The organism is Granulosicoccus sp. 3-233, assembly GCF_052681095.1.
This window is the reverse complement of record NZ_JBQYLE010000003.1, coordinates 497,909-599,044: the sequence shown is the minus strand read 5'-3', so window position 1 is coordinate 599,044 and position 101,136 is coordinate 497,909. Positions and strand designations below refer to the sequence as shown.

Below are 101,136 nucleotides of genomic sequence, written 5' to 3'. Positions count from 1 at the left end.
AGGTCAGAGTCAGAGGTCAGAGGTCAGAGGTCAGAGGTCAGAGGTCAGAGGTCAGAGGTCAGAGGTCAGAGGTCAGAGGTCAGAGGAATATTGCCGGATTGCAAGTGTCAGCTGAAATGTGCCACGCAGCTCTTGCACAGCCTCAATAGCTCAAGCCTTCGGATATCATTACCATGCCGGTCAGCAGCACCAGCGCTGAAATGATCCATCCGGCGATATTCAGACGTGATCTGTATTTGACCAGGTAGTACACCATGGCAGCCACGCCCAGAAAACCGCCGCCGATGTACGTGTCGACATCGATGGCGGTTTCCGAGATCCCTGATGTCACGAATAGGATGATCAGCGGAATGATCCACTTGAACAGCGCTGAATGTTCCTGTTCCTCTGTCTGCTGAGTGCCAAGGATCGACTGCTTTGTCGAGCCAGCTTTCCACAGTTTTCCGACGAGCAACGGCATGAGTCTGTCGAAATCCGATAGTGGTTCGTTTTCCGGTTTTGGGGGTGGTCGGGGGTTTTCCTTCGGACCCGGCCTTGGGCCTGGCGTGGGGTCAGGTATGGGGTCTGGTTCAGGCCCGGGATCCTCTACTGGATCGTGTCCCTTGTTGGCTTCGGGTCCGGGATCAGGCGTCGGCTTCGGAACCGGTTCGGGTTCAGGGGAGGGCTCCGGACACGGTTCCAGTCGTGTATTCCAGTATGCCGTTACGAACTCACCCAGCGTGATGCGTTTGGCGAGGTAGGCGGTAATGGCGGTGTCGAACGTCGCTTCACTCGGCGTATGGGTACTGGGTGCCTTGCGGGCCACCTCGACTGCCGCGGTGGCGATGCTGGCATCGAGATCCCCGCTGGCCACCCGGGTGAACAACTCGCTGGACAATGTAGCTGCCGTGTCCAGGCGGGAGTTCTTGCCACTCTTGGCGACGATGATCTTGCCATGGCCGTCCACCTGACGAGTGGGCTTCTGCGGACTGTCAGAGCGCACGGCATTGACAATGTAGTGATAGAGATCATCCATGGTGGTGACGCCGTTTCCGTCCTTGTCAGCGTTACCGGTTTCGAGTGCTTCGATGAGGTGCTTGGTGAACACACCATAGCGGTCGCTTTCCTTCTCTTGTGCCGTTTCAGTCTCACTGGATGCCGTGAGTAGATAGGTGCCGGACCCCTTGACTGACAGCTTGAGCTGATCTTCCACATCGCCTCGGTGGAGGATGCCTTTTGCCGCACCGCTGTAGCAGCAATCGAGCATGAGCACCGTATTCTGTGCATTGCATCGAGCGAGCTGGTCGCGCACGAAGGCCACCGGAACGGCAGTGGCTTCCAGAACGGCGATTTCACTGTCGTGAGTACAGAAATTGAGCTGGATGTTGGCGTCGTGCTTGCCGTGCCCCGAATAGTAGAGCAGTACGGTATCGGTGTTTTGTGTGTCCGCCAGGAAAGTGATGAGCTTGCGTTTCACCTCTGTACTGTCGCAATCGCACAAGGTCTCTACCGTATCGAATCCACCAATCTCCGGATTGGCCAGAACAGCCCGAAGACCCTCGACATCATTCAGCGGACACCTGAGATCAAGCAATTTCTCATCCGCAGGAAAACTCGCATTGCCAATCAACAGCGCCTTGCGAGCGTGCTCGGTCATTTGTCGAGTAGAGCCCTGATCCTCCGGATCGTGGACTCCAGTTCCTCAGCGGACAGGGAAGCGCCGGTAATTTCGATGGTTGTGCCATCGGCACCTGTCATCTTGATGGTTGTGTCCTGGCGTTTGGCTTGCAGGTAGATACCCAGTACATTTGCCAGGGCTTTGGCGGCTTCGTCAGCCAGGGGTTTGACGATCAGCTTGGCCAGTTCAAGCGCTGCGCCGCGTTGCCCGGGTTCCATCATGGGTTCGGGGAGGCGCTCAACCAGCAGTTCGGTCTGGCTGGCAAGCAGGCGTTCCAACTGCAGGGACTCCTGTTGCAGCTTACTGCCAGTCATCTGTGTGTCATCAAGTTTCAATATCAGCACGGTGATTGATCTTCCACTTGTGTGCTGTCAGATTATCTCAGTTCAAGGTAAATGGCGACGGCTCTGCCCCTAGTCTTTTCGTCAGTGTCAGAGCTGCTGTATTGATTCGCAGGCAGGTGATGTCTCCCGGGTGTTCGGCAGCGAACCCCGGGAGCTTGGCCGGATCAAACTCCGGCCGATAACAGGTGTTGCCTCAGGCCACGTCGACAACGCTGTCGGCGGAGAGTACGCCGCCTGTCAGCACCTGAGCGTAGACGCCCATATCCATATGGCTATAGTGCTCGCGCAGCAGTCTGGGGGTTTTCATGTCGCGCTCACCGGTTTCCAGGTTGACCTCCGTCGCGGGGCACCGGCGGGTGCGCTTGACAATTTTCAGTCGTACCGAGCCGAGCGTCATCTCCTTGCCGACCATGTCCAGTTCGGCGAATGGCGGCAAGCCGGATAGCTGAATATTGCCGCGAAATCGCCGCGGATCCACTGCCTGACCGATGGCTTGGGAAAACGCCTCGACACTGTCACGGTTGATGATGGATATCGCATTCATCATTTCGACAGAATCCACGGATACATCCGTGAAGCGGTGAGGGGAGGCTTCATGCAGTTGGGGAGTCTCGTCGTCTGGCAGCGTAAGGTAGGTTTTCAGAAACTGACTGGCCTGATGTTTGCCATCCGCAGTACCGATATCGAAACGCGCGCTGATGTCGTCGGTCGACAGGCTCAGTATGCCCGTGTCATCGTCATACTCGGTGTCGAGCAGTGCCAGGGCAGCGTCTCTTGCCAGCATGTAGAACTTTCCCTTGGGCAGTGGCTTCGGATCGGCCGGGTCGAAGCCACTGTTCGGGCGGGCAAAGCCGAAGCGACGGTCACCGGGAAATCCCTGACCAGGCTCGAGCGTCACTGTCTCCAGTGTCTGGCCGCTCAGGCCCTTGATCGGAAATCGGGTTAACGCTGCAATCTTCACTGCCATGATTGATCTGCCTTCATCATTGGTTGGAGCCTGGCGATCCAACTTGTGGATCGCACGACCGGAAAGGGGGGCAACAGTGGGTACTGCCGTACTGATTAGCCGAGCATATCAGGCGCAGGCAAGGGAAGGGTGCTACTGCATGGTAGTCAGTAGTTCGGTACGCAGTTACGCACGCCTGTACGCCCAGCAAGCCTTATCATGGGTCGATCGAGTTTCCAGCACCCGGAGGGTTCGTTCATCCGCTCACATGCTGTTGTTGAAAGTTACCAAAGAGGTTAAACATCATTCTGGTAAGTGCTTTCCAGCCCTCGACACTACACGTTATTGAGTGACCACAATAGCGCCAACTCGGGCGCCATCATGATCCCCGCGATCGTCTAGTAGGTTTGAAATACAGTCTGTATTCACTACTCGTGCTGACTAGAGTTCTTGGGCATTAAAGTGTAGGCAATTTCGAGCAATTGTTGGTCTTGCCACCGGTCCGCGATCAATTGTACGCCTACCGGCATGCCGGACATACCGTGACTGATAGGCAAATTGATACAAGGCACTCCTAGAAGTGTCCATGCTCGGCAGTAGACTGGATCGCCAGTAAAGTCGAGTCCTTGTGGCGCTTCCCCAGTAGAGCTTGCGGCAAGAATAACATCAGCCTGGGAATTGAAAATCGCGCTTATTGTTTGTTGAGCACTCGCGGTAGCTAGCATCGCTTCTCGATAGCGCGTATAGCTGATTGATTGACCGTCCTGAATCAATGCTACTAACTCGGGACCCAGGTGCTCCGATAGTGTTGAGTACTCGCTGCCCAGGGTTTGAGCAGCCTCGTAGGCCATGACAATCTTTTGCTGTTCAACCAATTTTTCGTAGCTATCATCCAGCACCAGAGGGACTATTTCTGCACCGGCTTGTTCCAATGCTGATTGAGCCTCGGCAATTGCATTTTTCACGTCTGCGGACATGGTCATGCTGCCAGGAAGACTGTTAATGCCTACACGCACACCTGTCAGATCATTACGTGGACTGATTTTCCCGGCACGAGTCAATGCGGAAAATGCAGTGCAGATGTCCTCGATATAGTTGGCGTACCACCCTAATGTATCCAACGATGGCGCGAACGATTTGACACCACTGGTGCTCAGAGTGTTGAACGTTGGTTTGAAACCGAATACGCCACAGTAGCTGGCGGGTCGAATTATACTGCCAGCGGTTTGGGTTCCGAAGGTGAGGGGTACCATGCGAGCTGCCACTGCAGCAGCAGATCCACTTGATGAGCCGCCCGGTGTTCGTGAAAGATCGTGAGGATTTTTCGTTTTACCTGGTGTGAAATAGGCAAACTCCGTAGAGACGGTTTTACCCATTACCAATGCGCCCAGTTCTTGCAGCAGTGTTACCAGAGCAGCATCCAGGAGCGAAGCCTGTGACCTCAGATATCCCTTGGTTCCCCAGCTTGTCGGAAAACTCGCAGTGTCCAAGATGTCTTTGATGCCTACGGGTACACCAAACAGTGGCTTGTCCGTAGAATCCGAATTCAACGAAGGTGGTCCTTCAGCCAGCGACTCCCAGGCATTGATATCAGGTTCGCACTGCTTGATACGTGCAGCACAGCTGTGCCACCAGTCGACAGGATTAGCTTTCTTCTCTGCCAATGCCTTCTGGTAGGCATCGATAGTCATACCTGAGTTGTATTTCATTATGTCCGATTTCGCGATTTGCTTTTAAGCGTTCTGTTTAAAGAATCAATTTCAATCCGACCAATAGCATCAGTATGGCGAAAAGACGTTTGAGCAGCTTTGCTTGAAGGTAGTGGGCCAGGTTTGCGCCTAATCTTGCACAGGGTATGCTGGAAATAGCGATACCAAGGAATGCAGGCCAATACAGGTATCCACTGGTATACACCGGGAGCATGGACTCATCCTGGCCAGTCGCTATGAAAGTTGCAGCACCCACGGCGGCAATGGGAAAACCGCATGCTGCCGATGTTCCGATTGCCTGTGACAGATCAGCTCCATTACGCGTCAGCCAAGGAACGTTCAGTACTCCACCTCCTACTCCGAACAGTGCCGAGAAGCCCCCAATTAGTGTTCCTGCGGCAACCATGACAGGAGAGTTGGCATGGTATTGTCTAGATTCAGTGGGTTTTGAGAACATCATCCAAAGAGATAATGCCAACATAAAGATGCCAAAGTATTGCTCGAGACGCTCTGCCTGTAGGTGATCCGCAATAACTCCGCCACACACAGCACCAAGCACCAAACCAGGTAGCATCTGGCTGAGTAACTTGGTAGACACTGCATTCTTTTTCCAATGGCCAAGGGCAGAAGAAGCACCAGTGACGGTGATAATCGCCAGCGAAGTGCCTATGGCAAGATGAACGACTACTGTGGGGTCAACTCCCAATTGATCGAGTGTCATGATCAGCGCTGGTACGATCACCACACCGCCCCCGATGCCGAACAAGCCAGCAATCAGGCCTGCTGTTGCGCCGACCAGTAAGAAGAACATGACCGAAAACAAGATTTCTATATTTCCTTGAGAGAATTAAGGGCAGGGGGGGAGTCCCCCCTGCGAATGCAGCGACGATTTATGGCTGAATCTGATCTACGATCTTGTTGGCAAACGATGCGTCGACAACATCGTCAAAGTACATTTCCCCCTTGATATTTCCGACGAATTGTTGCATTTCAATGGCATTGGTAAATGCGCCTTCAGTGATGGTTACGTTTTTCGGGTAGACATTGTTGTCGATCATACGTTGTACAGCTGCGTCAACTACTTCACTGTCGAGGTCACCGAACTCTATCCGGGCTACTGCCTTGGCTTTCGTGGCATCTGTGTGGATTAACAACAGTGATTCGTTTATGGCAGTAGTGAATCGAGAAACCAAGCCAGGGTTTTCGTCGATCATTTCCTGAGAGGTGTTGATCGTTGAGAATGCGTACTCTGGATAGTCATCCGTAAAGGCATGGATAACTTCCAGGCCCTGTGAAATCCCCTGTTCAACTTGGGGTTGATAGGCAACGGCTATATCACCGCGGCCTGAAAGCACGGGACCAAGTTCGGAGCCATTCTGGACTTCGGTCACCTTGACCTTGCCTTCCAGGCCTGCATCTTCGATGAAGCGACGTATCAAGGTGTTAGAAGTACCCGGTGCCAACCCAACCACTATTTCCTTACCTTCCAGGTCTGCTGGTGAGGTGTAGGCGAGACCGGGTTTGGCGAGTACCCAGACAGGCGCACTGTTGGCAACGGCAGAGATCGCTTTTCCACTGCCACCCTGCTCCTGAGCAAAGCCGACATGCTCAGGACCGTGGACTGAGAACTGAGATTCGCCTGAAAGCACCGAAGCCAGTGCGGCAGGTCCTGAACCAGCGGAACGAACTACTGGAACGTCGATGCCCTGTTCGTTGAACAGGCCCTCATGCTTTGCAACATAGACCGGAAGATACAGCAGCGAATGGAAAGCCTCGTTGATGAGGATAGTATCCATATCATCTGCTTGTGTATGAGCCGATGCGCCTAATGCAAGAAATCCCAGACCGATGGCAATGTTTTTGTAACAGGATGAAAAAGACATGGTTGATTACCTTTGTTGATGATGGTTGAAGTGTCTAAAGTTTGTGCTGGGGGGTCAGTGGTTGCCACGTTCCCATGGCAAAAGTCGTTTCTCGACTTGAGTGATCAAGACGTAGAGTGCGATGGCAACAATCATCAGCATGGTGACCCCTACCCAAACGACATTGAGATTGAAGAGGTTCCCCGCTACAAAGATCATTCTTCCCAATCCACGGTCTGAAGAGATGAATTCGCCACCTATTTCCGCAATCAGCGCGAAGCCGATATTCAACCTGAAAGCGGATATGATCCATGGCAAGGTGGCTGGAGCAACTACCTTGGTGAAGATCTCTCGGCGACTGGCGCCTAGTGATCGCATGAGGTTGATCAGGTTCTTATCGATCTGATGTGTACCCTGATAGGCTGAAAGCAGGGCAACTACAAATGTAGCGACAGTAGCGAGCATGATCTTCGAAAACATGCCAGAGCCGAACCAGATGATAATCATGGGGGCTAGAGCAATCTTGGGTAGGCCATTGAGTGCAACGACCAGAGGATCAAGAATACGAGCTGTAGTTCTCGAAAACCACAGAAGCAAACCTGCTATTGAGCCGAGGGAGCTTCCGATAAGAAATCCTGTAACAGTTGCATATACGGTAGCGACGGTGTCACTGAGTAACTGACCAGACTGAATAAGGCGTAAAGCCTCTTTTACGATTCCAAGAGGCGAGCCCATCAGGAACGCGTTGATCCAACCGAGATCAGTACCAATCTGCCAAAAGATTATTACAACTGCGAAGGCCGCGCCTCTCCAGAGATTGTCGATAAGGAATGTATTGCGGGTCAGGCTTTCATTGTTCTCCTTTACGCTGCCGGCTCGAATCACGTGTTTGTGAAGAATGGTTTCGCTCATGATGCAGCTCCCGATATCTGGATATCTAGATCGTCCCAGATGTTATCGAACATAGTTTGGTATCTGGCATCGCTTCGTGCTTTCAAACATGAGCCCAACTCTCTCGAGAGTCCTACGTCGTAGATTTTCTTGACCGAAGTAGGTCGTTGGGTCATTACAGCTACTCGGTCAGACATGGCAATGGCTTCGCCGATATCATGTGTGATAAGCACGACTGTTTTATGGTTTTCCTTGAGGATTGAAACGATTTCTTCCTCCAGTACCAGGCGGGTCTGGTAGTCCAGAGCTGAGAATGGTTCATCGAGAAGTATCAGATCTGGTTCGGTGATCAGTGTGCGTATCAATGCGACTCTTTGTCTCATTCCGCCGGAAAGAGTGTTGGGGTATTGATCTGCAAAATCGGCAAGGCCATATCTCGACAGTTGTTCTCGGGCCAATTCATATCGCCGTCGTTTGGGCATACCCTGAATTTCCAGACCCAGGCAGACATTGTCGATTATGGTGCGCCACGGGAACAAGAGATCTCGTTGAAGCATGTAGCCGATGCGTGCACCGCAGGTTGGGTCACTCCCATACAGAGTGATGCTACCGTCTGTAGGCTCAAGCAGGCTGGCGATTATGTTGAACATCGTGCTCTTTCCACAGCCGCTGGGTCCAACGATGCTTACAAACTCTTCCTGCTTTATGTCCAGCGTAATGTCCTGAATGACCTCGATAAGTTCTCCATCATTTCCGGAGAATGTCTTTTTCACACCATCGAGTGAAATGACGCTCTGGCCATTACTTCTTGTAGCACTCTGCGTAAAACATTCGATTTCAGCGACTGACGTGTTCATTTTCTGTGTTCCTGTTTGTGATTGAAGTGGGAATCACACAGATGTAACCTTCAGCACATTCAATGCCACAAGCAAAAACTATATATAAAACAATGGATTGTAGTTTTCTATATCCTATATATTTTTAAATTGGCCTTTTTTTTGCTTTATCGCGGTGCGTTTTTTTTGTACGCGCACTATTGTGCAGCAATTGGGATTGATATCTTTGCACCAGGGAGTCGTCACGGCATACCACATGAACGGGGTATTGAGGAGAGTTGCTGTCGCTGAACAACCCGTTCGACATTGGAGTCGCTCAATCAGAATGTTTCCGTGAGAGGAACGAGATTGGTTGTCGTAATATGGAGACGCAGGGTCCGCTGTGCCGGGTAGTCATACCAGTGAAGCTGAACAGCGGAGCCTGATCGCTGTTGTCCTGAATATTCAGCCTATGAACGAGGTGGACAATGTTGAATTTTTCCAGAGAGCAGTCTGTACCCTGAACAGAACGTGCGTTGATGACGTGCTTGTATAGTCTGAACTTCGAGTCAGGAGCCCACCGACGAGACATCGACAATGCTGTGTAGTGAAATCAAACTACTCCACACTAGGTGGACAGATCAGATTGAACCGTGAAGGAAAGCTTGGTCCGATTCGAGATTGCTTTGTAGGTAGGCGCGAACGTTCAACATGAAACTGTTCGATACGTTTCATGACTGCTTGGCACTTGCTCAATTGGTTGTCGCTGCTTTGGTGGACGGTGCCATGTAGAGCGACAGAAGGCAGTCAGTCAGCTCCGCCTTTGAGTTCGCTCAACCGACCTTCTCATCCACCATCGGACACGCCATCGCCAGCTTGTTGATCCCCGCCGATTCGAAACGAACCTGTCCAGGCTCACCAAGGTGCTTGCCAAGCACTGCGGCAATCATGGCTCGTCCGATCTCGACGGTGGAGGTTGCCATGCCGAAGGGGCGCATCAGCGGTGCCAGCAAGGAGGAGAGTCCGTACAGGCGAACGCTGTGTTTGATGCCGCGTTTTGCCACGATGGCACCGGGCCGGAAGATCATTGAGCGCGCGAACCCGGCATCGAGCACCTCGTTTTCGGCTCGCCCCTTTACCCTGGCCCATAAGGTGTTGCTGGTTTCCGTCTCATCCGCTCCGGCACCTGAAATGAAGACGAAGCAGCAGCCAGGACTCTGTTCATGCAGCACGCGAATGGCTGCGACCGCATAATCATGCGTGATTTCCGTGTACTGCTGCTCGCTGCGGCCCGTTTGCGGTACGCCGATGGCCCAGAGGCAGCCATCGACCCCACTGAGCTCCGATGCCAGCGGCGTGAAATCACTGAAGTCTCTGTGTATCACTTCTTGTAGCTTGGGGTGGGAACGCCCGGTCGCTTGCCTGAGCACGCAGATGACTTCGGTGATGTCCGGGTGGTCGAGACATTCCAGCAAGGCACCGGCACCCACTGTGCCGGTGGCGCCGAAGATGACAACGCGTTTCATGATACATGTTCCGCCACAACGGCAGTCTGCGAGCGCTTGCGTGCCGATGGGAAGAACATGTAATACAACACCGGGGCAGCAATCATTGTCAGTATCGACGCAAAGGCCAGACCGGCCATGATCGTGACTGCCATGCTGGCGAAGAAGGCGTCAGACAGCAGGGGAGTCATGCCCAGGATGGTGGTGACGGCTGCCAGGAACACGGGACGCAGACGTGAGACCGATGCTTCGACAATGGCATCATCGAGCTTGTCCACGGACCGGCGCACGATGTCGATCTCCTCGACCAGCACGATACCGTTCTTGATCAGCATGCCCGACAGACTCAGAAGTCCGAGCAGGGCGGTGAACGAGAATGGCAGGCCGGTGCCGAGCAGCCCCAGCGTGACCCCATTGACCGACATCGGTACCAGTAGCCAGATGATCAGCGGTTGGCGCAGCTTGCGGAACAACACGATCGAGGTCATGACCATGATGAGAAAGGCCACCGGCAACTGTCCGGCAAGGCTGGTCTGCGCTTCGGTGGAGTTCTCGAACTCACCGCCCCACTCGAAGCTGTAGCCGATCGGTAGCTCGATGGCCTCGATCTGCTCGCGTACTCGTGCATGCATCGCCGCTGCCGTTTCGTCAGAACCGATGGCGGCCTGCACGGTAATTGTCGGCACGCGATCACGCCGCTTGAAGACGGTGTCCTGGACACTTGCCCGCAGTCCGTCGGTCACCTGCTCAAGCGGAATGAACTCCTGGGTAGAGCTGGCGAACAGCACCTGATTCTGCAGCTGATCGCGCGACTCGACGGATTGCCGGGCAATGATCGGTATCTGTCTTTCCCCTTCGAGCAGGGTGCCTGCCTGCACACCGGTGGTGGCAAAGGCGAGGGCACCGGCGATGTCGTCGCGCGTCACACCCACGGTCTGGGCCCGGTCTGCCGCATACACATGCGACAACACGATCTCGGGCTGATGCCAGTCGGTGCGCAGGTTCTCCAGATCCTCAGGATAGCCGCGGAAGACCTCCATTGCCTGGGCCGCGAGACGACGCAGCTCCAGCGGGTCGCTACCGCTGAAACGGGCTTCGATGGGATAACCCCCACCCGGACCGAAGATCAGCCGTTCGGTACGGAAATCTCCCTCGAACACGGTTTCGGCAGCGTAGGCTTCCAGTGCCTGCTGTACGTCAGGAATCACATCGCGATCGGTTGTCCGCACAATGATGTGGCCATAGGACTCATCCGTGGGTTCCGGCGAGTAGGTGAGGATGAAGCGAGTCGCACCCTGGCCGATGAAGGTCGAGAAATTAACGACATCGTCGCGCTCGCTCAACCACCGCTCGATGCTCGTCATGGCCGTCGATGTCTGCTGGATATCGGCACCTTGGGGCAACTTGTAGTGTACGAAGAACATCGGCGTGTTCGACGGCGGAAAGAACTGTTGCTTGATGTTCGCAAAACCCATGTAGCACAGGACAGTCACGACGAGTAGTGCCGCAGTCACCCCCCAGCGAAATCTCAGCGCTGAGCGCAGCACAGAGGCGTAGCCGCGAAAGACCGCGCTGTCGTAACCATCGCTGTTGGCAGCATCGCCATCACCCACCTTGAACAGGTAATGGCCCAGCAGGGGCGTGACGGTCAGCGCCAGTACCCAGCTCAGCAACAGGGAGATGCCGATGACCGCGAACAGGGAGAACAGGAATTCTCCGGTAGCATCGGGACTCAGTCCGATGCCGGCAAAGGCCATGATGCCGATGACGGTGGCACCCAGCAGCGGAAATTGCGTCTTGCTGCCGACGTCTTCCGCCGCATCGCGCGAGGATACGCCACGGCGCATCGACATCTGCATGCCTTCGGCGACAACGATGGCATTGTCAACGAGCATGCCCATGGCGATGATCAGTGCCCCCAGAGAGATGCGTTCCATTTCAATGGAGAACAGGGCCATGAACAGCAGCGTGCCGACGACGGTCAGTAGCAGGGTAGCCCCGACCACGACGGACGCACGCCAGCCCATGAACAGTGCCAGCACGATGACCACAATGGCCACAGACATGCACAGATTGATGATGAAGTCATCCGTGGCAGTCTCGACCACCTGATGCTGGCGGTAGATCGGATGCAATTCCACACCGACGGGAATTTCCGCCTCGAGTTCTGCAAGTCTGGCATCGACACGTGCGCCGATCTCGACGATATTCTCGTTGCCCAGGCCGGCCACACCCAGAGTGAATGCATCGACGCCATCGAAGCGGATGATCTGTGAGGGCGAATCCACCCGAGTGCGACTGATTCTGGAGATGTCAACCAGGTTCAGGGTATCGCCGCCGATGCCGACGGACAGGTGACCGATCTCATTCAGCGAATCGGAACCATCGGGAATCTGCATGCGGATTGCCATGCCGTCTACCACCAGTTCTCCGGCTTCGCTCAAGCTGTCGGCGGAGCTGATGGCAGCGGCAACCACTTGCGGATCGATATGCTGATTGATGGCCAGTGGCATCGACACGTCGGCGAAGATGGCTTCTTCCGGCAGTCCGGCGACGTCCACATCGGCAACGCCGTCAACTGCCAGCAATTCGCGTCTGAGAAAGGTCGAGATGCCATGAATCTCGGCGTCGCTGAAGCCGGTGGCCGTCACGGCATAGAACACCCCGAACACATCACCGAAACTGTCGTTGACCAGTGGCGTCGAAGCCCCCTGGGGGAGCGTGCGTTCCGCATCGGAAATGCGGTTGCGAAGCTTGGTCCAGATGCCGGGCAATTCGTCGGGTCCGTAGGTGGACTTCATCTCCACATTGATCAGTGAGGTGCCCGGCCGGTTGGTCGAGCGCACCGAATCCACTTCACCCATCTTCTGGATGGCCGCTTCCAGCGGTTCGCTGACTTCGCGCGCAACCTCTTCGGCTGACGCGCCCGGATAGGTGGTGAATACCACGGCCTCCTTGATCGTGAAGGCCGGGTCCTCAAGCCGACCCAGGCTGTTGTAACCCCACCATCCGCCCAGCAGACAGACCAGTATCAGCAACCAGGTCAGCAGCGACTGGTTGATAGAACCTCGTGCAATTGACATGTCAGCCTACTCGTCGAAGCCCTGGAACCGGCGGACCTGTTGGCCCTCTTCGAGCAGTGACGCTCCCGCGCCAACGATCAGCGTGCCTTCCTGCAAGTCCGTCACGGTGAACGTGGTGCCACTGGCCTGCGGACTTGCCGCGACTTTCTGCCGCCTGACGGTACCGTGCCCTTCCTCGTCAGTGGGTTCGAAAACCATGACGGCCAGATCATGATCGCTGTCGCCGAACAGGGCGCTTGCGGGCACGACAAGGTCACGATCGCCTCCCAGCAGCCGGATTGTCACCATGGCTGATGCACCCGGCAAGATGCGCTGGTCGTCGGGTTGTTGCATGCCGAGCGTGAGTTCATAGGTCTGCCCGACGGTCGAGGTTTCCGCGTTGTATTCGCGAAACTCGAGTCGGTAACGTGTATCCGAACCGGGGAAGACGGCGAACATGTCGAGATCTTCGGGGGAGGCGCCGGATTGCTGCCGGAAGAGAATTTCGGGAACGTGCACATTGATCCAGAGTTCATGCAAGTCGAGCAGCCGCGCTATCGGGGTGCCAGCGGCCACCGTGGAGAAATTCGACTCGTTTCGTGCCGAGACGATGGCATCGAAGGGGGCATACAGACTGGCATCCTGCAAGGCTTTCTCGGCATCGTCATACGCCAGCTTCGCCAGCTCCAGCGCCGACTGGGCATCCTCGGCCTCAACGCGAGACACCGAATTGGAGCTGCGCAGATTCGTGGTGCGATCGGCATTGCGCTGTGCCTGCGCCAGTTCGACACGGGCTCGCTCCAGGCCACGTTCGAAAGGGTTCAGATCGAGCTGGGCGACAAGCTCACCTTCGGCAATCTCCTGACCCTCGATGATGGGTAGTTCTTGCAGTCTGCCACTCACCTGGAAGGCCAGATCGACGGTTTGCGGGGCGACCACCTGGCCAAAGAAGGTACGTTCGAACGCCAGTCGGTTGGGCGCCACTTCGATGAGCTTGACAGGGCGCGGTACGGGCTGTGCAGATGTCGAGTCGCTGGAGGAAGACTCCTCGCCGGATTGCTGCGGATGAACCGCATTGCTGCACAGCAGTAGAAGAATGGCCGGTATCAGTCGATGTATCCGGTATGACATTGATGGTTTTCCTCGAGAAATCGGAATATCACGTTGTATTCCAGTGCGAGCCATGCTGCAAAAGCACGTCATTGCATGGACGCATGCATTGTTCTGCTGAATCGATCGTTGTATCGGCCGAAAAGCTCTGACATAATAACGAAAAATGTCAGAATGTAAACAGCATGAGCAAGGATAGACATGAAATTCTTGATGCGGCGCTGAAAGTCTTCATTCGCTATGGCTTTCGTCGTACCACGATGGGTGATCTTGCCGAGGAGGCAGGTATGTCCCGTCCCGCGCTGTATCAGCAGTTTCCGAACAAGGAAGCCATTTTTCGGGCGGTGGCCGTCGATTTTCTGGCGCGCGCCGTGGAAGAGGTGGAGACGGATATCGATGGGCATGAATCGGTAGCGGCCAAACTCGTCTTCATCCTGAATGTCTGGATAGTGCGTCCTTTCGAGCTGATTCACTCGGCACCCGATGCCCGTGAACTGATGGATTGCACGCATGACTTCCTCAGTGATGTCATCGAGGACGGTTATCGTGCAATGGAATCCAGCGTGGCCGGTAGTCTGGAAACCAGCAGCGAGGCCCTGGCACTGCACAGTCTGACGCCTGGTGCGGTTGCACAGGTTCTCACCGCTTCAGCCATCGGATTCAAGGACTATGCGCGCGATGTCGACGAGTTGCGTGTGTTGATCGAGGGACTGGTGAAGATGACTGTCGCGGTGACGGGGAGTCAGCCGTTCGCCGGCAACTGCAAGGAGTAGCGCCACTGCCCGGGAGACTGTCCGTACAGACGTTTGAATTCCCGATTGAACTGTGATGAGCTCACATAGCCCACTTTGGTGGCGGCGACGTTCACGTTCGTGCCACTGGCAATCTGCATGGCAGCGGTGTTCAGTCGCATGGCCTTCATGAACTGGACTGGTGACATCGTGGTCACTTGCTTGAACTTCCGGTGGAACACGGCTCGGCTCATGCCCGCCTGTGAAGCCATGTCTTCAATGGTGACGGTCTTGTCCAGATGGGAAGACAGATACTCGATGGCACGAGCGATTTCATTGCCCACGCCGAAGGCACGCCGCACAGGCTCGCCTGCATCGCCCTGCATCAAGGCGTAATAGACTTCCCGCAGTCGACCATCGCCCAATATGGCTGAATCTGCCGGGCTATCCTCCAGTTGCAGCAGCCGTAAAAGTGCATCGGAAAATGCCTCATCCCATCGAGCAAGGACGAGTCCTTGAGGGAGCGGGCCACTCGCGGGTCTTCGCGGTGAGGTGGTCGTGCTTTCCATCTCGATGGCAAGTTCCTTCATCACGCGGGTATTCAGGGACACCGTCACGCCCAGCAGCGGATTGTCCGGCGAGGCATCGGGTGTGCCTGCCTCCACCGGAATCGGCATCGTGCAACACAGGTATTGTCCGCTGTCATAGGCGTAGCGATTGCCATTCAGAATGGCTTCCTTCGACCCTCGAACAATGGCCACGATAGTGGGCTCGTAGATCGCCGGAGCGCAGCGAACGGAGTGGGTGACCCGGAAGAGCTGTACTCCCTTCACCTGCGTATCCACCAGACCATCGCCACTGAGGCGCCTGGCGATGAATTGTTCGATCAGCTGTTTGCTCATGCGGGCAATCTAGCACCGACCGTTGCGGTGAACAATCCTGGCGACATCGTCCTCAGCTCAACGATTCTTCTTGCGCGCCTTTCTGCTTGCGGCTCGCTGCTTCTTTCTCGATTTGCTGTCCTTGGGTTTGGGCTTGGTGGCTGACGGTCTGAGAGGTTCGGACGGGATATCAGGCAGGTCGAATGGAAAGCCTGTCCCTTCACTCAGAACGGATTTGCCCATGCCGAAGAGGTTTGGATTGTCCATGGCCGCCGTCATCCTGACGATGGCTTCATCAGTCAGAACGCTCAGGCATCGCTCCGCGTGTACCGACTGATAGGCTCGTTTGAGAAAACTGAAGAACGCCCGCGCGTCCTCGATCATGTTCGCGGCCTCGGAGGCCGGCATCATGACCTTGCTGGGAATGATCTCGTAGAGAATGCTTTCCAGGTCGGTAGGGACGAGAGTGGCAATCGTGCAATTCATGTAGTTGAACGAAAAACTCATGAGCAACGTGGAAATACTCGCTGCATTGCCAATTGCCCTGCCTTCCGGAGAGGCCAGGTACTTCTCCTGAAGTTGTTCGCTCAGAGTGTCATGCAGATCCCAATCCATTACCTCTCGAGTTCGCTCCATGGCGATGAGGCGCGCGAATATCGAATCCGGGGCCCCGTTCTCACGCATGACTTTCTCGTAGGGGTAAGGTGTTTCCAGCTCGACCGTTACAGGACCCGACTCGGTCGAGAAAGTCTGATTCGACTTGCTCGATGACAGACCATGGTGCGAGTCGATGAACTCTTCTGCTGACAGGGCATAGCTAAGCGCCTCGGCAATGACCGTGAACAATGTCAGGTCGCGAGGCGTCATGGGACGCACGATGCGATCTTCATTCGGCGACATCAACAAGGGGTAGGCCTTGGTGTTGGCGACCTTCCAGCCATGTCTGGAGATATCCTTGCGCATGTCTGCCTCTATCTCCTTCGCGGGCTCGTACGACAGGAAGGTGTGAGGCGGGTAGTCCGGCTCCTGACCGCGGTGAATTGCATCGCCAATGAGCGTGAACCGTTCGTGCTTGGCGAGTTGATCGAACAATATGATGCCGAAGTGCTGCCCCATCTGGCCCATGACCGACAGCGCCGCGTTCTTCACGCCAAGGGCATCGATGGTGACGCTGATCAGGCTCTGGTCGTGAGGAATGCTCTTCCAGGGTTTGGCGCGATACAGCTTCGCGGCAGCGTCGAAGAATTCACCAATGGCCTCCGTGCTGGCACCTGTTGAGGAATACGTCATGGTGGTTCCCGCTGACCCCATTTCTTCCTGCATGGTGGATTGCAGTTCTGTCAGCTCGGGCGTTGCTGCGCAAACGAAACGGATGGATGGGAAGGATGCCTTCAGTAGTTCGGCCTGCCTGGCATCGTTCACTCGAATATGCGAAGGTGCGCCAGCCTGTCCTGTCGCCGGTTTGTCAATCGCCTGTCTGAGTTCCTGGACCAGATCGAGGTCCGGTTCGTTCGGGCCGGTGAGCGTCAATCTGATCACTTGACCAATCTCGTTCATCCAGGCAAAGATCTGCGGTCGGTAAGGCTCACCGGCTTCGCCTGTGATGTAGCCCGGTGCATCGATCAGACCGGCAACCCATTCCCGCTCATGGCCTGTTGCCGAGGCAGCTTCGGGCGTGGTGCGGGCATCCCTGACCAATGACAACTGGATTGGCTCCTTGCGGCCATTGTCAGCGCTTTCGACTTTCTGCAGCAGTTCGGGGGAAACATTCCACTTCCGGTCGTCGTCACTCCTGAGGGTGACCGTTTTCTTGTTGGGCCTGACAACGACTGCGTTGACCTGCTTGCCCTGTTTGTCCGTGAACGTGACGCGGTCGCCGGAGCGAAATCGAGCCATTTGCTCGGCTCGATCGGCTGCCTGTTGCTGCTTGGCCCGCTCGACGATATAGGCATTGATCAGTGACAGGTCATCTTGTGTGCAGTCGTCGAGAAGCGACTGCAGGGCGCTCAAGTGAGAGGGGAGATCCGGTGGTAATGCCATGGGGAGATGTGAACGATGACTATCCTGCCTAGAATACAGACAAGGTTTGCGCAAGGAAAGCGAGCCCGGCAACCTCCAGACAGGAAAGATTGCGCCATCGAATCAATGCGTTCATCCACCACGCACCCAGACAAGCGCTTCACTGCATCGTGGAGCCCTGTACCGGCCTGACCTTGATGATGCGGTTGGTGCTGCTCTGATGAATCAGAAGATCACCGTCCCGAGTCGATCGCATATGCCTGATGATGCCGGCATGGACGTTGCCTGAAGGGATGGGCCAGCTCTGAAAGGTTTCGGTTGCAGGGTCGAATCGAACCAGTGCATCCGGCCGCATGCCAGACTCGTTGTACCAGACGATGCCATCGACAACCACCAGTGCGTAGGGGTGGGATTTCGGGCCACTGGGCGATGGCCATTCCCGGATGTCGCCTGATACCGGATCAAGACGACCGAGGCGTCCCTGAGACGAATTGACGTACCAGATCGTGCCATCATCGGCGATGTCGAGGCGCCGCACAGTGGTTTCTGGAATCGGCAATTCGATCTCGGTCAATGCCATCGTCACCGGGTCGACTTTCACCAGGCAGTTGCTGCCGTTGCAGGCAACCCAGGGCGAGCCCTCTGCGTCGATCTTGATGCCATAGGGCCTTGAACCTCGCGTCTTCATGCTCACGAGCTTGATGTTGCCGGTCTCGGGGTTCAGTCGGCCGATCATGTTGCTCTGCTGCAGGGTGAACCACAGGGTTCCCGTGTCGTCGAAGATGGCGGTATGCGGGTCTCTCGCAGCAGGGTCGGGCATGGGGTAAACGCGAATATCCCCTGTTTCCACGTCAAGCCTGCCGACGGTACCGTTCTTGTTACCCGTGTACCAGACATTGCCGGCCTGATCCAGGGTCACGCTGTGTGGCATGGCCCCGGCGGGCAATGGATATTCCTGCATGTCGCCCGTGGCGGGATTGATCCGACCGATCAGATTACCCCATTGACCCGCCCACCAGATCGTTCCATCCGGTGCTTCGATCGGATCACGTGATCGCTGGCCAAGGGTCGGAACCTGCCATTCTTCGAAAGTGACATCAACGTTTCCAGGCATGAGTGTGGGAGACCGTCTGGTATTTGGCGGAAAGTGCTCTGCCAGGTATTGCACGATCTCGTTCTGTTGCTGTGGACTGCCGGACAGGTCGATCATCGTACTGGTGAGTTCCTTCCAGCCCTCGGCGCTGTAACCAGAACTACGCGTGATCTGATTGGTCTGGTGGCATGCCGTACAGACGCCGTCGACCAATTCACGGCCAGCACCGTCGGGTAGTCCGGCGGCCATGCTCGGTGTAGTCAGTGCGAGGCAGGTGAGGCCCAGTAAGCAGGAGGGCGAGAATGAGGGCGTGGAAAATCTGGCCATATCGGTTCTCCGTTCCGTGTCGTGAGACTGCAGCTATCGCTATCAGACCACAATCGGGGTGGCGGGTTCACGAAAAATGCATTACGAAGAACGGCGAGGGCAATATCTGTGTAGCCGGTAATCCGTCTGTAACAATGCTCACTACTTGCGACCCCCGATCGTGACAGCCTGCGCGGCTACGACCGGGGGCCTGTTGCCTGGCCGGAATGCGGATGAGCGTCAGAACGGTGCAAAGCTGTCCGGTCTGGCCTCTGGCACCGTCCAGCGCTGATGCGGATCGATGTCTACAGGCGTTGCACCGCGCACCGGTATCTGACCATTGTCGCCATAGAGCCAGAGCACGAAATTGTAGCGTTCGCCGCGCGTGATCGGCTCGGATGCATGGGGAACGCTGCCGTGATGAATCAATGCGGTGCCGGGTGCAAACGTGATCTTGTCCACCTTGCGCGTCTTCGGATCGAAGAAGCTGACAGCAGAGCCTTCGAAATCTTCTCCGGGCAGGTTCAGATTGATGTTCAGGGTCACCGCAGAGGCATCTGAATGCGCACGCAATGACATGTCCTTGTTCTCCTGCCACTGTATGGAGAATCCGAAGGTTTGCGTGTCATACCCCATGACGTCCGGAAACAGGAGACGCGAGACGGGGCGCATATAGGCGTCCATGAGGTCGCGATAGAACGCCTGGAAGTTCGGCGCAGCCAGATAGCCCTCCGAACGGGAGTCAAGCATGGCCCCACCGCGATTCAGAACGATACCGTAGGGTGGGCGCAGCGGGATCTCCGCATTGGCAACCTGATCCAGGTAGCTGCGCAGCACGCCGAGACGATCGGGATCGAAGAACTGAGCCTGATAGACATCGGGGAAGACTTCTGTCCACAAGTCGCGAACCGCCGTTTCGCGGGTAGGGTCTTCCCAGGCCTGTTCGATGGCGTTTCGCAACCGTGGGTCATACAGGCTGCGGTCCAGCATCAGGTCTTGATGTCCGGCGCCTTCTTCCCATTCCTTCCAGGCATCCTGAAAAAGATCTCTGTTCTGTCCCCAGAACTGTTGTACCGAGGGTGCTCGTTGCAGCATCGCTTCTCGGCTGGGCCGTTCCACCGCACGAGCGCGTTCCAGTGTAGTGAGTGACATGATTGACCTGACTCCTCTTGTTTGAGTGACATTCTGTTGAGGAGGACTATATGCCTATTCACTTTCAATATAAGCGGGCTGAAAGTGAAGTCAGAATTCGTGAAACGAATCAAATCGACCCTGTTGTGTGGCATGGTTTTACGGGCTCGGGTGGGCTTGCAGGGTTCTAGGGGAGGGTGCTTGGGAGAGGGTTCTCGGGAGAGGGTGCTCGGGCAGGGTGCTCGGGCAGGGTGCTCGGGCAGGGTGCTCGGGCAGGGTGCTCGGGCAGGGTGCGGCGGCATGTGTCAGGGAGTGCTGAACCCTTTGCAATCCGTCCATGACGGCATCAGCGTCAGCTTATAATTCGGAGGACTCTGGTAACAGGAGACATTTCATGGCAGGCTCTCAACACTGTGCGCATGAACCCTGCAAGTGCACGATCGGACCGGAAGGAGGCATCAAGGCTGACGATGGTCGCCGATACTGCTCGACACGCTGCATGGAGGGGAAAGGGTGTGATTGCCCTGATTGCAGTTGTCGGATGGACACGGTGGACGACAGTGCTTCCGAGATTCCGATGATCTGAGACCGGGTCCGGCGATGAGCAATGTAGACGGAGGTGTCTGGGTAAATGACGACAGCAGTCGCACGACAATTCCGCATCAGAGGGCGCGTGCAGGGCGTTGGCTTTCGCTACTGGACTCAGCGGGAAGCACAGAGACTGGGGCTGAGCGGGTGGGTCCGCAACCTTCCGGACCGCTCGGTGGAGGCTGGCGCTTCCGGCAGTAGTGAGCAGCTGAACGAGTTCGAACGCTGGCTGCAGCACGGTCCACCGGGTGCGCGTGTGGATCAGCTTGAAGCATCCGTAGTGGAAGAGAATGAGCTGGCAGGGCAGGCAGGGGATTCCGCGGGTTTCGTGATTCTGCGTTGAGATGGATGGGGTCAGCAGTGCAGTGCGCTGCAATCAGGCTGAGAAAGTGTTTTTGCAGCCATTCAGTGTCAGTGCAAGCAGGTTGTTGGGCTGACGAGCGCTTTCAGCGCAGCGCCCGATGACTGCCGAATCGCCGCTCGTAGAGCGTGCGATAGGCTTCGGCGGAAGCCGGCAGGTGGTCACGAACAGCCTGTGCATAGGTTTCCTGGCAGTTGCCACCCATCGCCTTGATGATCGCCAGATGCTGAGTGACGATATCCTTCATGTGCTGCTTGTCATCATATTTCACGACCCGAATGGGTTGTGCCATGCGGGCATGTCTTGCAATGAGTGCGGCCAGTCTCGGGTTCTCGCAACTGCTGTACTGCAACTCGTGAAATGACTGGTTCAACCAGTAGACCTCGCGGAAATCCTCACGTTTGACCGCCTTCGCGTGCTGCGCGGCAAGTTCCTCCAGTTGCAGAATGATGTCTGAAGCGACCGGAAGGGGAGTGCGCCGAGCGGCCGCGGTTTCCAGCACGATTCGCAGATCGTACAGGGCATCGACATCATCCGGCGTGTAATCCACGACCTCGACGCCGCGATTGGCCCTGTGTATCAACAGTCCCTGACTCTCCAGCGTGCCAAACGCACTGCGAACGGCGTGTCTTTTCACGTCGTATTGCGCCATCACGCTCTCCTCGGTGATACGCATGCCGGGCGCGTATACACCAAAGATGATGTCGTTTTCCAGTTCTTTGTGCAGTGACCTCAACAAACTGTTCTTCCTCGCTATCTGGCGATGAAGCCTAATCAAATTCACTCATCAATTCAATCGACAATATTATCAATAATATTATTGACAATGATGAAGAGGAAAGTTAGTGTTGCCATGAATTCACAACGGGAGGTCTTCATGAAGCGCATCACCAGCGGTCTCGCATTCGCGGCAGTCGTGGCTGCCAACCAGGCTCTGGCCTGGGAAGCCACGGAAGGAAAACCCTACGAGGGAGAGTCCGTGCACGTTCTGGCGGTGAAATCGAGCCAGTTCGAAGCTCAGGAAGCTCGGCTCGAGGCGTTTGAAAATGCCACAGGTATCGATGTCGTGGTGGATTACGTACCTTTCCCGAACATGAAGGAAGCACTCACCACAGAGATGGTCGCAGGAGGCGATTACGATGTCGTGTCGATCATGGACCAGTGGGTGCCATCACTGCGCAATCTGGTCCAACCCATAGGTGAGGAAATGGAAGCGCAGGGTACCGATCTTGCAGATTTTCCGGCGGCTCATCTGCGCCATGGCATGCTGGACGGCGAGCTTGTGGGTTTGCCGGTTCGCGGTCATGTGCAACTGCTGTTCTATCGCAGTGACTTGCTTGAACAGGCTGGTGTCGACGTCCCCTCCAACTGGAGCGATGTGGTTGCAGCGGCAAAGTCGTTGCAGGACTCAACGGATGCATCCGCGGGCATCGCGCTACCGTATGGCAAGCTCAATGGCCAGAACCTGATGGTCTGGATGAATCTGCTCTGGGGCCATGGCGGCGACCTGTTCGATGAAAGCGGGGAGCCCGTATTCAACTCTGACGCAGGCATTGCGGCTACTGAACAATATGTCGGCTTTCTGACCAGGGACGGCATTGCACCGGCAGGATCGGCGGCGTTCGTCGAGCAGGATGCCGTCAACAGTTTCAAACAGGGAAACTCCGCCATGCTGCCGGTCTGGTGGTGGGTACGCTCGCAATTGACCGATCCTGAGCAATCCAAGGTGACGGCCGACCAACTCGGCTTTACCGCCTTGCCTTCTGTGGGGGATGCGCCCAGAACAACCTACACCAACACCTGGATCTTCTCAGTCACCGAAGGTGCAGAGAACAAGGGCGCGGCTGCCGAATACCTGGGTTGGCTTACCGATCCGGCGCTCGAGCGAGACATTCTGCTGGATGATGCTCTGAATGAAGTGGTGTCCGTCCACTTTTCAAACCTGCGCGATGAGCAGGTCAATGAGCGCTGGGGCGGAATGCACGCCGCCGCGGCTGACGCACTTGCCTCGGCGGAAGGCATGGAGTTCGGCGAAAACTGGCCCCGTGTGTCTGAAATTCTCGAGACGGCTATCTCCAGTCTGGCCAGTGGCGAGGAAACCGATACCGCCACGGCGCTGAATCACGCCGCCGACGAAATCAAGCGTATCCGCTGAATTATTGTCAATCACGGCGAGCCCGACCGGGCTCGCCTCCTGTTTCCCGTCAGAGAGGTGTCCCATGCGGGATCGATCATTGGCCTATGTACTGCTGGTTCCGGCATTCCTGATTGTCCTGGCCACGACGCTGTATCCACTTGCCTATTCCCTGGTGACTGCCTTTCGCGAATGGGATCTCACCAAGCAGCGCCGGCCGGGTGAATTTGTCGGAATCGACAACTTTGTCCATGCCTTCAGCGAGCCTGGTTTCCAGAACTCGATATGGATCACTACCATTTTTGTCGTGACCAGCGTGATTCTCACTCTGCTCATTGCCATGTCGCTGGCATTGCTGCTGCGTCGCAAGGGCAGGATGCACACCTTCACGCGGGTCATCCTCATTCTCCCCTTTGCCATGAGTCCGGCCCTGATCGGTGTCAGTTACCGATTCATGTTCAACCCTGAGTTCGGCGTGATTGCCAAGGGCCTGGGCTCTGTCTTTCCGAGCCTGGAAGGCCTGCCCTGGTTGGCCAGTCCGGATCTTGCCATGGCCATTCTCGTGTTGACCGATGTCTGGCATTGGGCACCGTACATGACGTTCATGTGTCTCGGTGGACTGGCTTCGGTCCCCCGGGAAACCGAGGAGGCGGCACGCATCGATGGCGCGTCGTCCTGGCGAATCATCTTCGGCATCGTGCTGCCACAGATGAAAGGCGTACTACTTGTCATCGCAGTGCTGAAGACGATCTTCGCCCTGAAGATGTTCGATCAGGTTGTCACGCTCACCGGCGGTGGTCCCGGCACGTCCACTGAAACACTGGCCTTCTTCATCTTCAATGTCGGTTTCAAATGGTATGACATGGGTTACGCCTCGGCGCTGGCCTGGATCCTTACTGCAATCATGATGGTGATATCGATCTGGTACGTACGAATGCTGCTCAGCGAAAGGAAAATGGCTACCGCATGAACAAGAAAAGCATATTCTGGTGGAGCGAGCGCGCTGTATTGCTGCTGATCTCGTGCATCGTTCTGTTCCCCATTCTCTGGATGTTCCTGACGGCCTTCAAACGTCCGCGGGATGCCTACTCACTGTCTCTGGACTTCAGCCCCACCTTGTCCAATTTCGTGACGGTATTTTCCGATCCCTGGAACCTGGGTGACATGGTGCTGAATTCGGTGATAGTTGCCTCGGTAACGGTACTGATCGCCGTGCCGTGTGCATCGCTGGCCGCCTATTCCTTCTCCCGGTTTCGTGTGAAGGGACGGAAATTCCTGTTTTTCCTGATCCTGTCAACCCAGTTCATTCCGGCGGTCGTGATCGTGCTGCCGTTCTTTCTGATGTTTCGCACCCTGGATCTGCTCGATACGCGCATTGCCCTGATCATCGTGAACCTGGCAATCGTCACACCCTTCGTCATCTGGATGATCAAGGGCTTCATCGATGCGATTCCCACCGACAGTGAAGAGGCCGCCATGATCGACGGTGCCTCTCGGCTGAGGGTCATCAGGGACATCGTGTTGCCCATGGCAGCGCCGGGCATTCTGACCTCGTCCATCTTCTGCTTCATTCTGACCTGGAACGAATTCCTGTTCGCATTGATTCTCACCCGTCGCGATGCCGTGACGCTTCCTGTCGGGCTCGTCAGCTTCCGTACAGAACGAGGTGATCTGTGGGAGCTCATGAGTGCCGCAGGCGTAATGATCACCGTGCCGATCTTCATCATGGCACTTCTCATCCAGAAACACTTCACGCGCGGCATGACAGCCGGTGCAGTCAAATAAGGGAACGCGGAAATGGCCGAAGTACAGCTTGTTGATGTCGAAAAACGCTATGGAAATTTTCTCGCGGTCTCCAGACAGAGCCTGACCATCGATGACGGTGAGTTTCTGGTGCTGCTGGGACCATCCGGCTGCGGCAAGACCACCACGATGCGCATGATTGCCGGACTGGAGGACATCACCGCCGGAGATCTGTTCTTTGCCGGTGAACGTGTGAACGACAAGGCACCGAAGGATCGCGATATCGCCATGGTCTTTCAGAACTATGGCCTGTATCCGCATATGACCGTGGCAGAGAACATTGCCTATCCACTCAAGTTGAGAGGCGTGGATCGCAAGACCAGAAACGCACGAGTACAGGAAACGGCCGACAAGGTCGAGCTGGGCGCCTTGTTGAAGCGGCGACCCTCGGAGCTCTCTGGAGGACAACGTCAGCGAGTTGCCCTGGCAAGGGCCATTGTGCGCACACCGAAGATCTTCCTCATGGATGAACCGCTGTCGAATCTGGATGCCAAGTTGCGCGTTACCATGCGGGCCGAACTGAAGCACCTGCATCACGAGCTTGGCGTCACCACTGTCTATGTCACGCATGATCAGATGGAGGCGATGACGCTGGCCCACCGGGTTGCGGTAATGCGCGAGGGGCGAATAGTACAACTCGATACACCGAAGAAGATCTACTCCGAGCCGGCTGATCTGTTCGTTGCAAGTTTCATCGGATCTCCGCCCATGAATCTGATCGAGGGTCGGATCAGCGAAGGAAGATTCGAGGCGCCGGGCATCTCCCTGCCGGTTGAAGGGGCCAACAGGGAGGATGTGGTCCTGGGTATCCGCCCGGAAGATCTGGAGATTACGACCGCTGAGACAGCGCCGATAAAGGGCAGTGTCTACGCCCTGGAACTGACCGGAGATTCGACCCTGGTGACACTGCGCGAGAATACATCATCGATCTGTGCCAGAGGACCCGCGGACTTCGAAGCGGCCATCAATTCGCCCTGCGCCCTGACACCGAAGCAGGGTGCCCGAACACACCTGTTCGACAGGAATTCCGGTCAGCGTCTCGACGCTTGACCTGGCAGAACAGACCAGACAAGGGAAAAAATACAATGACGACAATCTCCACAGTAGACGCCGAATCACGCCGGATAAAACGCTCCGACTATGTCTCTTGCACGGTGGCCTTCATCGACTGCAAGAAGCCGGGTTCACACCTGAAGGAGAACTATTCCATCATCGGCCCCGGCGTTACCTCATCCGCCGAGCAAGTCGTGAATCTGCCGGAGCCTCATGGTTTCAATATCGGTGCTGCGGCAATGCCGAACGGTATCACCAACAATCTGCACATTCATTTCACTGCCGAGGTGTTCATCGTGCAGAAGGGTGAGTGGACATTCCGTTGGGGATCGAACGGAGAAAACGAGATAGTCGGGCACGAAGGCGACATCGTCTCGGTCCCCACCTGGATTTTTCGCGGTTTCACCAATACGGGGCCGGATGACGGCTGGCTTTTCACGGCTCTGGGCGGTGACAACACCGGTGGTGTGATCTTCCATCCTGACATCATCCGTGAGGCCGCTGACTATGGCCTGTACATTTCCAGTGAGAATACGCTGATCGATACATCACGAGGCGATGCCGTACCCGACGAGAGTGGTCGTATTGCACCCATGCCGGCGAGCGAGGTGGAGCAGCTGCGGGAAGTTTCCCGTGAAGAGATGCGGCGGCGCATCGTGACCGAGTCCGATCGACAGTTCCTGCCGGCATTCATCGATGCATCACTTCCGGGGTGCGGTGCGGAGATGGCGCCGGTCATCGGCTTCGGATTGACACAGAATCGCAAACATGTCGTACCGGTGACCAACCCACACGGGTTCTCGGTGGAATGGTTGCGATTGCAGGCCGGGCAATGTGTCAGTTCATTTTCTCTGCCGGACAAGATGGTACTCATCATGCGTTCCGGCAGCGTACGAGTCACGTTCAACGATGATGCCGATGTCATTGTGGCGCTCGACGCCTGGGAGACGTATTCCATTCCTGCCGACGTCGTGCGGTCGATCGAAGCCACGGGAGAGGAGCCGGCAGAGCTGCTTGTGGTGGTATCAGGTGATCACCGCAAGATGCCGGTTTTCAAGGAGTCGGTAATCGAGGCTGCGCTATCCGAGGGGCTGGCGCTGGATGCCGGCGGATATGTTGCCAAGGCATCGCTATTGAGCAACTACAAGAGGGCCGGTTGATGCGTGCGAATCTGGTCAAGAAACGACTTGCTTCGGGTGAGCCGGTCATCAATGCCTGGTTGTCCATCGCATCGAGCTATTCGGCGGAAGGAGTGGGACACTCCGGTGTTCATTCCGTGACGGTCGACATGCAGCATGGCATGTTGGGCTTTCAGGAGGCCCTGCACATGCTGCAGGCGATCTCGGCAACACCGGCAATTCCGCTGGTGCGCGTCCCCAGTCTCGATCCCGCCAGGATCATGCATCTGCTGGACGCCGGGGCCTACGGCATCATCTGCCCGATGATCTCGACACCCGAGCAGGCAGCCTGCCTGGTGGCAGCTTGCCGATATCCACCCATTGGCAACCGCAGTTTCGGACCCTCTCGCGGTCTGCTCTATGGCGGGCAGGACTATGTCGCGCAAGCCAACGATACCGTCCTTGCCATTCCGATGATCGAAACGGCAGAGGCCGTCAAGCGAATCGACGATATTCTGGCGGTGGATGGGGTCGACATGCTGTATCTGGGACCCAATGATCTGGCCTTCGAGATGGAAGGGCGGGTAACGCAGCCTCGTCCGAACTCCGAAAAAGCCATCGAGTCCGTACTGGCCAGTGCCGGCAAAAGCAATATGCCTGTGGGCATTTTCTGTGCCGATGCGGCAGAGGCGCGCAAGCGAATCGATCAAGGCTGTGCGCTGGTGACACCGGGCAACGACTTTGCACACCTGACTCGCAGTCTGTCCGGCGCCGTACGCGAACTCATTGGTTCAGAGGGTGACAAACCTGCTCGGGCTGAAGGCACTCATGGCTACTGAGTCGTTCCATGAGTGTTCCTGGGTGTTGTTGCCGGGAACACTCTGCACGGGTGCTGTATTCGATGGCTTTCTCGATGGTCTGAATGTGCCGGATAGTTCGCGGCAGGTCGTTCTGCTGGATCGCCCGGGCGTGGAGGACTATCTTGAGGATCTGGAAAGGCTGACAGACGCCAATACGATCATCTGCGGCTTTTCACTGGGGGCCATTGTTGCAGCGCATCTGGCGGATCGCCTGAGTGCATCGCGTTTTCTCCTGTTCGGACTCAACCCGTATGCGGACGATCCGTTGAAGCGTGAGGGTCGTCTTGCGCTTGCTCGTGATGTTCGGCAGCAGGGCGGTGCCGCGGCGCTGGCAACACGACTTCAGCCGATGGCAGGTCGGGACCCGGTAGCGGCACGGGCTCTCGTTCTGTCCATGGCCGATGATTCAACGATACATATCGATGCACAGACTGAACTGGCTTTGTCTCGCCCGGGGGCGCTGGAACATCTGGCAGGTACGTCGGTTCCTGTTACCGTGCTCACGGGCAGTGACGATGGGCAGGCTCCGTTGACTCTGGCTCGTGCTGCGGCAGAAGTCGCGCCGCAGGGCTCCCTGATTCAAATACCGGGTCTGGGTCACTATGCCTTGCTTGAGGACCCAAGGACCTGCAGCCGCTACGTGCTTCAATCCTGAAAGCTGTCCAGCGTCGATCTGCCTGGCTGACCAGTAGCAACTTTCTCAATCGGGCTCGGGACTGGCCTCGGCAGCAGGAGCGCTGAGCGTGGTCGATACGGTATTGGCCGTGAGGCTCTGCACTGCATGACGTGCAGCAGAGCAAGTCATCACGACTGCCGCAACTTACTGCTTGATCTCCCAAGGCACCTGTATTGCTCTGAGCGTCGACGGATACGTCTCTCGCTCGAACGCCAGCAGGTAGCCATCCAGCGAAGCCTGGTCAAAGGGCCAGGGCGAGACTTGTACCAGGCCTTCGCCGTTCATCGTGATACTCAGTGAGCGGCGTTGCCGGCTTTCACGGCGAGGGTAGACAGAGACGGCACCTTTGAAGGGTTTTTCGAAACAGAAATGGAAGGCGACGCTGTCGCAGAAGGCGGTCACGGCATCGGCACGTTGGTAGAGTGCTTCACTGATCTGCGTGGTCTCGGCCAGCGCTCGAATGCGTTGACGGCATTCATTCTTCAGCAAGGCATGTTCATCATCGTCCATCAAGCGCAGCGCATGATGCTTGACGACGGTTTCGGCAACGCGATCACTGAGCTCGGTATTCATGAGCCGCTCCAGGGTATAGGCGCGTTCCACGGCTGACATGGCTCCGATGGCAAATTCGTCGCAGGTACCAAAACCCAGATCGTGCAGGGCGACACCGGCGTTGAACGATGCCGATGGCAGCTCGGGACGATCGAAGTCATCGTTGCCCCAGTGTTGCGCCAATATTCCGGCGAGGCGCATGTGCTCGTACTGGGTGAAGTTGATGGTGCGGCGTGTGGACTCGAACATGTGTCAAGACTATCGTATTTCCAGCCACGGGTGAGACGCATGACAGTATTCACCGGCCCATCGCGTTTCCGGTGCGCGTCTTCCTGTCTCATTGAGAGTGACAGGCGGGTTGCAGCGGTGTTGTCTGTTGACCATTGATCCCTTGGGGCAGAACAGCAGGCGCCTGGACACCCGGACCTTAAACTAATTGTCAGTTGTGTCAGCGCGCCGCTCTGATCCATTGTGTAGGGGATCCATTTCCGTCACTTGCCAGCGTTCATCGGTACGAGGGAGGCAGCATGGCCAGAACTGCAGGAATACCGCTTGTTGATCTGTTTGGATTGACAGATCGGATCAATGCTGCGCTGCCTCCTGTCTTCCAGAATTTCACCGATCGCTTTGTCGTCACACAGCACCGTACCACGCGATCTGCAGGAGCCATTCATCACCACGGTGTCTTGCAGTCCATCGTCGATAGTGCAAGTGCGGATATCGAGGAGCTGGACATCGGTATCGGCACCCTGCAGATTCCACTGATCCATGCCGGTGTGCCTTTTCAGTTTGCCGTGTCCCGGGCAGCCATCGTCAACAATCTGGAACCGGGTCCGAGCTCCTGGCAACTGGATGTTCGCCTGGCCGATTTCGTTCTGGTTCTTGACGCTCTGGAGCCTGCCATCTACGTTCCCGAGATCAGTACCGCGCCGCGACATCTGGTACGGGACCCCGGACGTGATCGTGTCAAGATCATCGGGTCTGCCACTGTCCGGTTTTCCCGGGTTGGCAACGCCGATATCGTGACCAGTTTCATTGATGAAAGCGATCCGCTGGATCCCACGGCCACCTCCGGCGGTGTGTTCTCGCTGACCTGCAGTCCACCGCATTTCTTCTTCGGGAAATCCCAGTTGGGCATGACCATCAACCAGCTGGCCTATGATTTCTCGGCGGAGTATTCACCGCCAGCTGTGATCGAACGAGGGCAGGAGGCCGCGTGGGAAGGGCTGAGTGTCAAGGAGGCAACCCTCTATGCACCTCGAAACCTGCCTCTCGTCGGCGATGTTTCCGGCAGCGTCAAGAATGCCTTGTTCGGCAGACCGGCGGGTATTCAGGGCGACTTCGAGCTGCAGTTCGGTCGATCTGCGCTGAACCCTGACACCTTTCGCTTCAGACAGGAGGGTGAGGAGGAAGTGGCGGCTCAAGGGCTGGGGCTGTCCAGAAAGGTGGCAATCGTTGCCGATCAGGATGACAGGGTCACCTTGCAGGCCGCGTTCACCGCCAGCGCTCCGCCCGAGGGCGGTGTTCTCGAAGACTGGTCAGCCCGCTGGCACTGGCCGGATGACTCGATAGACGATGACGTGGATGTGTCCAGCGGAGCCGTCATGCACGGTGAGGAACTGCGTGTGACGCCCCTGGAACATGTCGATGGGGTGGACGATCCCGTCGAGCACCCGGAGGTCATCTTCCGCTTCGAGGCCGCAGGTGAGGGAGCGGTGGTTCGAACGACCATCAATGGCAGTGTGCTGGACAATGTCGTGCATGTGGGAGGCACGGTGGCACAGATCAACGCGCTGACGTTCGAGGCCGTATCCACGGCGCCGGGTACATCAGCCTTCGAGTGGGAGCTCAATGCACGCAACATCCGGCATCAGGGGGCCACGTTCATGCCGGATGTCACGGGATTGACCGGCGAGCACCTGATCAAGCTCAGCGAGAAGCCGCAGGATGGTGATCCCAAACGCGTCAGCCATCTCAAGATCAGGATCATCGATACCGGAGAACTGCTTGTCGGTACGGAGGATGGTGTTTTCACCGGCTCGGATCCGACGGTACCGCAGGACATCTCGGATGTAGAGGCGACCTTCGACCTGAGTGATTTTCACGCCAGTGGTGCGAGCAATACCAAGGCGGAGCAAGCCGTACTGGACAACACGACGTCTGCCAATGTCGTGGTGCCCGCTGACGGTCTGGCTCAGGTGGTGATTCCGCTCGGTGCCGCGCCTGCAGTCGTGGAACATGATCGCCACATTCGTGTGCTGATGGCCTTTGATGACAATGTGGTGCGGGGCTGGGGCAGGGATGACAAGGGTGTGTCGCTGGCACCGGTCGGCGCCAACGGTGGTGACAACGAGTCCACCATTCGTCCGCAAGTACAGGACTGGGCTGCGCGCTATCCGGGTGCTCTATTCCTGGTGGTGGGACGCTGTGATGATATCGATGATGATGCCTACAACACGGACCTGGCCGAGCGCCGGGCCAGCAAGGGCGCCGAGCTGCTCACCGGTGCCGATCCGACGAGCACGGCAGTTGCGCTGAACCGGGTATATCAGCGCGGCGAGCAATCGGCATGGGTCGACCCGCCCGGTGCTACGGATGATGGCAATACGCTGGAGGAAGATGGCGATATCGGGCTGGAGCAGGCCGAGAAATTCGAGGCGGTGGGTGATGCAACGCTCGAGAACGGCAGGCTGATCGAAGTTCTTGAAGAGCGTGACGGCTGGCCGGCTGATCAGGATGTGGATCATGCTGCCGAGATCACCCGTATACAGTATCGCCGGGTGGATATCTATGCGGTCGGTGGTACACCGGCAGATGGCTCCACGCGTGCCGAGAAGGAACCGGCTCGTGACCCGACCTTGCGACGGTCACTTGTGCCGGCCAACGGACGCATTCTGGTGCCCACTCATGCGCCTGACCCGCGTTTCGATTATCGGGTGCGACTGCTGCTGGGCTGGGACAAGCCAACCGCCGATGGCTTTGACAAGGCGGTACCGAACCTGGGTGAGCTGGATGTTGTCTGGACACCGGCTGAAACACCCTTGCCGCCACTGAGCATACCCGGGGGCGGGGGAGCGACAACGCCCGTGGACATGTCCAGCGAGACCTGGATTGTCGAGATGCGCTTCATTCATGATGAAATCACGGATTTCACCCGGATCTCCCTCGGCTTGCGATCGGAAGGTGATGATGATGGTCTGGGCAGTATCGAGAGCAGCCTGTTTACATCAACCATGGCACTGGCTCCCATGCTGCTCTCCGGGATTCGCCCGCAGGACAATGCCGTCGGCGCCGGCGCACGAATCACCGCACTGGTTGCGCTGGCCGGTCTGTCGCAGCTGGAAACGAGTCCCGGCAATAAGCTGATCAGCGACGACAGCAAGACGTCCCTGATTGCAGTTCGCGGTGAAATCGACATGCGCTCCGCGGCCGACCCCGGGGCGGCCTATCAGCTCAAGGTTCTGGCGGAGTACACCTGCACATTGCATGTGGACTTCGGCAAACTGGGCTTGCGTACGCGGGACGACAAGCCGTTGAAGATCCGCTACAAGGATGTCGGTATTTCCTTCGACAATACCCGGGAAGGCTGGGAGAAGCTGGGTCTGGCCTATGACACCCGGTCGCTGGAGATCGAGGATCCGGGAGTCTGGCGGATCGACGGGGTGCTTGGCGAGTTGCTGCGAATCGTCGAAGTGGAAATGGGCAACGGCTCTCTGTGGATCGAGGCGCGACTGGCCATCGGCCTCAATCTCGGCATCATCAATGTCACCGAAGCCATCGTTCGCATGACCTTCGGCAACGACCCATTGCCGGTCTTCGAACTGCGTGGGTTCGTGCTGACGGCCAATATTCCGAATGTACTCGAAGGTGAGGGGCGTCTACGCATCGAAAGCAATGGCACGGTTCGCGCCGGAGTCGAGGCCAACATCATTCCGGTCGGATTGGGGTGTTCTGCAGGGCTGGCGTTCGGCAAGCCCTTCGGCAATCCTCCCGGATCTTTGCCCGACATCTTCCTGGAATTGTTCCTCGGCGTGCAGTTCAGCACGCCGGTACCGCTGGCCCAGTCCGGTGCGGCGCTCTATGGGTTCAAGGGGTTGTTTGTCATGAACGGCGAGCGTGCCATCGCGGACGATCCGCCCGATCGCATTCAGGCGGAGCTTGACTGGTGGAACCAGAGCCCCGGTGAGAAATACCGACCGGAGCTCGGGCAGTATGCACTGGGTGTGGGGGTCGTGCTCGGCACCATGCCGGATGCCTCCTTCTGTTTTTCCGCCTCCGGCATGCTGGTGGTCGCCTTCCCTGATCCGGAAGTCATTCTGGGTGTGGACGTCGAGATCATCTCGGTGCCGGACACGCAGGCCAGTGAAGGGCGCAAGCAGCGCAGCACCATTACCGGCCTGATCGTGATCGATGATGAAGCGGTGACTGTTGCGGTGTCGGCAACCTACGAGATTCCCAAGGTGCTGAGTCTGAAGGTGCCATTCGGCGCCTACTTTCCGTATTCATTGCAAGGCACCTATGTGCGTATAGGCTCGGATGGATTTGCCGGCCGCTCGGGCGAGCCGGTAACCCTGACCTTGCTGCCCGGCACACTGGATGCACAGGCCTGGGCCTATCTGATGATCGAACAGGACGGGCTGCCCAGCCTGGGGGGCGATCCGCGTTTCAGCTTTGATGGTTTTTCCGTGGGCATGGGGGCCGGCTGGAGTATCGAGTGGTCTGCCGGTCCCATCGAGTTGCGCGCCTCGGCCAAGGTACTGGTCGGTTTCGGGACTCGGCCGTTGTTGATCAAGGGTGGTGTCTTCGTGGACGGTGAACTGGACCTGGTTGTCCTGTCCATCAGTGCACGTGGTGAAATCATCCTGACCTATCTCGATGGTGAGGTGTATCTGGAAGGCGAGTTCTGTGGCTCGGTGGACATGTTCTTCTTCTCGCTCGAAGGCTGCGTCGGCGTCAAGTTCGGGGTCGAGCTGCTGCCGGATGATCCGCCGGAACCCGAAGCTCCCATCGTCTCCATCGATCTGACGGATCGACAGGATCGGATCATGGGTGCAGCGACCACGGCCATCACGGCCAGCACGCTGCCGGCCGAGCCGATTTTCAGACTGGTGACCGATGGCAACGGCAATACCAGCAACGAAGGTGTTGCTCCGGCGGACAATCAGACGGTCTGGGCTGATACCGCCCCGATTCTCAATTTCCGACAGCATGCCTCGATGGGCATGCCATCCGGTGATCGCATTGCGCCTGTTGCTTCCGGAGGCTCGTCACTCTGGTCCGGATCAAACCGCCTGAAATACGCCTACCGGATCGATCAGATCGTTCTGCGCAAACGCGGGGGTGGTGATGTCGGCGATCCGGCAAAGGCGATTCAGACGGTATGGATGTCATCACCGGTCAAGCTGCCTGACAGTTCCGGGGTGAACAATCCGGCCAGTTCCGAGCACGAAGGGCCGAGACTGAAACTGCTCGACTGGGATCCCTGGACCTGGGTGGAGAACACGGACAGTGGTGGAGAAGGAACGGGCGGTGATCCGGTGGATGAAATCGAAGATCTGTGCGAGCCCCTGCCAGAGCCTCGTCGAGCGTGTATCTACGGTCGGGCAGCGCGCGGAGTGAGCCTGTATCAGGTACGTTTCCGAGCCGAGTCAGCCGCATCGCCACCGTATCCGAGCAAGTTCTTCCTGACGGCCGAGCCCGCCGTGACAGTAGGTGATCGACGCTTTGCCGGTGCCGCACTGCAAGCCCTGCTGGCGTCTACAGGGGCAATCGTTCAGCCCGGCGTGGTCGTGGATCTGCCGATGACCATCTCCCTGCGTGGGGAGGTCGTCAAGCGCGGCTACCGCCTGCCCTTTGGGCGTCAGACCCGGGCACAGGGGCTGCGTGACACCCCCTTGCCGTGGCAGGGACAGTTTGATCGTGACATTCTCCAGCCGGAGCTGACATTTCTGGTCTGCGAATCTGCCGGACAGGCCGGAGATACCCGAGTCGAGTGCTTCGATTTCGATGGGGTGAGGCCCGATGGGAAACACCTGAACCTGGTGCTGGAATCGCTGACCATTCGTGCTCTGGATCAGCAGAAACCCTTTGCAGCCGTTGATCGCCTGAACTCCGTGAATACACCGGTGACCCTGGGCAGTGATGGTCGTGCCGATATCAGTTTTCCGCAATCCGGCATCGAGCTCTTTCTCAAGCAACCCTGTGTGCAGGTTGAAGTCTTTTTCTGGAAGCCGTCGAGTAGCCCGATCGAGGTGTCCGCGATTGACACCACAGGCGCTGTTGCCGACACGGCCACCATCTCCATTTCGCCCAATGGTCCGGTCAGCGCACGACTCACGGGTGTGGCCGGCATCGTGCGACTGCGTATCACCGGTGGCAGCGGTGAGTCGCTGTTCTATCGCCTGTGTTGCAGCCTCTCGGATGAACCTGAGACGCCGCCACGTTGCGAGACCTTCAAGGGCGTCAAGCTGCGTGACGATGGTTTTCAGAGTCTGACGCACAACGGCATTCAACTGGGTGTTCTGAAACGCTCGGACACTCTGCGCATGACCGATCGCATCGATCAGTCAGGGCCGACCCCCAGGCTCGGCCGTGACCGCATTCCCGAGTTCCTGTTTCCGCAGGCGGGCATGAGTATTCAATTGCCAGAGGCATGCAGGGAGGTTGAACTGTGGGTGATGCTGGGGGCCACCGAGGTGGTAGCCACCGGATTCGATGCGCGAAACAAGGAGGTGGCACGAGTCCGCTCACCGTCGAAGCAGCAGACCCCCTTGCGTTTGCAGCTGTCTTCGTCTGGCGACCCCATCAAGTCCATAAGGTTGACCGGAGGAGCCGGGGAGGCCAGTTTCTTCCGGCTTTGCTGTCTGAGCACGGTCAGCCGGGAGCACTGCATCAACTTCAAGGGGCTGCGATTGCCGGACAATGTGTCGAGCTTCTCTCACGGCAATGTTGCCTTCAGTGACCTGGGCGAGAGAAACGGTCTGCGTCTGGTGGACCAGGTCGATATCACGACCAGTGAGCCGCAACCGGGTAGCGATGGTGTGCCCGAGTTGCTGGTGCCCAGCGCCGGGCTGAGCATCAAACTGCCACAGGCCGCTGACACGGTGGTGATTCGTGCCATGACCTTCGGTGGCGTCGTGAAGGGAGAGGCCCGCAATGCAACCGGTGCGCGGGTCGATGGCGCGGTGACCAGTGGCGAGAAAGGGGTAGAGCATGAACTGCGCTTCGCCGGTTCCGGCATCGTGTCGATCGAATTGTTCAGCGATGCCGAGGACTCTGTCATTCATGAGATCTGCATGGGAGCGAGTCAGTCACAGGATGATGTCGCACCGATCGGTGAGCAGAATCTGTTGCCGGTCGTATTCGGCAAGCCCGGCCGAGATGAGCGCGGCGATCGCTGGCCGGCACGGGTCATCACATCGCACAAATTGCCGGATGAGCGTCATTGTCACGTGGTGGCCTATCGGGCGGAGGATCCGGCTCGGGCCTATGACTCTTTTGACATGCTTTCACCGCGTGGCGTCGAAGTGACTTTCCTGTCGGCCTGCGGTACGGATCTGGTCGCTGTCGAGAATCGCCTGAACGATCAACAGCTGCGGGACGAGCGCCTCTCTGTGCTGACGGCCGTCTTGCAGGCCGAGGTCACTGAGCGCCGTGACATCATTCTTGAAGCAGACACGATCTACGAAATCGAGATCGGCTGGTCCTGGCAGGCATGGGAAGGCAATGACGATGGTACGGACAGCCCGCCGGCCATTCCGGATGCTGGCAACTGGCAGGCGGCCACAGAGCCGCAGGTATTCGCTTTTGCAACAGCGGGCGATACGCTGGGAGTCGGCAATGAGCAGGATGGTCTGAACGAGCACGTATTCGACGCGCGTGACATGGCTCGCTACATTCATCGGGTGGAGCCCGTGGATGGGCGTGTCGTTCACTTCACTGATGATCCACTCTGGGTGCACTTCAATGAAGGTCATGTCTCGCAACTGGCAGAAATATACGGCTACGAACTGGCGCTCGAGGTGCGTAGAACCGATCCGCCGCCTCAGACCACGCCTGCGCTTCTGGCCGAGAAGATGGCGCCGCTGCCAGTGATCGTGAGCTGGCACAACGGACCCACCACATTCAACAGCACTGGAGCCAATCGCATCAATGATGCACTGGTGGCGGCACCTTGCCTGCCGGAGGGGGCGGCCACCGGTGGCGCTTCGATGGCAGCACAGGTGGAACTCGAACCTCGGGCCATGTACGACCTGAATCTGGTTGCCAGGGACAGCAGTGGTCTGTCGATTCTCGTCTCCGGCACCCGCTTCACCACGTCGCGCTACAGCGGACCCGGGCAGATGCTCGCGGACATGGGTTACGATGCTGGCAGCGATGCACCGTTCCCTGCCGAAGAAATCATCATTACAGGTGCGGCACCCTCTCTGAGTGGGGCCATGGAAGAATCGGATGCCGCGCTGGGTGTGCTGTTGGCAGAGCTGGACGCCGATACCTTGCCATTGCCTGCCGATCGCCCCAACAGCTACGTCTTCTGGCGGTTCGATGGCAGCGATTGGGTCATCGATGGTGTTCTCGTGGATGCACTGGAGCCGATGAAACGCGAAGGGGCAGTGATTACCGCTGGCGGTTCGGAGATCGTGTCGCGCCTGCAACTCAGCGGGGGCGTCATTGGTGTGGAGACCTTGCAGGTATACCGTGCCAATACGCAGTGGACCCGTGTCTTTCTGGCACCGACCACGGCGATCAAGCCATCGGGTGAGACACGACTCGAACTCACCTTCTCGACACCGGACGGGGACATCAGTGGTGCTCGGCTGCTGGGTACCGTGCCGCGAATGCTGGCGCTGGAGGGTCTGGTCTGATGCAGCATCATGTCAATCCACTGTTGATGAATGCCCACGCCTTGCCGGTGGATATCCGGGAGCCCCACGCACAGGCGGGCAATCACATACGGGTATCGACGCACCCGCTGCTGGGTTTGCCGATAACACCCTTTGTGGTGTACCGGGCCGTGGTCAACAATCGCAAGACGTTGACCCGGCGACGTACGGCAGCCTATATCGATGACGCCAGTGGACAGGCCTTGTTTCCTCCGTTCAATGTGCAAGTCGGCCAGTCGGTGAGCGTGTATCTGTCACTGGGGCAGAACGAACAGTGCCTCTGGGTCAACCTGTTCGCGCAAGCCGAAAAGGGGGAGTCCCGTGATGATGGTCGTCCAGTGATCATCCGACCCGGTAATGACAGAGACGGGTCACGATCCGGATTTCATGTGGATGCGTTCATGGCCTCGAGCACGGGACGTGGACCGGCAATCATTGGTCGTCGCAGCGAGCTACCCTTCACGTTCTCTGCACCGAATGTCGTTCAGCTTCGCGTATCCGGAGCAGGCACGGTCTTCGGTGTCGAGTGGATAGAAGCGCACGATACTCAGCATCTGGAGTACGAGCCCTACACCGTGATGTGTCTGCCACACAAGGGCGGTGCGCGCTATCTGCCAATCCAGGCGCCAATTGCGCTGGCTGCTGCGCATACTTCGGCACAAGCGCCCAAACGCCTGCCCTTGCAGGAAGCATCTGGCATTCCCGCGCCCGATGCCGCGCCTGTTGCCACCATTGCCCAGGAACTGCAGCGTGTCGCTTCCTTGTCCGGCAAGCTCGATGAAGATCTGGATGCGCTGATCGATGATGTCTCGGTGCCACAGATCGAGCAGACGGTGACCGAACGGGTGACCGATGCCGATGGCAATGTGCTGTTGGATGCCGATGGCAACCCGGCTGGTTCCAGCACGACCCGTCGGCTGCAGCGTGTGTTCGGTGCGCTGGCCGATCCGGGCACCGCCACCGGATTCGGGTACAAGATGCGCGACGATACCTTCGTCGAAGTCGAGGATCGCGTCATCTTCTATCGGGTCTATGGCTTCTTCGAGGATGTTGCCTCGGGCGCCAGTGATGATGTCGGCATGGATCCGCTTCGGCAGGTCTTCGATGCAGCTTTGGGCCAGGTACAGGCAGCTGATCGCAATCTGCGGGGAGATCTTGTTTTCAAGCGCTATTCAGCGCTGGTGGAAAAACTGCCCATCGGCAAGCCTGTCGCCACCTTGACAGAGCCCATCATCAGCAGACCCCGCACCTTTGTCATGCTGCAAACGCATGCGGTGGTGGATCGGCTGGCACCGCTGGAGCAGCCTGAGTCGGTGAACATCACCGGGACGCTGCACAAGGCCTGGTTGCCCGGTCAGCCACCGGATGCCAGGCGAGAAGTGGAACTGCAACTGTCGGGCGTCCGGGTTGCCGGTTTGCTGGCTGCCGCCAAACGCACACCTGCTGGCAGTGGTGTTGTCGAAGGCTTGAACCGCAAGAATGACAAGGGCTTTCATCTGCCGATCGTACTGGCCAGCAATGTCGATGATGAAACCGGACAACCCGTCGATGAGCCGGGTACCGGATTCATTGCCGATCGCAAGGCGGCAGCGCCCGCCATTGACTATGCCGTCGCCCAGCAGGATCGCTTCGGGCGCTGGTCCGAGTGGACACGAACGACTGCCGGGGCAGGGCAGCGACCCAGACCTCCGCGTCCCATCCTGCAGGGTTATTATCGGCAGCCGGATATTGCCGACGCAGCCAGCAGCGGCGGTCGGATCACGGTATTCGTGGCGGTGCCGGACGCTGCGGATCTGGCACCCGGCAGTCTGGAACTGAGCCACGTTCGCCTGTTCATCAGCGATCCTCTGGCGCCATCGACGCAGCATGATCTGGCCGAGGCAGACAAGGTTGCCGTTCCCGGACAGCCAGGTTCCTTTCGGGTCGAGCTGCGTATGGAGGGGCCGGTGCTGGCCCTGCTCGAACAGCGCCGCCTTACCATCAATGCAAGGTGGTTTGACACGGCCAATCGACAATCCGTGCTGTCAGAAGACATCCGTCTGAATCTGGTGGATCCGCGTCCGCCCCTGCAGTTGAGCGTACCGCCGTTTCTTCTCTATTCCGCACGTCCGGATGTCACCGGGCTTGCCTGGATCGAGCATCGCTGGAGCGGACAGTCCGGGGTGAATTACGCCATCTACCATTGCGACGAGAATCGCCTGCGCCTTCACCTGGAGCAGGAGAATGAGACGGCACTGCTGGCACAGATCGATAATGCGCCTGATGCGGCGGTTCGTGCCGGCGTCTATCGTGACAATGCGGCGGCTTTCCCGGATCATCTGTTCGAACGACTCGATGATGTCATGGTGGATTTCGCCGGTAGTGAGACTGGCTTTCGTCATGCCGTGTCCGGTTCGCTGCGCATATTGAGTGCCTACAAGATTGCGGCGGAATCCGAATCCGGAGGCAAACCGGACCTGAGTGAGCTGCCGATCATCCTGTATGGCGTGCCCAACAGCGATCCACCCCAACAACCCACGCTGACGGTACGGCCGGTTGAATCGTTGCCCGCTGAGCCGGATTACGTCGTGCAAGCGAACATCACGGTTCTGGCTGGTGTCACGCCGGCCAGAACCTGGCGACTGCGACGAACCCGTACTGACACGAAGCTGCTTGCCAACATGCCCATCGTTGCCAGCGGCAGCATTGCGGCTGCCGATGCCGAGACGGGTCGGCAGAGTGCCGAATACCGCGATACCGGCCCGGTGCTCGTGGCGAGGACCGCGCAGCTGACACCCTGGACGCGCTATGTCTATCGGGTGGAAGTGCAAGGTGCGCCCGAAGACGGCTCCTCGCCACCGGTTCCGGGACGCTGGAGTGTCGCCTCCGAACCGGTCTCGCTGGTCCTGATTCCGGGCGCTCCACCGGATACACCGGCGCTGGTCAATCTGTCCGGTACGGCAGTGGCTGGCGGCATGACGAATGTCGTGTTGACCTTGTCACACCCGCAACGGCTCTCTGGTGGCATCAGCGGGTACTACTCGGTGCGCGTGGACAGGCGTTTTCCGGAAGGCGTACTGGAATCACTGGGCAGTCATGACATCGTGCAACCGGACGAGCCACTCAGCTTCTCCGGGGTGAAGGACGTGCCCGGTGGCGAAGTCGTGCCCCTGGGAACACTGTATGTCGTGACCCTCAGTGACCCTCTGGGCCGCAGTGCCGAGTCGCTGCATGCGACATTGAGCTGATGCCGACAAAGGAGATGCACCCATGCCTGCGCTGAACCCCACACCGGATACTCTGGGTCTTGCTTCACCGGCACTTGGGCCGTGGTTTCGCCACGACAGCGCAACCTTGCCGGTCCTGGCTCTACCGAATGCCGACTTGTCCGTAACGGTACCCCTGGTGGTGGACATGGAATGGCGTGCCCCGGCCGGAGGGACGCGTTCCTATGCCGTGGCCACCAGCACGCGTCCAGCGATACTGCAGACCCTGCGTGATGCAAACGGCGATGCAGCGTTCAGTGATGACAGTCTGGTCGTTCTGCACACATTGCTGCCCGAAGTGGAGCTGCGACTCTGGACTTTGACGCAGGTGGTGCCACAGCCGGATGGTTCGGCCCTGACGGCTGCCAATACACCGAGTCGGTTGCGGATACGATCCTTTGCCCTGGAAATACCCGATCCCCCCACCGACATGAACAATCTGCGTGAAACCGATCTGGCCAGTGAATTCGATACCGACGCGAAGCGCGCCGAATTCCTGGGTCTGTCTCTTGCCGGCACGCTGGGTAATGGTACGCCGGTGACGGAGCTGTGTCGGCCGGATCATGACAGTGCCATCCTTGTACAGAACCGCACCGGTATTCCTCTCAACAGTGCCAGGCTCTGGTGTTTCGATCACCGTGGAAGAGCGGTCGACCCCGGAGCCGTTGCCTCCATGTGGTCCTTCATGTCAGACCCTGCCAACGCAGCAGTCTGGACCAATCTGGCCACCGAAACCGATGCCAGTCTGTCGCGAACGGCAGCGACGGCGGCTGGACGAATCGCGCACCTGGTCTCGCCCAGTGAAGGGCCGCTGGATTCTGCCATTGCGGCTCGTCTCGCCACATCGGGCCTGACGGCGATTGACAGCAGTAACTCACTGTTCACGATCGGTACCAGCCCCGGCTTGCAGTTGAGTACGGCCCCGGCAACCGATCTGGTGCCGATTCCCCGGATGGCGCCGTTGCCCAATGGTCCCTATGTGCCTGTTCCTGTCGCACCGGTTGCGGCTTCCGGGGCTCTGTTTTCCGGCTGGACAACTGCAAGTCCGGTCTTTGCTCTGGCACGAGACTATCTACGCATCGCCATGCTGGATGTGGAGAGTCTGGCAGTGGGAGCAGGGCGGGACGACAGCGCGCAGGCCAATCCGATGACCCGGCTTGCCCCGTTGCAGAACAGCGCCGGCAACCCCGTGCTGCTGTCCATGGATGCAATGGCGGGTGCTGTCATGACGACGCTGGCGGGCGGTGCGGCGACAGCCATGGCACCCGTCATGGATACACATGGTGGTGCCTCGTCGCCGGTAGCGTCCGGTAGCGCTGTGCTGCCACTCAGACTGGAATACGAGGTGTTCCCACTGGCGGGGGAGGGCTCGGTCAGCGGTGACACCAGCGAGGGCCAGACTGTGCTGATCGATGTCAGAACGCCGGATGTCAGCAGCGATGGATGGGTCAGGCTCTATACGCATGCGCGGGATGAACTTACCGGCAAGCGAAAACGTCTTGACGGCGGGGCTGCTGCGTTCGATGGCGCTGGACTTGCGCGGGTGATCGTGCCGATACCCGATGGAACGAGCGGCCCGACCGATCCGGGCGGTGACCCCGTGTTCATCAGTTTCGATGCCATGGTGATATCCGGCGGCTCATCGGCCATGTTCATGGACCAGCGGGTCATTCGGCCTGCGGTAGCGGGTGGTTCTCGTCTCGACGCCTCCGCACTGGACGGAAGCGAAAGTCTGTTCGTGTGCGAACGTGCTGCGACTTTCACGACCGGCAGTGCCAGCTGGCAGCCGGGTGATCATGTCATGGTGGTGTCCGGCGATCCCGACACGACACCGCATGCATTGCTGGATACACAGACACTGGCGGCAGCGGACAGGATTGCCGCGACCTTGAGCAATGCGGCAATGGCGGATGACACCTTGATCACGACGTCGCCTGCGTTTACCGATACCCCTGCAGGTACTCTGGCGGAAGTCGGTGGTACGGCAACGCGTGTGCATCGAGCACGCAGTCATCTGACTGATCCCGGTACCCTGGGAGCCGCTGCGCCTTCCATGGAGCGATTCGAACTCGTTGCCAATGATGCAGCGAACCTGATTGCTACGGTGGGTGCCGGAGAATTGCGTGAGCACTATCACGAAGCAGCGCCGCCTCGGCTGGCGCACGCCGGGTTGCCCGCAGCACCGGAGATCGGCTCACTGGGCCTGTCTCTGGCAGGGCCTGCTGCCACAGCCTTGATCCCCTTGATGGATGAGCGGCGTTCGACAGGTCTGGGTGAGTACCTCACGGCGGTGTCTACCCCGATGCCCGTGGCACCCGCTGTCACCGGCACCACACAGTGGTCTGCCGTACTGGAAACCATTGCACACGGAGTCACGGGCGATGCGATCGTGCGTGCCTATGTCACCGCAGCCATGGCCAGTCATACACCGGGACAAAGCTGGGTGGATCTGAAAAATGCCATTGAAGCTGCCACGGGGCAGAACCTGGATCCCTTGATCGATACGGCGACATTCGATGATGATGCCGCGGCCGCCGGTGTCGATCGCTTGATACGGAAAACCGCTGACGGCGTGAACGAATTTGCGCGTGCCGTGACCACTGCCATCGAACGGGCAGAGGACTTTGTCTACATCCAGACGCCTTGCATCGATAACGATGTGGACGGTGATGATCTTGACTGGATTCAGGCGATCAGGAATCGCTGGGCGGAGCGACCGGGCTTGTGCGTCATGCTGATCGTACCGGAGAATTTTCTGCCCGACAGACCAGATCGGCTGAAGGATATCCGCAAGGCTGGCATCAATGCCGCGCTGAAAGAGCTCGCCGATGCCAATGCCTCGCGATTGGCATGGGTGACACCGATTGCCGGTCCCGGGCGGCCCTGGCATCTGGCGGCGTCTGCCATTGTCGTGGATGACGTCTGGATGGCATTGGGATCTACTCACTTCTGGCGACGTGGCCTGACGTTTGACAGTTCACTGGCTGCCACGCTGTTTGACGAGAATGTCACCATGGGGCGACCCACAGCCGTGCGTGCCACCCGCCTGCAACTTCTGGCCAACTCGCTGGGACTGGCGGTGAATCTGGTGCCGGATGATCCGGAAGACTGTCTCGAGGCATTGCAACAACTGGCGTCCGGTTCGGGGCTGGGACGTATCAAGCCCAATATCTTCTCGCCCGCAGCCAACGACAGGGACTTGCTGGAACGCTCGATCTGGAATCCCGATGGTCGACCGGGCGCATTCTCCACCTGGTTCGGATTTTTCAATGATCTGATCGATAGCGGAGATGCCGCGGGGATATCCGATGCGATTCGTTGAGGGAGCAGGGGGCGTCGTGCGAACGGGTAGTGCAGACAGGTAGTGCAGTTGGGTAGTGCGGTTGGGTAGTGCGGTTGGGTAGTGCGGTTGGGTAGTGCGGTTGGGTAGTGCGGTTGGGTAGTGCGGTTGGGTGAAACGTTGGATTGTAATATCTGCAGAAATGTCAGATTCTGGAGTGGTTGCCATCGAATCAGGATAGTTTGACGTCGACGCAAGAGGCATGAAGACGATGAGTATTCCTGACAACAAGGCTCGAGATGACAAGCGCAGCAGATTGACGGACAACGCCGACAACGCCGACAACGCCGATAACGCCGATAACGCGAACAGCGTGGATGGAACAGCCAAGTCCGGCAGATCCGACATCAAGAGTGCCGAGAATGAGCACCCGGATGATGAAAAGGATCAGGGCAAGCACAGTGAAAGTGCCTATCCGAACGATGATTACTGGGAAAAGCGGGGAGGCAGGAAATCCGAGGTGTCTCCTGACGAGACACCTGAACCGGACAATGGCTATCGCTGGGAGGACTGACTGGGTCGCACATATTGATGTGGCATAGCGGGCTTTTTTTCCGCTTCAGGCTTCGCTAATGATAGGGTCCGTCTGGCCGATCACTCTCAGCAGATCACCCAGCGAAACCGGTTTGACCAGATGATGATCGAATCCTGCAGCCATTGAGGCACGCTCGTCTGCGGATGCCGCGTGGCCGGAAAGGGCGATATAGCGAGAATGCTGCAGGCCGGGCACCGACTTCATGGCTTTTATCAGATCGAGTCCGCTCATGTCCGGCAGGTTGATGTCCAGCATCACGATTTCCGGACGAGTCGTTTTTGCCAGTTGCAAAGCGGTCTTGCCATCGCCGGCGGTTGACGTGTCAAAGCCCTTCTGATTGAGCAGTCGCTGATAGAGACGGGTCAGATCGGAAGCGTCATCCACCACCAATACCCGAGTTGCTGCGGATGACATTGCGACAGTTGACTCTGTCTCGGGCTGAATGTTCTCAGGTACTACCGTCAAGTCAGAGGGGGCCACGGCCTCTGCAACGGGCAGGAAAGGGGCGACGGCGTCAAGAATGGACTGAGCGTCGATGGGTTTGCTCAGGAAGGCACAGCAGCCGCTGTCGATACAGCGCTTCACGTCGTTCGGCATGACGTTGGCGGTCAGTGCGATGATTGGCTTGTCGAACCCCAGTGCGCGTAGTCGCTGTGCACACTGGTAGCCATCGAGTCGTGGCATGTGCATGTCCAGCAGAACGAGATCGACAGCGGGTTCCGTTCCGCTCATGATCCTTTCTATGTGGTTGATTGCCTCGACACCGTCCTGACTGGTCACCACGCTGGCACCGGCATCCTGCAGGTATTGTGCGATCAGCTGACGAATATCGACGTGATCGTCAACCACCAGAACCCGTGCCCCCTGCCGCAGTGAAACCGGTCCGACAGGCTTGCTCTGCTCTGTACTTCCAGGACTCGCTTCCACCGAAGGCCTTTCTTCCAGAATATCGCAATCGATCGAAAAGGAAAAACAGCTGCCTTTGCCAGGTGTACTCTCGACGGTGATCTTGCCGCCCAGATAGGCCGCCAGTCGCTGACTGATGGCAAGACCCAGACCGGTGCCTCCGAATTGCTGATTGATTGATCCATCTCCCTGACTGAAGGGCTGAAACAGACGGCCCAGTTGTTCACTGGACATGCCGGTACCGGTATCCACGATGGCGCATTTCAATTGCGAGTTCGTGCCGCGAATGAATCGCACCGACAGTTGAACAGAACCGGTTTCGGTAAACTTGATTGCATTGCCGATCAGATTCACCAGAATCTGTTTGAGTCGTTGCGGATCACTTCGGATGACTCCGGGGACGGCACTCAGAAAAATCACTTCGAAGTCGATGCCTTTTTCGGATGCGCGTACCGCCATCATCGAGCGAACATCATCGATGAACTCCTGGATGGAGAAGTCGATCTGCTGGATGTCGAGTTTGCCGGATTCTATCTTCGAAATATCGAGAATGTCGTTGATGATGTCCAGCAGAAACTGACCATTGCGCTTGATGATGTGCAGGTATTCTGTTTGTTCTGCATCATCGGTTCGCATGGCCAGCAGATCGGCATAACCCAGCACAGCACTCATCGGCGTGCGAATCTCGTGACTCATGTGGGCAAGGAAAGCACTCTTTGTCTCGTTTGCGACTTCTGCCTGACGTCGTGCTTCGTGCAAGGCCTCCTGCACTTCGCGTTCCGCTGAAATGTCGGTGAAAGTGCCGATGAACTCGGAGGGGACCGATGTCGTTCCCTGCCTGGTCACGATGGTTCGGCTTTGCAATCTTACCCAGCGACAGACACCATTGCGACACAGGAGCCTGGCGGTGGTGTCGATACGGATGCTGCCATCGTCCTGAATCGCTTGCTGATAGAGTGCTCTGAGTCGCTGTTGATCGTCCGGATGAAACAGGTCGGGTACCTGGTCACAGGAAGGTTCGGGTTCGTCCTCCCAGCCGACCAGTGCCCGAAATTCATTCGAGTACATGATCTGGTTCTTTTCCAGGTCGACATGAATCAGGGCCAGACCAGCTGCCTCTATCGCCAGGTTCAGGCGCTCCTGACTCAGACGAATCAGGCGCTCCTGATTGACACGCTCGCTCACATCAGCGCCCTCGACGAAGATACCGGTTACTCTGCCGGCAACATCGCGAATGGGCTGGTACACGAAATCCAGATAACGTCTTTCAGTCTTGCCGGTAGCGTCGACGGCAAGGTCGATGGGGGCTGACGCTGCCACATAGGCCTCGCCGGACTGATAGACCTCGTCGAGCAGTTCCTTGAAGCCTTGGTCCCGCAGATCGGGGAACAGTTCGCCAACAGTGTCGCCCACTGCCACCTTTCGATGCACCACCTCACGAAAGCGCGTGTTGGCGTAGGTGAAGCGGTGATCGGGTCCTTCCAGTACGCAGATGAAGCCGGGGGCCTGCTCGAACAGGGTGCGCCAGCGCGCATCGGCCTGTTGCAGTTCCTGTTGGGCCCGAACCTGCTGCGTGGTCTCGGTGCAGACAACCAGTACTCCGCCTACCTTGAATGGCGAATCAGGATCGTAGACGGGGCCGTAACTGTAGGTCCAGTACACCTCTTCGAGTCGACCGTAGCGGATGATCGGTACAAGTTGATTTTCATGCCAGGTGGATTCACCACCGGCCATGACCTGTTCGATCTGTGGGCCGATGATCGGCCAGATCTCCTTCCAGGACTCGCGCCCCGGGCTACCGAGTATCGAGGGGTGTTTTTCCGGACCGATACATTCAGAGTAGGCATCGTTGTAGAAACAATAGTGCTCGGGGCCCCAGAAAATGAACATCGGGTGGCGGGTGGTCAGCATGGTGCGCAAGGTGATCTGCAGAGGCACAGGCCAGTCATGAGCATCACCCAGTGGGGTAAGGCTCCAGTCGAGCGATCGCATGCGCGAGCCCATTTCGCCGCCTCCCCGGAGAAAGCCGGGCTGTCGCTCGCGTTTATCGTGATCCAAGGTTGATCCCTGTCGTTTCAATACAGCGTGACTACACACGGTGCGCAGCATCCCAAGTGATCCGACGACCACCACATGCACCATGAGAGGCCATGACAGACGGCATCAGGCCGACTTTATTCGATATTACAAAGCCTATTATCAATGGTCAATAATAGTTGATGAACACTGTGTCAGACAGGCCTGCGCGCGCAGTAAAACGACACTTCAGGTACAGGCAACAGCGGGTCTGGCGGATTCCAGAGAGTCTGATGACAATCGTGTAAATTCGCCGGCGAGATAGGCCTGTTTGAGCGCATGACGCCTGATCTTGCCGCTGGTGGTTCTGGATATGATGCCACGCTCGACGATGACGATATCAGCAACTGCCAGTCCAAGTCGTTGGCGTATCGCTGCTCGTAGCTGGTGTTGAATCGTGTCCATGGCAAGCACCGATCGGTTTTCTGCAACCAGCACGAGTTGCTCGCTGCCGTCCTGCGGTCTGCCAAAGGCGACGATTCCACCACGACGTATTCCCTCCAGATCTTGCACGCACTCCTCAATGTCATGTGCATGGTAGTTTCGACCGTTGATCACGATGGTTTCCTTGTTTCTCCCTGTGACATGCAGCTCTCCCTGATACAGGAATCCATTGTCTCCGGTGCTCAGCCAACCATCGTGACGGGTTGATGGCTGTGGACCGTCTTCACACCAGAGGCGTCGGGCAACGCCTGGTCCTCTCACCTGTATATCGCCCTCCTTGCCATCCGCCAGCTCGGTGTTGTCGGAGGAGACGATACGGATAGCGGTATCCTTGATCGCTCGTCCCGAGGAAACCGCCGTGGTGCCGTCACCATTGGCAGAACGGGCGCGCTGCAGAATGACTCCACGCTGTGGCGCTGATATGGCAACTGCCACGGTGGCCTCGGCCAATCCATAGCTTGGTACAAAGGCCTTCCTGTTGAAGCCTGCCGGTTCCAGTTGTCGCGCAAAATGTTCCAGCACCTCCGGCAAGACAGGTTCGCCCCCACACCCGGCCACTCGCCATGCAGACAGGTTCCAGTCCCGGCATTGCGCTTTCTTCACAGATCTCGCCGCCATCTCATAGGCGAAGTTGGGTGCATAGGAGATCGTCGCTTCAGTCTGACTCATCAACTCCAGCCAGCGTCGCGGTTGCCTTGCGAATTCCATGGGAGGCAGATACCAGGTGGATGCCTGAATCAGCACGGGGGCGATCAGAAACCCCATCAAGCCCATGTCATGATGAAAGGGCAGCCAGCTCAAGCCACGATCATGCACTGGATCGATCGCCAGTGCCTGCTCGATGGCCCGTGCATTGCTGATGACGTTGCCATGAGTCAGCTCGACCCCCTTCGGAGAGCCGGTACTGCCAGAGGTGAACTGGATCAGTGCCGTACTGGAGGTGGTTGGTCTGCCCAGTTCCCCGGTTTCTTCACCGGCCTGTAGCTCCGACCAGGGGACAAGGCTTCCCGGTGGGTGGTTGGCCTGCAGACGCTGGTGCAGGGAATCTGTGGTCAGTATGCGTCTGGCGCCGCAGACTCTGCGTATGCGTTCAATGTCGGTACTGTAGGCCGTCAGATCTGCCGTCAGGCCAGGCGGAGGCACCGGTACAGCCACCAGACCCGCACGAATCACTGCCAGGAACAGTAGCAGGAAGGTTCTCTGGTCCGGTACGGCAATGACAAGTCTGTCACCTGGTGCATCTTCCGGCAAGCGAAGTTTGCGAGCAAGACGTCTGACATCCGAGCGCAGCGCCAGGTGGCTGATCGTCGAATCTGGCTGCGAACGTGAGGTGAAATGGAATCCGCGTTCGGCTTCGCACAGGGCGTCGATGGCATCGGCCAGGGTATCCATCGGCATCTCCTAGCTCATTTCCGAAAAACGATGCAGTGCTGCCTTGCCATGGGTCTCCCATCGCTCCCGGGTCAGGGCGTAGGTGATGTAATCCCAGTATTTTCCCTGAAAGAACTGGTGCTGCGTCAAGCGGCCCTCTTCCTCGAAGTAGGTACCTGCACCCGAGGAAAACTGTGCTGCACAGAACTCTGGTGTCTCGGCGTAGACCTTGCGAAAGTTCCAGTTCTGCAGCAGATAGTCAACGAACAGCAGTATGCCTTCCATCGGCCACACCTTGCGGTGATAGTCATTGTCGACCAGGGCAGCCAGATAGACAGTGCCATTGGCCATATCGGCATTGTAGGCCACGACCAGACCGGCGCGTTGTCGCGGCTCAGGAGTTTCAATGACGAACTGAGCCTGTACGCCATTCCACAGATCCGTGACGAAACGCTCCGGACTGGGGGTGGTACCCCGGTAGCGCCAGCGTGCGTTGTTCTCGGCTGACAGGCTCAGATTGTAGAAATACCCGTAGTCATTCTGGGCAAGTGGCCGTAGCCGTGCGTATTTTCCCTGCAGAATGACGCCCTGCGGATCATTGTCCAGTTGTACCGTGTGATTCTTGCTGGAAGCCAGGTGAAGGTTCGGTGCTTGTCCGGTCATGTTCGTTCTCCCTGATTGTTCACAGCGACGTTCTGTAACCACTTCTGATAGGCGACGCGAGTGTCAAGCAATGTGGTATCGAATTCGTTCAGGTCGATTGGCAGCCCTGAGGCTTGCAGATGGGACACGTACCTGAGCACGGTCAGAGAATCCGCCCCGGCGTCATCAACCAGATGATCGCCGGGTTGAACTCTGACATCGAACCCGTCACTCGAGATTGCCTGTGAGATTCTGGCGCAGAAGCTGTCCAGCGACTCGATGGCATTGATGGTCTGATTCGGTGTCATGGCAGAGTCTCTCAGTAGAATCTGACGTCGACATTGAGCGCATCCTCGACGCGCTCGATATCATTGAAGATCTCCGCGCCGGCTGGTCCGCCGGAATGATGACCAACGGCAATACCATGCCAGCCCTGCGTCGAGTTGTAGCCAATACGCCAGGTGGGGGCGCCGCTGTCACCACCGATGGCCGTGTAGGTTGCTTCATTGGTATTCAGAACCGTGAATACATCTGCGGAACCTGACTGACGGGTGAAAGCATTGGCAACGTTGACGGCATTGACAGAGCCGCAGTTCTTCCAGCCGCTGCCGCCCACCTGATTGCCCGGGCTGAACTGTCCTCCGCTGCACACCACACTGCCGATGACGACCGTGCCATCCACTGCGCCAACGCGCGCCTGTTCAGCATCGGTGAAGACACCGGCATTGGCGTTATCGTAGGCATACAGCGAAGGCATGGAAAAGATGTTGCTTTCCAACGGGGCGCGAAGCGCATCGACTTCACCCGAGCCTGTGCGAGCACCCGTGAACAGATTGAGGACGGGAAACACCCAGGTGGTTTGATCCGAGGTTCCGATCAGGCGAGACGCACCGGTGCTGGTGCTGCCTTGAAAGAAGTCTGCACCCGGTCCACCGAATGTGCCGTTGACATCGGAAACACAGTGTCCAGCCGTGATGGTCACCATTTCACCGGTGGTTCGATCCTGTGCTTTCCAGTTCGATGTACAGCTACCTCCGGCAGCATTGGTGATGCGTACACCGGCTCGCATGGGGGTCGCCGTATCACTGCGATTTTCCACTTCATTGAGTGGCTTGTCGACGATGTCCACATCGCCAAACAGCTGCTGTATGGTCTCGAGCTTGTTGGGGTCGAGTTTGACGACACCGATCTTGAGGCGGTTGCTGATGATATCGATGGCAACCTGCGACACCACGATGCCTTTGCTGGTGAGTTCGCCGCTCATGTCGACCACACGATTCTTGTCATTCTCCAGCTCGCCCATGGAACGCTTTGCCTGGAATGCCTGCACGCGATCCGGAAGCCGGACTTTCTGTCGCAACTCCTCGACTTTTTTCTCGGCGTTGAAGGTAAAACCGATGTTGATGATGTTTCGGGTACTGATGTAGATGCCGGCAAAATCCGGATCTTCACTCAATGCTGGTGCCAGCGCTATCGCGTCTTCCTGGAGTACCAGTCGGATTTTCAAGGCTTCCACTTCTTCGGGGGTGGCATGATGACCGCCGGTCAACGGTCCTGCCAGCGCATTGAATCGCTCGGGGTTTTCCAGTAGCTGTGCCACATAGCGACGATCACTTCTGAAGCCAAGGCCCTCTCTTGCCGCCACGGCCTGGTCCAGCGCTCTGGGCGTTGCCTTGGTTGGCTTGGCCGGTTGCAGTGTCTCCTCGAGACTCGAAATCATCTTGTCGACATCGTCCGCCGCGACGTTGGCGGCAGCCAGGACGCCGGCTACCAGAACCGACAGACGACTTCGCGTGTGGGTAAGTCCGGATGTTGCTTGTTGACGTTTCATCAATACTCTCCTTGTTTTCACTGGAATGCCATTCGGTGACATGCCTGCATTCAATCAGTCGTTGCAACCTGTAGATTGCGCGGTATTCATGCAGTATGGGCGCCGATTGCGAGTTTCTCTGTTACTGTTAAGACCCGTGCTGGGCTTGCAGTGGCAACAGGATTGACGAGGCGGCTTTTGAATTCCACTTGACTTTAGTCGAGTGCAGGCAGGCAGGGTGCAATGCGCTATACAAACGCATGAATAGTGCCTGCATTTCAGCCAAAAGGGCAGGGCGCTGTCGGTAGCCTGTAACTGTTCTTCGCCGCAGTGGGTGCTTTCCGACAGACAAGGACCAGTATGCTGCAAGTGCGCTGGAAGTCAGTCTGTATCTCTGATAATGCAACTACTGAACGTATGACGTGCAGCCGTGCAGCGTGCAGCCGTGCAGCGTGCAGCCGTGCAGCGTGCGGGGCGTGCGGGGCGTGCGGGGCGTGCGGGGCGTGCGGGGCGTGCGGGGCGTGTCGGATGCTGAGGAGTTGTTCTCGTTGCATCTGAGTGCCGAGCCCGCGAAAGCCTGGTGCACATGAGCAGTGTCAGGAAGTCCTGATGTGCCAGATCGGTGGTGATGCTGTCGTTCGAAAGAGGGGGCTTACCTGGTGGGTAGGGGCAGCTGCTGCCCGGGTGCTGCGTCCTTGTCAGCAGGCAGTTGCCCCATTGCATGGCAAGGGCGGCCCGGGCAGCTTCGATCAGGCTTGAACCCGGACAGCTCAGCTCATGATGTTGATGAGTTGTCCGGATCGATTCTGGCCGGCAGTGAAATCAACCCCGTTGGCTTCCAGCTCGCTATCCACAAAGGACTTGATTTCATCGGATGTAGCTCCTGCTTCCTGCAGTTCCCCAACGGCTGCGAACAGAGAGTCCCGTGTTTCGGGTGGCAGAGCGCTGCCAGGGTTGTCAACGGCAGAAGCAGGCGAGGGAGGACTATCTCCTCCGACACCTGGAGGTGGCAGTGGGCGTGATTGGGACTGAGTCTGCGACAGGCTGGCAGATGTCAGATCAGCGTAGAGACTTACGGTCATTCAAGGGCTCCTGGAAATGTCATCGGCTGTAACGACGTCGGTAGGTCTCATCTTGAGCACGACATCAGTGACGGGATGGCCAACCGACCTGACAAGCGCACTGGGACTGGCCCAGCCACCTCCGGATTAGTGCTGTGACCAAGCGGATGTAATGGATGCCCGTGTTTACCCCCTGTACAGGGGGCAGAGCAGGTCTAAACTAGCAGCCTTGATTCCACCACAAGTTGAGCGAGTTGCCATGAGTGAAAGCGTACCCTTGACCATTGACGGCAAGACCATCGAGCTGCCCGTCGTAACCGGCAGTGAAGATGAAAAGGCACTGGACATCAGCAAGTTGCGTGATGCCACCGGTTACATTACGCTCGATCAGGGCTATGGCAATACCGGTAGCTGCACCAGCGCCATTACCTATATCGATGGCGATGCGGGCATATTGCGCTATCGGGGAATTCCCATCGAGCAGTTCGAAGAGGCGCCCAACTTCATTGAAGTCTGCTGGCTGCTGATATTCGGCAATCTGCCTTCCGCCGAGGAATACGGCGACTTCAGCGAGCGTCTGACCAAGCATGCCATGCTGAATGAATCCATGAAATATCACTTTCAGGGGTTTCCCAACCAGGCACCGCCAATGGCCATCCTGTCGGCCATGATCAATGCCCTGTCCTGTTTTCATCCCGACATGATCGAGATGGACAGCGATGATCGTTTCATCACCGCCGCGGCCAGACTGATCAGCAAGATCAGAACCATCGCTGCCTTCGCCCATCGCAGTTCCATCGGCAGAACCTACAACTATCCCAACCCCAATCTGCTCTATGTCGAGAACTTCATGCACATGCTGTTCTCGGAGCCGCATGCCCCGCATGAGACAGACGATATCGTGCGTCTGGCATTCAATCTGGTGCTGATTCTGCACGCCGATCACGAGCAGAACTGCAGTACCTCGACGGTGCGTCTGGTAGGTAGCAGTGGTGCCAATCTGTTTGCCTCCTGTGCTGCCGGTGTGTGTGCCTTGTGGGGACCACTGCATGGTGGAGCTAACGTGGCGGTGCTGGAAATGCTGGAACAGATTCACAAGGGAGATCTGTCCGTCGAGGAGTACATGCGTCAGGCCAAGGACAAGAACAGCGGAATCCGCCTGATGGGATTCGGGCATCGCGTTTACAAGAGTTTCGATCCACGTGCGCAGATGCTGCAACGGGTTGCCGAGAAACTGCTAGCGCACCTGAACATCAATGATCCGCTACTGGAGATCGGCAGACGCCTGGAAGAAATAGCACTCAACGATTCGTATTTCGTTGAACGCAAGCTCTATCCGAATGTGGATTTCTACAGTGGCATCATTCTGCGAGCACTGGGCATTCCCACCAACATGTTCACCGTGGTCTTTGCCATGGGGCGCATGCCGGGCTGGATCGCCCACTGGCGCGAACAGAATCTGCAGGGGTCACGTATCGGTCGACCCCGTCAGATCTACACCGGCCCCGAAATGAACGACTATGTTCCCCGGGTTCAGCGCGGCTGGGTATCCGATTCCGCGGCCGATATCATTCCGGGTCGTCCACGTCCTACCTTCGATCTCTGAACACGCACTGACTGGCGTTCTGCACTCGCGTCCTGTGCAGAACGCCAGTCACAGGCCTGGCTGCGATCAGTCTGGGTGCAACCAGTCTGGATGAAGCGGTGGTTTCACGCTACCATCACGGCAGTGGCCTCAGAGCCCGGTAACTGGAGAATGCGAGCATGTCCCCCGACATCAAGATCGATGCATGGCTGACCGATATGGACGGTGTTCTGGTCAGAGAAGGCGATGCCATACCTGGCGCCGCGCAATTTCTTGCTCGCCTGATAGAGAAGAAGCGCAAGTTTCTGGTGCTGACCAACAATTCGATCTTCACGCCTCGGGATCTTGCTGCCAGATTGGCCAATTCAGGTCTGGAGGTGCCGGAGGATCGCATCTGGACATCGGCCATTGCCACCGCGCAGTTTCTTGACGATCAGGCGCCGAATGCATCGGCCTTTGTCATCGGTGAAGCCGGGCTGACCACTGCACTGCATGAAATCGGTTATACCATGACCAGCACCCAGCCCGATTTTGTCGTGCTGGGTGAGACGAGAACCTATTCGTTCGAGTCGATCACCACTGCCATTCGTCTGGTGGAGAAAGGGGCCCGTTTCATTGCCACCAATCCCGATGTAACCGGTCCATCACCGGAAGGTCCCTTGCCGGCAACGGGCTCGGTGGCCGCACTCATCACCAAGGCGACCGGGGTCAGTCCCTACTTCGTGGGCAAGCCCAATCCCATGATGTTTCGCAGCGCGATGAACAAGATCGAAGCTCATTCCGAAGCCACTGCGATGATTGGTGATCGCATGGACACGGACGTCATTGCCGGCATCGAAGCCGGTCTCGAGACCTTTCTGGTCCTGACCGGCTCCACTCGGGAGTCCGAAATCGCACGCTTTCCCTTCCGTCCCCGACATGTGGTCGATTCCATTGCGGACATCGTTGACCATGTCTGAGAGAACTGCCCGTCGGAGCAGTTCTCGTCAGGGGCTGGGATACCTCTCAGTTACCGCCGAGGGCTTGCTGCAATGACTGATAGGCAGGCTTGATCGCATAGTCACGGTCAAGGTAAAGCGGTGATTGCAGGGTTCTGAATGAATAGCGATCGGTGAATCCCCAGGTCTGCACGACCGTGCAGCGTGGCTGTGCCAGACAGACGTCCACAATGCCCTTGTAGACATCGGCCTGCCTCTGTTCACTGTGGTCGTCGACAATGGCAACATCCAGCTCGGTGACATGAACATCGAGACCGCGTTCTGCAATTGCCGCCATGTTGGCCGCAAGCTCGTCGAACTGGTCGTAGCTCGAGAAGACATGCAGCTGGAAACCGACAGCATCCACGGGCACATCGCGCGCCTGCAGTCTGTCCAGCAGGCTCAACAGGTCGTCGAACTTCTGTCCGGAAAAACCGATGTCGTATTCGTTGAGTACCAGTACTGCCGTCGGGTCCAGCTCGCGAGCCTGGGCGAAGGCGATATCCATGTATTGTTCTCCCATCGCCTTCAGCCACAGCGAGTCTCGCAGCCCACCGTCATCGGAAATGGGTTCGTTGATCACATCCCAGTAGGTAACCGCATCGCTGTAGCGATTCATGACGCGGGTGATGAATTCGCGCATGTGCACCTCGCGGTCCGCCAATTCTGTCTCTTCGACCCAATCAGGCAGGCTGCGATGCCAGACCAGAGGATGACCACGCACTTGCATGCCGTTTGCCTGGGCAAAACTGACGAGATTGTCCATGTCGGCGAATTCGAATCGCCCCGGCAGGGGGTTGATGGCGACCCATTTCATGGAGCTCTCCGGTGTCATCACACCGAACTCGCTGCCCGCAATGGATTCATAGAGCGCGCCATCGGCCTGCATGTAGAACACGGGAGAGATGGCGCTGCCGAACTGGATACCGGAACCCGCGGCAATCGTGTCCAGCCGCTCGCCACTGCGTTCGAATTCGGCAGGGTCGAGCACATCCAGTACGATCTGGTCGAGCCCGGTCAGGGAGGGGTCCTCGGCATCACGAGTCAAGACATCGATGGTGAGCGTGCCAGCGGATTCCGGTACGGCATGCAATATCTGCCATTCCGGCGTCCGTGCATCCGGTGTAAGAATCGCGTTTGCCGGCGGATCCACCAGTTCGATACTCGGCGTTGTGCCGTTGCGATCGGTGCCGATGATGAAAACCGACACCGGATCGCCGGCTCGGACGGTATAGCGGGCGATGGGCTGAATCGATGGGGCGATATTCGGCACGCTGGCAGGGTCCGAAGGCGGATCGACGGCAATCAGAATCGCCTGCGAACTGCGATACTCACTGTCCTGCGGGTCAACGGCCACCACGACAAATTTCGTGATGCCGATATCGGCCTGGTAGGTTTGCCACCGCAGACTCTTGGTGCCATCGAAATTGTCATCGAAGGTCGCGCCCTCCGGCAGGCCCTGCGAGAACATGCCAGGCAATTCGCCTTCGGGATCCCGCGGTACATAGCGAATTTCCAGCAGCTGGCCCGCTTCTACCCGCACATTGGACAGACCTTCGAAAAACGGGGCGCCATTACTGGCAGGATCCACGCCGGCGGGAACGGTGATGTCCGGCTCGGGCAAGCCGGCGGCAAAATCCGCTTCCGTCAGCTCAGCGACAACTTCATTCTCGATTCGTGGCCCGGTGTCGCGCACCAGGGCATAGTCCGTGACCGTATGAAATACCGGATCGAACGCCACCGGTTCGTCATCGGAAGATGGTGCTTCCGTCAACGGCGGGTTGGGGAGCGGTTCCAGCACGACAGGAACATCCGAGCCATCCGGCCCACCGGCGTCTGGCTCATTATTGTCTCCACCGCTGCTGCAGCTGGAAAGCACACCAACCAGAAGGCTGATCAATAGTGCCGGACGTCGGTGAGGACGGCCGGAAGAGGTGTATACAGGGGACATTTGCAGGCGCGTTCAGTTGCGATCGGGCATTGTAGCGGAACACCGGTAAGGGGTTGTGGCGCTTGTATTGTCAGTTGGCAAGAACGCGATAAGGTTCCGGGTTTCAGCCCCCTCGTTGCACCGTTGGGCTGTCGCGGAGGGGCTGAACAATGCCGAGTCCGCTGGCCCGGGCGAGGTAGGTCGGACCATGGATCGTGCGCTGACCCCAGTCACTCGCCAGGCAAGAATGATCTCCCTTATGATGCGGTTGCGGTTGCGGTTGCGGTTGCGGGTGCGGGTGCGGGTGCGGGTGCGGGTGCGGGTGCGGGTGCGGGTGCGGCTGCGGGTGCGGCTGCGACCGGGAGGTGCATGTTTTTCCGCGTCATGAGACTCTATTGCTGGTGTGGCAGTATGGCGGCGCCTGGCCTGCAGACCCTCATTCGAGGGCCGGCCCGGTTGAGTCAACGGTTCGTCGCTATCTGTATCATCATCAACCGAACGTATGGCAAGAGCTCGAGCTGTTGCCTGTGAAGAGTCATGGAAATCATCAACTGCCCTCAATGCGCCCGGGTCGTCTATTTCGACAATGCTGTCTGCCTGGGCTGTGGCACCAGGCTGGCATTCGATCCGGCGTCTCGCTCCATGGTCAGAGCCGGTGTCGATGCCACGCTGTGCAGAAATGCGTCCAATCACGATGCCTGCAACTGGACCGCTTTGCCCGACAAGGCATTCTGTCTGGCCTGCAACGCCAATGAAACCATTCCTGACTTGTCTGCGCCGGGTCATCTGGATCAGTGGCGTGCCATGGAAGCGGCGAAGCGACGCCTGTTCTATTCATTATGCGAGCTGGGACTGGCGACGGTCAGCAGTCAACCCTTCCCGCAACGCGTACCGCCACTGCGTTTCCGGTTTCTCGGGGCCACGGCCGACAAGCCGGTGACTACGGGGCATGAGGATGGATTGATCACCATCGATATTGCCGAGGCTGAGGATGCGGAACGCGAACGTCGGCGCAATGCTTTGGGTGAGGATTATCGAACGCCGCTGGGGCATTTGCGACATGAGACCGGGCACTATTTCTGGCTGCTGCTGGTGGACAGTGTCGGTGGCCACGATGACTTTCGAGCAGTCTTCGGTGACGAGAGGCAGGATTATGGTGAGGCACTGAGAAGACACTATGACAAGGGGCCGGAAGCCAACTGGCAATCCCGTTTCATCAGTGCCTATGCATCGGCTCATCCGCATGAGGATTGGGCAGAGACCTTTGCCCACTATCTGCATATTCACGACACATTGACGACCGCTCAGGAAATCGGTTTCATGCCCAGACAGCAGCTGGACGGGAAGAGCATGGTCGAGGCGTGGATTCCGCTGAGCGTGCGACTGAATCAACTCAATCGCAGCATGGGTCACCGGGATCTGTATCCCTTTGTGCTGACCAAACCGGTACGCGACAAGCTCGTTTTCCTGCACGAGGCCATCCACCGGTCTGACTGAGGCGCTGCTGAAACGCAAGACGGGGCCTGAAGGCCCCGTCCAGTTCCCTTGTCAGGGCTTGTCCTGCATCAGCGTTTACTGCAGGGAGTCGGTTCCCAGTGCGACACCTTCACGACGTGGGTCGGCACCGCCAGCCCAGGTTCCCTCGCCGGGATGGCTGGCCAGCAAACCGTCAGTACCATCTTCACGCGTGCCGTTGAAAACGAATCCCTGCAGTCCGCTGGTGGCAGCGCGGGGGTCGTCTACCGTGTGTCCGAGTGCTTCCAGACCGGCTCTGATCTGATCGACGTCGACACCGCCCGCTTCAAGCCGGACATTGGTCGAGTTGCCAGCACCGAAGTTGGGCAGATTGATCGCCTGCTGGATATCCAGATCCCAGTCGATGACACCGATCAATGTCTTGGTGACGTACTGGATGATGGCACTGCCGCCCGGAGACCCGATGACCATTTCGATTTCTTCGGTGCTGTCGTTCAGCACGATGGTGGGAGCCATGGAACTGCGCGGTCGCTTGCCGGCCTCGACACGGTTGGCAATCGGATTGCCGTCGGCATCTGTCGGGCTGAACGAGAAATCGGTCAGTTCGTTGTTCAGCAGGTAGCCGTTGACGAATTGCAGACTGCCAAAACCGCTTTCGATGGTTGTGGTCATGGATACCGAGTTGCCTTCAGAGTCGACAATCGAGATATGGCTGGTTGAAGGCAGTTCCAGTGAATTGTCCTGACCCATGGCAACGGTGACACCAGGAGGGAAGCCGGCATCCGGGTTGGGCATGGCGGCAGTGGCTTCGATCAGTGCTGAGCGTGTATCAAGATAAGTGGTGTCGATCAGCCCGTCGACCGGTACGTCGACAAAGTCGCTGTCGGCCATGTAGGCGCCACGATCGGCATAGGCCAGTTTGTAGGCTTCGAGGATCAGATGATTGCCATCGACGCTGTTCGGGCCGAGTGCTGCCAGGTCGAAGCGTTCCAGCATCTTCAACGTCATGCCGACAGTCAGAGCGCCCGAGCTTGGCGGACCCATGCCGCAGACACGGTAGTCGGTGCGATAGACCACACAGACAGGATCACGCTCGATGGCCTGGTAGTTCGCCAGGTCGCTCAATGACAGATCGCCCGGATTGGTCGGATGGTTGTTGACCGCGGCAACCATGGCCTCGGCCAGAGCACCGTTGTAGAAGGCATCCGCACCGTTTTCGGCGATGGTGCGCAGGGATGCGGCAAATTCCGGGTTGGTCTGGATGGTGCCGGCAGGTTTGGCAGTGCCGTCTTCCTGCAGGAAGTAGGCTGCGGCGGCGGGCTGCGCGGCCAGACGTTCAGCGGCACCTTCGACGCTGGTACTCATGCGAGGGGAGATCTCGAAGCCGTCTTCACTGAGCTCGATGGCTCTGTCGAACAGCTCGGACCATGGCAGGGCACCATGTGCGTCATGCGCCATTTCCAGGCCACGCAGCAGTCCGGGAGTGCCGACAGACAGTCCGCCATCAACCGCTTCTCTGAAGCCCAGGGTATTGCCTTCGTCATCCAGAAAGCGTTCGGGGTTGGTTGCTGCCGGTGCTGTTTCGCGAGCGTCGTAGGTTGTCAGGGATTGCGTGGCCGCATCGTAGTACACGATGAATGCGCCACCGCCGATGCCGGAGGATTGCGGCTCGACCAGATTGAGGACTGCCTGTACGGCAATGGCAGCATCGATTGCCTTGCCGCCATTGGCAAGCACATCAACACCGGCCTGAACAGCAACCGGGTTGGCGGCAGCCACCATGTCGTTGTCGGCGAAACTGATCTCCTTGACCGTATAGCCGGATGGCGGTTCGGGTGGGATGAAGTCACCCGGGTCATTGGGGTCTATGACCGGATCATCGTCGTTGTCATCGCTACAGGCCAGCAGGGTCAGGGAAAGTCCCAGAGCCAGTGCCAGTTTGCTGTACCGCCGGGTCCGGGTGAATCTCTGCCGGCTACTGATGCGCTGCAGCGCATCGGGTTCGGTTTGTGGTAACACTAGAATGTCTCCTGTCTTTTTCATTGAAAACGATCAGACTTGCCAAATCAGTATGCCTGATAGTGCCTGTCCATTGCTTCACTTTTTGCGTCCTGGCCATCCTGTGTCCCCGGGCCTGTCAATGCGCCCCGATGTTGCCACTGCGAGACTCTGCTACGCTCAGGTTCCAGGCGCTTGTGCTGGAATACACGAACGAGGGTCAGAGTGGGGTTGATACAACTATCCGATGTGCTCTGGGTTCAGGAGCTGGATCTGGGGATCTTCGACGTGCGTGGCAGTCTGATCCTGGGCGAAGAGCGTGCGGTGGTCTGGGATTCGCTGTCCCATCCGCGTGATATGCAGGCCTATCTGCCTCTGATCGGAGACCGTGCGGTCACGGTCGTCTACAGCCACGCTGACTGGGATCATGTCTGGGGTACTGCAGGCCTGCCTCGGTTGCCGGCCACGGTCATCAGTCATGCAATCTGTGCGCATCGCTTCGAGACCGATGTACCCGAGCGATTGGCCCGCATGCGGGCGGAAGAGCCGGGCAAGTGGGATGATGTGCAGCTGGTGCCTCCCAATCTGATGATCGAGCAGTCATGCCAGCTGGATCTCGGCAATCTGGTTCTGGAGTTGCATCATTTGCCCGGCCATACGGACGACTGCCTGATAGCACTGCTGCCGGAACACGGTTTCGCACTGATGGGCGACACCATCGAAACGCCGTTTCCAGTCGTCCCGGCAGGCAGTGACCTCCCGCTCTGGATCGAGCAATTGAAGAGATGGGAAAGGGACGTCGCGCTGACACGGGTCATTCCCTGTCACGGCCCCATGGGCGGTCGTGAACTGATCAGTCAGACCATTGAATACCTGCAGCGTTTGTTGCGCGGCGACCCGTTCGAGCTGCCTGCAAGCATGACGCCTTTCTATCAACAGACGCATGAGGCCAATCTGCAATGGCGCAATGCCTGATACCGCTTGTCAGACGATGCCGTAGCAGGATACGCTGATGTTCAGGCAGTCGTTCGAGTGATCAGCCTTGCCTGGCAGAATTCTGTGCCAGCGAGGTCAGAAACAGCTGTGCTCCCCGGCTGACGTTTGCCTGCCAGTGCTCGGCGGCATTCTCGTCAGCCAGGTCCGTGATGAACTTGAAACAGGAGAAGGGCAGGTTCTCCAGTGCGCAGACCTTGGCAATGGCGTAGGCTTCCATGTCGACAGCATCCGATGCGATTTCCGGAGGCGCCATGACGAAACTGTCGCCGGTGCCAAGGCTGTAATTCCCACGGGGCAGGCGGATTTCACTGGCGGGAAGTCGTGTTTCGAGTGGTGTTTCTCCCAGAGCCGCCAGGGGTCTGGCATCCATGTCCCGCTGATGCAGCGTACCGATCTCCAGCAATTCTCCCACGTGGGTGGAATCGAACGCCCCGGCTGTGCCGTAATTGATGATGCCCTCGCAATCATCCTGCAGCGCGGTCTTCAGTGCTGCGTAGCCTGCATTGATCTTGCCGATGCCGGTGTAGACCAGCTTGTAGCCTGGTGGCAATTCATCGGGCAATTCGCTCTCCAGAGCGACCAGTACGTAAATCATGGCATCGGGAATCGTCTGTTGGGTGGGAGGCAGGCTGCAGGCCGTGGTCTTCCATCATCGGCAGCATGGCGTCAAGCGTATCATCGCACCGTTTCCGGAATCCGTCACGATGACCACGGAACCATCCTGCGCAACATCCACATCACGAACCCGACCTTGTCCTTGCAGGTACCGTGCTTCGCCGGTGACTCGCGTCCCATCCAGCTCCAGCCGGACCAGGGCCTGACTGGCCAGACCGCCGATCAGAACGCTGTCCTGCCAATCCGCAAACAGCTCACCGTCATAGAAGGCCATGCCGCTGGGTGCGATCACGGGGTCCCAATAATACAGGGGCTGCTCGAACGTCTCATCTGCGGTGATGCCTTCGCCAATCGGTCGGCCCGAGTATTCCTCGCCGTAGGTCACGACGGGCCAGCCGTAGTTGCGTCCGGCCTCCGGTCGGTTCAGTTCATCCCCGCCACGTGGCCCGTGCTCCACGGTCCACAGCGCTCCATCGGGGCCGAGGGCCGCCGACTGGATGTTACGATGACCATACGACCAGATCTCCGGTTGCCCACCCGCTATCGTCGGGTTACCGGATGCGGCGCCGCCCAGAGGGTCGATGCGCAATACCTTGCCCAGATGAGTGGTGACATCCTGTGCCAGTTGTCGAGGTTCACGCTGAGAGCGCTCACCGGTCGTCACGTACAGGGCTCCGTCCCTGCCGAACACCAGCCGCGAGCCATAATGCGCGGTAGAGGCCCAGGCAGGCTGCTGCTGAAAGATCACGTCGACATCATCGAGCTGGCTATTGTCAGCCGAGAGTACGCCGGTGGCCACGGCAGTAGCGTTCTCACCCTTGCCACGTGGTTCGGCATAGCTCCACCAGACACGCCGCGTCTGTGCAAAGTCATCGGCGACCAGGACATCCAGCAAGCCACCCTGGCCGCGCGCATCGACCTCGGGCACACCCTTGATGGGCGCGGAAAGGGTGCCGTCGACAGATACCAGCCGCAGGGCTCCACCTCGTTCCGTGACCAGCCAGTCACCGTTCGGCAACTGATCGATACCCCAGGGACTGCTCAGCCCCTGCGCGATGGTTTCCTGTTGCAGTTCCACGTCCTGATCAATGATGGGGGCTCGAGTCTGACCGTCGAATGCCGGCCGTTGATCCGGTGAGTTCGGGGGTGTTCGGTTGAAATCCTGAGCGGTTGCAAGCGCAGGGGGCAGGATAAAGGCAAAGGCCAGCATCAGGCGGGTCGGGGTCATGGGTGGCTCCTGTGAATGTCACTCGAATCACCATAGTGGAGCGCAAGGAGCCGGAATGGTTGCCGTTGCAATAGAGTCATGGTGTTTGTCACTGCCTGGACAGGCGGCTGTTGACAGCTGATTCTGCAGTTGTGCTGCGATAGGGGTTGATGTCCAGCCCGCCCCGACGCACATAGCGCGCATGCACGCTCAGTTGGCGAGGTTGGCAGTTCTCGAGGATATCGAGAAAGATCTGCTCGACGCACTGCTCGTGGAAGTCGCCATGCTCGCGGTAGGACACCAGGTATTTCAGCAGGCCTTCCCTGTCGAGGGGGGCGCTCAGGCAATCGATCCGGATGCTGGCCCAGTCGGGTTGGCCGGTAACCGGGCAGTTGGACTTGAGCAAGTGACTGTAGAGCGTCTGCCGAATCACATCGCCAGGCGTTGTCTGCAACAGACGAGGCGCTGGTTCGTAATGCTCGATGGCGACATCCAGCTGGTCCAGACACTCTCCATCAAGCTGCGCAATGCAAGCCTGTTCATCGACCGATCGCATCGATACGCTGACCGGCGCACCGGCAACCTGACTCAGATCTTCCACCATGTGCTGGTGTACCGTCTCGATGGTATCGAAGCGGCTCAGATTGAAGGAGTTCAGGTACAGCTTGAATGACTTCGATTCGATGATGAAGGGCGATTCGCAGGGTACCCGTATTTCTGCCATGGCCACCTGAGGCAGACCCCTGGGGTTGAGCCAGGAAAGTTCGTAGGCATTCCAGATATCACAGCCTTGAAACGGGGCTGTTGCATGCCCCCGAGTCTGCCAGCTGTTGCTGCGCGGAATCGCGAACAGCTGATCGGGATCGTAATGGCACACATACGGCGTGCTCTGTCCCAGTGGGGCGTCTTTCAGATAGTCGTTCATGGTCTGTCGGGGGGGCTTCGAGCGCTGCGGCAGAAATCGGGTCCTACTGTACCGCAGAGCGGCGGGAAGTGGCGGAGAGTCACAGCTGCAGCATTGCCCGGATTCGTGATTGGTCGGTGACTGGTTGTCAATGATGGAAGTCGACACCGGGTTTCACTCGTCGGTGATTCCTGAAACGTCAGGCTGTTTCGACGGCTTGCGAAAACGGTTAGGCTAGGTCGATGGGTACTGGTCTGGCGATAGCGTGTGCCATCAATCGAGACAGAGCTTGTTCATGTCATTCAAGAAAATGATGATCTTCGGCGGAAACGCCAATACGCAATTGACTGGGGAGATTGCAGCCTATCTCCAGCAACCCGTTGGCAAGCTGTCATTGTCGCGGTTCAGTGATGGTGAAACCTCGCTCGAGATTCGGGAGGGCGTGCGCGGTTGTGATGTCTTTGTCGTGCAGTCGGTGTGTGCACCCACCAATGACAATCTGATGGACCTGCTGATCATGGTTGATGCATTCAAGCGCGCATCGGCAGGACGCATCACCGCTGTCATACCCTATTACGGGTATGCGAGGCAGGATCGCCGTGTGCGCTCCGTCAGAGTCCCCATTACCGCAAAGCTGGTTGCCAACATGCTGAGCACGGCCGGTGTTGATCGCGTATTGACGGTGGATGTGCACTCGGAGCAGATCCAGGGATTCTTCGATATTCCCGTCGACAATGTCTATGCTTCACCGCTGCTGCTGCTCGATATCTACCGAAACAAGTACCCGGATCTGATCGTGGTATCACCGGATGTGGGTGGGGTAGTTCGAGCGCGCTCCGTGGCCAAACAGCTTGATGACGCCGAGTTGGCCATCATCGACAAACGCCGTCCACAGGCAAACGAGGCTCAGGTCATGCACATCATCGGAGATGTCGTGGGCAAGACTTGCGTGGTCATCGACGATATGGTCGATACGGCCGGTACCCTGTGCAAGGCGGCTGGCGCACTGAAGGAACACGGTGCCGGAAAGGTCGTCGCCCTGGCAACGCATGCGGTTCTGTCGGGGCCTGCACTGGACAATATCGAAGCGTCGGAGCTGGATGAACTCGTGGTCACCGATACCATTCCACTGAGCCAGCGAGCCGAGAACTGTCACAAGATTCGACGCCTGTCGGTCGCCAGCTTGCTGGCAGAGACGATACGTCGTATCCATCACGATGAGTCGGTCAGCTCGGTATACATGGATTGATGACCAACTGACTGCAATTTTCGCAGGATTTGTCAAACGCCAGTGTGTTCAGATAGTGGTGAGGCAAGGCAGTTGGCGCATGGCCCGGGTAGTGTCCGCCAGCCCTCCGGCTTGTCCGCTACTGATACTGTCAACCGACGAGGAAGTTGCTATGAACGAATACCACGGTAAATGTCTCTGCGGTGCTGTCCAGATCACGGCACAGGCCAGGGGGAATGTCGGCAGTTGTCATTGTTCCGTGTGTCGACGCTGGTGTGGAGGGCCGATGTTCGCGCTGCATGCCGAGGGACAACCGGACATCAGAGGTGAAGAGTCGATCACTCGCTACCGTTCGTCCGATTTCGCGGAGCGCGGATTCTGCAAGCAGTGTGGCACGACCTTGTTCTACCACCTGATCCCCGGGGAATTCAGTGCCGACGGAGCGTACATGTTTGCCGCCGGCATGCTGGACCTGCCCGATGATACAGTCTTCGACAACGAAATATATATCGATTCCCAGCCCGGCTGGTATCGTTTCGATAATGCCGATTCACGGAATCGAATGACTGAACAGGAATTCCTGCAGAGCCTCGGTATTCCAACCTGAGAAGGCAAAGGGGGCAGGGTTGCCAATGCTCGATGTGGCGAACTGTCGGAGCAAGCCGGATTGTGCCAAGAGCATGTGCCTCATGAAGACCACGCAGCAGCGACACGCGCAGCGAATCCAGCGCGTCATCGACCATATTCACGATCATCTGGCCGAGGATATCGACAGTGCCACCGTCGCCGAGGTGGCACATCTGTCAGCCTATCACTGGCACCGCATCTACGTTGCGGTGACCGGTGAAAGTGCTGTGGCCACCTTGCGCCGGGTTCGGCTGCAGAGAACAGCGACCGAATTGCTTCGTGACGATCGTCCGGTGGCCGAGATAGCGGCAGAGTGTGGGTTCGATAATCTGCAGGCGTTCACGCGATTGTTCTCACGGACCTATGGGATGCCACCGGGCAGGTTTCGCCATGGCGGCAAGAGTGGCATTCAACCGCAGCCGTCGTCATCCAGCAATGCGAGGATCGGCGCGGCCGCAGATCGATCCGGTTCCGCTGGTGATGCACCGGAAAGCGAGACCGTTGGGCCGGTAGTCGACGAATCATCTGATGCCCGGTCGGTCACTATTGCCGAGAGAGCCCCCTTGAGGCTCATCGGACTCTGGCACCAGGGTGACTATCACGACATAGGGCGTGTGTTCGAAAAGATCATGGCCGCAGCCGAGATCGAGTCCTGGCCTCGCAGTGAAACCTTTACCGTGGGGGTCTATTTCGACGATCCGGACGTCATCCCGGAGGAGCGATGTCGATCCTTTGCAGGTATTCCCGTACCCGAGGACTTCAGAACGCCTGATGGCTACGAGACGCAGAATGTGCCCGGTGGTCTGCATGCCAGCTGTCTGCATGTCGGTCCCTACGCCATGTTGCCACGCAGCTATCGCTGGCTGTATCGCGAATGGTTGCGTGACGCTGCTCAGGATGCGCGCGATGAGCCTTGTTACGAGGCCTATCTGAATACGCCGTACAACACGCCACCCGCCGAGCTTGAAACCCTGATCTGCATGCCTCTGGAAGAAGCATGATGCCGAGTACGCCGGGGCTGGGATGCCGGATAAGCGAGGCTGCCGGGTCAATCGCTTGAGGCTGCGCCAACGGACAGGCGCACTGCGCGCATGTTGCACCACAGGTGATGCAGTATGGCGGCTGCCGCCAGAGACAGGCCGAACAGGGCGACTCCATGCCAACCGGCCAGACTCATGATCTTGACGCTGGCTGCAGAGCCGATGGCGGCGGCAATGTAGTACGCCAGCATGTACACGGCATTCATGCGGCTCTGTGCGTCAGGGTCGATGGAAAATACCCTGACCTGATTGGGAATCTGTGCACCGAATACACCCAGGTCCAGCAGGATGATGCCCACGACAAGACCGGCAAGATTGTCGCCCCAGACCAGCAGAACCACGAAGGCGGCGGCCACCAGGGACAGGGATGCACTGATGATGCGGGTAGCTCCGAGGCGATCCACCAGGCGTCCGGCGAGCTTGGCGCCGAAGATTCCGGCAAGCCCCACCAGGCCGAACAGGCCTGCCTGTTGCACGGTGTAGTTCATTGGTTCACCGGTGACATGAATGGCCAGTGTCGACCACAGGGCGTTGAATGCAGCAAACCAGAGAGCGCCGGTCAGGGCGCACTCGCGCAACAGGCTGTGCTGGCGCAGTAGCGTGAACAGTGACATTATCAGTGCTGGATAGGGCATGGTCACCCTTGGCTTGTTTGCTGGCAGCCGCCATCGCAGCAGAATGCCGAATATCGCTGCCAGCAGCGCGGCAAACAGGAACACGGCGCGCCAGCCGAAATACTCGGCAATCGTGCCACTGACGGTACGCGACAGCAGGATGCCGATCGTCAGACCGGTCATCAGATTACCCATGATCCTGCCGCGGCTTTCCGGCGGTGACAAGGCCGCTCCCAGCGGGATCAGCTGCTGGGTGATGTTCGCACCGATGCCCACCGCCAACGAAGCCACCAGCAAGACGCCGAAGTTCGGTGAGATCCACACGCTCATCAGGGCCAGGGTCAGGAGAATGGACAGGCTGCTGATCAGATTGCGCCGGCTCATGCTGTCGCCCAGTGGCGAGATGAGCAGAATCGAGATGGCGTAGCCCAGCTGCGTGGCAGAGGGAATCAGTCCCATGGTGCCCTCACTCAGCCCGAAACTCTCACCCATTGAGGGTAGCAGCGGCTGGTTGTAGAACATGTTGGCAGCCGTGGCCGAGATGGCGGTGGCCATCAACAGGACCATGGACGCTGACAAGGGGTTGGTATGCGTGGAGTCAGTCATGTCGCTATCGGTGTTGTCCGGGGTGTCGGCAATGGACACTGCCGGTTTTTCCGTGAGTGTTCATGCGGGTTGGCGCAGGGCCTCGGTCGGCATTCCGTGACCAACTGCGTCTGCTGTGCTTGCAAGATAGGGAGGATTGGGAAATAAGAGAAATGTTATTATCTGATCGTATTGATACGTTTCAGGTATGAATGAGCCAATGGAGATTCGTGTTCTCAAGACCTTTGTCGCAGTGGCTCGGCTGCAGGGTTTCTCCGCGGCTGCGCGCGCGCTCAATACCGTGCAGCCTGCCGTCAGTCGCCAGATCTCCGATCTGGAAGCGGAACTGGGCGTCAGCCTGTTCAGGCGCAGCACTCGTGAAGTCCACATCACGGCTGCGGGTGACATGCTGTTGAAGGAAGCAGAGCAGATCATTGCTCATGAGGAGCGTGCTCGCCAACAGGTGCAGCGTGCCGGGCAGGGCCAGATCGGACGCCTGCGAGTCGGCTTTCTCGGGTCGGCCTGCCAGTCCTTTCTTCCGCGGTTGATTCTCCGCTATTCCGAAGCCTTTCCCGAGGTGCAGGTCAGCCTGCTGGAGATGCGAGCCTTCGAGCAGACGCAAGCCCTGAGCGAGGGGCGTCTGGACATATCGCTGTCGAGAGGGCTGTCGCCGTCAGCCCCGGACAGCATCACCAGTCTGGATCTGTATACGGACCAGCTGATGGCATTCGTTCCGCTCAATCATGCGCTGGCATCGCGTGCGAGCATCTCGCTGGATGAGCTGGCTGATGAGCGTTTCGTGCTCTACAACCGCTCCGGCTCCGCGACCCTGTTCGATCAGACCATCAGTGCCTGCCACAAGGCAGGCTTTTCTCCCGAGATCATTCAGCAAGCGAACACCATGCAGGCCGTACTCACCAGTGTGGCGTCATGCCTGGGCGTCGCCATCGCGCCTGCCTGTATCCGCAAGCTGGACATGACCGGTTGCGGGAGTCTTCGCCTGCAAGACAGGACGGTTTCCATTCCGTTCCAGATGCACTTCCAGTCACCCGGCACTGAGGCGACCACCTCGGCCTTCATTGACCTGGTCAAGGCCGCTCGCAAACAGATTCGTCAGGAAATGAACCCGTCGCGAACCCTGTCCCGAGGCTGAGGCGCATGAAACGACTGTCGCCGGACCGGATCAGTGTGATAGAACGGAGGTTGGCGATTCTCATGAACAATAGCCGGGGTTGACATGCAAGGACATCTGCAAGGCAAGGTTGCAGCCATCACGGGAGCGGCATCGGGGATCGGGCTGGCCTGTGCCGAGGCAATGCTGGAGTCGGGAGCGAAAGTGGCCCTGATCGACCGGGATAGGGCCGCCCTGGACACCCTGCACGACATTCACGGAGATGCCGTGATACCGCTGGTCATCGACCTGCTTGACCCAGGCAGTTGTGCCACCCTGCTGCCGCGTGTACTCGATGCGGCCGGCCGACTGGATATCCTGCACGCCAATGCCGGCCTCTACGTCGGTGGCGATCTGGTCGATGCCGATAACGATGCCATCGACCGGATGCTCAACCTGAACATCAATGTGGTGATGAAGAATGTGCGCGATGTGCTGCCGCACATGATCGAACGTGGCGAGGGCGATATCGTGGTGACCAGTTCGCTGGCAGCCCATTTTCCCACGCCCTGGGAACCGGTCTATGCTTCATCCAAATGGGCTGTGGACTGTTTCGTGCAGACCGTGCGCCGCCAGGTGTTCAAGCACGGCATCCGCGTGGGATCGGTATCCCCCGGACCGGTGATCAGCGCGCTGCTGGCCGACTGGCCGGAGGAAAAACTGCAGGAACTGAAGGACGCCGGCAGCCTGATCGAACCTGCCGAGGTGGCCGATGCCGTGCTGTACATGCTGACCCGACGTCGCGGGGTGACCATTCGCGACATGATCATCATGCCATCGAGTTTCGACTTGTAGAAACTGCCTTGCCTTGCCTTGCCTTGCCTTGCCCGGTGCGGTATTCCCGTGCTGCTCGTGTCATCGGCCAGTCGGAGCTGGCAGGCGCTCTGCAGGATTGTCGGTGTGGGCCTACAGGGATTTTCTCGGCTCGACCACCGCGCTGGCAAATACCAGCCCTGCTATCAGCGACATGAACAGCAGAAAGGACTGCACGCCGATGTTGTCCACCGTCAGGAACTGCTTGCTGGTAACGGCATCATCCAGACCGACGTAGACCTTGCTGCCGGGCACCAGTACCACGATACCGGGCAGCGTCACCAATGCTGCAGGCAGGTTGCGCCAGCGTGCAAACAGATTGGCATAGGCACCCACGGCAAATGCACCAAGAAATGCCCCCAGAGTGGTGCCCCATGCCGTCGTGGCCAGGGTGCTGACGGCATAGGCGAGCACGCCTGCGGCAACGCCCCAGGGAGCGTCGACCAGGCGTGCCTTGAAGACTACCGACAGGCCGCTGGCCAGCAGAAGCACGGCAGGCCAGGCCGTCCACAGGGGGACATGGAAATCATCGACGGGGAGGGTTTCGCCCCAGATCAACACCCCGATGGCCACCCCCAGAACGGTGCCGAAGTACAGCTTGAACAGCACCATCAGCGAATCCATGATGCGGGCGGTGCCGGAAATCAGCTCGCGGGCGGCCAGCTCACGAAAGCCCATGGCCAACGACAGTCCCGGAATGAAGATGATGATGCTGGAGAGCACGACCAGAGGCTGGTTGATGCCGGGATCCAGCCGAGTGAGACCGACGGCAATGATGGCAACCACGGTGGCCGACAGCGGTTCCAGCATGCTGGACACGCTTCGTGACCGGCCTGACCAGGCGACGAAGGCATAAACCAGCATGGAGAGAATGGCCGCCCACATGACATCATTCCAGCTGCCGCGCATCAGCATGGAAAAGGCACTGCCCAGCACGATGTAGGCAAACAGGGTCACCAGCTCAGGGTAGGGGGAGCCGGCATTCTCGATCTCCTTCAGGCCTGTTCTGGCCTCTTCGAGCGTGGATTTTCCGGCCACCAGTTCATTGACCAGGATGTCGGTACGCGCCAGAGACGCCAGATCCAGATCGCCGGGCTTCACCCGCATGGAGTAGTTGTAGACGTCATCATCCGGCGCGCCCTGCACCCACAGACAGTAGGTGAGTGTTGTCGGACTGACCAGAAAATAACCATCAAGATTCAGATGGGCGGCCACGGTTTTCAGATGGGCTTCCAGCCGGAAGGCCGGAGTGCCGTACCTGTGCAGCATTTCGCCAAGCTTGATGACAAACGAGCACTGCTGTTTGAATGTGAGGGCCATGGGGCAGTGATTCGCCTGAGTCGAGAATTCGGTCAATCAATAATCATTCCCGAATCTGCAGCAGGGCCGCGGCCACCGGCCGGTATTCGTTTACCAGCACACTGTAGGTTCGACAGGCTGCTCGTGTGTTCATGACTTCCAGCGAGACGCCGCGCTGCCGCAATTCGGCCATTAGTGAAAAATCGGGGAAGATGTGTTGATGGCCTGAACCGAGCAGAAGAATCTCCGGTCTGTCTGCCTCCGCTTCATCGAAAATCGGATCGAAATGCGCCAGTGTCAGGCTCTTTACTTCCCCGTCGAACCAGTCTTGCACCACGCGAGTGCGGGTTATGATGATATTGCCGGTGTAATCCTGTCCGTTGACGCCAAGCACGCCCTTGCCGTAATTGCTGATCAGGTTTTGATCAGAAGTCTCTAGATGCATTTTCATCTCTGTATAATAAGCGCCCCGGGCCCGGGTGAACACCTGAAGAGCTCAATCACAGGCAGGAGATTTTCTTGAAACCGGTATCCATAGGCCTCTTGGGGCTTGGCACGGTCGGGCAGGGTGTGGCCAACATTCTGCTTCGCAATTCCGCTGAAATCGAACGCCGGACCGGCCGTCCCATTCGCGTGACGCGGGCTGCGGTACGCAATCAGGCCAAGGCCGAGGCTCTGGCGCTGGATATCGATATCACCACCGACGCCGACAGCATCGTCAGCGACCCGGATATCGACATTGTCTGTGAAGCCATGGGAGGCGAGGAGCCAGCGCTGCAGCTGCTGCACAAGGCCATCGCCAATGGCAAGCATGTCGTCACGGCCAACAAGGCGCTGATTGCCGTGCACGGTAACGAACTGCTGGAAGCCGCGCGCGACAGTAATGTCAGCGTCTCCTACGAGTCTGCCGTTGCCGGTGGTATTCCGATCATCAAGGCATTGCGCGAAGGCCTGGCAGCCAATCGCATCCAGTGGCTCGCCGGCATCATCAATGGCACCGGCAATTTCATTCTCAGCGAGATGGCCGAGAAGGGACGCAGCTTTGCCGATGTACTGGCAGAAGCGCAGGCACTGGGTTACGCCGAAGCCGATCCCACCTTCGATGTGGAAGGCATCGATGCCGCCCATAAACTGGCCATCATGGCCTCGGTAGCCTTTGGCATGCCGCTGCAGTTCGATGCCGTCTACACCGAGGGGATCAGTCACGTCACCCGCGAGGATGTCGAGTTTGCCGATGAGCTGGGCTATCGCATCAAGCACCTTGGACTGGCCCGAAAGCGTCAGGATGGTGTGGAACTGCGCGTGCATCCGACGCTGATACCCGAAAAACGCCTGTTGGCCAATGTCAATGGCGTGATGAACGCGGTGCTGGTTCATGGCGATGCGGTCGGACCCACTCTGTATTATGGTGCCGGTGCCGGTTCGGAACCGACAGGCTCGGCCATGGTGGCGGACATCATCGATGCCGTGCGCTGTCTGCATGCAGAGCCTGCACACAGGGTGCCGATGCTGGCATTCCAGGACGACGCCCTGAGCTCGCACGTCATGCTCGACACCCCCGACTATCTGTCGGCCTACTATCTGCGTCTGCATGCCCTGGATCAGCCCGGTGTGCTGGCGACGGTTACCGACATCTTCGGCAAGCTGGGGATCAGTATAGAAGCCATCATGCAGAAGGAGCCGGCGATGGCCGATTCAGGTGAGGCTGCTGATGAGTCCGGCGAGGTACCGATCGTGCCCATCATCCTGCTGACACGACGAGTTCGCGAAGGGTTGATCGAGCAGGCCATTGACCGCATTCAGGCCCTGACCACCATCACGCAGCCAGTGACCCGCATCCGAGTGGAGTCACTGTAATCACGGTTCAGCGAATCATTCTGCCCGTCGATAGTCACACGACCGGCAGAGTCATCCTTTACGCAACATTGCCGGAGTCGCTCCGGCACCAGAGTCTTCCAACATGTCTGCATCATCCAAGCGAGCCGCCCTCTACACCGGTCTGATTGATCGCTACCGGGATCGTCTGCCGGTCAGTGACAGCACCCCCGTGATCTCCCTTTGCGAAGGAGATACACCCTTGATCCGACTCAACAACATTCCTCGTGAGCTGGATATCGACGCCGAGATCTACGTCAAGTACGAAGGCCTCAACCCGACCGCCTCCTTCAAGGACCGCGGCATGACCATGGCCGTCAGCAAGGCCGCCGAAGAAGGCTCCAGGGCCATTGTCTGCGCCTCCACCGGCAATACCTCGGCGGCGGCTGCAGCCTATGCCGCGCGTGCCGGCATGACCGCCTTCGTGCTGATTCCCGAGGGCAAGATTGCCATGGGCAAGCTGGCGCAGGCCATCGCTCACGGTGCCGTGGTGCTGCAGATCAAGGGCAACTTCGATGACGGCATGCGTCTGGTCAAGGAAGTGGCTGGCGAGGCGCCGGTATCCATCGTCAACTCCATCAACCCCTATCGTCTGCAGGGTCAGAAGACAGCGGCCTTCGAAATCGTCGAAGCGCTGGGACGTGCGCCGGACTATCACTGCATCCCGGTGGGCAATGCCGGCAACATTTCCGGTTACTGGATCGGCTTCAGCGAAGCGGTGGGTCAGACCACGGCATCATGCACTCTCTACGAAGGGGCTGAAAACTGCCCGTACCTGCTGGAGGCAATGACCGACAAGCGCCCTGTCATGGTGGGTTACCAGGCCGACGGTGCGGCGCCATTTCTGCGCAATGAACCGGTTACCAGCCCCGAGACCCTGGCGACGGCCATCCGCATCGGCAACCCGCAAAGCTGGGATCTGGCACATGCCGCAGTCAATGAATCCGGTGGCTGGTTCGATGAGGTCAGCGATGAGGAACTGCTGGCAACGCAGGCCATGCTGGCTCGTCGCGAAGGCGTGTTCTGCGAACCGGCCTCGGCGGTATCCCTGTGTGGCACTCTGCGCGATCTGCAGTCCGGCAAGATACCCGCCGGCAGCCTGATCACCTGCACTCTGACCGGGCATGGCCTGAAGGATCCGGATATCGCTATCCGGGGCCGCGAAGCGGTGGAAACCGTGCAGGCCGAACTCGGTGCCGTGAAGGACGCCATTCTGCGCAACATCTGATCGACCCTGCACCTGGCCGCTGTCAGCATGGCGACCAGGTGCAGCAAGTTGACATCGGCGGACTTTCTGATGGCCGGTTGATGCCTGCGTGCCTGGCCTGCCTGGTGCAGGGAAATCGTGTCAGGCCGTGTGGGTCTGCAGCGCAGCTGGGGACTCCACGGGAAAGTCGCCATACTCGCTCAGCAGGTGCAGGTAATGCTCGCGCTTGATGGTGCTGGCACCCATGCTGGCCAGGTGGGGCGTCTCCAGCTGGCAATCGATCAGCTTGTACTGGCCGGATTGTGCCAGGTGCACCAGTGCCACCTTCGAGGCATCGCGTTCCAGCGAGAACATGGATTCTCCGACGAACACGCGTCCCATGCGAATGCCATAGAGTCCGCCAACCAGTCGGTGACCGTTCCACACTTCCAGAGAGTGGGCAACGCCCAGCGTATTCAGCAGGCAATAGGCCTCGATCATCTCCTGCGTGATCCAGGTGCCACTGCTGCCGGGGCGAGGTGCACCACATTGTTTCATGACTTCCCGATAGGCCAGGTTTTCCGTGACTTCCAGGCCGGCGTTGCGCAGGGTCTTGCGCAGACTGCGGGACACACGAATGTCCTCCGGCCATATCACGCATCGCGGGTCCGGTGACCACCAGAGAATCGGTTCGCCTGCTTCATACCAGGGAAAGATCCCCGCCCGATAGGCCGCTTGCAGGCGCCTGGGGCTGAGATTGCCACCGGCCATCAACAACCCGTTCGGCTCCGACAAAGCCGTACAGGTTGATGGGAACGGGGTCACATCGTCATCCGGGGCCAGAAACGGAATCGGCATAGTGGGCCTACAGGGAAAGTGTTTCAGCCTTGAAAGGTAACAAATCGGCGAGTCCACTGCACCTCTGTTCGATGTAAGGCCTTTCCTGCGACAGGAAATCGGCAATGGCATCGCGGAAACCGGGGTGCGCAACATAATGAGCCGAGCGGGTGATGGTCGGCAGGAAGCCGCGGGTGATCTTGTGTTCTCCTTGAGCGCCGGGTTCGAAACGGGCGATGCCATTGGCAATGCAGTATTCGATGCCCTGGTAGTAGCAGGCCTCGAAATGCAGAGAGTGGTAGTCGCGCCGACAACCCCAGTATCGGCCGTAGAGGGTGCTGTCTCCAATGAACATGACCGAACAGGCCACTGGCCATTCCGGTTGTTCGTCCTCGTCATCAAAGGCGAAGACGATCAGCACCTGGTCGCCCATCTTCTTGCCGATGGTTTCGAAAAACGCCAGTGTCAGGGACGGATTGCCCCATTTGCGATCAAAGGTGGACTCGTAGAAGCGATGTACCCAGCGCCACTCTGTCTGAGACAGGCTGCTGCCGAGTCGCTGTTCCAGGCGCAGGCCAGCGTCGCTGACATGGCGCCGCTCGCGTCGCAGGGTCTTGCGTCGCCGGGAGGTGCAAAGGGCGAGAAAGTCGTCGAAGTCGCTGTAGTTGTCGTTCTGCCAGTGATACTGACAATCAATGCGTTTCAGGTGGTCATTGGCCTGCGGGGGCTGTTCACTTTCCCCGGCCGTTTGCGCAGCGTCGTCACCGCTGGTAGCCGGGGCGGTGCCATCCTCGGAAGCCGACTCGGCCTGTTGATCGGTTGCCACCGGCTCCACCGCCGACAGTATGGCGCTCTCGCGCTCGGTCAGGAACAGGTAGTGCACGCTGGAATAACCCTGGGAGTCGGCAAACTGACGGACCGCCCGGGCCATCAGACTGACCGTCTGCTCATAAGGCTGATCGGCTCTGACCAACAGCCGCTGACCGGTTGCCGGAGTGAAGGGAATGCTCGATACCAGCTTCGGGTAGTACTCCATCTGGTGTCGCTCGTAGGCTTCGGCCCAGGCCCAGTCGAACACGAACTCGCCATACGAGTTGGTCTTGACATACGCGGGCACGCCGCCGATCAGTTCGCGCGAGTCCTCATCGCCGTCCCACAGCAGAAAGTAACGTGGATACCAGCCGGTGGATTCGCCCAGACAGCCGGTCTGGTCGAGAGTGTGCAGAAATTCATGGCGCAGAAACGGGTTGCCGTCATCACACAGGGCATTCCAGTGTGCTGCCGGTACCGCTTCCAGAGAATCTCGTACTTCCAGTTGTAGTTGCTGCTTCATCTGCCGAATCTGTGGCCGTGTAAGGAGCATCGCGCCTGCACCTGTCGAGTCGGCATCACGAACCTGCGACTCATGATGGCGGCACGACAGGGCAGAGGGTCATGATGCCTGCAGGGCTTCCAGGTAACGTTCTGCATCGAGGGCGGCCATGCAACCGGTCCCGGCCGAGGTGATGGCCTGACGGTATACGTGATCCATGACGTCTCCGGCAGCAAATACGCCGGGCACGCTGGTTGCGGTGGCATTGCCCTGGCTACCGCTCTGCACGCTCAGATAGCCGCCCTGCATGTCCAGCTGATCGATGAACAGGCTAGTATTGGGGCTGTGACCAATGGCGATGAAGACACCCAGCAGCTCGATCTCTTCCGTGTCACCGGTATCGACGTGTCGAATGCGCATGCCGGTAACGCCGGTCTGATCGCCCAGTACTTCATCCAGGGTGTGGTTCCAGGCAATGCGGATATTGCCATTGCGTTCCTTTTCGAACAGGCGATCCTGCAGAATCTTCTCGGCACGCAGAGAGTCTCGGCGGTGTACCAGAACAACTTCGCTACAGATATTGGACAGGTACAGCGCTTCTTCCACGGCGGTGTTGCCGCCGCCGATGACGGCTACCTTCTTCTGGCGATAGAAAAAACCGTCACAGGTGGCACAGGCCGACACCCCGCGACCCTTGAAGGCCTCTTCCGAGGGCAATCCCAGATACATGGCGCTGGCACCGGTGGCAATGATCAATGCATCGCAGGTATAGCTGCCATTGTCGCCGGTCAGATGCAGTGGGCGTTGTGAAAAGTCGACCGATTGGATGTGATCACTGATCAGCGTCGTTTCGAAGCGTTCAGCATGCTGTTTGAAGCGTTCCATCAGCTCGGGGCCCTGCACCCCCATGGCGTCTGCCGGCCAGTTGTCGACATCGGTCGTGGTGGTCAGCTGGCCACCGGGTTCCATCCCTGCTATCAGTACCGGCTCGAGATTGGCTCGAGCGGCGTACACCGCGGCGGTGTAACCGGCCGGTCCTGATCCGAGGATAAGTAACTTGCAGTGACGCGTATCGGTCATGGTGTTTCCGTTGTCTTTCGGTGTTGAATGAAAAGAGGGGGTGAATACTACCCCCAAACGAACCTGTGGCGACGGGTATGCGCGCAGGCGTCTGCTACACTTTTATTTCCGGCGAGCAACAATGTGGTATTGGATCCCGATAACACAACGCCTCTACTCATGCTAATAGGGCAGGACAGTTTTTTTGGCTCAAGCTACCAAAAAGCGCGCGGCTGTCGCACGCCGCAAGAAGGCACCAGCGGCTCGCAAGGCCAGCAGTGCCAAGAGTGCCGGCCGCGTGGCCAGTCGCCGTGCGACCGCGACGCGCCGCAGCGCCGCCACAACGTCTCGCAAGGGACGGGCATCGGCGGCTGATACGCGGGCGGCGGCCAGCGCTCAATTGTCGAATGCGCGGGCTCTGGGGCAGATGGGGCGACTTTTCCGGGAAGTCGGCGGGATTGTCTGTGGATTTGCCGCGCTGATTGCGTTGCTGGCACTGACCAGTTTCGATGCCAGCGATCCGGGCTGGTCTCATACGGGGCTGGGCGAACCCATCCAGAACAGTGTCGGACGAGTGGGGGCATGGTTTGCCGATGTGACCCTGTCACTGTTCGGCTACATGGCTTATCTGTTACCGCTGGTGATGGGGGTCGGTGGCTGGCTGCTGTTTCGTGACGAACGGCGGGTCATCAATGCCTACCGGCCGTTTGTCTTTGTGCGACTCATCGGCGTCATTCTGATGCTGGCCAGTGCCAGTGGCCTGGCCGATCTGCATTTCGGGGTACCTGACGGTGCCTTGCCGCACAACATCTTCGGCGGCGGCATTCTGGGAACGGCCGTGGCCTGGCGACTGGTGGGTGTGCTGCACCATCTGGGTACCACCCTTTTGCTGCTGGCGGTGTTCTTCAGCAGCCTGACGCTGGCATTCGGTACTTCCTGGTTGCAGTTGATCGAAGCCATCGGCGGGGCCGTGGTCGGGCTGTTCGAACGCATGAAGGGCCGGGTGAGCTCGATGTCGGAATCGCATGCCGAGCTGGCTCGCATTCGGGAAGCGGATCGGGCGCGTGAACTGCATCTGCGCCAGCGTGAGCGGGAAGTTGCTGCCATGGCCCGGGAGAAGGAGGCGAAGGCTGCTGGCAAACGTCGCGAGAGTGCGCCGAAGGCTACACCTCGCAAGCGTTCCGTGGCAAAGGTGCCGGAGCTGGACCCCTTGCTCGATATCGATGCCGACAACCCACCTCGCACGGGGCTGGCTGCTGCGCTGGCCATGGCACGCGAAAAGGCGATGGCCGGCACTCAGGCAGCCAGTGGTGTCGCCAAATCGGCGGCCAGGAACATGACGCCGGACTTTCACGGTGCCAGGATGGATGCGCTGGAACGTTCTCTGGGCGAGGCAGACCCCTTGCTGAACGAGACCGACCCACTGCTCAACGACAATGTCACGGTACGTCCGCCGGTCAATACGGCGGTTGCCGACCCGTTTGACGGTGATGATCCCCTCATCGATGAAGCATTCGATGAGGCGCCACCCAAGGCTGCGAAGAGCAAGCAGAAGGTACGTCCACCGGCGCCTGTCGTACCGGCGGTGACCAGTGAGGCGCCCGAGCACGAAACCGTGCTGCCGGTGATGGATCCGGCCCGCAAGAAGAAGATCGCGATCAAGCCGCGGGTAACCGAGCAGAAGCAGGCCAAGTTGTTCCTGGATGTGCCGGATTCCGATTTGCCGCCATTATCGTTGCTGGATGCGCCGGAACCCCAACGACCCGGTTTCTCGGATGAGGACCTGGAAGCGCTGTCTCGGCTGCTTGAACAGAAGCTGGCGGAGTTTCGCATTACCGTGGAAGTGGTCGCCGTACACCCGGGGCCGGTCATCACCCGTTTCGAGATGCAACTCGCTCCCGGTATCAAGGCCAGCCGAATCACCGGTCTGTCGCAGGACATTGCTCGCTCCATGTCCCTGGTGAGTGTGCGGGTGGTAGAGGTCATTGCCGGCAAGTCGACGATCGGCATCGAGGTGCCGAACGATCATCGCGAGATCGTGCAGCTGAGCGAAATGCTGCAATCATCACAGTACATCGAGAAGAAGTCTCCGCTGACGCTGGCACTGGGCAAGGACATCAGCGGTGAGTCGGTCACCGCCGATCTGGGCCGCATGCCGCATCTGCTGGTGGCAGGAACGACCGGCTCGGGCAAGTCGGTGGCCGTCAATGCCATGCTGATCAGTCTGCTGTACAAGGCCACGGCCAAGGATGTGCGCCTGATCCTGATCGATCCGAAGATGCTGGAACTCAATGTCTACGACGGTATCCCGCACCTGCTGTCACCGGTGGTCACGGACATGAAGGAGGCGGCCAATGCATTGCGCTGGTGTGTCGGCGAGATGGAACGACGCTATACGGTCATGGCGGCGCTCAAGGTGCGCAACATTGCCGGTTACAACAAGAAGGTCAATGACGGCATCAAGGCGGGTACGCCGATTGTCGATCCGCTGTACGATCCGCAGCTGTCGCTGACGCCGGCGGCAGCCCCGCCGACGCTGGAGCCCATGCCGTTCATCGTGGTGGTGGTCGATGAATTTGCCGACATGATGATGCAGGTGGGCAAGAAGGCCGAAGAGCTCATCGCGCGAATTGCGCAGAAAGCGCGTGCCGCAGGTATTCATCTGATTCTAGCCACCCAGCGACCCTCGGTGGATGTCATTACCGGTCTGATCAAGGCCAATGTCCCTACCCGGATCGCGTTTCAGGTGTCATCGAAGATCGATTCACGCACCATTCTGGATCAGGGTGGGGCGGAATCCCTGCTGGGTCACGGTGACATGCTCTATCTGCCGCCGGGTACGGCGCTGCCAGTGCGGGTGCACGGCGCCTTCGTGGATGATCATGAAGTGCAGAACGTCGTCTCCCACATCAAGCAGACGGGCGAACCGAATTACATCGACGAAATCCTGCAGGAGAACACAACGGCCATTCCCGGTCTGTCCGGGGGAGAACCCGAGGGCGGCGGAACCGAATCCGATGCCCTGTACGATCAGGCCGTGGAGATCGTGCTGGAATCTCGCAAAGCGTCCATTTCCTATGTACAGCGACGTCTGAAGATCGGTTATAACCGGGCAGCGCGCATGGTGGAGGAGATGGAGGCGGCCGGTGTCGTCAGTCAGGTGACATCCAGTGGCACACGTGAGGTGCTGGCGCCGCCGCCGACCCACGGGCACCACTGAGGTCGCACAATCCGCGCATGGCTTGCGTTCCGCTCAAGAGGGCATAGTTTGCCTCTGGAGAGCGGAACTACCGTTCTCGGCTGCCATCAAGGTAGACTGACCCGCTCGATTCGGCAAGACCGTACAGGATTTCCCAGCATGTATTGCGTATCACCGATGTTCCGACGCGCGCGTGCCCACGCGCAGCGCTCATTGCACTGGCTACCGGCCTCGCTGGCTGCCGTGTTGTTGCTGGCCTCGCAGATGGCGATGGGGTCAACGGCACTGGATCAGCTGGATCGCTTCGTCCAGGGGGTCGAGACCTTTCAGGCGGACTTCGAACAGACGCTGTATGACGCCGACTCCCAGCCGTTGCAGACCACCACTGGCTCCATCAGGCTCAAGCGCCCCGGACGTTTCGTGTGGTCCTATGACGGAGCCGATTCCCAGGAAATCGTCGCCGATGGAGAGCGCATCTGGTTGTACGACAAGGGGCTGGACCAGGTGACCGTCAACGCCATCAACGAGCGTATCGCCGGCACCCCGCTGGTCCTGCTGATGCGCTCGGCGCCACTGGAAGAGTCCTTCGACATCGTCGAACTGGGAGAGGCCGAAGGCATCAACTGGCTCGAACTCACCCCCATCAGCGAGAACTCGGATTTCGAGATGGTCTTTCTGGGAATGAACGATGCCGGACTGGCTGCCATGGAACTGCGAGACAATTTCGGTCAGGCGACGCAGATCCGCTTCAGTGACTTCGAGGCCGATGTGGAACTGGACGACTCCCTGTTCGTCTTCGAGGTACCCGAAGGCGTCGATGTGATCGGGCTCGATGACAACTAGCGGTCAGCTGTTCGGTGCCGATGACTCGGTGCGCCCTCTGGCCGACCGGCTGCGGCCGGAGTCGCTGAACGAATTCTTCGGCCAGACGCATCTGCTCGGTGCCGACAGTACATTGCGCCAGGCCCTGGAACGCAATCGCCTGCATTCCATGGTGTTCTGGGGGCCGCCCGGCACGGGAAAGACAACGCTGGCACGCATGATCGCCAGCCATTGTGACGCCCATTTCATGAGCCTGTCGGCCGTTCTGTCGGGTGTGAAGGATATCCGCGAGAAGGTGGCCGAGGCACGCGCAAGGCTCGATACCGAAGGGCGGCGCAGCGTGTTGTTTGTCGATGAGGTTCATCGCTTCAACAAGTCTCAGCAGGATGCCTTCCTGCCGCATATCGAGGATGGCACCTTGTATTTTGTGGGTGCCACCACCGAAAATCCCTCGTTCGAACTCAACAATGCACTGCTGTCGCGGGTGCGGGTCTATGTACTCAAGCATCTGGAAAGAAGTGACATTCGCGCGGTGATCGATCGTGCTCTGGTGGATCCGGAGCGCGGCCTCGGCGGTCTGGCCATCCGGATGGACGATGAGTATCGGGACCTGCTGGCAGCAACGGCCGATGGCGACGCCAGGCATGCGCTGGTACTGCTGGAACTGGCCTCGGATTGCGCCCGCATGGATGGTGCGACCCGCATCATCGATGAGGCAGTCATTCGGGAAGTGACGCGGGATTCCTTTCGCCAGTTCGACAAGGGCGGCGACCATTTCTACGATCAGATCTCGGCTCTGCACAAGTCCATGCGCGGTTCGGATCCGGATGCGGCGCTGTACTGGTTCTGTCGCATGCTCGATGGCGGTTGCGACCCGGCCTATATCGCCAGGCGTGTCCTGCGCTTTGCGTCGGAAGATATCGGCAACGCCGATCCACGCGCCTTCCAGCATGCCCAGTACGCCTGGGATGCCTATACGCGTCTGGGCAGTCCCGAAGGTGAGCTGGCCATTGCTCACGCCATCGTGTTCATGAGTTGTGCACCGAAGAGCAATGCGGTCTACCGTGCGTTCAAGGAGGCGATGGCCTTCGTCAGGCAGAACGGCAATCAGCCGGTGCCGATGAGCCTGCGCAATGCACCGACCAAACTGATGAGTGAACTGGGTCATGGAGAGGGTTATCGCTATGCGCACGATGAAGTGGATGGATTCGCTGCCGGTGCACATTATTTTCCGGATACACTGGAGGCCGTGCGCTTCTACGAGCCGGTGGAGCGCGGTCTGGAGATTCGCATCGCTGAGCGTCTTCGGGACTTGCGCGAACGCAATCGGCAGGCGGGCAAGCGCTAGAGGTCCGTCAACCCTGAGGTATCAGGTTGATGAACCACTGATTCGCATCAACGCAGGGGTGATCAACAGCCATGTCCAATTACGATCTGCAAGTCGGCAATGTGAAATTTGCACTGGCCCGGTGGGATGAGCCGGAAGATTGTGCCGCCGTACTCCACCTGCTGGATGACTACGCCCGCGATCCCATGGGCGGCGGGACACCGCTGAGCCAGCATGCGCATGACAATCTGCCGCAGGCCATGGCTGCCATGCCGGGCGCCTTCTCGGTCATCGGTCGTATCGACGACAAGCCAGTGGCCCTGGCCAACTGTTTCACCACGCTCTCCACCTTTGCCTGCAAGCCGCTGATCAACATCCATGACCTTGCGGTGATTGCCGATGCGCGAGGGGGTGGAGTCGGTCAGAAGTTGCTGGCCTTCATCGAGGCAGAAGCGAAACAGCGTGGCTGTTGCAAGGTGACGCTGGAGGTACTGACAGGCAACGCGCGGGCGCGACGTTCCTATGAGCGTTTCGGCTTCACGGCCTACACCCTGGATGAGTCCACCGGGCATGCCGTGTTGTTGCAGAAGATGCTATGAGGCGTCGTGCTGTTCCAGTGCCCAGGCAACATGCTCGCGAATAACGGCTGAGGGGTCATCCTGCCGTTCGCGCAGTGCGGCGATGATCTCCTGCGTGCCGGGGGCGTTGCCCAGCGCTACCGCAATGTTGCGTATCCAGCTTTCATGGCCGATTCGATGGATCGGGCTGCCCGCCATGCGCGCCTTGAAATCTTCTTCGTTCCAGCGAAACAGGCTGATCAACTGCGGGCTGTCCAGGTCGTTGCGAACGCTGAAGTCATCTTCCTGCGTGTCATTGCTGAACTTGTTGAATGGACAGACCAGCTGGCAGTCGTCACAGCCATAGATGCGATTGCCCATGGCCGAGCGAAACTCGACCGGGATCGAGCCCTTCAGTTCGATGGTCAGGTAGGAGATGCAGCGGCGGGCATCCACCTTGAACGGTGCCACGATGGCCTCGGTGGGACAGGCTTGCAGACAGGCGGTACAGCTGCCGCAATGAGATTTCGGCAATGGGGCGTCGACTGCCAGTGGCAGGTCGGTATAGAGTTCGCCGAGAAAGAACCAGCTGCCGGCATCGGTGCTCAGCAGATTGCTGTGCTTGCCGATCCAGCCCAGCCCAGCCTTTTGTGCGATGGCCTTTTCCAGTACCGGGGCACTGTCGACAAAGGCTCGGTAGCCGAACTCGCCAAAGTGCTGCTGAATGCGTTTGGCCAGTTTCTGCAGGCGGTTGCGCAACACCTTGTGATAATCACGGCCCATGGCATAGCGCGAGACATAACCCAGAGAGGGCGAGCCCAGCACGCTCTCGGCATCGGCGCTGTGCGGCGGGTAGTAGTCCATGCGGACCGAGATGATGCGAATGGTGCCGGGCAACAGCTCGGCGGGACGCGAGCGTCGCGTGCCATGGCGCTGCATGTAGTCCATTTCCCCGTGAAAACCGGCGGCCAGCCAATTCAGCAGATGAGTTTCGTGCTCGCCCAGGTCGGTATCGGTGATTGCGCAGTGCTGCAGGCCAAGTTCTGCGGCAGCCTGTTTGACAAAGCGCGTCAGTGTGGACGGGTCGTCAATGAGGTCGGTGTCTGTCACTGTGATTCATCGGGTGGTGCAAAGTGGCCGTTCTTGTAATACACCACGGTACCCGGGACAGCGCCCCAGTTCTGCCAGGCCTCTACCGGGTTGCGTATCCAGCTACCCGCGGGATAGCGCCCCAGCGCATCCTGCAGTGTTCCGCTCAGTACCAGTATTTCCTCGCCGGTCGGGTCCAGGCGAGGTTTGATCTCGACTCGGCTGTTCCAGCGGATCAGCATGGAGTTACCGCTGCCGTGACCATGCAAAGGCAGCACTTCCGTACCTTCGGCCGGGCCGGGTAGCCAGCGAGAGGCATCATTGGTGTCGATACGTCGCTGTTCGGTATCACTGGTCAGCATCTGTCCGGCCGCGACATACAACAGGGCGCTGCCCGTCTCATCGGTTGTCGACAGCGTGGGCGGTTGCCCGGTATCGCTTTCGCTGCAGCGAAGGGTCAGAGCCTGCAGATGATGATCGCCGGTGAGCGGCAGACGCAGATAGAGGCCGGCCGGGTACACACCCATGGTGGATTCCAGCTCACCCTGTTGCACCAGAATCTCCAGATCGGGATTGTCGCCGAGCAGGGCCGGGGAGTGCTCCGGGTCCAGCCGAATCTGCCCTGTGAGGCGGGGTATGGCACCGGGGATGTACTCCAGCACACGCAAGGCCACACCATCGACCTGCGTGCTGTGCCACTTCGCGTCGTCGGGCAGGCTTACCACACGCTGGTCGAAGTCGTCGTTCAGGGCGGCCATTTCGTAGGTGAACCACCAGGGTAATTCCAGGCCGGGCTTGAGCCTGTTGATGAATGTTTGCTGCTTGTTCATGATGGCTTTGCACCAGACCGAGATGGATACAATAATGTAGCGGCGAAATCCATGCCCAACCGTTGAAATTTCTCTGAACGTTCTCTATGCTGGCTGAGTACATTTGGAGAACGTTCATGGAATCCGACAATCCTCTCACTCATCTGGAAGCGCGTGTTCTTGCAGCCATCGAGCGCCATATACGCGCCGAGGGCGTTGCGCCGACCATCGCCGAGCTGGCAGCCAATCTGCGCCTGAAATCCAAGGGGACGGTTCATCGTTACGTACAGTCACTCATTGCCAAGGGACGTCTGGAACGGCATGGTAACGGTTGGCGCGGCCTGCGTATCGTCGGTCTGGCAATGCCCTCGAAGCCATCCAATGTAAAGCATCTGCCGCCACCTCGCCGCGCCGGTTCTCTGACGCACATGTCCGCGGATTCCAACGTCGAACACCCCATGGGGCTGCCTGACAAGGTCGGCGAGCATGGTCGCGACGATCTGGTCATCCCCCTGCTCGGGCGCATCGCCGCAGGGCAGCCCATCGAGGCCATCGAAGATGCCAATTATCTGGACCTGGCGGCATTCTTCATCGGCCCGGACCGTTATGCTCTGCGGGTTACCGGGGAGTCCATGATGGATGTGGGCATACTGGATGGTGACACGGTCATTCTGCGCAAGCAGGACACCGCGCAGACCGGCGATATCGTCGTGGCCTTGATCGATTCCCAGGAAGCGACGCTCAAGCGTCTGGGAGAGACTCGCAATGGCATCGTCGAGCTCATACCGGAGAACAGCACCATGTCACCCATGCGGTATGATGCCAGCCGCGTCAGTTTTCAGGGTGTACTTGTCGGGCAGCTGCGCAGTTATTAGGGTTCATGGCCACGGTTGTCGTCAGCGGCGAGCCGGATCGTGGGCTACCGAGCCGTCATGAGGTGTGCCCTGGTGTGTCAGTACGCCAGGGCAGCACGGAAATACCAGGGGGAAGTGCACGATGAAGATCAGGATGCAGGAGCGTTATCGGGTAGTTGTCCCCGATCGCTATCTGAAAACCCGCTTCCTGGAAGAGCTGGTGTCCGTCAGGCAGGGTAATCACACCCTGATCACGACCGATCTTGCCTTGCAGCTGCTGGAAGGTGAGCGTCAGCCGGTTACCTATGTTCCGCTGGAAGAGGTCCGCGGGGCCGTTCTGCAAGCCACCGATACGCGATACACCTGCCGCTGGAAGGGAGAAGCCCGATACTACGACGTGCATCTGCCCGATGGCGCTGTCATTCCGGATGGCGCCTGGGCCTATCCCGCAGCACCTGATGAACTGGCCTTGTTGCGCACCCAGGTCTCGTTCGATACGGCCCGTTTCACCGAAGAATTCAAGAAAAAATCCTGACGATCATGAGCAAGCTGGACGAACAATCACTGACGGCCTTGAAAACGGCATTTTGTTACATGCCAAGGATCAATGATGTCAACGAATTCGATCATCCGGGCAGAGTGCAGCAGATAATCGATGATATCGAAGCCGTGCGGGAAGTGCTGTTGATGAATGATGTCGATCCGGATGAAGTCGCCGATGAGATACATCCCGATCAGGCCAACAATTCTTCTTACTGAACGCACGAACCGTCGGGATTCAGGTGCTTGTCTGTCGAAAACCTGACTTTTCTTGCACAGCAGTGATACCAGGCTGCCAAATGTTACCTGTGCAATCGTTGGTAACGTGGTGTCAGGCACGATCTTGACGGTATTTGCGGAGTATGCTTCGACTGTTGATGCAGCACTGACCTGATCTTTTGTTCAGTTACGGCGTTGCTCTGCCCACTGAACTTATTTCGGGCTTCTCTCGTGGAGCATTCGCAAGTAACATGAATTGAACACCTGCTCAGAGAGCAGGTCGAATCAGGGAAATTTGAAACGGGTCTGGTCCGGGTAACCTTCCGGTTATCCTCGAATGCAGAGTCACCGGCGCTACACGGCAATCGGTAGACCTCGAAGGATAATGCAATTTTGCGTTATCCTGACGAAGGCCCCCAGGACAATTGGATGTTGTTGGCCATGAAGATAGAAACGTCAGATACACTCGGCACGGTAGCGATTTCGGAAGGCAGCATGCAGGCCGTCGTTGCTGTCATAGCAAATATCGTCGACATGGCGTGCGAGCACGAGCCCGATCTGGGGTTGATGCGCCTGGTCAACTTCATGGACCTGTACCGAACCTACCTGGCGCATGAAATCGATACCGGCCCTGGCGAGACGACGGGTTTTCTCGCAGAACATGCCGGTCGCAGGATGACGGATTGCGTCAGTTTCGAGCATTTCATCGGCGATCCTCATTTGCTGGAACTCGCCGCCCAGGCAGCCAGTCAGGACACCGGCGTGATTGTCGCCGCACCGGTGCCACTGAAGATCAGTGCAAACAGCGGCATTACCGAAACCGCTCTCGCCTGACGCCGATCGATCAGGCGGTCAGTGAGTCAGCCATCGCTAGTAGCAGAACAATCAGGCGGTCAGTGAATCAGCCATCGTTTGTGGCAGGTTGATCAGGCGGTCAGTGAATCAGCCATTTCGTGTAGCGGAACAATCAGCCTGTCTGTGAATCAGCTGCGGATCTTGGCCTGATAGTCGGTTCGCAGTGGACCACTGGCGCTGATCAGGTAATGGGCACAATCCATGATCGTCTGCAGCTCCTCTGCGCTGAGACGCTTGCTGGCGTTGGTGCTCAGATGCAGATTCTCCACGTGTGTGATGCGGCCGGTCTGAGCGTCGACCAGTTGCACACTGACCTGGGTTTCTTCCGGCAGAGGCAGAACATTGATGGACACCAGATAGTCTTCAGGCCAGTACTGCTGTCCCTGTGTCGAGCGGAACAGCCGATGCACACGGATGTCCTCCGACTCGGAGAAGACATCACTCATGAGCGTGCTGAGCTGACTGACCAGAGAGTCGGATTGCTCCATGGCGCTGACGAACAATGACAAGGACTCCGGCCGCTGACGGGGGGAGGACAGGTGATAGCCGGTAGGTGAACGAGCCGGTGAAGCTGCCTGCATGGATGGGACCGTAGATCTGTCCCTGCCATTCATGAAGGTGCCGGCCAGAAAGGCCAATATCACCGCGGCTGCCACGCTCGATTTCGGGAACCTGTAGGGCAGGCGCAGAAATGCCCGGTGAGCGGCAAGACCGGCGGCAGGCGAATCGGCTGCCTCCATGCCCGGCTGCGGTACGTGTGATGACTGACGAGCAACCGCTTCCCGGCGTGTTCCTGTCGCCAGGTCATTGCTGTCGTCAGCCAGCTCCCCGTCTTCCGGCGAGCTGGAGGTAAGGTCACTCTCGCTGATGATGCTGTTTGCTGCTGTGAGGCAGTGATCGATGTCGTCCTCGTCCGAGTGATCCGTCTCCTCGGTTGGCGCCTCGGATTGCTGGGTGTCCTTTAGTACAAAGACGGGCACATAGGAGCCGGGCTTCATCTCGATGACCACATCCTCATCCGGCCGGATCTCGTAATAGGCAGCCAGCGATGAGCGGAGTCTGCCAGCCAGCACACGCACCACGGGATCGTTCTGAGGGTCGAAGGTATCGGGTTTGCCCAGCGCATCGACAGCGACGGTATAGGCCTTGATTCTGAACTTGTTGCCGCTGGCTGCCTGTTCCACGACGTAGCGCAGGAACGCTGACATCTGCGGCGCAGCCACAAACTTCTCCGAGGCGAGTATGGCCTCGAGAGCAAGCATTATTCGCTCGTATCCGGGGTCAGGTTTGCCTGACGGGAAGGGCGGCTTTTGCATAACGGACGGGCTACCTTGCTTATCTGCTACATGCGTCTGCACGAAACAGGTGGTTGGCGATCTGACGCCTGCCGGGATACCGCTACGGTTGTACCGATGCAGTCAACGTGCGACATTCATTCTCCGTGATCGCGAATCGCTTCCCTGTATGTCAACGCCCAACACCTCCTGCGCTAATGCGTCATCATAGCCGCATAATAGGTGTCGATTCGTCATGAATGCACTCAACATATTATAGGTTACATTCGCAGCCTATCCATCGATAATGCACAGTAATAGCCAACAGTCAGTCAATGAACCAGGTTAAACGCGCCGACATGTTCCGGCGCTTCAAAGAGGCCAACCCGAACCCCCAGACGGAACTGGACTACACCACCCCCTTCGAACTGCTGATCGCCGTCATGCTCTCGGCGCAGGCCACGGACGTGGGTGTCAACAAGGCCACCGCAAGACTGTTCCCGGTTGCCAACACTGCCGCCGACATGCTGCAGCTGGGCGTTGAGGGCATCACGCCCTACATCCGCACCATTGGTCTGTTCAATGCCAAGGCGCGCAATGTCATCGAAACCTGCCGCATTCTGTGCAAACAGCACGAGGGGCAGGTGCCTGCCGATCGGGAGGCGCTGGAGGCCTTGCCGGGAGTCGGCCGCAAGACGGCCAATGTCGTGCTCAACACGGCATTCGGCGAGCTGGCCATGGCCGTGGATACACATATCTTCCGCGTATCCAATCGCACCGGTCTCGCACCGGGCAAGACGGTACTGGAGGTGGAGCGAAAGTTGATGCGCATGGTGCCGCGCGACTACCTGCTCGATGCGCACCACTGGTTGCTGTTGCACGGTCGTTATGTCTGTGTGGCCAGAAAGCCCAGATGCCCGGATTGCCTGATACGGGATATCTGTGATTACCGGCCGAAGACCGAGGCGGAGCAGCCAGTTGTCGGCAAGCTGCGTCAGCGCAAGGATAGCGACAGCGGGCAAGGGGCTGGCAAGTCAAGCAGCAAGACGAGCGACAAGACCGCCAGCAAGAGCACCAGCAAGAGCACTCGCAAGACCACCAGCAAGTCAGGCACCGGCAAGTCAGGGAGCAAGACGACCCCCGCCAAGCGGCAGAGCCGGTGAATCTGCCAGTCATGAATGCAACAAGGAACGATGGTGATATCGAGCTGCTGTTCAATCGTCTGCTGCGCTCCGCTGCCATACTGGTCGTCGATGACGAACCGGGCATGCGCAATTTTCTGAAGCGCGCCTTCGAGGATCGCTGCGCCTTGCTGGAGGTTGCCGGCAGCGCCGAGGAAGCGGAAGCATTGCGGCTGCGCTACCACTTCGATCTGTTGCTTGTCGATATCCGCCTGCCCGGACTGTCCGGTCTGGACTGGATGGAGAAGCTGCGTGAGCGCGGTGTCAGAACGCATGTCATCTACATGACGGCCTATGCCGATCTGGACATGGCGGTGTCGGCCTTGCGTAATGGCGCGGACGATTTCATCATGAAGCCGTTCCGCACCGAGCAGATCTTCATGTCCATGCGTCGCACGCTGATGCGCCGCCAGATTCTGCGTGAAAACTCTCTGCTGCGGTTGCAGGTCGAGCAGATGCGGGAAGATGATGGGCTGGTGGGTGAGAGCGAGGCGATGCTTGCCATGTCGACGCTGATTCAGCGCGTTGCTGCCACTCGCTCGACGGTTCTGGTGCAGGGAGAGAACGGTGTAGGCAAGGCACAGGTAGCCAGGGTACTGCATCGGCTCAGTCGTCGCGGCGGGCCCTTCATCGCATTCAACTGCGGCACCGTGGATCCGGAGCAGATCGATAGCGAGCTGTTCGGATACGTCAAGGGCGCCTTCGAAGGTGCAAACCAGACACGGGATGGAATGATCGCGCATGCGGACAAGGGCACACTGTTCCTGGATGAAGTGGCGCGACTGCCCGAATCGGTGCAGACCAAGCTGCTGGGTGTGCTGGAGCGTGGCGTACTGCGTCCGCTGGGTAGCGCACGAGAATTCCCCGTTGATGTGCGTTTCGTTGCGGCCACTACCAGCGACCTCGAGCAGTTGGGCGCCAGCGGCATGTTTCGCTCGGACCTGCTCTACCGACTGAACTCCCTGCATCTGCAGGTTCCGCCGTTGCGCGACAGGGGTCGTGATATCGAGTTGCTGGTGCAGCATTTCATGGAGCAGCTGTCCTCGGAATTGCGTCTGGCCCCGGTGCAGCTGCTGCATGCGGACTGGGAAAGACTCCATGCCTACCACTGGCCGGGCAATGTCAGAGAGCTGCGCAATGTCGTGGAACGCACGCTGTTGCTGGGAGAGTTGCCGCTCGAGAGTCTGGGCAAGGGGGAGGTGGTGGCCCCTGTGCTGGAGCCCGGCTATCCACTGGACTGGAGCATGGAGCAGGTAGAGCGGGCGCACATCGAGGCCGTGCTGGAGTCGCTGGGCAACAACAAGTCGGCGGCAGCGCGGCAGCTCGGTGTTTCTCGCAAGACGTTGGAGCGCAAGCAGGCCTTGTGGAGCAGTAGTGGAGGCAACGAATAGTGCCCGGCCATGTTCGCTGACCGATCACGGCTGCCTACTTTCGTGCGCAGGCGATTTCACACATTGCGATATCGACTGCTGGCGCTGGTGCTGGTGCCACTGCTGTTGCTGAGCGGTACGGTGATACTGCTGGCCGCCAAGTGGTCGAGTGACTATACCTACGAGCAGTTGTTCGCCAAGGTCAATGCCGATCTGCAGGTTGCCGGCGAGAGCTTCCGCCGGATACGGGAAGACACGCGGAGCGAGCTGTCGGCGGTAGCCGGTAGTGCATCACTGGTACATCTGCTGCGGAACGCTTCCTTCGACGACATCATGCAACTGCTCGCCGATCAGCAGGGCGTGCGTGGATTCGATTTTCTGCGAGCCTGGTCCGTCGATGGAAGCCGGGTTCTGACCAGCGCGGGATGGCAACCGGGCAGATTGCGTGCCGGGCCTCTTGCTGCCGCGGTATCCGGTGCAACACCTGAGAAGGTAACGCAGCAGGGCGTGGCAGGGATCGAGCTGTACGAGCCTGCAGACTGGCAGGAGATCCCCGGCATCGATGCTTCTCGAGTGGTGCTGCCACTGGTGCCGACCGCCAGAGCCAGGCCCACCGACAGGCAGGTGGAGGATCGCGCCATGGTCATCCGATCCCTGCACGAAGTGCGGGATGTCAAGGGACAGCTGGTTGCCCTGCTCGAAGGCGGCGTACTGCTGAACCGCAACTTTGCCTTCGTGGATGAGATACGCGATCTGGTCTATGGCCCCGGCAGCCTGGCGCCGGACAGTCGCGGTACGGTGACCCTGTTTCTGGATGATGTGCGCATCAGCACCAATGTGCCCTGGCTCGATGATACGAGGGCGCTGGGTACCCGCGTGTCCTCGGAGGTCTATCGCACGGTGCTGTCGCGCGGGGATATCTGGATCGATCGTGCCTTCGTGGTCAAGGACTGGTACATCTCGGCCTACGAACCGGTCATCGATGTGAATGGCGAACGGATTGGCATGCTGTACGCCGGCTACCTTGAAGCCCCTTTCCGGGCTCGCATGCTGATGGCCATAGCGGTGCTGTCGGTCCTGGTCATCGCCGGCAGCCTGCTGGCCGGGCTGGCCGCCATTCTGGGGGCTCGCAGCATCTTCGCACCGATTGAAACCATGACCGCGGTGGTGCGTGCCACCGCCGCCGGAGAGCATCGCCGCATCGGGCCCCTTTCCCCGGGTAGCGAAATCGGTGAACTGGCCTCGAATTTCGATGTCATGCTTGACACGCTGGAACTGCACCGGCGGCGAATCGAACAGGATGCCGCCTTGCTTGAAGACAAGGTGAAGCTGCGTACGGCGGAACTGGAAAAACAGAATCGGCGCCTGCAGGACTCGATCGACCTGCTGCAGCAGACACGGCGACAACTGGCCAATGCCGAGAAGCTGGCCGCTCTGGGAGAGCTGACCGCCGGTGTCGCGCACGAGATCAACAATCCGACGGCGGTCATTCTCGGCAACATGGACGTGCTGGTGGCCGATCTGGGCGAAGGCTGCGAGCAGGTACAGACGGAGATCGATCTCATCTTCGAGCAGGTTTACCGTATTCGCTCGATCACCGATCGCCTGCTGCAGTATTCACGCTCTGGCCAGCTGGCACCGGAGCAATCGTCGTCGGCTCCCGTCGAGCCGCAGGGGGGCGGGCTGACACCGGTCTCCCTGCCGAAGGTGATCGAGGATTCACTCACGCTGCTGGCGCATGAGCTGGACGGTCGACAGGTGGTCGTGGCAGAGCGGCATGAGACCACGCGGGCTGCCCTGATCGATCGACAGGAGTTGCAGCAGGTCCTGGTCAATCTGCTGAGCAACGCCATACAGTCCATGGCGCAGGGTGGGCAGATTCGTATCGAAACCCGGGATGGCGACAATGAAGTTGTCGGCATCACCATCCACGATTCGGGCTGTGGTATCGAGCCTGATGATCTGCCGCGTGTCTTCGACCCATTCTTCACTAGCGGAAAGGCCAGCGGTACCGGCTTGGGTCTGTCTGTCAGTTATGGCATTGTGAGACGGTTCGGTGGTGATATTCAGGTGTATTCCGAACGCGGTGTCGGCAGTGTCTTCGAGGTGGTGTTGCCAGGTGTGACGGACAACACGCTGCAGGAGACCTGACAAGCCGTACCGAATGATGACCGACTCGGCAGGTTTTGCTCTTCATGTTAAATCTCGTCAATTGAAGAGTGAGCTGGTCGACTTTTTCTGATTTCGGCGGGATTATTGCGTCAAGATCCTGAACATTACCGTCCGGCTGGCCGGTGCAACTACCGTTTAAAACTGGCGCGGTATTGCTATTCTTAGCCAAGCCAGTACTTTTTTGGAAATACAATACCGTGGCGCGTGCATACCCGCTCACTGACCTAGTCAAACTCGTCAGAGCCTATGGGGTTCTGGCTGGCACTTCCGATATGGAACGTGTCATCGCCGGCACCTTGTCGCGTGAATGGATCGCCAAGGAAGTCGAGCGACTGGTGCCGCTTTCATCCTTGCCGCGTCGATTGTTCGACACGCAACGAGGCCGGGACCTGCTCGCCGCCGAGCTGTTCGCCAAGCAGGACATCGATCCCGAAACCATCAAGCCCGAAGCGCTCGATGCACGCATCACCGGATCCGGGCGAATGATCAATACCAATCGTCTGCCCAAGCTCGAACCCATCATTCATCAGGCCGTACTGGCTGCCAACATGCTCCTCGGGGTGCGACTCTATGGCAGTCACGGTCGCGGCACTCGCAGCATGTCGCACGATCTCATCGTTGCCACCATGCTGCAGGATTCCTACGGCAAGCTGCATCGCTACAGTGCCTTCTCTTCGCACGATCACGAAGTGGTTGACGATACCTATGTGTTCACCTGGTTCGGTGACTCGGTCGGCAAGCTGGTGGTCACCGTCGCCGAATACCTGGCCGCATTCAACGAGGCCGTGGAGAGCAGAATTCCCATTCCCGATCCGCCTAGCCCGGAGATCGGCACGGCCATCGCGGCCATTCAGGCAAGCCGTCTGCGACTGGTCGCCCGTGCGGCTGGCGATCAGGTCATCAGTTTCATGGATCGGGAACAACGACAGGAACTGGAAGCGGTGGGCGTTGACTGCGATGCCGATTTCCCGGAGCGGCCACTGCTCGAGAAACACTACGAGCTGACCGTCAAGGCCTTCAAGCTGCCGGGGGTCGACCATTACGCGTTGCGAGAGCCCTTGCGTAACACACTGCTGATGGCCGTGCGGGACGCCCTGGACGATCCTGCCAAACGCGAGCGTCTGTCGGGGCGTCGTGGCAAGGCCGTTCACGAAGTGCATATCAATCTGCCTGTCATGGAATACTTCGTGGTGTCCGAAGCGCCCAATTCCATCGAGGCGGTGCATGTCGCCAGTCTGGAGATGATGCGCTCACTGGAGAAGGGCCGACGCAAGTCACTCAGCAGCATGGCGGCTCATGCCTTTCGCATTTCGGCCATCGCCGAGCGTGTGCTGGGGCGGGCGCTGGAACCACTGATCGTGACGCTGGCCATGCTGCACGACGTGGTCGAGGATGGCTCCATGCGCGTGACTGGCTACGGGCATTCCCTGCGCAAGATCCAGTTCCGATTCGGTGGACCCATTGCCGCCATGGTTTCCGAATTGACCGATTCCTCGGTTCATTCGGCCGGTGCGAACAAGGCCAACCTGACCCTCAAGCAACCGCATCTGTTGTTGCCCCAGGCGCAGTACAACGTCGGGCGATTCACCGACATGACGGTCAAGGCGACCGAGGCCGAGGTGCCTTATACGCTGGCAGGCATCGTCATCAAGTTGCTCGATACCGTGGTGTCGCTGGAAGAGGGAATCCGTGATCCGGAGCTCATGTCCGGACACTGGCGTCACAGTGGTGCCCGCATCTACTGGGCAGAGCGAGACCGGGGGGCCATCGTGTCGCCACTGGTGGAGCGGCTGCTGATCGAACTGAAAGCCAGCCAGGCAGATCCGAAATATTCCACGCGCCCGCATCATGTCAATGCCGTGCGTCTGCGAGCCGGTCTGGCCATCGTCGAGACCATTCTCATGTATCAGGACATGTACGCTACGCAGAATCTGGCCATTCTGGCGAACGAATTCGGGCTCGATTCGGTCGAGCGGGAAACGCTGATCAGTCTGTTCAATGATCGCAACGTCAATGCAGAGCAGTTTTCCGAACGTGTTCTGCAAGGCTTGCTGAACGACCAGCGTCTGCTCGACAATATCGAGGCGGGCGAATTGCCCTGCATCGGCTTCACCACCCTGTACGCCAAGGACGCCACGCTGGAGTCACCGCGAAACGAAGAAACCTTCATCGCCTACCGTAACAGCGCTCTGCGACGTCAGGAGATCCGGCGGGAGCTGGCCATCGACACGGCCGAAAAACTCACGGCCTTGACGCTGCGACAGGAACAGGTATTGCGCATGTTCGACCGGACTCTGAGCTGTCAGCGTGACAAGCAGAAGAACCTGCTGGACGAGAACAGGAGCGCATCCCTGGCAGATACCGGCAGTGGCCATCGTGAGCATGGCGAGGACAACCAACGCCTGGTGGCGTCCGGCCGTTAAGCTGAACGGTATCAGGCGCCGGATCCGTGGCGGGCGGGTTCAATCGATGGTGAGCAGCTGACTGGCAGGCAGTACCGTGTATCCGCCAAGATTCTCGGCAAGTTGATGTGTACCGCTATCGAGCAGACGGGCAATGAAATCCTGGACCAGGGTGCGAAAGTAGGTCTTGCGGCTCATGACCAGATCCAGAGAGACATCGGCAACCGGCAGGTAATGCAACCCGAAGTCCCGCGCAATGCTCTGACCGGCACAGCACAGATCGGCCTGACCACGATTCAGGGCAGCAGCGGCCGTGGTCTCGCTATCGCACCAGATGCTGGTCTGCAGGTGATTGGTGCTGTTGCCCTGTACCGAGCACAGATCTTCCAGCAGGCGAGTGGTGCCGGAGTCGTCCGGCCGCATGGCCCAGCGAAGTTGTGTATTGCCGATCAGCCGCGCAATCGTGTCCGCCGGCGTTGATGCCGGCGACTCGGCTACCGGTTGCGTTTGCAACAGACCCTGATTGCGTTGCAGGCAGCGCACGATGACCCAGCTCTGATGGTTGCGGTAACGTCGCAACAGACCCAGATGGCGGCGGCCGCTGGCTTCACTGGCGCCCCAGTTGATGAAACAGGCATCAACGCGTCCGGTATCGAGCATGCGCAGGCCATGGCGTGTACCTGTGGGACTGTAGCTGATCAGCGCCTGTTGCTGCCAATCGCTGGCGGCTGTATTGCACAGCTGCTGTATCAGACGATCGTCGCTACCGGCAATCAGCAGGCGATCATGCATGACCCCGCCGTGACTGTTTTCCAGCAGCCAATCCTCGATCAGCTGGCGTGGAAAGATCCACTTTCCGGTCACCTTGGTGCCGGGAATCTCGCCGACACCAGCCAGCTGATAGATCTTCTTTTCATTGACGTGCAGCAGCTGCGCCAGTTGCGGCACGGTCAGGAAGGAGGAACCATCGAGCTGGCGGATTCCCGTTCTGTCAGCACCGTTCTGTACCAGTGGGTCGGCCGTACTAGTCATGGGGCAATCGCTCGCTCAGCCAAGATCACGCATGCCCTTGGTCGGCGGCGGGCTGCGTCGCTCTGCCGGAATGGCGTCGAAGGTCATGTGTTCATGACCGTTGTAGATCAGGAAATGGCGACCCTTGGCTCGGGCGATCATGGTCATGCCGATCTCTTGCGCCAGTTCGAGTCCCATCTGCGTCACCCCGGAGCGGGACAGCAGCGTGGGTATGCCCATGAACGCCGTTTTCATGACGATTTCCGAGGTCAGACGACCGGTCGTGTAGAAGATCTTGTCAGCGCCTTCGATGCCTTCGAGCCACATGCGCCCGGCGATGGCATCGGCGGCATTGTGGCGACCGACATCTTCGATATGCATCAGCGATTCGGTCGGTGAGCACAATCCGCAGCCGTGCACGGCGCCGGATACACGGTACACATCATTGAGCTGACTGACGTGTTTGATCAGGGTGTAGATCTCCGACTGCTTCAGTGCCGGTGTGGTGAGATCGACTTCGTACAGCTTGTCGACGGTGCAGCTGAAGATCGTGCCCTGGCCGCAGCCGCTGGTCACGATCCGGCGCTTCATCTTTTCCTGCCAGTCCGCGATGCCGGTACCGGCATGAGTTTCCACATCCACCACCTCTCGATCCCAGTCCACCGTGACCGATTTGATCAGGCTGATATCGTCGATCAGCTTCTGGTTGCGTATGTAACCGAGGGTCAATGCTTCGGGCTGGGTTCCGAGCGTCATCAGGGTGACCACTTCCATGCCATCGACGCGGATGGTCAGTGGCAGTTCTCCCGGGATATGTGCTTCGACGGATTCACCGAATTCATTGACCGCCGTGATGCCATGTGCGGGCATCAGGGATTCATTACTCAGGCTGGGAAGTTGCTGGGCCGTAGCGTGCATGATCGTTCAAACTCGAAGGTTGCTGCCCTGACTTTAAGAGTCTGCTTGAGTCAAGTCACGTCATGTCGCCAGTTTTTCGTACTATTCGATGAAATGTTGAGACAAAATGTCTCGGTTTTGCGTGGCCAAGGTCAGAATTTTTCGTCGAGCGGAGAAAACGGATGATTTCAGCACTTGCTGACGGTTCAACACAGCTGACAGTCGTGCAATAGTTCCCGGTCATGAGCACGCAGATTCCTACCCGATTGAAGCTGCCGGTAACCGTGTTGCTGGAAAGAAGAATGATCAGCCGGTCATTCTGGTCGATGCCGTCGTGGTATCTGTATTCGGTTGCCGTGGGGGAAAACGTCGCCGCTGCCGAATCGGCCAGCAAGTCCGTGCTTTCGGCTGGCCAATCCGACAAGGGCGAACTGTTCGCCTGGTCCGGCTATCAGGTGACGCTGTACAAGGATGCCTGTGAACGCTATTGGCATGCGCTGATCGGGGACAAGCCCCTGGTCTATGTGGTGTGTCGAGACTCCGAAGAGGAAGACGAGTGCCGTATTCGGCCAGTCATCGTCACCATTGATTACGACGAGGCGACTGCCTGTGCGGAAACCGACGAGCTGGTACTCAGTGCCCCCATACCGGCCGAACTCTACCGTTACATGGAATCGTTCGTGCTGGCGCATTATCAGCCGAAGGCGTTCACGAAACGCAAGCGCAGGAAGTGGTCAGAAGGAGATGGCAAGGGTCGGCAACCGGGTCCGGGGTAGCGCATGAGCAAGCAAGATGAACGGCGTGGTTTCCTGAGCCGCTGGTCGGCACGCAAACAGGCCGTCGAACAGGAGCGCAATCTCGATACCGACAGGCCACGCGAACTGACTGCAGGATCCTCGGCTGAACCCGAGTCCGGGCCCGAGATGCTGGTCGGGACAGAACGCCCGGTGTCGCTGGATACTGACGGGTCGATACTGCAGCCGGCCAGTGCGGATTGGACCGGCATGAGCATCGAGTCTGCCTCCGATAGGGCAGGAACCACGCTGGTCGACGATGCTGCTGCCAACGCCAACGCCAACGCCAACGCCAACGCCAACGCCGACACCGACACCGACACCGACACCGACACCGACACCGACGCCGACACCGACACCGACACCGACACCGACACCGACACCGACGCCGACACCGACACCGACGCCGACGCCGACGCCGACGCCGACGCTGATGCTGATGCTGATGCTGATGCTGATGCTGATGCTGATGCTGATGCTGCTCAGGCTGGCGAGGTGTTGCTGACCGATGCCGACATGCCCGACATCGAGACCCTGACGGCGAGCAGTGACGTCAGTGCATTCTTCAACAAGGGGGTGAGTGCGGCATTACGCAAGGCCGCGTTGCGCCATGTGTTTCGCCAGTCAAGCTTCAATGTGCGTGATGGTCTGAACGACTACGATGGTGATTTCACCTCGTTTGAACCCTTGGGCGACACGGTGACCTCTGACATGAAGTTTCACGCAGCCCGCAAGGAGAAGGCGCGGCTGGAGGCGGAACGAGTCGCACAGGAAGAGGAAGCCAGACTGGAGGCTGAACGGGCGGCACAGGAAGAAGATGCCAGGCTGCAAGCCGAACAAGCCGAACAAGCCGAACAAGCCGAACAAGCCGAACAAGCCGAACAAGCCGAACAAGCCGAACAAGCCGATCA

At 58.6% G+C, this 101,136-nt stretch carries 76 protein-coding genes and 1 pseudogene; 38 read left to right on the top strand and 39 right to left on the bottom strand.

Annotated features, from left to right (window positions below; all coding sequences use genetic code 11):
• Positions 1-142: 142 nt before the first annotated feature.
• The 11 genes from ACUNV4_RS11910 to ACUNV4_RS11860 form a co-directional block, all read right to left on the bottom strand.
• Positions 143-1,636 carry a caspase family protein gene (locus tag ACUNV4_RS11910; RefSeq protein WP_430878766.1) on the bottom strand — a complete coding sequence of 498 codons (1,494 nt, stop codon included), beginning with the start codon at positions 1,634-1,636 and terminating at the stop codon, positions 143-145.
• On the bottom strand, positions 1,633-1,971 hold the full coding sequence (locus tag ACUNV4_RS11905) for an effector-associated constant component EACC1 (protein ID WP_430878765.1): 339 nt from the start codon (positions 1,969-1,971) through the stop codon (positions 1,633-1,635). The genes ACUNV4_RS11910 and ACUNV4_RS11905 overlap by 4 nt, the downstream gene beginning before the upstream one ends.
• Positions 1,972-2,194: 223 nt before the next feature.
• Complete coding sequence (locus tag ACUNV4_RS11900) at positions 2,195-2,968, bottom strand: MOSC domain-containing protein (protein ID WP_430878764.1); 774 nt, start codon at positions 2,966-2,968, stop codon at positions 2,195-2,197.
• Positions 2,969-3,375: 407 nt separating this feature from the next.
• Positions 3,376-4,656, bottom strand: a complete 1,281-nt coding sequence (locus tag ACUNV4_RS11895; RefSeq protein ID WP_430878763.1) for an amidase — start codon at positions 4,654-4,656, stop codon at positions 3,376-3,378.
• A 37-nt stretch (positions 4,657-4,693) separates the two neighbouring features.
• Complete coding sequence (locus ACUNV4_RS11890) at positions 4,694-5,479, bottom strand: sulfite exporter TauE/SafE family protein (RefSeq protein WP_430878762.1); 786 nt, start codon at positions 5,477-5,479, stop codon at positions 4,694-4,696.
• A 67-nt stretch (positions 5,480-5,546) separates the two neighbouring features.
• Positions 5,547-6,539, bottom strand: a complete 993-nt coding sequence (locus tag ACUNV4_RS11885; protein WP_430878761.1) for an ABC transporter substrate-binding protein — start codon at positions 6,537-6,539, stop codon at positions 5,547-5,549.
• Between the two features lie 54 nt (positions 6,540-6,593).
• Entirely contained in the window at positions 6,594-7,430 is an 837-nt protein-coding gene (locus ACUNV4_RS11880) for an ABC transporter permease (RefSeq protein WP_430878760.1), read from the bottom strand.
• Entirely contained in the window at positions 7,427-8,266 is an 840-nt protein-coding gene (locus ACUNV4_RS11875; protein WP_430878759.1) for an ABC transporter ATP-binding protein, read from the bottom strand. Before ACUNV4_RS11875 ends, ACUNV4_RS11880 begins: the two co-directional genes overlap by 4 nt.
• Before the next feature lie 791 nt (positions 8,267-9,057).
• Positions 9,058-9,750, bottom strand: coding sequence for a hypothetical protein (locus ACUNV4_RS11870; protein ID WP_430878758.1), 693 nt, complete (start codon positions 9,748-9,750; stop codon positions 9,058-9,060).
• On the bottom strand, positions 9,747-12,812 hold the full coding sequence (locus ACUNV4_RS11865; RefSeq protein WP_430878757.1) for an efflux RND transporter permease subunit: 3,066 nt from the start codon (positions 12,810-12,812) through the stop codon (positions 9,747-9,749). Before ACUNV4_RS11865 ends, ACUNV4_RS11870 begins: the two co-directional genes overlap by 4 nt.
• A gap of 6 nt (positions 12,813-12,818) precedes the next feature.
• Positions 12,819-13,922 (bottom strand): efflux RND transporter periplasmic adaptor subunit, encoded by a 1,104-nt coding sequence (locus ACUNV4_RS11860; protein WP_430878756.1) that lies wholly within the window; start codon positions 13,920-13,922, stop codon positions 12,819-12,821.
• 164 nt (positions 13,923-14,086) lie between these two features.
• On the opposite strand from ACUNV4_RS11860, the gene ACUNV4_RS11855 reads away from it, so the two are divergent.
• Positions 14,087-14,674, top strand: a complete 588-nt coding sequence (locus tag ACUNV4_RS11855; protein WP_430878755.1) for a TetR/AcrR family transcriptional regulator — start codon at positions 14,087-14,089, stop codon at positions 14,672-14,674.
• Here the strand turns inward: ACUNV4_RS11855 and ACUNV4_RS11850 are convergent.
• The 4 genes from ACUNV4_RS11850 to ACUNV4_RS11835 form a co-directional block, all read right to left on the bottom strand.
• On the bottom strand, positions 14,644-15,534 hold the full coding sequence (locus ACUNV4_RS11850) for an AraC family transcriptional regulator (protein ID WP_430878754.1): 891 nt from the start codon (positions 15,532-15,534) through the stop codon (positions 14,644-14,646). The two genes, ACUNV4_RS11855 and ACUNV4_RS11850, sit on opposite strands and share 31 nt — an antisense overlap.
• A gap of 57 nt (positions 15,535-15,591) precedes the next feature.
• Complete coding sequence (locus ACUNV4_RS11845; protein WP_430878753.1) at positions 15,592-17,523, bottom strand: hypothetical protein; 1,932 nt, start codon at positions 17,521-17,523, stop codon at positions 15,592-15,594.
• 169 nt (positions 17,524-17,692) lie between these two features.
• Positions 17,693-18,952 (bottom strand): Vgb family protein, encoded by a 1,260-nt coding sequence (locus tag ACUNV4_RS11840; protein WP_430878752.1) that lies wholly within the window; start codon positions 18,950-18,952, stop codon positions 17,693-17,695.
• Between the two features lie 219 nt (positions 18,953-19,171).
• Positions 19,172-20,083 (bottom strand): hypothetical protein, encoded by a 912-nt coding sequence (locus ACUNV4_RS11835; protein WP_430878751.1) that lies wholly within the window; start codon positions 20,081-20,083, stop codon positions 19,172-19,174.
• Between the two features lie 610 nt (positions 20,084-20,693).
• Between ACUNV4_RS11835 and ACUNV4_RS11830 the strand changes: the two genes are divergently transcribed.
• Positions 20,694-20,993, top strand: a complete 300-nt coding sequence (locus ACUNV4_RS11830; protein WP_430878750.1) for an acylphosphatase — start codon at positions 20,694-20,696, stop codon at positions 20,991-20,993.
• Positions 20,994-21,096: 103 nt separating this feature from the next.
• Here ACUNV4_RS11830 and ACUNV4_RS11825 read toward each other — a convergent pair whose 3' ends face one another.
• Positions 21,097-21,747: a GntR family transcriptional regulator gene (locus ACUNV4_RS11825; RefSeq protein ID WP_430878749.1), complete on the bottom strand. Its 651-nt coding sequence runs from the start codon at positions 21,745-21,747 to the stop codon at positions 21,097-21,099.
• A gap of 117 nt (positions 21,748-21,864) precedes the next feature.
• On the opposite strand from ACUNV4_RS11825, the gene ACUNV4_RS11820 reads away from it, so the two are divergent.
• The 7 genes from ACUNV4_RS11820 to ACUNV4_RS11790 all read left to right on the top strand — a co-directional run bounded on the left by ACUNV4_RS11820 (position 21,865) and on the right by ACUNV4_RS11790 (position 28,634).
• The gene (locus tag ACUNV4_RS11820; protein ID WP_430878748.1) at positions 21,865-23,166 is read left to right on the top strand and encodes an ABC transporter substrate-binding protein; all 1,302 of its coding nucleotides are present in this window, start codon (positions 21,865-21,867) and stop codon (positions 23,164-23,166) included.
• Positions 23,167-23,230: 64 nt separating this feature from the next.
• Positions 23,231-24,115: a carbohydrate ABC transporter permease gene (locus tag ACUNV4_RS11815; protein WP_430878747.1), complete on the top strand. Its 885-nt coding sequence runs from the start codon at positions 23,231-23,233 to the stop codon at positions 24,113-24,115.
• Entirely contained in the window at positions 24,112-24,930 is an 819-nt protein-coding gene (locus ACUNV4_RS11810; RefSeq protein ID WP_430878746.1) for a carbohydrate ABC transporter permease, read from the top strand. The genes ACUNV4_RS11815 and ACUNV4_RS11810 overlap by 4 nt, the downstream gene beginning before the upstream one ends.
• A gap of 12 nt (positions 24,931-24,942) precedes the next feature.
• Positions 24,943-25,998, top strand: a complete 1,056-nt coding sequence (locus tag ACUNV4_RS11805) for an ABC transporter ATP-binding protein (protein ID WP_430878745.1) — start codon at positions 24,943-24,945, stop codon at positions 25,996-25,998.
• Between the two features lie 35 nt (positions 25,999-26,033).
• Entirely contained in the window at positions 26,034-27,161 is a 1,128-nt protein-coding gene (locus tag ACUNV4_RS11800) for a hypothetical protein (RefSeq protein ID WP_430878744.1), read from the top strand.
• Entirely contained in the window at positions 27,161-27,958 is a 798-nt protein-coding gene (locus tag ACUNV4_RS11795) for an HpcH/HpaI aldolase family protein (protein ID WP_430878743.1), read from the top strand. The genes ACUNV4_RS11800 and ACUNV4_RS11795 overlap by 1 nt, the downstream gene beginning before the upstream one ends.
• The gene (locus ACUNV4_RS11790; RefSeq protein ID WP_430878742.1) at positions 27,948-28,634 is read left to right on the top strand and encodes an alpha/beta fold hydrolase; all 687 of its coding nucleotides are present in this window, start codon (positions 27,948-27,950) and stop codon (positions 28,632-28,634) included. The genes ACUNV4_RS11795 and ACUNV4_RS11790 overlap by 11 nt, the downstream gene beginning before the upstream one ends.
• Positions 28,635-28,799: 165 nt before the next feature.
• Here ACUNV4_RS11790 and ACUNV4_RS11785 read toward each other — a convergent pair whose 3' ends face one another.
• Complete coding sequence (locus tag ACUNV4_RS11785) at positions 28,800-29,456, bottom strand: DUF3891 family protein (protein ID WP_430878741.1); 657 nt, start codon at positions 29,454-29,456, stop codon at positions 28,800-28,802.
• Positions 29,457-29,734: 278 nt separating this feature from the next.
• Between ACUNV4_RS11785 and ACUNV4_RS11780 the strand changes: the two genes are divergently transcribed.
• The 4 genes from ACUNV4_RS11780 (at position 29,735) to ACUNV4_RS11765 (ending at position 45,188) form a co-directional block, all read left to right on the top strand.
• Positions 29,735-38,071, top strand: coding sequence for a hypothetical protein (locus tag ACUNV4_RS11780; RefSeq protein WP_430878740.1), 8,337 nt, complete (start codon positions 29,735-29,737; stop codon positions 38,069-38,071).
• The gene (locus ACUNV4_RS11775) at positions 38,071-41,316 is read left to right on the top strand and encodes a hypothetical protein (protein ID WP_430878739.1); all 3,246 of its coding nucleotides are present in this window, start codon (positions 38,071-38,073) and stop codon (positions 41,314-41,316) included. Before ACUNV4_RS11780 ends, ACUNV4_RS11775 begins: the two co-directional genes overlap by 1 nt.
• Before the next feature lie 22 nt (positions 41,317-41,338).
• Positions 41,339-44,656 carry a hypothetical protein gene (locus ACUNV4_RS11770; RefSeq protein ID WP_430878738.1) on the top strand — a complete coding sequence of 1,106 codons (3,318 nt, stop codon included), beginning with the start codon at positions 41,339-41,341 and terminating at the stop codon, positions 44,654-44,656.
• Between the two features lie 229 nt (positions 44,657-44,885).
• Complete coding sequence (locus tag ACUNV4_RS11765; protein ID WP_430878737.1) at positions 44,886-45,188, top strand: hypothetical protein; 303 nt, start codon at positions 44,886-44,888, stop codon at positions 45,186-45,188.
• Between the two features lie 45 nt (positions 45,189-45,233).
• Here ACUNV4_RS11765 and ACUNV4_RS11760 read toward each other — a convergent pair whose 3' ends face one another.
• From ACUNV4_RS11760 to ACUNV4_RS11735, 6 genes are all read right to left on the bottom strand, one after another.
• Complete coding sequence (locus tag ACUNV4_RS11760) at positions 45,234-48,173, bottom strand: response regulator (protein WP_430878736.1); 2,940 nt, start codon at positions 48,171-48,173, stop codon at positions 45,234-45,236.
• 207 nt (positions 48,174-48,380) lie between these two features.
• Positions 48,381-50,027, bottom strand: coding sequence for an AMP-binding protein (locus ACUNV4_RS11755; protein ID WP_430878735.1), 1,647 nt, complete (start codon positions 50,025-50,027; stop codon positions 48,381-48,383).
• A 9-nt stretch (positions 50,028-50,036) separates the two neighbouring features.
• Complete coding sequence (locus ACUNV4_RS11750; protein ID WP_430878734.1) at positions 50,037-50,669, bottom strand: GNAT family N-acetyltransferase; 633 nt, start codon at positions 50,667-50,669, stop codon at positions 50,037-50,039.
• Positions 50,666-50,956, bottom strand: a complete 291-nt coding sequence (locus ACUNV4_RS11745) for a hypothetical protein (RefSeq protein WP_430878733.1) — start codon at positions 50,954-50,956, stop codon at positions 50,666-50,668. The genes ACUNV4_RS11750 and ACUNV4_RS11745 overlap by 4 nt, the downstream gene beginning before the upstream one ends.
• Before the next feature lie 11 nt (positions 50,957-50,967).
• The gene (locus ACUNV4_RS11740) at positions 50,968-52,479 is read right to left on the bottom strand and encodes a hypothetical protein (protein ID WP_430878732.1); all 1,512 of its coding nucleotides are present in this window, start codon (positions 52,477-52,479) and stop codon (positions 50,968-50,970) included.
• A gap of 749 nt (positions 52,480-53,228) precedes the next feature.
• Positions 53,229-53,540, bottom strand: a complete 312-nt coding sequence (locus tag ACUNV4_RS11735) for a hypothetical protein (protein ID WP_430878731.1) — start codon at positions 53,538-53,540, stop codon at positions 53,229-53,231.
• A gap of 238 nt (positions 53,541-53,778) precedes the next feature.
• On the opposite strand from ACUNV4_RS11735, the gene ACUNV4_RS11730 reads away from it, so the two are divergent.
• A complete protein-coding gene (locus ACUNV4_RS11730) occupies positions 53,779-55,125 on the top strand; it encodes a citrate synthase (protein ID WP_430878730.1) in 1,347 nt (448 codons plus the stop codon).
• 158 nt (positions 55,126-55,283) lie between these two features.
• On the top strand, positions 55,284-56,063 hold the full coding sequence (locus tag ACUNV4_RS11725) for an HAD-IIA family hydrolase (RefSeq protein ID WP_430878729.1): 780 nt from the start codon (positions 55,284-55,286) through the stop codon (positions 56,061-56,063).
• 46 nt (positions 56,064-56,109) lie between these two features.
• Here ACUNV4_RS11725 and ACUNV4_RS11720 read toward each other — a convergent pair whose 3' ends face one another.
• On the bottom strand, positions 56,110-58,032 hold the full coding sequence (locus ACUNV4_RS11720) for an endo-1,4-beta-xylanase (RefSeq protein WP_430878728.1): 1,923 nt from the start codon (positions 58,030-58,032) through the stop codon (positions 56,110-56,112).
• A gap of 516 nt (positions 58,033-58,548) precedes the next feature.
• On the opposite strand from ACUNV4_RS11720, the gene ACUNV4_RS11715 reads away from it, so the two are divergent.
• A complete protein-coding gene (locus ACUNV4_RS11715) occupies positions 58,549-59,508 on the top strand; it encodes a zinc-binding metallopeptidase family protein (protein WP_430878727.1) in 960 nt (319 codons plus the stop codon).
• A 75-nt stretch (positions 59,509-59,583) separates the two neighbouring features.
• On the opposite strand, the gene ggt is transcribed toward ACUNV4_RS11715, so the two are convergent.
• Positions 59,584-61,530 carry a gamma-glutamyltransferase gene (ggt, locus tag ACUNV4_RS11710; RefSeq protein ID WP_430878726.1) on the bottom strand — a complete coding sequence of 649 codons (1,947 nt, stop codon included), beginning with the start codon at positions 61,528-61,530 and terminating at the stop codon, positions 59,584-59,586.
• 186 nt (positions 61,531-61,716) lie between these two features.
• Between ggt and ACUNV4_RS11705 the strand changes: the two genes are divergently transcribed.
• Complete coding sequence (locus tag ACUNV4_RS11705; RefSeq protein ID WP_430878725.1) at positions 61,717-62,460, top strand: MBL fold metallo-hydrolase; 744 nt, start codon at positions 61,717-61,719, stop codon at positions 62,458-62,460.
• 61 nt (positions 62,461-62,521) lie between these two features.
• Here the strand turns inward: ACUNV4_RS11705 and ACUNV4_RS11700 are convergent, their stop codons facing one another.
• The 3 genes from ACUNV4_RS11700 to queF form a co-directional block, all read right to left on the bottom strand.
• On the bottom strand, positions 62,522-63,076 hold the full coding sequence (locus ACUNV4_RS11700) for a phosphorylase family protein (protein WP_430878724.1): 555 nt from the start codon (positions 63,074-63,076) through the stop codon (positions 62,522-62,524).
• A gap of 54 nt (positions 63,077-63,130) precedes the next feature.
• Positions 63,131-64,324, bottom strand: a complete 1,194-nt coding sequence (locus ACUNV4_RS11695) for a PQQ-dependent sugar dehydrogenase (RefSeq protein ID WP_430878723.1) — start codon at positions 64,322-64,324, stop codon at positions 63,131-63,133.
• 88 nt (positions 64,325-64,412) lie between these two features.
• On the bottom strand, positions 64,413-65,228 hold the full coding sequence (queF, locus tag ACUNV4_RS11690) for an NADPH-dependent 7-cyano-7-deazaguanine reductase QueF (RefSeq protein WP_430878722.1): 816 nt from the start codon (positions 65,226-65,228) through the stop codon (positions 64,413-64,415).
• Positions 65,229-65,517: 289 nt separating this feature from the next.
• On the opposite strand from queF, the gene ACUNV4_RS11685 reads away from it, so the two are divergent.
• The 3 genes from ACUNV4_RS11685 to ACUNV4_RS11675 all read left to right on the top strand — a co-directional run bounded on the left by ACUNV4_RS11685 (position 65,518) and on the right by ACUNV4_RS11675 (position 68,063).
• Positions 65,518-66,456: a ribose-phosphate pyrophosphokinase gene (locus tag ACUNV4_RS11685; protein WP_430878780.1), complete on the top strand. Its 939-nt coding sequence runs from the start codon at positions 65,518-65,520 to the stop codon at positions 66,454-66,456.
• Positions 66,425-67,042: a GFA family protein gene (locus tag ACUNV4_RS11680; protein WP_430878721.1), complete on the top strand. Its 618-nt coding sequence runs from the start codon at positions 66,425-66,427 to the stop codon at positions 67,040-67,042. The genes ACUNV4_RS11685 and ACUNV4_RS11680 overlap by 32 nt, the downstream gene beginning before the upstream one ends.
• 82 nt (positions 67,043-67,124) lie before the next feature.
• A complete protein-coding gene (locus ACUNV4_RS11675; RefSeq protein WP_430878720.1) occupies positions 67,125-68,063 on the top strand; it encodes an AraC family transcriptional regulator in 939 nt (312 codons plus the stop codon).
• Between the two features lie 47 nt (positions 68,064-68,110).
• Here the strand turns inward: ACUNV4_RS11675 and ACUNV4_RS11670 are convergent, their stop codons facing one another.
• The gene (locus ACUNV4_RS11670; RefSeq protein ID WP_430878719.1) at positions 68,111-69,361 is read right to left on the bottom strand and encodes an MFS transporter; all 1,251 of its coding nucleotides are present in this window, start codon (positions 69,359-69,361) and stop codon (positions 68,111-68,113) included.
• A gap of 160 nt (positions 69,362-69,521) precedes the next feature.
• On the opposite strand from ACUNV4_RS11670, the gene ACUNV4_RS11665 reads away from it, so the two are divergent.
• Both ACUNV4_RS11665 and ACUNV4_RS11660 read left to right on the top strand, forming a co-directional pair.
• The gene (locus ACUNV4_RS11665) at positions 69,522-70,454 is read left to right on the top strand and encodes a LysR family transcriptional regulator (RefSeq protein ID WP_430878718.1); all 933 of its coding nucleotides are present in this window, start codon (positions 69,522-69,524) and stop codon (positions 70,452-70,454) included.
• Between the two features lie 84 nt (positions 70,455-70,538).
• Positions 70,539-71,267, top strand: a complete 729-nt coding sequence (locus ACUNV4_RS11660) for an SDR family oxidoreductase (protein ID WP_430878717.1) — start codon at positions 70,539-70,541, stop codon at positions 71,265-71,267.
• 111 nt (positions 71,268-71,378) lie between these two features.
• Here the strand turns inward: ACUNV4_RS11660 and ACUNV4_RS11655 are convergent, their stop codons facing one another.
• Together ACUNV4_RS11655 and ACUNV4_RS11650 are read right to left on the bottom strand one after the other, a co-directional pair.
• Positions 71,379-72,605 carry a threonine/serine exporter family protein gene (locus ACUNV4_RS11655; protein ID WP_430878716.1) on the bottom strand — a complete coding sequence of 409 codons (1,227 nt, stop codon included), beginning with the start codon at positions 72,603-72,605 and terminating at the stop codon, positions 71,379-71,381.
• 43 nt (positions 72,606-72,648) lie between these two features.
• A complete protein-coding gene (locus tag ACUNV4_RS11650; protein ID WP_430878715.1) occupies positions 72,649-73,029 on the bottom strand; it encodes an Mth938-like domain-containing protein in 381 nt (126 codons plus the stop codon).
• Positions 73,030-73,103: 74 nt separating this feature from the next.
• On the opposite strand from ACUNV4_RS11650, the gene ACUNV4_RS11645 reads away from it, so the two are divergent.
• The gene (locus ACUNV4_RS11645; RefSeq protein WP_430878714.1) at positions 73,104-74,441 is read left to right on the top strand and encodes a homoserine dehydrogenase; all 1,338 of its coding nucleotides are present in this window, start codon (positions 73,104-73,106) and stop codon (positions 74,439-74,441) included.
• 103 nt (positions 74,442-74,544) lie between these two features.
• Positions 74,545-75,687 carry a threonine synthase gene (gene thrC, locus ACUNV4_RS11640; RefSeq protein WP_430878713.1) on the top strand — a complete coding sequence of 381 codons (1,143 nt, stop codon included), beginning with the start codon at positions 74,545-74,547 and terminating at the stop codon, positions 75,685-75,687.
• A 120-nt stretch (positions 75,688-75,807) separates the two neighbouring features.
• Here the strand turns inward: thrC and aat are convergent, their stop codons facing one another.
• The 3 genes from aat to trxB form a co-directional block, all read right to left on the bottom strand.
• Complete coding sequence (aat, locus tag ACUNV4_RS11635; RefSeq protein ID WP_430878712.1) at positions 75,808-76,503, bottom strand: leucyl/phenylalanyl-tRNA--protein transferase; 696 nt, start codon at positions 76,501-76,503, stop codon at positions 75,808-75,810.
• A gap of 7 nt (positions 76,504-76,510) precedes the next feature.
• Complete coding sequence (locus ACUNV4_RS11630; protein ID WP_430878711.1) at positions 76,511-77,815, bottom strand: GNAT family N-acetyltransferase; 1,305 nt, start codon at positions 77,813-77,815, stop codon at positions 76,511-76,513.
• Between the two features lie 99 nt (positions 77,816-77,914).
• Positions 77,915-78,874, bottom strand: coding sequence for a thioredoxin-disulfide reductase (gene trxB / locus ACUNV4_RS11625; protein WP_430878710.1), 960 nt, complete (start codon positions 78,872-78,874; stop codon positions 77,915-77,917).
• Between the two features lie 184 nt (positions 78,875-79,058).
• Between trxB and ACUNV4_RS11620 the strand changes: the two genes are divergently transcribed.
• From ACUNV4_RS11620 to ACUNV4_RS11605, 4 genes are all read left to right on the top strand, one after another.
• Complete coding sequence (locus ACUNV4_RS11620; RefSeq protein ID WP_430878709.1) at positions 79,059-82,073, top strand: DNA translocase FtsK; 3,015 nt, start codon at positions 79,059-79,061, stop codon at positions 82,071-82,073.
• Between the two features lie 138 nt (positions 82,074-82,211).
• Entirely contained in the window at positions 82,212-82,895 is a 684-nt protein-coding gene (gene lolA, locus ACUNV4_RS11615; RefSeq protein ID WP_430878708.1) for an outer membrane lipoprotein chaperone LolA, read from the top strand.
• Positions 82,885-84,222, top strand: a complete 1,338-nt coding sequence (locus ACUNV4_RS11610; RefSeq protein WP_430878707.1) for a replication-associated recombination protein A — start codon at positions 82,885-82,887, stop codon at positions 84,220-84,222. Before lolA ends, ACUNV4_RS11610 begins: the two co-directional genes overlap by 11 nt.
• Before the next feature lie 71 nt (positions 84,223-84,293).
• On the top strand, positions 84,294-84,800 hold the full coding sequence (locus ACUNV4_RS11605) for a GNAT family N-acetyltransferase (RefSeq protein WP_430878706.1): 507 nt from the start codon (positions 84,294-84,296) through the stop codon (positions 84,798-84,800).
• On the opposite strand, the gene queG is transcribed toward ACUNV4_RS11605, so the two are convergent.
• Positions 84,795-85,868 carry a tRNA epoxyqueuosine(34) reductase QueG gene (gene queG, locus ACUNV4_RS11600; RefSeq protein WP_430878705.1) on the bottom strand — a complete coding sequence of 358 codons (1,074 nt, stop codon included), beginning with the start codon at positions 85,866-85,868 and terminating at the stop codon, positions 84,795-84,797. The two genes, ACUNV4_RS11605 and queG, sit on opposite strands and share 6 nt — an antisense overlap.
• Entirely contained in the window at positions 85,865-86,677 is an 813-nt protein-coding gene (locus ACUNV4_RS11595) for a cupin domain-containing protein (RefSeq protein ID WP_430878704.1), read from the bottom strand. Before ACUNV4_RS11595 ends, queG begins: the two co-directional genes overlap by 4 nt.
• A 116-nt stretch (positions 86,678-86,793) precedes the next feature.
• Here ACUNV4_RS11595 and lexA point away from each other — a divergent pair, with 116 nt between their 5' ends.
• From lexA to ACUNV4_RS11575, 4 genes are all read left to right on the top strand, one after another.
• Complete coding sequence (lexA, locus tag ACUNV4_RS11590) at positions 86,794-87,531, top strand: transcriptional repressor LexA (RefSeq protein WP_430878703.1); 738 nt, start codon at positions 86,794-86,796, stop codon at positions 87,529-87,531.
• Positions 87,532-87,652: 121 nt separating this feature from the next.
• Complete coding sequence (locus ACUNV4_RS11585; protein WP_430878702.1) at positions 87,653-88,045, top strand: DUF427 domain-containing protein; 393 nt, start codon at positions 87,653-87,655, stop codon at positions 88,043-88,045.
• A gap of 5 nt (positions 88,046-88,050) precedes the next feature.
• Positions 88,051-88,269: a hypothetical protein gene (locus tag ACUNV4_RS11580; protein ID WP_430878701.1), complete on the top strand. Its 219-nt coding sequence runs from the start codon at positions 88,051-88,053 to the stop codon at positions 88,267-88,269.
• A gap of 441 nt (positions 88,270-88,710) precedes the next feature.
• A complete protein-coding gene (locus tag ACUNV4_RS11575) occupies positions 88,711-89,103 on the top strand; it encodes a hypothetical protein (RefSeq protein WP_430878700.1) in 393 nt (130 codons plus the stop codon).
• Positions 89,104-89,252: 149 nt separating this feature from the next.
• Here ACUNV4_RS11575 and ACUNV4_RS11570 read toward each other — a convergent pair whose 3' ends face one another.
• A complete protein-coding gene (locus ACUNV4_RS11570) occupies positions 89,253-90,386 on the bottom strand; it encodes a hypothetical protein (protein WP_430878699.1) in 1,134 nt (377 codons plus the stop codon).
• A gap of 347 nt (positions 90,387-90,733) precedes the next feature.
• On the opposite strand from ACUNV4_RS11570, the pseudogene nth reads away from it, so the two are divergent.
• The 4 genes and pseudogenes from nth to ACUNV4_RS11550 all read left to right on the top strand — a co-directional run.
• Positions 90,734-91,360, top strand: a pseudogene (gene nth / locus ACUNV4_RS11565) (endonuclease III); the annotation flags it as partial.
• A 212-nt stretch (positions 91,361-91,572) separates the two neighbouring features.
• Complete coding sequence (locus ACUNV4_RS11560) at positions 91,573-92,970, top strand: sigma-54-dependent transcriptional regulator (RefSeq protein WP_430878698.1); 1,398 nt, start codon at positions 91,573-91,575, stop codon at positions 92,968-92,970.
• A gap of 63 nt (positions 92,971-93,033) precedes the next feature.
• On the top strand, positions 93,034-95,100 hold the full coding sequence (locus ACUNV4_RS11555) for a sensor histidine kinase (RefSeq protein WP_430878697.1): 2,067 nt from the start codon (positions 93,034-93,036) through the stop codon (positions 95,098-95,100).
• Positions 95,101-95,318: 218 nt separating this feature from the next.
• The gene (locus ACUNV4_RS11550) at positions 95,319-97,544 is read left to right on the top strand and encodes a hypothetical protein (RefSeq protein ID WP_430878696.1); all 2,226 of its coding nucleotides are present in this window, start codon (positions 95,319-95,321) and stop codon (positions 97,542-97,544) included.
• Positions 97,545-97,583: 39 nt separating this feature from the next.
• Here ACUNV4_RS11550 and ACUNV4_RS11545 read toward each other — a convergent pair whose 3' ends face one another.
• Together ACUNV4_RS11545 and ACUNV4_RS11540 are read right to left on the bottom strand one after the other, a co-directional pair.
• Positions 97,584-98,555 (bottom strand): substrate-binding domain-containing protein, encoded by a 972-nt coding sequence (locus ACUNV4_RS11545; protein ID WP_430878695.1) that lies wholly within the window; start codon positions 98,553-98,555, stop codon positions 97,584-97,586.
• A gap of 15 nt (positions 98,556-98,570) precedes the next feature.
• Entirely contained in the window at positions 98,571-99,452 is an 882-nt protein-coding gene (locus ACUNV4_RS11540) for a formate dehydrogenase accessory sulfurtransferase FdhD (protein WP_430878694.1), read from the bottom strand.
• Between the two features lie 221 nt (positions 99,453-99,673).
• Between ACUNV4_RS11540 and ACUNV4_RS11535 the strand changes: the two genes are divergently transcribed.
• Both ACUNV4_RS11535 and ACUNV4_RS11530 read left to right on the top strand, forming a co-directional pair.
• Positions 99,674-100,207 carry a DUF3305 domain-containing protein gene (locus ACUNV4_RS11535; protein WP_430878693.1) on the top strand — a complete coding sequence of 178 codons (534 nt, stop codon included), beginning with the start codon at positions 99,674-99,676 and terminating at the stop codon, positions 100,205-100,207.
• A gap of 3 nt (positions 100,208-100,210) precedes the next feature.
• The coding region (locus tag ACUNV4_RS11530; protein ID WP_430878692.1) for a DUF3306 domain-containing protein at positions 100,211-101,136 on the top strand (926 nt) is incomplete at its 3' end.

What these genes read in the sequence shown, in the direction of transcription:
- ACUNV4_RS11910 (WP_430878766.1), bottom strand. Translation starts at nt 1,636, where the DNA reads ATGACCGAGCACGCTCGCAAGGCGCTGTTGATTGGCAATGCGAGTTTT.
- ACUNV4_RS11905 (WP_430878765.1), bottom strand. Translation starts at nt 1,971, where the DNA reads ATGACTGGCAGTAAGCTGCAACAGGAGTCCCTGCAGTTGGAACGCCTG.
- ACUNV4_RS11900 (WP_430878764.1), bottom strand. Translation starts at nt 2,968, where the DNA reads ATGGCAGTGAAGATTGCAGCGTTAACCCGATTTCCGATCAAGGGCCTG.
- ACUNV4_RS11895 (WP_430878763.1), bottom strand. Translation starts at nt 4,656, where the DNA reads ATGAAATACAACTCAGGTATGACTATCGATGCCTACCAGAAGGCATTG.
- ACUNV4_RS11885 (WP_430878761.1), bottom strand. Translation starts at nt 6,539, where the DNA reads ATGTCTTTTTCATCCTGTTACAAAAACATTGCCATCGGTCTGGGATTT.
- ACUNV4_RS11880 (WP_430878760.1), bottom strand. Translation starts at nt 7,430, where the DNA reads ATGAGCGAAACCATTCTTCACAAACACGTGATTCGAGCCGGCAGCGTA.
- ACUNV4_RS11875 (WP_430878759.1), bottom strand. Translation starts at nt 8,266, where the DNA reads ATGAACACGTCAGTCGCTGAAATCGAATGTTTTACGCAGAGTGCTACA.
- ACUNV4_RS11870 (WP_430878758.1), bottom strand. Translation starts at nt 9,750, where the DNA reads ATGAAACGCGTTGTCATCTTCGGCGCCACCGGCACAGTGGGTGCCGGT.
- ACUNV4_RS11865 (WP_430878757.1), bottom strand. Translation starts at nt 12,812, where the DNA reads ATGTCAATTGCACGAGGTTCTATCAACCAGTCGCTGCTGACCTGGTTG.
- ACUNV4_RS11860 (WP_430878756.1), bottom strand. Translation starts at nt 13,922, where the DNA reads ATGTCATACCGGATACATCGACTGATACCGGCCATTCTTCTACTGCTG.
- ACUNV4_RS11855 (WP_430878755.1), top strand. Translation starts at nt 14,087, where the DNA reads ATGAGCAAGGATAGACATGAAATTCTTGATGCGGCGCTGAAAGTCTTC.
- ACUNV4_RS11850 (WP_430878754.1), bottom strand. Translation starts at nt 15,534, where the DNA reads ATGAGCAAACAGCTGATCGAACAATTCATCGCCAGGCGCCTCAGTGGC.
- ACUNV4_RS11840 (WP_430878752.1), bottom strand. Translation starts at nt 18,952, where the DNA reads ATGGCCAGATTTTCCACGCCCTCATTCTCGCCCTCCTGCTTACTGGGC.
- ACUNV4_RS11835 (WP_430878751.1), bottom strand. Translation starts at nt 20,083, where the DNA reads ATGTCACTCACTACACTGGAACGCGCTCGTGCGGTGGAACGGCCCAGC.
- ACUNV4_RS11830 (WP_430878750.1), top strand. Translation starts at nt 20,694, where the DNA reads ATGACGACAGCAGTCGCACGACAATTCCGCATCAGAGGGCGCGTGCAG.
- ACUNV4_RS11820 (WP_430878748.1), top strand. Translation starts at nt 21,865, where the DNA reads ATGAATTCACAACGGGAGGTCTTCATGAAGCGCATCACCAGCGGTCTC.
- ACUNV4_RS11815 (WP_430878747.1), top strand. Translation starts at nt 23,231, where the DNA reads ATGCGGGATCGATCATTGGCCTATGTACTGCTGGTTCCGGCATTCCTG.
- ACUNV4_RS11810 (WP_430878746.1), top strand. Translation starts at nt 24,112, where the DNA reads ATGAACAAGAAAAGCATATTCTGGTGGAGCGAGCGCGCTGTATTGCTG.
- ACUNV4_RS11805 (WP_430878745.1), top strand. Translation starts at nt 24,943, where the DNA reads ATGGCCGAAGTACAGCTTGTTGATGTCGAAAAACGCTATGGAAATTTT.
- ACUNV4_RS11800 (WP_430878744.1), top strand. Translation starts at nt 26,034, where the DNA reads ATGACGACAATCTCCACAGTAGACGCCGAATCACGCCGGATAAAACGC.
- ACUNV4_RS11795 (WP_430878743.1), top strand. Translation starts at nt 27,161, where the DNA reads ATGCGTGCGAATCTGGTCAAGAAACGACTTGCTTCGGGTGAGCCGGTC.
- ACUNV4_RS11790 (WP_430878742.1), top strand. Translation starts at nt 27,948, where the DNA reads ATGGCTACTGAGTCGTTCCATGAGTGTTCCTGGGTGTTGTTGCCGGGA.
- ACUNV4_RS11785 (WP_430878741.1), bottom strand. Translation starts at nt 29,456, where the DNA reads ATGTTCGAGTCCACACGCCGCACCATCAACTTCACCCAGTACGAGCAC.
- ACUNV4_RS11780 (WP_430878740.1), top strand. Translation starts at nt 29,735, where the DNA reads ATGGCCAGAACTGCAGGAATACCGCTTGTTGATCTGTTTGGATTGACA.
- ACUNV4_RS11775 (WP_430878739.1), top strand. Translation starts at nt 38,071, where the DNA reads ATGCAGCATCATGTCAATCCACTGTTGATGAATGCCCACGCCTTGCCG.
- ACUNV4_RS11770 (WP_430878738.1), top strand. Translation starts at nt 41,339, where the DNA reads ATGCCTGCGCTGAACCCCACACCGGATACTCTGGGTCTTGCTTCACCG.
- ACUNV4_RS11765 (WP_430878737.1), top strand. Translation starts at nt 44,886, where the DNA reads ATGAGTATTCCTGACAACAAGGCTCGAGATGACAAGCGCAGCAGATTG.
- ACUNV4_RS11755 (WP_430878735.1), bottom strand. Translation starts at nt 50,027, where the DNA reads ATGGATACCCTGGCCGATGCCATCGACGCCCTGTGCGAAGCCGAACGC.
- ACUNV4_RS11750 (WP_430878734.1), bottom strand. Translation starts at nt 50,669, where the DNA reads ATGACCGGACAAGCACCGAACCTTCACCTGGCTTCCAGCAAGAATCAC.
- ACUNV4_RS11745 (WP_430878733.1), bottom strand. Translation starts at nt 50,956, where the DNA reads ATGACACCGAATCAGACCATCAATGCCATCGAGTCGCTGGACAGCTTC.
- ACUNV4_RS11740 (WP_430878732.1), bottom strand. Translation starts at nt 52,479, where the DNA reads ATGAAACGTCAACAAGCAACATCCGGACTTACCCACACGCGAAGTCGT.
- ACUNV4_RS11735 (WP_430878731.1), bottom strand. Translation starts at nt 53,540, where the DNA reads ATGACCGTAAGTCTCTACGCTGATCTGACATCTGCCAGCCTGTCGCAG.
- ACUNV4_RS11730 (WP_430878730.1), top strand. Translation starts at nt 53,779, where the DNA reads ATGAGTGAAAGCGTACCCTTGACCATTGACGGCAAGACCATCGAGCTG.
- ACUNV4_RS11725 (WP_430878729.1), top strand. Translation starts at nt 55,284, where the DNA reads ATGTCCCCCGACATCAAGATCGATGCATGGCTGACCGATATGGACGGT.
- ACUNV4_RS11720 (WP_430878728.1), bottom strand. Translation starts at nt 58,032, where the DNA reads ATGTCCCCTGTATACACCTCTTCCGGCCGTCCTCACCGACGTCCGGCA.
- ACUNV4_RS11715 (WP_430878727.1), top strand. Translation starts at nt 58,549, where the DNA reads ATGGAAATCATCAACTGCCCTCAATGCGCCCGGGTCGTCTATTTCGAC.
- ggt (WP_430878726.1), bottom strand. Translation starts at nt 61,530, where the DNA reads ATGAAAAAGACAGGAGACATTCTAGTGTTACCACAAACCGAACCCGAT.
- ACUNV4_RS11700 (WP_430878724.1), bottom strand. Translation starts at nt 63,076, where the DNA reads ATGATTTACGTACTGGTCGCTCTGGAGAGCGAATTGCCCGATGAATTG.
- ACUNV4_RS11695 (WP_430878723.1), bottom strand. Translation starts at nt 64,324, where the DNA reads ATGACCCCGACCCGCCTGATGCTGGCCTTTGCCTTTATCCTGCCCCCT.
- queF (WP_430878722.1), bottom strand. Translation starts at nt 65,228, where the DNA reads ATGAACGACTATCTGAAAGACGCCCCACTGGGACAGAGCACGCCGTAT.
- ACUNV4_RS11685 (WP_430878780.1), top strand. Translation starts at nt 65,518, where the DNA reads ATGATGATCTTCGGCGGAAACGCCAATACGCAATTGACTGGGGAGATT.
- ACUNV4_RS11680 (WP_430878721.1), top strand. Translation starts at nt 66,425, where the DNA reads ATGAGTCGGTCAGCTCGGTATACATGGATTGATGACCAACTGACTGCA.
- ACUNV4_RS11675 (WP_430878720.1), top strand. Translation starts at nt 67,125, where the DNA reads ATGAAGACCACGCAGCAGCGACACGCGCAGCGAATCCAGCGCGTCATC.
- ACUNV4_RS11665 (WP_430878718.1), top strand. Translation starts at nt 69,522, where the DNA reads ATGGAGATTCGTGTTCTCAAGACCTTTGTCGCAGTGGCTCGGCTGCAG.
- ACUNV4_RS11660 (WP_430878717.1), top strand. Translation starts at nt 70,539, where the DNA reads ATGCAAGGACATCTGCAAGGCAAGGTTGCAGCCATCACGGGAGCGGCA.
- ACUNV4_RS11655 (WP_430878716.1), bottom strand. Translation starts at nt 72,605, where the DNA reads ATGGCCCTCACATTCAAACAGCAGTGCTCGTTTGTCATCAAGCTTGGC.
- ACUNV4_RS11650 (WP_430878715.1), bottom strand. Translation starts at nt 73,029, where the DNA reads ATGCATCTAGAGACTTCTGATCAAAACCTGATCAGCAATTACGGCAAG.
- thrC (WP_430878713.1), top strand. Translation starts at nt 74,545, where the DNA reads ATGTCTGCATCATCCAAGCGAGCCGCCCTCTACACCGGTCTGATTGAT.
- aat (WP_430878712.1), bottom strand. Translation starts at nt 76,503, where the DNA reads ATGCCGATTCCGTTTCTGGCCCCGGATGACGATGTGACCCCGTTCCCA.
- ACUNV4_RS11630 (WP_430878711.1), bottom strand. Translation starts at nt 77,815, where the DNA reads ATGAAGCAGCAACTACAACTGGAAGTACGAGATTCTCTGGAAGCGGTA.
- trxB (WP_430878710.1), bottom strand. Translation starts at nt 78,874, where the DNA reads ATGACCGATACGCGTCACTGCAAGTTACTTATCCTCGGATCAGGACCG.
- lolA (WP_430878708.1), top strand. Translation starts at nt 82,212, where the DNA reads ATGTATTGCGTATCACCGATGTTCCGACGCGCGCGTGCCCACGCGCAG.
- ACUNV4_RS11610 (WP_430878707.1), top strand. Translation starts at nt 82,885, where the DNA reads ATGACAACTAGCGGTCAGCTGTTCGGTGCCGATGACTCGGTGCGCCCT.
- ACUNV4_RS11605 (WP_430878706.1), top strand. Translation starts at nt 84,294, where the DNA reads ATGTCCAATTACGATCTGCAAGTCGGCAATGTGAAATTTGCACTGGCC.
- ACUNV4_RS11595 (WP_430878704.1), bottom strand. Translation starts at nt 86,677, where the DNA reads ATGAACAAGCAGCAAACATTCATCAACAGGCTCAAGCCCGGCCTGGAA.
- lexA (WP_430878703.1), top strand. Translation starts at nt 86,794, where the DNA reads ATGGAATCCGACAATCCTCTCACTCATCTGGAAGCGCGTGTTCTTGCA.
- ACUNV4_RS11585 (WP_430878702.1), top strand. Translation starts at nt 87,653, where the DNA reads ATGAAGATCAGGATGCAGGAGCGTTATCGGGTAGTTGTCCCCGATCGC.
- ACUNV4_RS11580 (WP_430878701.1), top strand. Translation starts at nt 88,051, where the DNA reads ATGAGCAAGCTGGACGAACAATCACTGACGGCCTTGAAAACGGCATTT.
- ACUNV4_RS11575 (WP_430878700.1), top strand. Translation starts at nt 88,711, where the DNA reads ATGAAGATAGAAACGTCAGATACACTCGGCACGGTAGCGATTTCGGAA.
- ACUNV4_RS11570 (WP_430878699.1), bottom strand. Translation starts at nt 90,386, where the DNA reads ATGCTTGCTCTCGAGGCCATACTCGCCTCGGAGAAGTTTGTGGCTGCG.
- ACUNV4_RS11560 (WP_430878698.1), top strand. Translation starts at nt 91,573, where the DNA reads ATGAATGCAACAAGGAACGATGGTGATATCGAGCTGCTGTTCAATCGT.
- ACUNV4_RS11545 (WP_430878695.1), bottom strand. Translation starts at nt 98,555, where the DNA reads ATGACTAGTACGGCCGACCCACTGGTACAGAACGGTGCTGACAGAACG.
- ACUNV4_RS11540 (WP_430878694.1), bottom strand. Translation starts at nt 99,452, where the DNA reads ATGCACGCTACGGCCCAGCAACTTCCCAGCCTGAGTAATGAATCCCTG.
- ACUNV4_RS11535 (WP_430878693.1), top strand. Translation starts at nt 99,674, where the DNA reads ATGAGCACGCAGATTCCTACCCGATTGAAGCTGCCGGTAACCGTGTTG.